This is a genomic window from Streptomyces sp. NPDC055749 (assembly GCF_053617235.1).
The window spans coordinates 115343-229264 of record NZ_JBSHFH010000003.1 but is presented as its reverse complement, the minus strand read 5'-3'; the positions used below and the strand labels follow the sequence as shown (position 1 = coordinate 229264).

General features: G+C 70.2%; 101 protein-coding genes, 5 tRNA genes and 1 pseudogene (2 of these 107 only partly in view). 25 read left to right on the top strand and 82 right to left on the bottom strand.

Annotated features, from left to right (window positions below; genetic code table 11):
- From pyrH to rpsB, 3 genes are all read right to left on the bottom strand, one after another.
- Window positions 1-743: the 5' portion of a UMP kinase gene (gene pyrH, locus ACWGO0_RS03960; protein WP_328906111.1), read on the bottom strand. 34 nt of this gene lie to the left of the window's left edge; the window shows 743 of its 777 coding nt (coding positions 1-743); the start codon lies at window positions 741-743; its stop codon lies off the left edge, out of view.
- Between the two features lie 159 nt (window positions 744-902).
- Window positions 903-1739 carry a translation elongation factor Ts gene (gene tsf, locus ACWGO0_RS03955; protein ID WP_453527494.1) on the bottom strand — a complete coding sequence of 279 codons (837 nt, stop codon included), beginning with the start codon at window positions 1737-1739 and terminating at the stop codon, window positions 903-905.
- Between the two features lie 96 nt (window positions 1740-1835).
- A complete protein-coding gene (gene rpsB / locus ACWGO0_RS03950) occupies window positions 1836-2774 on the bottom strand; it encodes a 30S ribosomal protein S2 (RefSeq protein ID WP_453527492.1) in 939 nt (312 codons plus the stop codon).
- 278 nt (window positions 2775-3052) lie between these two features.
- Between rpsB and ACWGO0_RS03945 the strand changes: the two are divergent.
- A pseudogene (locus tag ACWGO0_RS03945) lies at window positions 3053-3502 on the top strand (peptidoglycan DD-metalloendopeptidase family protein); the annotation flags it as partial.
- 220 nt (window positions 3503-3722) lie between these two features.
- Here the strand turns inward: ACWGO0_RS03945 and ACWGO0_RS03940 are convergent.
- The 17 genes from ACWGO0_RS03940 to ACWGO0_RS03860 all read right to left on the bottom strand — a co-directional run bounded on the left by ACWGO0_RS03940 (window position 3723) and on the right by ACWGO0_RS03860 (window position 16602).
- Window positions 3723-4280, bottom strand: coding sequence for a TetR/AcrR family transcriptional regulator (locus ACWGO0_RS03940; protein ID WP_453527576.1), 558 nt, complete (start codon window positions 4278-4280; stop codon window positions 3723-3725).
- 129 nt (window positions 4281-4409) lie between these two features.
- A complete protein-coding gene (whiG, locus tag ACWGO0_RS03935) occupies window positions 4410-5246 on the bottom strand; it encodes an RNA polymerase sigma factor WhiG (protein WP_453527489.1) in 837 nt (278 codons plus the stop codon).
- A gap of 254 nt (window positions 5247-5500) precedes the next feature.
- Window positions 5501-6613, bottom strand: a complete 1113-nt coding sequence (dprA, locus tag ACWGO0_RS03930) for a DNA-processing protein DprA (RefSeq protein ID WP_453527573.1) — start codon at window positions 6611-6613, stop codon at window positions 5501-5503.
- A gap of 140 nt (window positions 6614-6753) precedes the next feature.
- Window positions 6754-8379: a YifB family Mg chelatase-like AAA ATPase gene (locus tag ACWGO0_RS03925; protein WP_453527486.1), complete on the bottom strand. Its 1626-nt coding sequence runs from the start codon at window positions 8377-8379 to the stop codon at window positions 6754-6756.
- A complete protein-coding gene (locus ACWGO0_RS03920; protein ID WP_453527483.1) occupies window positions 8379-8738 on the bottom strand; it encodes a YraN family protein in 360 nt (119 codons plus the stop codon). Before ACWGO0_RS03920 ends, ACWGO0_RS03925 begins: the two co-directional genes overlap by 1 nt.
- Window positions 8739-8821: 83 nt before the next feature.
- Complete coding sequence (locus tag ACWGO0_RS03915; protein WP_003965949.1) at window positions 8822-9130, bottom strand: DUF2469 domain-containing protein; 309 nt, start codon at window positions 9128-9130, stop codon at window positions 8822-8824.
- A gap of 63 nt (window positions 9131-9193) precedes the next feature.
- Window positions 9194-9682, bottom strand: a complete 489-nt coding sequence (locus ACWGO0_RS03910; protein WP_453527480.1) for an NUDIX hydrolase — start codon at window positions 9680-9682, stop codon at window positions 9194-9196.
- On the bottom strand, window positions 9672-10436 hold the full coding sequence (gene lepB, locus ACWGO0_RS03905) for a signal peptidase I (protein WP_453527477.1): 765 nt from the start codon (window positions 10434-10436) through the stop codon (window positions 9672-9674). Before lepB (ACWGO0_RS03905) ends, ACWGO0_RS03910 begins: the two co-directional genes overlap by 11 nt.
- A gap of 50 nt (window positions 10437-10486) precedes the next feature.
- Window positions 10487-11380 (bottom strand): signal peptidase I, encoded by an 894-nt coding sequence (gene lepB, locus ACWGO0_RS03900; RefSeq protein ID WP_453527570.1) that lies wholly within the window; start codon window positions 11378-11380, stop codon window positions 10487-10489.
- The gene (gene lepB, locus ACWGO0_RS03895; protein ID WP_453527475.1) at window positions 11283-12356 is read right to left on the bottom strand and encodes a signal peptidase I; all 1074 of its coding nucleotides are present in this window, start codon (window positions 12354-12356) and stop codon (window positions 11283-11285) included. The genes lepB (ACWGO0_RS03900) and lepB (ACWGO0_RS03895) overlap by 98 nt, the downstream gene beginning before the upstream one ends.
- Window positions 12349-13119: a signal peptidase I gene (gene lepB, locus ACWGO0_RS03890; protein WP_453527473.1), complete on the bottom strand. Its 771-nt coding sequence runs from the start codon at window positions 13117-13119 to the stop codon at window positions 12349-12351. The genes lepB (ACWGO0_RS03895) and lepB (ACWGO0_RS03890) overlap by 8 nt, the downstream gene beginning before the upstream one ends.
- Before the next feature lie 45 nt (window positions 13120-13164).
- A complete protein-coding gene (gene rplS, locus ACWGO0_RS03885) occupies window positions 13165-13515 on the bottom strand; it encodes a 50S ribosomal protein L19 (RefSeq protein WP_453527470.1) in 351 nt (116 codons plus the stop codon).
- A 128-nt stretch (window positions 13516-13643) separates the two neighbouring features.
- A complete protein-coding gene (gene trmD, locus ACWGO0_RS03880) occupies window positions 13644-14465 on the bottom strand; it encodes a tRNA (guanosine(37)-N1)-methyltransferase TrmD (RefSeq protein ID WP_453527467.1) in 822 nt (273 codons plus the stop codon).
- The gene (rimM, locus tag ACWGO0_RS03875; RefSeq protein WP_453527464.1) at window positions 14462-15061 is read right to left on the bottom strand and encodes a ribosome maturation factor RimM; all 600 of its coding nucleotides are present in this window, start codon (window positions 15059-15061) and stop codon (window positions 14462-14464) included. The genes trmD and rimM overlap by 4 nt, the downstream gene beginning before the upstream one ends.
- A gap of 108 nt (window positions 15062-15169) precedes the next feature.
- Window positions 15170-15409 carry an RNA-binding protein gene (locus ACWGO0_RS03870; protein ID WP_014153811.1) on the bottom strand — a complete coding sequence of 80 codons (240 nt, stop codon included), beginning with the start codon at window positions 15407-15409 and terminating at the stop codon, window positions 15170-15172.
- 2 nt (window positions 15410-15411) lie between these two features.
- Window positions 15412-15852, bottom strand: coding sequence for a 30S ribosomal protein S16 (gene rpsP, locus ACWGO0_RS03865; RefSeq protein ID WP_453527460.1), 441 nt, complete (start codon window positions 15850-15852; stop codon window positions 15412-15414).
- A 156-nt stretch (window positions 15853-16008) separates the two neighbouring features.
- Complete coding sequence (locus ACWGO0_RS03860) at window positions 16009-16602, bottom strand: hypothetical protein (protein ID WP_453527458.1); 594 nt, start codon at window positions 16600-16602, stop codon at window positions 16009-16011.
- Window positions 16603-17124: 522 nt separating this feature from the next.
- Between ACWGO0_RS03860 and ACWGO0_RS03855 the strand changes: the two genes are divergently transcribed.
- Window positions 17125-17994 (top strand): class I SAM-dependent methyltransferase, encoded by an 870-nt coding sequence (locus ACWGO0_RS03855; RefSeq protein ID WP_453527455.1) that lies wholly within the window; start codon window positions 17125-17127, stop codon window positions 17992-17994.
- A gap of 60 nt (window positions 17995-18054) precedes the next feature.
- Here the strand turns inward: ACWGO0_RS03855 and ffh are convergent, their stop codons facing one another.
- The 5 genes from ffh to nsdA form a co-directional block, all read right to left on the bottom strand.
- Entirely contained in the window at window positions 18055-19602 is a 1548-nt protein-coding gene (gene ffh, locus ACWGO0_RS03850) for a signal recognition particle protein (RefSeq protein WP_453527452.1), read from the bottom strand.
- A 142-nt stretch (window positions 19603-19744) separates the two neighbouring features.
- Window positions 19745-22195, bottom strand: coding sequence for a [protein-PII] uridylyltransferase (locus ACWGO0_RS03845; protein ID WP_453527449.1), 2451 nt, complete (start codon window positions 22193-22195; stop codon window positions 19745-19747).
- 27 nt (window positions 22196-22222) lie between these two features.
- Complete coding sequence (locus ACWGO0_RS03840; protein ID WP_014048583.1) at window positions 22223-22561, bottom strand: P-II family nitrogen regulator; 339 nt, start codon at window positions 22559-22561, stop codon at window positions 22223-22225.
- Window positions 22558-23901 carry an ammonium transporter gene (locus ACWGO0_RS03835; RefSeq protein ID WP_453527446.1) on the bottom strand — a complete coding sequence of 448 codons (1344 nt, stop codon included), beginning with the start codon at window positions 23899-23901 and terminating at the stop codon, window positions 22558-22560. Before ACWGO0_RS03835 ends, ACWGO0_RS03840 begins: the two co-directional genes overlap by 4 nt.
- A 344-nt stretch (window positions 23902-24245) precedes the next feature.
- Window positions 24246-25721: a transcriptional repressor NsdA gene (nsdA, locus tag ACWGO0_RS03830; RefSeq protein ID WP_453527444.1), complete on the bottom strand. Its 1476-nt coding sequence runs from the start codon at window positions 25719-25721 to the stop codon at window positions 24246-24248.
- Between the two features lie 423 nt (window positions 25722-26144).
- On the opposite strand from nsdA, the gene ACWGO0_RS03825 reads away from it, so the two are divergent.
- Complete coding sequence (locus ACWGO0_RS03825; protein WP_453527441.1) at window positions 26145-26792, top strand: bifunctional DNA primase/polymerase; 648 nt, start codon at window positions 26145-26147, stop codon at window positions 26790-26792.
- Window positions 26793-26888: 96 nt separating this feature from the next.
- Here ACWGO0_RS03825 and ftsY read toward each other — a convergent pair whose 3' ends face one another.
- The gene (ftsY, locus tag ACWGO0_RS03820; protein WP_453527438.1) at window positions 26889-28100 is read right to left on the bottom strand and encodes a signal recognition particle-docking protein FtsY; all 1212 of its coding nucleotides are present in this window, start codon (window positions 28098-28100) and stop codon (window positions 26889-26891) included.
- A 154-nt stretch (window positions 28101-28254) separates the two neighbouring features.
- On the opposite strand from ftsY, the gene ACWGO0_RS03815 reads away from it, so the two are divergent.
- The 3 genes from ACWGO0_RS03815 (at window position 28255) to ACWGO0_RS03805 (ending at window position 30894) form a co-directional block, all read left to right on the top strand.
- Entirely contained in the window at window positions 28255-28662 is a 408-nt protein-coding gene (locus ACWGO0_RS03815; protein WP_453527435.1) for a YciI family protein, read from the top strand.
- Window positions 28663-28670: 8 nt separating this feature from the next.
- On the top strand, window positions 28671-29816 hold the full coding sequence (locus tag ACWGO0_RS03810; RefSeq protein ID WP_453527567.1) for an RNA polymerase sigma factor: 1146 nt from the start codon (window positions 28671-28673) through the stop codon (window positions 29814-29816).
- A 94-nt stretch (window positions 29817-29910) separates the two neighbouring features.
- Window positions 29911-30894 carry an LLM class flavin-dependent oxidoreductase gene (locus ACWGO0_RS03805; protein ID WP_453527432.1) on the top strand — a complete coding sequence of 328 codons (984 nt, stop codon included), beginning with the start codon at window positions 29911-29913 and terminating at the stop codon, window positions 30892-30894.
- 40 nt (window positions 30895-30934) lie between these two features.
- Here ACWGO0_RS03805 and ACWGO0_RS03800 read toward each other — a convergent pair whose 3' ends face one another.
- From ACWGO0_RS03800 to ACWGO0_RS03785, 4 genes are all read right to left on the bottom strand, one after another.
- On the bottom strand, window positions 30935-32353 hold the full coding sequence (locus tag ACWGO0_RS03800) for a sugar porter family MFS transporter (RefSeq protein WP_453527430.1): 1419 nt from the start codon (window positions 32351-32353) through the stop codon (window positions 30935-30937).
- 241 nt (window positions 32354-32594) lie between these two features.
- Entirely contained in the window at window positions 32595-36176 is a 3582-nt protein-coding gene (gene smc, locus ACWGO0_RS03795) for a chromosome segregation protein SMC (RefSeq protein ID WP_453527427.1), read from the bottom strand.
- Between the two features lie 305 nt (window positions 36177-36481).
- Entirely contained in the window at window positions 36482-36694 is a 213-nt protein-coding gene (locus ACWGO0_RS03790; RefSeq protein ID WP_018551753.1) for a hypothetical protein, read from the bottom strand.
- Between the two features lie 457 nt (window positions 36695-37151).
- Window positions 37152-37433: an acylphosphatase gene (locus ACWGO0_RS03785; RefSeq protein ID WP_453527424.1), complete on the bottom strand. Its 282-nt coding sequence runs from the start codon at window positions 37431-37433 to the stop codon at window positions 37152-37154.
- 156 nt (window positions 37434-37589) lie between these two features.
- Between ACWGO0_RS03785 and ACWGO0_RS03780 the strand changes: the two genes are divergently transcribed.
- A complete protein-coding gene (locus ACWGO0_RS03780) occupies window positions 37590-38438 on the top strand; it encodes a CAP domain-containing protein (protein ID WP_453527421.1) in 849 nt (282 codons plus the stop codon).
- Window positions 38439-38443: 5 nt separating this feature from the next.
- On the opposite strand, the gene mutM is transcribed toward ACWGO0_RS03780, so the two are convergent.
- The 9 genes from mutM to ACWGO0_RS03735 form a co-directional block, all read right to left on the bottom strand.
- Window positions 38444-39301, bottom strand: coding sequence for a bifunctional DNA-formamidopyrimidine glycosylase/DNA-(apurinic or apyrimidinic site) lyase (gene mutM, locus ACWGO0_RS03775; RefSeq protein ID WP_453527418.1), 858 nt, complete (start codon window positions 39299-39301; stop codon window positions 38444-38446).
- Window positions 39302-39384: 83 nt separating this feature from the next.
- On the bottom strand, window positions 39385-40212 hold the full coding sequence (gene rnc, locus ACWGO0_RS03770; protein WP_453527415.1) for a ribonuclease III: 828 nt from the start codon (window positions 40210-40212) through the stop codon (window positions 39385-39387).
- A 19-nt stretch (window positions 40213-40231) separates the two neighbouring features.
- Complete coding sequence (gene rpmF, locus ACWGO0_RS03765) at window positions 40232-40405, bottom strand: 50S ribosomal protein L32 (RefSeq protein WP_003965982.1); 174 nt, start codon at window positions 40403-40405, stop codon at window positions 40232-40234.
- 2 nt (window positions 40406-40407) lie between these two features.
- Window positions 40408-41016, bottom strand: a complete 609-nt coding sequence (locus ACWGO0_RS03760) for a YceD family protein (RefSeq protein WP_453527413.1) — start codon at window positions 41014-41016, stop codon at window positions 40408-40410.
- 208 nt (window positions 41017-41224) lie between these two features.
- Window positions 41225-42304, bottom strand: a complete 1080-nt coding sequence (locus ACWGO0_RS03755; RefSeq protein WP_453527410.1) for a cell division initiation protein — start codon at window positions 42302-42304, stop codon at window positions 41225-41227.
- A 97-nt stretch (window positions 42305-42401) separates the two neighbouring features.
- Window positions 42402-42881 carry a pantetheine-phosphate adenylyltransferase gene (coaD, locus tag ACWGO0_RS03750; RefSeq protein ID WP_453527564.1) on the bottom strand — a complete coding sequence of 160 codons (480 nt, stop codon included), beginning with the start codon at window positions 42879-42881 and terminating at the stop codon, window positions 42402-42404.
- A 26-nt stretch (window positions 42882-42907) separates the two neighbouring features.
- Window positions 42908-43492 (bottom strand): 16S rRNA (guanine(966)-N(2))-methyltransferase RsmD, encoded by a 585-nt coding sequence (gene rsmD / locus ACWGO0_RS03745; protein ID WP_453527407.1) that lies wholly within the window; start codon window positions 43490-43492, stop codon window positions 42908-42910.
- 88 nt (window positions 43493-43580) lie between these two features.
- A complete protein-coding gene (locus ACWGO0_RS03740) occupies window positions 43581-46826 on the bottom strand; it encodes a helicase-related protein (protein ID WP_453527404.1) in 3246 nt (1081 codons plus the stop codon).
- A 51-nt stretch (window positions 46827-46877) separates the two neighbouring features.
- Complete coding sequence (locus tag ACWGO0_RS03735) at window positions 46878-48494, bottom strand: DAK2 domain-containing protein (RefSeq protein WP_453527562.1); 1617 nt, start codon at window positions 48492-48494, stop codon at window positions 46878-46880.
- Window positions 48495-48753: 259 nt separating this feature from the next.
- On the opposite strand from ACWGO0_RS03735, the gene rpmB reads away from it, so the two are divergent.
- Window positions 48754-48939 (top strand): 50S ribosomal protein L28, encoded by a 186-nt coding sequence (rpmB, locus tag ACWGO0_RS03730; protein ID WP_003965989.1) that lies wholly within the window; start codon window positions 48754-48756, stop codon window positions 48937-48939.
- Between the two features lie 88 nt (window positions 48940-49027).
- On the opposite strand, the gene thiD is transcribed toward rpmB, so the two are convergent.
- Entirely contained in the window at window positions 49028-49837 is an 810-nt protein-coding gene (thiD, locus tag ACWGO0_RS03725) for a bifunctional hydroxymethylpyrimidine kinase/phosphomethylpyrimidine kinase (protein WP_453527401.1), read from the bottom strand.
- Window positions 49838-49847: 10 nt separating this feature from the next.
- The gene (locus ACWGO0_RS03720; RefSeq protein WP_362834849.1) at window positions 49848-50819 is read right to left on the bottom strand and encodes a thiamine-phosphate kinase; all 972 of its coding nucleotides are present in this window, start codon (window positions 50817-50819) and stop codon (window positions 49848-49850) included.
- 320 nt (window positions 50820-51139) lie between these two features.
- Between ACWGO0_RS03720 and ACWGO0_RS03715 the strand changes: the two genes are divergently transcribed.
- The gene (locus ACWGO0_RS03715) at window positions 51140-51373 is read left to right on the top strand and encodes an Lrp/AsnC family transcriptional regulator (protein ID WP_326785316.1); all 234 of its coding nucleotides are present in this window, start codon (window positions 51140-51142) and stop codon (window positions 51371-51373) included.
- Window positions 51374-51393: 20 nt separating this feature from the next.
- Entirely contained in the window at window positions 51394-51882 is a 489-nt protein-coding gene (locus ACWGO0_RS03710; protein ID WP_453527397.1) for a DUF3515 domain-containing protein, read from the top strand.
- A 43-nt stretch (window positions 51883-51925) separates the two neighbouring features.
- On the opposite strand, the gene ACWGO0_RS03705 is transcribed toward ACWGO0_RS03710, so the two are convergent.
- From ACWGO0_RS03705 to ACWGO0_RS03695, 3 genes are all read right to left on the bottom strand, one after another.
- A complete protein-coding gene (locus ACWGO0_RS03705) occupies window positions 51926-53098 on the bottom strand; it encodes a D-alanine--D-alanine ligase family protein (protein ID WP_453527395.1) in 1173 nt (390 codons plus the stop codon).
- Window positions 53099-53174: 76 nt separating this feature from the next.
- Window positions 53175-54185, bottom strand: coding sequence for an NAD(P)H-dependent glycerol-3-phosphate dehydrogenase (locus tag ACWGO0_RS03700; RefSeq protein ID WP_453527393.1), 1011 nt, complete (start codon window positions 54183-54185; stop codon window positions 53175-53177).
- The gene (locus ACWGO0_RS03695; protein WP_453527390.1) at window positions 54182-54934 is read right to left on the bottom strand and encodes a lysophospholipid acyltransferase family protein; all 753 of its coding nucleotides are present in this window, start codon (window positions 54932-54934) and stop codon (window positions 54182-54184) included. Before ACWGO0_RS03695 ends, ACWGO0_RS03700 begins: the two co-directional genes overlap by 4 nt.
- Before the next feature lie 149 nt (window positions 54935-55083).
- Here ACWGO0_RS03695 and cofC point away from each other — a divergent pair, with 149 nt between their 5' ends.
- Together cofC and ACWGO0_RS03685 are read left to right on the top strand one after the other, a co-directional pair.
- On the top strand, window positions 55084-55767 hold the full coding sequence (gene cofC / locus ACWGO0_RS03690; protein WP_453527559.1) for a 2-phospho-L-lactate guanylyltransferase: 684 nt from the start codon (window positions 55084-55086) through the stop codon (window positions 55765-55767).
- 10 nt (window positions 55768-55777) lie between these two features.
- Window positions 55778-55981, top strand: a complete 204-nt coding sequence (locus ACWGO0_RS03685) for a hypothetical protein (RefSeq protein WP_453527387.1) — start codon at window positions 55778-55780, stop codon at window positions 55979-55981.
- Between the two features lie 100 nt (window positions 55982-56081).
- Here ACWGO0_RS03685 and ACWGO0_RS03680 read toward each other — a convergent pair whose 3' ends face one another.
- From ACWGO0_RS03680 to leuC, 4 genes are all read right to left on the bottom strand, one after another.
- Complete coding sequence (locus ACWGO0_RS03680; protein ID WP_453527384.1) at window positions 56082-56750, bottom strand: HU family DNA-binding protein; 669 nt, start codon at window positions 56748-56750, stop codon at window positions 56082-56084.
- A gap of 143 nt (window positions 56751-56893) precedes the next feature.
- Window positions 56894-57121 carry an SCO5555 family protein gene (locus ACWGO0_RS03675; RefSeq protein WP_453527382.1) on the bottom strand — a complete coding sequence of 76 codons (228 nt, stop codon included), beginning with the start codon at window positions 57119-57121 and terminating at the stop codon, window positions 56894-56896.
- A gap of 104 nt (window positions 57122-57225) precedes the next feature.
- Window positions 57226-57819, bottom strand: a complete 594-nt coding sequence (leuD, locus tag ACWGO0_RS03670) for a 3-isopropylmalate dehydratase small subunit (protein WP_453527379.1) — start codon at window positions 57817-57819, stop codon at window positions 57226-57228.
- Window positions 57820-57824: 5 nt separating this feature from the next.
- Window positions 57825-59249, bottom strand: a complete 1425-nt coding sequence (leuC, locus tag ACWGO0_RS03665) for a 3-isopropylmalate dehydratase large subunit (protein WP_453527376.1) — start codon at window positions 59247-59249, stop codon at window positions 57825-57827.
- Between the two features lie 174 nt (window positions 59250-59423).
- Here leuC and ndgR point away from each other — a divergent pair, with 174 nt between their 5' ends.
- Entirely contained in the window at window positions 59424-60140 is a 717-nt protein-coding gene (gene ndgR / locus ACWGO0_RS03660) for an IclR family transcriptional regulator NdgR (protein ID WP_003966003.1), read from the top strand.
- Between the two features lie 75 nt (window positions 60141-60215).
- Here the strand turns inward: ndgR and ACWGO0_RS03655 are convergent, their stop codons facing one another.
- Window positions 60216-60716: a DUF4188 domain-containing protein gene (locus tag ACWGO0_RS03655; protein WP_453527373.1), complete on the bottom strand. Its 501-nt coding sequence runs from the start codon at window positions 60714-60716 to the stop codon at window positions 60216-60218.
- Window positions 60717-60805: 89 nt separating this feature from the next.
- Here ACWGO0_RS03655 and ACWGO0_RS03650 point away from each other — a divergent pair, with 89 nt between their 5' ends.
- Window positions 60806-61447 (top strand): MerR family transcriptional regulator, encoded by a 642-nt coding sequence (locus ACWGO0_RS03650; protein WP_453527370.1) that lies wholly within the window; start codon window positions 60806-60808, stop codon window positions 61445-61447.
- Window positions 61448-61513: 66 nt separating this feature from the next.
- On the opposite strand, the gene ACWGO0_RS03645 is transcribed toward ACWGO0_RS03650, so the two are convergent.
- The 9 genes from ACWGO0_RS03645 to ACWGO0_RS03605 form a co-directional block, all read right to left on the bottom strand.
- A tRNA-Glu gene (locus ACWGO0_RS03645) sits at window positions 61514-61586 on the bottom strand.
- A gap of 19 nt (window positions 61587-61605) precedes the next feature.
- Window positions 61606-61677 (bottom strand) — tRNA-Gln (locus ACWGO0_RS03640).
- 12 nt (window positions 61678-61689) lie between these two features.
- Window positions 61690-61762, bottom strand: a tRNA-Glu gene (locus ACWGO0_RS03635).
- Window positions 61763-61822: 60 nt separating this feature from the next.
- A tRNA-Glu gene (locus ACWGO0_RS03630) sits at window positions 61823-61895 on the bottom strand.
- A gap of 19 nt (window positions 61896-61914) precedes the next feature.
- Window positions 61915-61986: transfer RNA gene (locus ACWGO0_RS03625), tRNA-Gln, on the bottom strand.
- An 86-nt stretch (window positions 61987-62072) separates the two neighbouring features.
- The gene (locus ACWGO0_RS03620; protein ID WP_453527367.1) at window positions 62073-62792 is read right to left on the bottom strand and encodes an HAD family hydrolase; all 720 of its coding nucleotides are present in this window, start codon (window positions 62790-62792) and stop codon (window positions 62073-62075) included.
- Window positions 62793-62881: 89 nt separating this feature from the next.
- A complete protein-coding gene (gltX, locus tag ACWGO0_RS03615; protein WP_453527364.1) occupies window positions 62882-64354 on the bottom strand; it encodes a glutamate--tRNA ligase in 1473 nt (490 codons plus the stop codon).
- Window positions 64347-65132, bottom strand: coding sequence for a fumarylacetoacetate hydrolase family protein (locus tag ACWGO0_RS03610; protein WP_453527361.1), 786 nt, complete (start codon window positions 65130-65132; stop codon window positions 64347-64349). The genes gltX and ACWGO0_RS03610 overlap by 8 nt, the downstream gene beginning before the upstream one ends.
- A gap of 97 nt (window positions 65133-65229) precedes the next feature.
- Window positions 65230-65412 (bottom strand): hypothetical protein, encoded by a 183-nt coding sequence (locus tag ACWGO0_RS03605; protein WP_453527358.1) that lies wholly within the window; start codon window positions 65410-65412, stop codon window positions 65230-65232.
- 608 nt (window positions 65413-66020) lie between these two features.
- Here ACWGO0_RS03605 and ACWGO0_RS03600 point away from each other — a divergent pair.
- The 8 genes from ACWGO0_RS03600 to ACWGO0_RS03565 all read left to right on the top strand — a co-directional run bounded on the left by ACWGO0_RS03600 (window position 66021) and on the right by ACWGO0_RS03565 (window position 76485).
- On the top strand, window positions 66021-69713 hold the full coding sequence (locus tag ACWGO0_RS03600) for a nitrate- and nitrite sensing domain-containing protein (RefSeq protein WP_453527355.1): 3693 nt from the start codon (window positions 66021-66023) through the stop codon (window positions 69711-69713).
- Window positions 69714-69722: 9 nt separating this feature from the next.
- Window positions 69723-70136, top strand: coding sequence for a roadblock/LC7 domain-containing protein (locus ACWGO0_RS03595; RefSeq protein WP_024495006.1), 414 nt, complete (start codon window positions 69723-69725; stop codon window positions 70134-70136).
- 134 nt (window positions 70137-70270) lie between these two features.
- On the top strand, window positions 70271-70678 hold the full coding sequence (locus tag ACWGO0_RS03590) for a DUF742 domain-containing protein (protein WP_003966010.1): 408 nt from the start codon (window positions 70271-70273) through the stop codon (window positions 70676-70678).
- On the top strand, window positions 70659-71240 hold the full coding sequence (locus tag ACWGO0_RS03585; protein WP_328906053.1) for a GTP-binding protein: 582 nt from the start codon (window positions 70659-70661) through the stop codon (window positions 71238-71240). The genes ACWGO0_RS03590 and ACWGO0_RS03585 overlap by 20 nt, the downstream gene beginning before the upstream one ends.
- A 350-nt stretch (window positions 71241-71590) precedes the next feature.
- Complete coding sequence (locus tag ACWGO0_RS03580) at window positions 71591-74743, top strand: nitrate- and nitrite sensing domain-containing protein (RefSeq protein WP_453527351.1); 3153 nt, start codon at window positions 71591-71593, stop codon at window positions 74741-74743.
- Window positions 74744-74753: 10 nt separating this feature from the next.
- Window positions 74754-75167, top strand: a complete 414-nt coding sequence (locus ACWGO0_RS03575) for a roadblock/LC7 domain-containing protein (RefSeq protein WP_124272100.1) — start codon at window positions 74754-74756, stop codon at window positions 75165-75167.
- A gap of 90 nt (window positions 75168-75257) precedes the next feature.
- Window positions 75258-75923, top strand: a complete 666-nt coding sequence (locus ACWGO0_RS03570) for a DUF742 domain-containing protein (protein ID WP_453527348.1) — start codon at window positions 75258-75260, stop codon at window positions 75921-75923.
- Entirely contained in the window at window positions 75904-76485 is a 582-nt protein-coding gene (locus ACWGO0_RS03565) for a GTP-binding protein (RefSeq protein WP_014048542.1), read from the top strand. The genes ACWGO0_RS03570 and ACWGO0_RS03565 overlap by 20 nt, the downstream gene beginning before the upstream one ends.
- A gap of 85 nt (window positions 76486-76570) precedes the next feature.
- Here ACWGO0_RS03565 and ACWGO0_RS03560 read toward each other — a convergent pair whose 3' ends face one another.
- The 5 genes from ACWGO0_RS03560 to ACWGO0_RS03540 form a co-directional block, all read right to left on the bottom strand.
- Entirely contained in the window at window positions 76571-76774 is a 204-nt protein-coding gene (locus tag ACWGO0_RS03560; protein WP_382735370.1) for an acyl-CoA carboxylase subunit epsilon, read from the bottom strand.
- 66 nt (window positions 76775-76840) lie between these two features.
- The gene (locus tag ACWGO0_RS03555) at window positions 76841-78424 is read right to left on the bottom strand and encodes an acyl-CoA carboxylase subunit beta (protein WP_453527345.1); all 1584 of its coding nucleotides are present in this window, start codon (window positions 78422-78424) and stop codon (window positions 76841-76843) included.
- A 175-nt stretch (window positions 78425-78599) separates the two neighbouring features.
- Entirely contained in the window at window positions 78600-80948 is a 2349-nt protein-coding gene (locus ACWGO0_RS03550) for a polysaccharide lyase 8 family protein (RefSeq protein ID WP_453527342.1), read from the bottom strand.
- 182 nt (window positions 80949-81130) lie between these two features.
- Window positions 81131-85009, bottom strand: a complete 3879-nt coding sequence (locus tag ACWGO0_RS03545; RefSeq protein ID WP_453527339.1) for an endo-alpha-N-acetylgalactosaminidase family protein — start codon at window positions 85007-85009, stop codon at window positions 81131-81133.
- 162 nt (window positions 85010-85171) lie between these two features.
- Window positions 85172-85693 (bottom strand): hypothetical protein, encoded by a 522-nt coding sequence (locus ACWGO0_RS03540; RefSeq protein ID WP_453527336.1) that lies wholly within the window; start codon window positions 85691-85693, stop codon window positions 85172-85174.
- A gap of 248 nt (window positions 85694-85941) precedes the next feature.
- Between ACWGO0_RS03540 and ACWGO0_RS03535 the strand changes: the two genes are divergently transcribed.
- Window positions 85942-86562 (top strand): YceI family protein, encoded by a 621-nt coding sequence (locus tag ACWGO0_RS03535; protein WP_453527333.1) that lies wholly within the window; start codon window positions 85942-85944, stop codon window positions 86560-86562.
- A gap of 78 nt (window positions 86563-86640) precedes the next feature.
- On the opposite strand, the gene ACWGO0_RS03530 is transcribed toward ACWGO0_RS03535, so the two are convergent.
- The 9 genes from ACWGO0_RS03530 to ureA all read right to left on the bottom strand — a co-directional run bounded on the left by ACWGO0_RS03530 (window position 86641) and on the right by ureA (window position 100853).
- The gene (locus ACWGO0_RS03530; protein WP_453527330.1) at window positions 86641-87633 is read right to left on the bottom strand and encodes an NAD(P)/FAD-dependent oxidoreductase; all 993 of its coding nucleotides are present in this window, start codon (window positions 87631-87633) and stop codon (window positions 86641-86643) included.
- A gap of 74 nt (window positions 87634-87707) precedes the next feature.
- Window positions 87708-90410 (bottom strand): SpoIIE family protein phosphatase, encoded by a 2703-nt coding sequence (locus ACWGO0_RS03525; RefSeq protein ID WP_453527329.1) that lies wholly within the window; start codon window positions 90408-90410, stop codon window positions 87708-87710.
- Window positions 90411-90558: 148 nt separating this feature from the next.
- Window positions 90559-91908 carry a hypothetical protein gene (locus ACWGO0_RS03520; RefSeq protein WP_453527326.1) on the bottom strand — a complete coding sequence of 450 codons (1350 nt, stop codon included), beginning with the start codon at window positions 91906-91908 and terminating at the stop codon, window positions 90559-90561.
- 69 nt (window positions 91909-91977) lie between these two features.
- Window positions 91978-94440, bottom strand: coding sequence for a glycoside hydrolase family 3 N-terminal domain-containing protein (locus ACWGO0_RS03515; protein ID WP_453527323.1), 2463 nt, complete (start codon window positions 94438-94440; stop codon window positions 91978-91980).
- 125 nt (window positions 94441-94565) lie between these two features.
- The gene (cimA, locus tag ACWGO0_RS03510) at window positions 94566-96173 is read right to left on the bottom strand and encodes a citramalate synthase (protein WP_453527320.1); all 1608 of its coding nucleotides are present in this window, start codon (window positions 96171-96173) and stop codon (window positions 94566-94568) included.
- Window positions 96174-96553: 380 nt separating this feature from the next.
- Window positions 96554-97171 (bottom strand): TetR/AcrR family transcriptional regulator, encoded by a 618-nt coding sequence (locus tag ACWGO0_RS03505; protein ID WP_453527317.1) that lies wholly within the window; start codon window positions 97169-97171, stop codon window positions 96554-96556.
- Between the two features lie 261 nt (window positions 97172-97432).
- Entirely contained in the window at window positions 97433-98458 is a 1026-nt protein-coding gene (locus ACWGO0_RS03500; RefSeq protein WP_453527314.1) for an agmatine deiminase family protein, read from the bottom strand.
- 26 nt (window positions 98459-98484) lie between these two features.
- The gene (locus ACWGO0_RS03495; protein WP_453527311.1) at window positions 98485-100167 is read right to left on the bottom strand and encodes an urease subunit alpha; all 1683 of its coding nucleotides are present in this window, start codon (window positions 100165-100167) and stop codon (window positions 98485-98487) included.
- Window positions 100167-100853: an urease subunit gamma gene (gene ureA, locus ACWGO0_RS03490; protein WP_453527308.1), complete on the bottom strand. Its 687-nt coding sequence runs from the start codon at window positions 100851-100853 to the stop codon at window positions 100167-100169. The genes ACWGO0_RS03495 and ureA overlap by 1 nt, the downstream gene beginning before the upstream one ends.
- A 139-nt stretch (window positions 100854-100992) precedes the next feature.
- Here ureA and ACWGO0_RS03485 point away from each other — a divergent pair, with 139 nt between their 5' ends.
- The gene (locus ACWGO0_RS03485) at window positions 100993-102408 is read left to right on the top strand and encodes a cytosine permease (protein ID WP_453527305.1); all 1416 of its coding nucleotides are present in this window, start codon (window positions 100993-100995) and stop codon (window positions 102406-102408) included.
- A gap of 5 nt (window positions 102409-102413) precedes the next feature.
- On the opposite strand, the gene ACWGO0_RS03480 is transcribed toward ACWGO0_RS03485, so the two are convergent.
- From ACWGO0_RS03480 to ACWGO0_RS03450, 7 genes are all read right to left on the bottom strand, one after another.
- Window positions 102414-103520 carry a branched-chain amino acid aminotransferase gene (locus ACWGO0_RS03480; RefSeq protein ID WP_453527302.1) on the bottom strand — a complete coding sequence of 369 codons (1107 nt, stop codon included), beginning with the start codon at window positions 103518-103520 and terminating at the stop codon, window positions 102414-102416.
- Between the two features lie 255 nt (window positions 103521-103775).
- Window positions 103776-104819, bottom strand: a complete 1044-nt coding sequence (locus ACWGO0_RS03475; RefSeq protein ID WP_453527299.1) for a 3-isopropylmalate dehydrogenase — start codon at window positions 104817-104819, stop codon at window positions 103776-103778.
- A 90-nt stretch (window positions 104820-104909) separates the two neighbouring features.
- On the bottom strand, window positions 104910-105038 hold the full coding sequence (locus tag ACWGO0_RS03470) for a hypothetical protein (protein WP_453527296.1): 129 nt from the start codon (window positions 105036-105038) through the stop codon (window positions 104910-104912).
- A gap of 279 nt (window positions 105039-105317) precedes the next feature.
- The gene (locus ACWGO0_RS03465; RefSeq protein ID WP_453527293.1) at window positions 105318-105854 is read right to left on the bottom strand and encodes a GNAT family N-acetyltransferase; all 537 of its coding nucleotides are present in this window, start codon (window positions 105852-105854) and stop codon (window positions 105318-105320) included.
- 75 nt (window positions 105855-105929) lie between these two features.
- Window positions 105930-106991 carry a S1 family peptidase gene (locus ACWGO0_RS03460; RefSeq protein WP_453527290.1) on the bottom strand — a complete coding sequence of 354 codons (1062 nt, stop codon included), beginning with the start codon at window positions 106989-106991 and terminating at the stop codon, window positions 105930-105932.
- Window positions 106992-107199: 208 nt separating this feature from the next.
- Window positions 107200-108831: an L-glutamate gamma-semialdehyde dehydrogenase gene (pruA, locus tag ACWGO0_RS03455; protein ID WP_453527288.1), complete on the bottom strand. Its 1632-nt coding sequence runs from the start codon at window positions 108829-108831 to the stop codon at window positions 107200-107202.
- A gap of 49 nt (window positions 108832-108880) precedes the next feature.
- Complete coding sequence (locus ACWGO0_RS03450; protein WP_453527285.1) at window positions 108881-109807, bottom strand: proline dehydrogenase family protein; 927 nt, start codon at window positions 109805-109807, stop codon at window positions 108881-108883.
- A gap of 179 nt (window positions 109808-109986) precedes the next feature.
- Between ACWGO0_RS03450 and ACWGO0_RS03445 the strand changes: the two genes are divergently transcribed.
- The gene (locus tag ACWGO0_RS03445; RefSeq protein WP_453527283.1) at window positions 109987-111174 is read left to right on the top strand and encodes a PucR family transcriptional regulator; all 1188 of its coding nucleotides are present in this window, start codon (window positions 109987-109989) and stop codon (window positions 111172-111174) included.
- Window positions 111175-111180: 6 nt separating this feature from the next.
- On the opposite strand, the gene ACWGO0_RS03440 is transcribed toward ACWGO0_RS03445, so the two are convergent.
- The 3 genes from ACWGO0_RS03440 to ACWGO0_RS03430 form a co-directional block, all read right to left on the bottom strand.
- Window positions 111181-111705 (bottom strand): hypothetical protein, encoded by a 525-nt coding sequence (locus ACWGO0_RS03440; protein WP_453527280.1) that lies wholly within the window; start codon window positions 111703-111705, stop codon window positions 111181-111183.
- Window positions 111702-112403 (bottom strand): Imm52 family immunity protein, encoded by a 702-nt coding sequence (locus ACWGO0_RS03435; protein ID WP_453527278.1) that lies wholly within the window; start codon window positions 112401-112403, stop codon window positions 111702-111704. Before ACWGO0_RS03435 ends, ACWGO0_RS03440 begins: the two co-directional genes overlap by 4 nt.
- Window positions 112404-112497: 94 nt before the next feature.
- Window positions 112498-113922 carry the 3' portion of a Tox-REase-5 domain-containing protein gene (locus ACWGO0_RS03430; protein ID WP_453527275.1) on the bottom strand. The gene runs 1083 nt beyond the window's last position, so 1425 of the gene's 2508 nt are visible here — the last part of the coding sequence; its start codon lies off the right edge, out of view; it ends in the stop codon at window positions 112498-112500.

The following is a 113922-nucleotide window of genomic DNA, read 5'->3' as shown; positions in this document are numbered from 1 at the left end:
CCGATCTTCTCACCCTTGACGGCGCGCGCGATGTTGCCCTCGGCGGTCAGTTCGAAGACGAGGATCGGCAGCTGATTGTCACGGCAGAGCGTGATGGCGGTGGCGTCGGCGACCTTGAGATCGCGGGCGAGCACCTCGCTGTACTCCAGGGCGTCGAACTTCACCGCGCCGGGGTTGGTCTTCGGGTCGGAGTCGTAGACCCCGTCCACCCCGTTCTTGCCCATCAGCAGGGCCTTGGCGTCGATCTCCAGAGCGCGCTGGGCGGCGGTGGTGTCGGTGGAGAAGTACGGCATACCCATGCCGGCGCCGAAGATGACGACGCGTCCCTTCTCCAGGTGCCGCACGGCACGCAGCGGGATGTACGGCTCCGCGACCTGGCCCATGGTGATGGCGGTCTGGACGCGCGAGTCGATGCCTTCCTTCTCCAGGAAGTCCTGGAGTGCGAGGCAGTTCATTACGGTGCCGAGCATGCCCATGTAGTCGGACCGGGCCCGGTCCATGCCGCGCTGCTGGAGCTCGGCTCCGCGGAAGAAGTTCCCTCCGCCGATCACTACCGCGATCTCCGCGCCGTCCCGTACGACCGCGGCGATCTCGCGGGCGATGGTGTGCACGACATCGGGGTCGACACCGAGGCCCCCGCCGCCGGCGAACGCCTCTCCGGAGAGCTTCAGCATGAAGCGTCCGGAAATCGTGCCCTCGTCGCGCTTGTGGTCAGCCTGTGTGGCGTCCGCGCCCTTGTCCATGGAAATTCTCCTCGTGCACATACGAAGAAGGCCATTGCCGGTGGGTCTGGTGTCCCTCAGCGGCAATGGCCTCCTCGTCAGATCTGCGGTCGTACGGCATGAGTGCGGCCGACGACTGCACTAGACCCTATCGGGGTCCACCGTTGTTCGCGGACGGACTCAGATGCCGACCTTGATGCGCGCGAAGCGCTTCAGGCTGACACCGGCCTCGTCCAGGACCTTCTGGACGGACTTCTTCGGGTCCTTGGCGAACGCCTGCTCCAGGACGACGATGTCCTTGAAGAAGCCGTTGACCCGACCCTCGACGATCTTCGGAAGGGCGGCCTCGGGCTTGCCCTCCTCGCGAGAGGTGGCCTCGGCGACACGACGCTCGTTCTCGACCGTCTCGGCCGGGACCTCGTCGCGGTTGAGGTACTTCGGGGAGAAGGCAGTGATGTGCTGCGCGACGTCCTTGGCGACCTCGGCGTTCTCCTTGTCCAGCTCGACGAGCACCCCGACCTGCGGCGGGAGGTCGGGCATGGTGCGGTGCATGTACGCAGCCACGTAACCGCCGGTGAACTGCGCGAAGCGGTCCAGGACGATCTTCTCGCCGAGGTTGGCGTTGGCCTCGTCCACGTACGCCTGGACGGTCTTGCCGGCCTCGATCTCGGACGCGAGAAGCGTCTCGATGTCGGCCGGGGAGGTCGCGGCGACGTGCGCGGCGAGCGCGTTGGCGACGGCCTGGAACTTCTCGCCCTTGGCGACGAAGTCCGTCTCGCACTTGAGCTCGAGCAGGACGCCGGAGGTCTTGTCCTCGGAGATGAGGGAGACGACGGCGCCGTTCTCGGCAGAACGGCCTTCGCGCTTGGCGACGCCCTTCTGGCCCTTGATACGGAGGGCCTCGACGGCCCCTTCGACGCTGCCGTCGGCCTCGTCGAGGGCCTTCTTGCAGTCCATCATGCCGGCGCCGGTGAGCTCACGGAGCTTCTTGACGTCAGCGGCGGTGTAGTTCGCCATGAGTCTGTTCTCTCTCGAAGTCTGAAAGATCTACGGGTGAACGGCGGGGGCGGTGCTTGTGGCACCGGCCCCCGCCGTCTTCAGCCGTTACGGGTGTCAGGCCTGCTCGGCGTCCGCGGCCGGAGCCTCGGCCTCGGCAGCGGGGGTCTCGACCTCGGGGGTCTCGACAGCGGCCTCGGCGGCGGGGATCTCGGCAGCCTCGGCGTCCGCGACCTTCTCGGTCTCGGCGGAGGTCTGGACCTCGGCGTCGGCCTTCTTGTCGCCCTCGAGCAGGTCGCGCTCCCACTCGGCGAGGGGCTCGCCGGCGGCCTTCTCGCCCGGCTTCGAGTCACCGGTGGCGGCACCGGAACGGGCGATGAGGCCCTCGGCGACGGCGTCGGCGATCACGCGGGTGAGCAGGGTGACGGAGCGGATCGCGTCGTCGTTGCCCGGAATCTTGTAGTCGACCTCGTCGGGGTCGCAGTTGGTGTCGAGGATCGCGACGACCGGGATGTGGAGCTTGCGCGCCTCACCGACGGCGATGTGCTCCTTCTTGGTGTCGACGATCCAGACGGCGCTGGGCACCTTCTGCATCTCGCGGATACCACCAAGGGTCTTCTCCAGCTTGGCCTTCTCGCGCGAGAGAACCAGGAGCTCCTTCTTGGTGAGGCCCGACGCGGCCACGTCCTCGAAGTCGATGAGCTCCAGCTCCTTCAGGCGCTGGAGGCGCTTGTAGACGGTGGAGAAGTTGGTCAGCATGCCGCCGAGCCAGCGCTGGTTGACGTAGGGCATGCCCACGCGCGTCGCCTGCTCGGCGATCGCTTCCTGCGCCTGCTTCTTGGTGCCGACGAACATGATGGAACCGCCGTGGGCGACGGTCTCCTTGACGAACTCGTAGGCGCGGTCGATGTACGACAGCGACTGGAGCAGGTCGATGATGTAGATGCCGTTGCGCTCCGTGAAGATGAAGCGCTTCATCTTCGGGTTCCAACGACGGGTCTGGTGACCGAAGTGGACGCCGCTTTCCAGCAGCTCCCGCATCGTGACGACGGCCATGGCCGTACTCCTTGAGGTACTCGGTTATCGCGACCGCAGGTTTGCTGTCGCGCCTGACGCCCCGACGCGCCGTGCCACAAGGGACCGAGGAGCGCGGCCACCGTCCGCAGAGAGGGTGGTGGCGGGGCGTGCGAAGTCGACCCGGTCACCCGGATCGCCAAAGGAAGTGTACGGGACCCGTCGGGTCCCGGGTGACGGCGCTGTCCACAACCGGTCCGTTGTCCACAGACCGGGTTCATGATCCCCGCGGATCCGGGGGCCGGGGCACCGTTGCGGTCATGCGCCGAACACCTGGAACGACCGTGTCCCGCTCCCCCGCCGCCGTCCTGTTCACCGTGGCTGCGGCCCTGCTCGCAGTGCTGGCGGCCTGCGCAGGTGCGCACGCCACCGGGCGTCCGGCGCCCGCGTTGCCGGCGGGAGACCGCTCGTGGCCACTGGCCGGACGCCCCGAGGTGTTACGGGGATGGGAGCCGCCCGCCGGGCCGTACGAGCCGGGCCATCGCGGCGTCGATCTCGGCGCGGAGCCTGGCGCCCAGGTGCTGGCCGCCGTCTCCGGCCGTGTCTCGTTCGCCGGTCCGGTGGCCGGGCGAGGGGTCCTCGCCATCGAGGTGGCCGACAGCGGGGAGCCGCCGCTGCGCGTCACGTACGAGCCGGTGCGGTCCCTGGTCCCCAAGGGCGAGGAGGTCGTCGCCGGACAGGCGGTGGCGGTCCTGGAGCCGGGGCCCTTCCACTGCCCCGGGACCTGTCTGCACTGGGGACTGCGGCGCGGCGAGACCTATCTGGACCCGCTGTCCCTGTTGCCGCCGGGACTGCTGCGGCGCGGCCCTTCCCGGTTGCTGCCGGTGTTCGGCGTACCGGAACCGCCTCCGGAGCGCTCGCCCCGGGAGCAGTCCGGATCTGTGGCCGAGGCCGCGGGCATGCTCGCGGTGGCCGCTGCCGTGACGGCCGTCAGCCCCGTACCCCGCGCAGGATCATGGCGACGGCGGTGTCGGCGACCACGCCCGGCTCCTCGGCAGCGCCCAGCTCGATACGGCGCACCGCCGCGTCCACCGAGCCCTGCAGCAGCATCGCCGCGAGCCTGGGCTGCGCGTGGCCGAGATCGGCCAGGGCCTCGACGATCATGGCGATCAGCCCGCCGTGCGCGGCCCGGATCTTCTCGCGGGCGCCCGCGTCCAGCTCGCTCGCGGAGATGGCCACGACTGCCCGGTGGCGCCTGTCCCCGACGAGGTCGAGCTGCCTGCGGACGTACGCCTCGATCTTGTCCTGGGGAGCCTGCTCCCGCTCCATCGCGTTCTCGACCTCGGCCGCCCAGACGGGGAAGTCGACGGCGCAGAGCTCTTCGACGACGGCCGCGCGGGAGCGGAAGTACTCGTAGACGGAGGACCTGGCGAGCCCTGTGCGCTCGGCGAGAGCGGGGAAGGTCAGCGCCTCCGTACCGCCCTCGGACAGCAAGGAGCGTGCGGCGTCCAGGAGGGCGCCGCGCTGCATGGTCCGGTGCTCGGCCACGGAGGCCGCTCGAATCCTGGGCACGTATCCACTCTACGGCGGCAGGTGTTCGTGAGGGGGTGTGCGCCTCATTCCGGGTGGCCGAAGCCACCCCGGCCGGGGCGTCGGACGGCCCGTGTCCGAGGCTGTTCAGCGCCCGGCGTCGGCCAGCTTCGCCCGGAGTTGCAGCACGGACTTGGTGTGGATCTGGCTGACCCGGCTCTCGGTGACCCCGAGGACGTTGCCGATCTCGGCGAGGGTGAGACCTTCGTAGTAGTAGAGCGTGACGACCGTCTTCTCCCGCTCCGGGAGGGTGTTGATGGCCCGGGCGAGCAACCGTCTGAGCTCCCGGTCCTCGGCGACCTCCACCGGATTGTCGGCGGCCGTGTCCTCCAGCGTGTCCATCAGGCTCAGCCGGTCGCCGCCCTCGCCGCCGACATGCAGCAGCTCCTCCAGGGCCACCACGTTCGCCAGTGACAACTGGCTGAAAACGGCGTGCAGTTCCTCCAGGGCGATACCCATCTCGGCGGCCACTTCCGCCTCTGACGGTGTGCGCCGCAACTGGGCCTCCAGCGTGGCGTAGGCGCGCTCCACGTTCCGCGCCTTCTGCCGCACGGAGCGGGGGATCCAGTCCAGCGCCCTGAGTTCGTCGATCATCGCGCCACGGATCCGCGTGATCGCGTACGTCTCGAACTTGATCGCCCGCTCGATGTCGAACTTCTCGATGGCGTCGATCAGTCCGAAGACTCCGGAGGAGACGAAGTCGGCCTGTTCCACGTTGGACGGCAGCCCCACGCTCACCCGGCCCGCGACGTATTTCACCAGCGGCGAGTAGTGCAGGATCAGCTGCTCCCGCAGCCGGCCGTCACCCGTGGACTTGTAGGAACGCCACAACTCGTCGAGGGAGGAGGGGGCAGCGGGACGCACAGTGCCACGCGCAGCCGGTGGTACTGCCGCGCGGTCAGACCCGGAGGTGTGCTGGGGCATGTGGTGCCTTGAGCCGTTCTGCTGTGAAGTGCTGGGGAACTTCTGTCTGGGGCGGAATCCTTGTGAGCGTAGCGTGACCGACGTGTCGCGGTGCGCGCAGGACCGGGGACCGACACCGGGCGATTCTGCCCCATCGCCCGCGTCGCCGGCCATGACTGGTATCCGGGGCCGTCGCGGCGTGCGCCGGCCCCGGAGGCATCACCGAGAGAGCCGCCGAGGTCATCGGCTTCACCTTTTCACCCGAATGCTCCAGGTCAAGTACCGCCTCGCCGCGCGTCCTCGTTGCAAGTCGGCCTCGGCGTCAACCGCCATCCGTCGCCTTGGCGTTCGACGAACCCCAGTGAGTGCAGTTCGTACAGTCGGCCGAGGGCCTCGTCGACGGTGATACCGGCGGTACGCGCAACCTCCCGGCCGCCGACGGCGCCCCGGTACGGGAGCGCCTCCAGAACCCGTGCGGTCACGGCGTCGAGCAGGTCCCTGGGGAGCACCGCACCGCGTCTGGCGGGGGCCAGGTCGCCGATGTCCCCGACCAGCTCGGCCACTTCGGCCGCATCGGTCACCAGGACGCCCTCACCGCGCAGCAGTTCGTGGACTCCTGCCGACAAACCGCTGGTCGCCGGTCCCGGTACCCCTATCGTGAAGCGGCCGAGCCGCTGCGCGCTGCGGGCGGTGACCAGTGAGCCGCTGCGGTATTCGGCCTCGACCACGACCGTCCCTCTGGTCAGCGCGGCGATCACCCGGTTACGGAGCACGAACCGGCTGCGCGTCGGATGCTCACCCGGCGGCAACTCACCCATGATCAGGCCCTGTTCGGCCATGCGTCCGATCAATTCGGCGTGACCCCGCGGGTAGGCGACGTCCACCCCGCAGGCGAGCACCGCCATCGTCGCGCCGCCCACGGCCAGGGCCCCACGGTGCGCCGCCCCGTCGACACCGAACGCGGCGCCGGAGACCACCACCCAGCCGCGCTCAGCGAGCCCGGAGCCGAGACTCCCGGCCATATGCGCCCCATACGGTGTGCAGGCCCGGGCGCCGACGACCGCCACCGAGCGCAGGGCCCACAGGCGCAGGTCAGGCCGCCCCCGCACCCACAGACCGACCGGCCGGGCATCGCCCAGGTCGTCGAGCTGGGTCGGCCACTCCTGGTCACCGGGGCAGACGAAGCGCCCGCCGACCCCGGCCACCGCCGCCAGATCCCGCTCGGGTTCGGCCGCCGCCGCCCGTAAGCGGTAGCCGCCGAGCCGCACCGCCGTCATCCCGGGCAGCTCCGCCGCCGAGCCGTCCGCGACGGTGAGGCACCGGACCAGCTCGACGGGACCGGCCTCCCGCAGCCACCGCCCGGCCCGCTCGTCGCCCGGTTCGAGAATCCGCGTCAGGGCCGCCCGCGCCAGCCGCTCCCGGTCACCGCAACCGGTCCGCTCACCGCACTCGACGTACCGCCGGGCACCTCCCACCGGCACCCCGGCCCGCCCCCGCCCCGCTTCTCCGCCGCCCTCCATCAGCCGGTTCACGATGCTCCGGCCCCCATCGGCACGCCTCGCTGAATGCCCGTCCGCAGCTCCAGGGCGACCGCGATGTCCGAGGCATCCGGGCGGTCGGCGGCCCGGAGGTCCGCGACCGTCCATGCCACCCTCAGCACCCGGTCCAGCCCCCGGGCCGTGAGAATTCCCCGCTCCATGTCGCGCTCGGCCGCGGCCAGAGCGCCCGGGGCGGCGAGCAGCCGGGTCCGCAGCTCATGGCCCGGCACCTCGCTGTTGGTGGTCCAGGGAGTGCCCGCGAGCCGCTCGGCAGCCCGCTGCCTCGCCTCACGCACCCGGGCGGCGACCTCGGCGGTCGTCTCACCCCGCCCGCCGCGCCCCATGAGGTCCGCCCGGTTGACGGGCTCCACCTCGACCCTCAGATCGACCCGGTCGAGCAGGGGCCCGGAAAGCCTCGACTGGTAGCGCCGGATCATGGAGGGCGGGCATTCGCAGCCCGCACCACTGAGGGTGTGCCGGCCACAGGGACACGGATTGGCCGCCAGCACCATCAGGAACCGGGCGGGCAGCCGCACCACTCCGGCCGCGCGGGCGACCACCACATGTCCGGACTCCAGCGGCTGGCGCAGCGCGTCGAGTGCGCGACCGGAGAATTCTGGTGCCTCGTCAAGAAAAAGCACACCTCTGTGAGCCAGCGAGACCGCTCCGGGCCTCGGCAGCCCATTGCCGCCGCCCACCAGCGACTGCATCGTCGCCGAGTGGTGCGGTGCGCAGTAGGGCGCCCTGGTGACCAGGGGTTCGCCCGGTGGGAGGATGCCCGCCACCGAGTGCACGGCGGTCACTTCGAGGGATTCCTGACGGGTCAGCGGCGGCAGGATCGCCGAGAGCCGTTCCGCCAGCATGGTCTTTCCGGCGCCCGGTGGTCCCGAGAGCAGCAGATGATGGCCTCCGGCCGCGGCCACCTCAAGAGCCTTGCGCGGCCTCTGCTGGCCTGCCACGTCCGCGAGGTCGGGCCGGTGTCCGTCGCTGCCCTGCACCGCGAACGGGGCAAGTCCCGTGCCCACACCCGCTCCGGGCACCATCAGCCCTGCCAGCATGCTGTCGGGGCGCCCCTGGGCCGCGACCGGTTCCTCGGGTACCGGCTCGTCCGCGAGCACGGCGATCAGCTGCCGCAGGCTCCGTACACCGAGGACCGAGATCCCCGGTACGAGCGCCGCTTCCCCGGCGGTCTGTTCGGGGACGACCACCTGGCGATAGCCCGCTTCCGCCGCGGCGAGCACGGCGGGGAGCACCCCGCGCACCGGACGGACCCGGCCGTCCAGGCCCAGCTCACCGATCATCACCACATCGGCGATGGCCGCCGGGTCGATGCGTTCCGCCGCACCGAGCACCGCACAGGCGACAGCGAGATCGAAACCGCTGCCACTTTTGGGCACCGAGGCCGGGGAGAGACCCACCGTGAGCTTCTTCTGCGGCCACTCGGCTCCCGAGTTGACCACCGCGGCCCTGACCCGGTCCTTGCTCTCCACCAGGCTCTTGTCCGGCAGACCCACCAGAGTGAACGCCGCCACCCCCGGCTCCAGGTCCGCCTGGACCTCCACCACCACGCCCTCGACGCCGACCAGCGCCACCGAACACGCACGCGCGAACCCCATCAGGCCACCCCCCGCACATGCTCGGCGACGGGAGCTCCACGCCGGGGCAGGATCACTCCGACCAGATCGATCCGGACCCCGCCGGACGGCGGTCCGCCGTGCCGGTCGAGCCAGATCCCGGCGAGCCTCCGCAGCCGCTCGGCCTTGGCCGGTGTGACGGCCGCCATCGGGTGCTCGAAGGCTCCCGCCCTGCGGGTCTTGACCTCACAGATGACCAACGCATCGCCGTCACCTGCGACGATGTCGATCTCTCCGGCACGGCACCGCCAATTGCGTGCCAGTACCGCCATGCCCTCGTCGGTCAGCAGCCGAGCTGCCAGATCCTCGCCGTACCGCCCGAGTGCCCCCCGTGCGTTCATTCGGCACCACCTCCGGCACCGACTCTGCCGCGTCGGGCCGGAACTGGTGGATCTTGGTGGATAACTCAGCGATTGTGGATAACTCAGCCACCCGGAAGTTCGAGATCGCTCTTGTTGAGCTCCTCGATGTTGACGTCCTTGAAGGTCAGAACACGGACCTGCTTGACGAACCGGGCGGGCCGGTACATGTCCCAGACCCAGGCGTCCGCCATGGACACCTCGAAAAAGACCTCACCCTGAACCGAGTGCACCTGCATCTCGTAGTCGTTGGTGAGGTAGAAGCGCCGTTCGGTCTCGATCACATATTTGAACAGACCGACGACATCGCGGTACTCCCGGTAGAGCTTCAGCTCCATCTCGGTCTCGTACTTCTCGAGGTCCTCGGCGCTCATGGCATGTTCCCCTTCAGCCGTGCGTCCCCCTATTGTGCGTCAGCCTCTCCCGGCCCCGGTCGATTAGACGATTTCGGGGTCCAGAGCCAGCGGATCACGTGGGGGACCCTCGGTGAGCAGCGTGCGCAGCAGCTCGCCGAGTCTGGTCGGGTACACCGTCTCACGCGCCGCGAGCAGTTCGGCGGAAGTCCACCACCTCGAACCAGCGATGCTCCGGCGCTCCAGGTCGGTGAGGCCCGCAGGGGCAGTGACGGTCTGCGTCGTTCGGGCCAGGAAGTACCACTCGTCCTGGTCCCAGCGCCGCCCGTCGAAGGGAAACGAGCAGATCCGCTTCCAGAGCACAGGGCCGAGTTCCACGTCGGCGATGCCGGTTTCCTCGAAGAGCTCGCGCAGCGCGGCCTCTTCCCGGGTCTCCTCGCCCTCCACGCCGCCGCCCGGGGTGAACCACCAGGTCACCGCCGGATCGTCGGGTTCGAATCCGTGCAGGAGCAGGATGCGGTCGTCGGGGTCGAGGAGCACCACCCGGGCGACCTTCCGCGGCTCAGCGGGCATCCGCGGGCCCCGCCGTACGGCTGCCGCGTGAGACGCGTGCCGCGATCGTGCTGTACGCGGAGCCGCCCAGGATGAGGAGCATGCCCACCACCACGGCGCCGAGCTGGAGAGGCAGCGGTCCGCCGGTGGAGATCCCGCCGGGCAGCGCCGCGAAGCTCTCCGGCCGTTCGATCATGCTCTGCGAGGGCCAGGCGACAGCGTCCAGGCGGGCCTGCACGGCACTGAGCGGCACCGATCCCTGCCCGGGGTCCTCCAGGTGGACCCTGGAGTCCAGTGAGGTGTTGCGCTCGTCGCCCAGGAGGAAGAGCTTGCCCTCGGGGACCTCTGCCGTGAAGTCCTGCGGGGTGGCCGGCGCACCCGACTGGCCTCCGGCCTGCGACTGCGACTGCAGATACGGTTCCTCGACGGGCTCGCCGTTGATGGTGAGCCGTCCTTCGGCGTCGCAGCAGGCGACCTTGTCGCCGCCGACACCGACCACCCTCTTCACCATCGGCTGGTTGCCCCACACCGAATCGGTGAAGACCACGACGTCCCCGCGCCGCACATCGGCGCCGTCCACCCGCTCCGCGAGCACCCGGTCCCCGACGGCGACCGTCGGGGTCATGGACCCCGTCGGCACCGTGTACGGCTTGTACACCACCGCTCCCCAGGCGAACCCGCCGAGGAAGAGCACACAGCCGACGGCCACGGCCAGGCTCGACAACGCGTTGCCGAGCCGGCCGTGGCCGTCACCCGTTCGTCCTGTTCCGCTCATCCCAGCGCTCCCCCATCGGAGATCGACAATCGCTGATCCGAGTCGGCACCCTACCCGGCGGTACGCCCGCTGGTCAGCCTCCGGCGGCGCCACAACACGAGGGGCAGCGCTCCGGCTACACCCAGTGCGCCCGGCGCCATCGCCGCAGCCGCGTTCAGCCCGGACTGGTCGAAGGTGCCGGGGACCGGCAGCGTCGCCCAGCGGTTGAGCGGCCAGGCCACGACAACGGCCCTGCCGACGACCTCGTCCGTGGAGACCGTGCCCTGACCGGGCAGCTCCTGGTGGTAGCGGGAGTCCAGCGAGTTGCTGCGGTGGTCGCCCATCACCCAGATACGGCCCTCGGGCACATTGATCGGCCCGAACGGCTCGTCATTGCAGGGGGTGTCCCCGGGGAAGATGAACGACTTCTCGTCCAGGGCCTTCCCGTTGACGGTCACGGGCCCGTTCTTCTTGCACTCCACCGTGTCGCCGCCGATCGCGATGACCCGCTTGATCAGGTCCTTCTCCTCGGCGGACGGCATCAGTCCGATGAAGCTGAGGAACTTCTGCACCACATTGGGCTCGGGCGTCACGGTGTCCTCGAGCCAGCCGCCCGGGTCGTGGAAGACCACGACCTCGCCGCGCTCCGGCTCCGAGCCGAACCACGGGGTCAGCTTGTCGACCAGCACCCGGTCGCCCCGCTGAAGTGTGTTCTGCATGGAGTCGGAGGGGATCGAGAACGCCTGTACCAGGAACGTCTTGATCAGCAGCGCGAGAATCAGCGCGATACCGATGAGGAGCGGCAGCTCCTTCCAGAAGGAACGCTGCTTCTTCGGAGCACTGCCACCGCTGTCCGGGGAGTCGCCGTCACTCTCCGTCCGGTCCACCGACGCCTCTTCCTGAGACCCGGCACTCGAAGGCCGGTCCTCGGGTTCGTCGTGTCCGGATCGTGCGCCGACCGCCAAATCCCCCACATCCACTCCTCAATCCGTGCCACCGCCCGCGCCCTAGTCGGTGCAGGCCCACCACTCCCATAACGAGCGGGAGTTCCGCAGGGGTCGGGAGCCGGACCATTCCATATCGATCCTGGGAGGACACACTATTCGACGGGCCGGGCCCGGCCGCCGTCCCCGCGCCCGCGGCCGGGACCGAGGCGTACGTATCCCGTTCCTCCAGCGTGCGCCAGTGGCCGAAGGGCCAGGCGATCACGACGGCCCGTCCCACGACCTGGTCCTCGGAAACCGTGCCTTTCTCCGGCTCGTCGAGATGGAAACGTGAGTCGGCGGAGTTGGACCGGTGGTCACCCATCACGAAGATGCGGCCCGCCGGAACCTTTACCTCGAATTTGAGAGTCGACGGCTTGTCGGCGGGATGGATGTACTGCTCATTGAGCGGTACGCCGTTGACCGTGACCCGGCCGTCCTCGCCGCAGCACTTGACGGTGTCACCCCCGACGGCCACCACCCGCTTGATGAGATCCTGCTCGTCGTCGGACGGCAGCAGCCCGATGAAGGTGAGCAGTTCCTCGGCCTGCTTGATGCCGACGGGCGGGTCCTTCTCCTGCGCCTGCTCCGGCGGGAGCCAGCCGCCCGGGTCCTTGAAGACGACGACGTCGCCGCGTTCCGGCTTCGAGCCGAACCACGGCGTGAGCTTGTCCACCAGCACCCGGTCGCCGATCCGGATGGTCTGTTCCATCGATCCGGACGGAATCACGAATGCCTGGACCAGAAAAGTCTTGAGAACCAGTGCGATCAGCAGCGCCACCAGGATGAGGAGGGGTATCTCCTTCACCGCGGACCTGCGCCGGCGCCGCTTGACCTTGCGGGCCAGTCTGCGGCGCTCCGCACGGGTCGGCAGCGAGCGGCGAGCGGTGGGCCTGGTCCCGGTCGGCAGCGGGACCTCCTGGTCCGACGCTCCGCGTGGGCGCCCGCGGTTACCCATGGGCTCCGCCCGGTGCCCGTACGCCGTCGAAGGCGCCGGTGCCGGGCACGGAGCCCAGCCTGGCGGGCGGCCAGCCGAGCCAGTCGACCCGCCCGATCACCATGTCGACGGGGACCATGCCGCCCCCGGGCTGCCCCAGGTGCTCCCGGGAGTCGCGCGAGTTGCTGCGGTGGTCGCCCATCATCCACAGGGTGCCCTCGGGTACGACGATGTCGAACGCCACGGCGGAGGGTTCGTCGCCCCGGTAGAGGTACTCCTCGTCCACGGACCGGCCGTTCACCGCGAGCCTCCCCTGTCGGTCGCAGCAGACCACGCGATCGCCGCCCACGCCCACCACCCGCTTCACGAAGTCGGTCTCGGCGGGTTCGGCAAGACCGAGGGACGCCGCGGCACCGTGCAGCAGCGAGGTGAGGGGGTGGCCCCCGGTCGTCTCCTGCACGAAGGAGCCCGTGCCGTCGAAGACCACCACGTCGCCGCGCTGAGGCTCGGAGCCGAAACGGTACGCCAGTTTGTTGACGAGAACCCGGTCCCCGACCTGGAGCGTGGACTCCATCGAACCGCTGGGGATCAGGAAGGGCTGCACCACGAAGTTGCTGAACAGCAGCAGCACCACCGTGAGGGCGACACTCAGGGAGGCGGACCGCCTCCAGGACATCGCGGTGGAGACCCGGCCCGGGATGCGCGAGAAGCGCGACCCCTCCTCCGGCCCTTCTGTGGGTCCGGAGGAGCGATCGCGCTCCGTGTGCTGTGTTTCCGTGTCCATCGGGGCCGAAGCTTATCCGGCCGCGCTGTGGACGTCGGAGTCGGTTCAGCGGTCGCGCTTCTCCTTGATCTTCGCGGCCTTGCCGCGGAGCTCACGGAGGAAGTACAGCTTGGCGCGACGGACGTCACCGCGGGTGACGAGCTCGATCTTCTCGAAGATCGGGCTGTGCACCGGGAAGGTGCGCTCGACGCCGACGCTGAAGGAGACCTTGCGGACCGTGAAGGTCTCGCTGATGCCCGCGCCCTGGCGACGGATGACAACACCCTTGAACTGCTGGATACGGGAGCGGTTGCCCTCGATCACGCGTACGTGGACGTTGACGGTGTCACCGGCGCGGAACGCCGGAAGGTCGGTGCGCAGCGAGGCGGCGTTGACGCCATCGAGCAGAGAAGACATTTTGTCTGCTTTCTTCGCCGATGCCACAGGTCATCGACGGGAGATAGTGAGAAGGTTCGGGGTGCTGATCGCGTCGGGCGGGCGTCGTTCCCCCTGTGGCAGGGGCGCACACCGGACGTACAGCAGCGTCATTCTTCCACGGTCTCGGGCCTGCGCCAAAATCGGCCGCCGGGCTCGGGGGACCAGCCGAGGATGGAAAGCATCTCCCGGTCCTTCTTGTCGAAGCCCGATGCCTCGCAACGCTCAATCAGATCCGGCCTGTTGAGGGCGGTGCGACGGAAGGCCTCGTCCCGGCGCCAGCGCGCGATCCTGCCGTGGTGACCGCTGAGGAGGACCTCCGGAATGCCACGGCCGCGCCACTCGGGCGGCTTGGTGTAGACCGGGCCCTCCAGCAGATTGGCCATGGCACCCGGCGCGAAGGAGTCGTCGCGGTGCGATTCGGCGTTGCCGAGCACACCCGGCAGCAGCCGCGCCACGGCCTCCGTGATGACCAGTACGGCGGCTTCCCCGCCGGCCAGGACGTAGTCCCCGATGGACACCTCGATGACCGGCATCCGGGTGGCGTACTCGTCCATCACCCGGCGGTCGATGCCCTCGTACCTGGCGGGCGTGAAGATGAGCCACGGCCGCTCGGAGAGCTCGACGGCCAGTTCCTGGGTGAAGGGCCGGCCACTGGGCGTGGGCACCACGATCACCGGCGAGTGCGCCCCGGCCTCGTAGCCGCCGGCCAGCGTCTCGTCCAGGCAGTCGCCCCAGGGGCCGGTCTTCATGACCATGCCCGGGCCGCCGCCGTACGGGGTGTCGTCGACCGTGTTGTGCCGGTCGTAGGTCCATTCCCGCAGGTCGTGGACGTGCACATCGAGCCGGCCGCGGGCACGGGCCTTGCCGACGAGGGAGACGTTCAGCGGCTCCAGGTACTCGGGGAAGATCGTGACGACGTCGAGTCTCATCGGGCCGCGTCCCCGGACGGGGCGGACTCGTCGCCCTCCTCGCCGTCCTCGCCTTCCTCGTCACGCGACGTGGCGATCACAGCCTCGTTCTCGTCGATCAGACCCGGCGGCGGGGTGATGACCGCGCGCTGCTCCTCCAGGTCGATCTCGCTGACGATCTCCTCGACGAAGGGGATCATCACCTCGCTGCCGTCAGGGCGCTCCACGATGAACAGGTCCTGGGACGGCAGGTGGGTGATCTCGGTGATCCGGCCGATCTCCGTGCCGTCCGCGAGGACCACGTCGAGGTCCATGAGCTGGTGGTCGTAGAACTCCTCGGGGTCCTCAGGAAGCTCGTCCGGGTCCACCTCGGCGATCAGCAGGGTGTTACGGAGGGCCTCGGCGCCCGTACGGTCCCGTACGCCCTCGAAACGGAGCAGCAGCCTTCCGCTGTGGACCCTGCCGGTCTCGATCGTCAGCGGTCCCGTCTCGGCGGGCTCGGTGGCCAGGACGGCACCGGGGCCGAGCCGCACCTCGGGCTCGTCCGTGCGTACCTCGACGGTGACCTCGCCCTTGATGCCGTGGGCACGGCCGATCCGTGCGACTACCAACTGCACGCTACTTCTCCTGGTGATCGTTTACGGACGACTGATGATCGTCTACGGACGACAAAGGCCGGGGACGGCTCGAAAGCCCTCCCCGGCCCTGGCCGGTGTTCAACTCTTTCAGCGAACCTGATCCACGTCGACGAGGTCGACGCGGATACCACGGCCGCCGATGGCACCCACGACGGTACGCAGAGCGCGAGCGGTGCGGCCGTTACGGCCGATCACCTTGCCGAGATCGTCCGGGTGAACCCGGACCTCCAGCACGCGTCCACGGCGCAGGTCGCGCGAGGCGACCTGCACATCGTCGGGATTGTCGACGATGCCCTTCACGAGGTGCTCGAGAGCCTCCTCGAGCATGCTCAGGCCTCGGTCGACTCGGTGGACGCGGCAGCGTCAGCCGACTCGTCCGCCTTCTTGTCGGCCTTCTTGGCCTTCTGGGTGATGGCCTCACCCTTGGCCTCGTCGCCGTCCGTGGTGAGAGCCTCGAACAGGGCGCGCTTGTCAGCCTTGGGCTCCGGCTGCAGAAGCGGCGCCGGGGCCGGGAGACCCTTGTGGGCCTGCCAGTCACCGGTGAGCTTCAGGATCGCGAGGACCGGCTCGGTCGGCTGGGCGCCGACAGAAAGCCAGTACTGCGCGCGCTCTGCGTTGACCTCGATGCGCGAGGGGTTCTGCACCGGGTGGTACAGGCCGATCTCCTCGATGGCCCGGCCATCACGGCGGGTACGGGAGTCGGCGACGACGATGCGGTAGTGAGGCGAACGGATCTTGCCCAGACGCTTCAGCTTGATCTTGACTGCCACGGAAGTGGTGTCTCCTGCTCTTGACGTGGTTGGGCACAGCGAAGATGCCACGTGGGGTTGCGGTACTCGCGTGCCCGACGGACGCGTCAGTCGGAGGAGAGAGGGGTCCTATGCGACTGTCGAGTACAGCTGTCCATTGTGCCACACCGCATCGGGTCACCCCACCGCGACCGCCGCTTCCGGAATCCGGAACGGCTTTCCGCAGCCGCCGCAGACGATGGGGGCCTGCGCGAGGACCGAGGGGACCACGCGCACATTGCGGCCGCAGTCGCAGACGGCCTTGACCCGCACACCGCCCCCGGAGGACCCGTGCCGCGCGGCCGGACCGCGGAAGGAACGCTTGGTGTCGGCGGCCGTGGCGACGGTGTGCGCCTTGAGCGCACGCTGCAGCCGTTCGATGGTCGGCCGGTACCTCCGCTTGGCCTCCGCGTTCAGGGTGACCAGCGAGAATCCGCTGCTGGGATGGGGTTCCTCGGCATGATCGAGGCCCATCTCCTCGGCGATCGCGAGGAATCGTCGGTTGTGGTAGCGGCCGGCGCGCGAGGTGTCCCGGACACCTCGCGCGGCGGCGATGCCGTGGACTGCCTCATGCAGCAGTCGCTCGAAGGAGAGCTCGGCGCCACAGGCGGACGACGACTCTCCGATCAGGGACTCGGGCGCGGCAAGATCGGGCAGCTCGGGGTGGTACCGCTGAATATCGGCCCACGCCTGTGCCAGCTCTGCGGCAAGTACAGGTGGTGTCGTGCTCACGTCGTGACAACGAGCCTGAGTGCCCCGGTGTTCCTATTCCGGGGCATCCCAAATAATTTGCACGTACCAGTCAGTTGCCGTTGATGCGTCCGGACGAGGGCGGGTGCGCAGATCTGCGGAGAAGTCTCGCAGCTCGCACCAAGCCGGTACGTAGCGCCTCGTACGCCCGGCACGTAGTCGCGACAGTACCCGGCGTTCCGTACGCCCCGGGCACCGGCCCGGCCAGGCCGGTTCCCCGGTGCTCATGGGGCGTGAGGTGCTCGACGTGCTCGGAGTCGCGTGTCGGGTAAGACTGGGGTCAGAAGAGCAGGAGCCCGCAGGGCCCGAAGTCGTGTGGATCCGTCCGCCGAAGCCGCTGGTCGGCGGGGGCGCGCGACCGGGGCTCACAAGCATTGCCATTCAACCCCTGGACGAGACCGCGGAAGCGGAGTTCTCTGACATACGGGGGGACTGCGGGCGTACGCACATGGGGGGCCGTCCACTCGGGCACGACCGACCTCTTGGCGGATTGGGGCGCTTTTCATGACACCAACGCTCGTCCGGCACCACAGGTATGCGGACTCGTCCGCCCCGGTGGACGCCGGCACCCGTGCCCGCGACTGGGCAGAGATCCAGGAGCGGATGCTGGCACCGCTGTACGAAGCCGTGTACCAGCGGCTCGAAGTCGGGGCCGCCACGCGGATGCTCTCCATCGGCTGCGGTTCCGGACTCGCGCTGCTGATCGCCGCCGCCCGCGGCGCGCACGTCACCGGCGTCGACACCGACCGTGAACGGCTCGCACTGGCCCGCGAGCGCCTCCTGCCAGACGCGGGGTGGGAAAGCGGTCCCGAGCGGTCCGCGACGGAGCAGCCGAGGCTCTTCGCCGGCGGTCCTTCGGCCGTGGACGCGGCGGGCGCAGCCCCGTACAACCTCGTGACCGCGTTCAACCCGATCGGCTGTGTCACCGGTGATTCCGAAGGGCTCTCGCCCGCGCTGGAATCGGCCGTGCCGCTGGCCGTCCGGGGCGCCACCGTGGTCCTGGCCGGCTGGGGGCCGCCCGAGCGGTGTTCCACCGCGCCGGTGCTGGGGGTGGCTGCCCGGCTCGCGGAGTCGGCCCGCGCCCCGCGGCCGGCCGGTCTGCGGGCGGCCCGTCGCGACGACCTGGAGGACGTGGCGGCGCGGGCCGGGCTGAAGCCGGACGGTTCGGGCCGGGTGTCCTGCCCGTTCGGATACGCCGATATGGACAGTGCGGTGCGCGGCCTGCTGTCGACCGGGCTCTTCGACTCCGCCGTACGGGCGACGGACCGGTCCCAGGTCGAGAAGGAGGTCGCGGAGGCTCTGCATCCGCACCGGCGTCCGGACGGCACGGTGTGGATGCCCAACGTGTTCCGCTACCTGGTGTGCGTGTCCTGATCCCACGCGTAAGGGGCGCCCTCCGATGGAGGGCGCCCCTTACGCATGTTCGTGAGGCGATCAGCCCATGAACTTCTTGAACTCGTCCGGCAGCTCGAAGTTCTTGTCCTCCTGGGCCGGCAGACCCAGCGCGCCGCCCTGCGCAGCCTGCTCACGGCGGGCCGCCTCGGCCTGCTCCTCGGCCTTGCGCTTCATCGGGTTACCGCTCTTGCGCTTGCCCTTGGCCTGCTTGACCTGCTTCTTCTGACGGCCGGGGCCGCCACCCATGCCCGGCATCCCCGGCATCCCGGGCATGCCGCCGCCCTGGGCCATCTTCGACATCATCTTGCGGGCCTCGAAGAACCGCTCCACCAGGTTCTTCACGGCGGAGACCTCGACACCGGAGCCCTTGGCGATACGGGCACGGCGCGAGCCGTTGATGAGGGTCGGCTCCTGACGTTCCTTCGGGGTCATCGACTTGATGATCGCGGCCGTGCGGTCCACGTCGCGCTCGTCGATGTTGTTGATCTGGTCCTTGATCTGCCCCATGCCGGGCAGCATCCCGAGCAGCTTGGAGATGGAGCCCATCTTCCTGACCTGCTCCATCTGCGCCAGGAAGTCGTCGAGCGTGAAGTCCTTGCCCTTGCTCGACGCCAGCTTGGAGGCCATTTGAGCGGCCTCTTCCTGGCTGAAGGTCTTCTCCGCCTGCTCGATCAGGGTGAGCAGGTCACCCATGTCGAGAATGCGGGAGGCCATCCGGTCCGGGTGGAAGGCGTCGAAGTCCTCGAGCTTCTCGCCGTTCGACGCGAACATGACCTGCTTGCCCGTGACATGGGCGATCGACAGGGCGGCGCCACCACGGGCGTCACCGTCGAGCTTGGAGAGGACCACGCCGTCGAAGCCGACGCCGTCGCGGAAGGCCTCGGCGGTGTTGACCGCGTCCTGGCCGATCATCGCGTCGACGACGAAGAGGATCTCGTCGGGGCTGACGGCGTCGCGGATGTCCGCGGCCTGCTGCATCAGCTCCTGGTCGATACCGAGGCGGCCCGCGGTGTCGACGATGACGATGTCGTGGACCTTGGTCTTCGCGAACTCGATCGAGTCCTTGGCGACCTGGACCGGGTCACCGACGCCGTTGCCCGGCTCCGGCGCGTACACCGCGACACCGGCACGGTCGGCGACGACGCTGAGCTGGGTGACGGCGTTGGGGCGCTGGAGGTCACAGGCGACGAGCAGCGGGGAGTGGCCCTGGCCCTTGAGCCAGAGGCCGAGCTTTCCGGCGAGGGTCGTCTTACCGGCACCCTGGAGACCCGCGAGCATGATCACGGTGGGCGCGGTCTTGGCGAACCGCAGACGCCGGGTCTCGCCACCGAGGATGCCGACAAGCTCCTCGTTGACGATCTTGACGACCTGCTGGGCCGGGTTCAGGGCCTGGGAGACCTCGGAGCCGCGGGCCCGTTCCTTGACCTTGGCGATGAAGGCACGGACGACGGGGAGCGCGACATCGGCTTCCAGCAGGGCGATACGGATCTCGCGAGCCGTGGCGTCGATGTCCGCCTCGGACAAGCGGCCCTTGCCCCTGAGGTTCTTGAAAGTCGCGGCAAGGCGGTCGGAGAGAGTATCGAACACGGCGCTCGTCGGTCCTCAGGGTCGGGGGCGGGGCAGGTCAGTCGCCCTCCAGGGTATCCGGCCACCGGAGAACGCAAAGCCCTCGCCCGTTTATCGTGACGGACCGGACAGGCCGGGGGCCGGGTCGGCGTGGCCGGACGGCTCAGCCCAGGGCCTTCTCCAGCTCCTGGGCGACCTCTGCCGCCCGTTCGTCGGAGAGCGGGTCTCCGTCCGGTCCCGTGACATAGAACGCGTCCACCGCGTTCGCGCCGAGCGTCGAGACATGGGCGCTGCGCACTCGTACGGCGCTCTGCTCCAGGGCCCGGCCGATCCGGTGCAGCAGCCCCGGGGCGTCCTGGGCGCGTACCTCGATCACCGTGGCGACCTGGGAGCCCGCCGCGGCGACGGTCACCCGGGGCGGCGGGGCCTTGACCCCGCGCCTGCGGGGGTAGGCGGCTTCGCGTTCGGCGAGACGGGCCCTGATGTCCAGCGAGCCGTCCAGGGCGCGTACGAGGTCGGCGCGGAGCCGGGCGGCCTGCGGGAGCGAGCCGTACTCGGCGGCGACGCGCCAGCTGAGCAGCAGCAGATCGGCGCTCTCGCCCAGCTCGGTCGGGAGCTCGACGGCGCGCAGATCGGCGGCGCGGACCGTGAGGCGGTGCAGGGCGAGGACTCCGGCCGCCGCCGGCAGGACGCCGGGGCGGTCGGGCAGGGCGATGAGGAGTTCGACGCCCACGGGTTCCGGTTCGCCGTCGTCGGCCGGGGTCTCGTGCTGGGCGTGCAGGGCGAGGACGGGTTCGCCGGTGCGCAGGGCCTCGATGGCGAGGCGTTCGTGTTCCGCGCCTGGCGCGGCCGGTTCCGGTTCCGGCGGGGTCTCGCCGGCGAGCACGGCGGCGACGCGCCCGACGAGGTCGGTGACGAGCGAGGCGCGCCAGGTGCTCCAGGCGGCGGGGCCGGTCGCGAGGGCGTCGGCCTCGGTCAGGGCGTGCAGGAGCTCCAGGGTGGAGGTGGTGCCCACCGCGGTGGCGACGGAACGGACGGTCGCCGGGTCGTCGAGGTCGCGCCGGGTGGCGGTCTCGATGAGCAGCAGATGGTGGCGTACGAGGGTGGCGATGACGCCGACGTCCTGCTTGTCGAAGCCGATGCGGCCCGCCATGTCGCGGGCGATGACCTCGCCGGCGACGGAGTGGTCGCCGGGCCAGCCCTTGCCGATGTCGTGCAGCAGCGCGGCGACCAGGAGCAGGTCGGGGCGCCCGACGCGGCGGGTGAGCGTGGCGGCGCGTACGGCCGCCTCGACGAGGTGGCGGTCGACGGTCCAGGTGTGGACGGGGTTGCGCTGCGGGCGGCAGTGGACCCGTTCCCAGTCCGGCAGCAGCCGGGTGATGATCCCTTCCGCTTCGAGCGCTTCCCAGACTCCTACGGTGGCCTCGCCGGCCCCGAGGAGGGTGACCAGTTCCTCGCGTGCCTCGGCGGGCCACGGCACGGGCAGCGGGCGGGCGGCGCTCGCCAGGTGACGTACGAGATGGCGGGAGAGCGGCAGCCCCGACTCGGCAGCGGCGGCGGCGGCCCGGAGGGTGAGGACGGGGTCCCGCTCGGGGCGTGCGGTGCGGGCGAGCACGACCTCGCCGTCCGCCTCCACCACGCCGTCGGCGAGCGGGGTGCGGTCGGGGACCTGCTTGCCGCCGCCCAGCATGGCGCGCAGCCGGGGCCGGACGGAGCGGGCGCGCAGGACCCGGTTGACCTCGCGCCAGGTGACGTCGGTGGCGTACGAGACGGTGCGGGCGGCCTCGTAGACCTGGCGGAGCAGTGCGTCGGCGTCCAGGAGGCCCAGTTCCGCGGCGACCTGGTCCTGCTCCTGGAGGGCGAGGCGGTCGGTGGCGCGGCCGGTGGTGAGGTGGAGGGCGTCGCGGGTGTCGAGGAGGATCCGGCGGGCTTCGGCGAGCCCTTCGCGCGGGGCGTCGGCGACCCAGGACGCGGCGACGGCGCGCAGGGCGGTGGCGTCGCGCAGACCGCCGCGGGCCTCCTTGAGGTCGGGTTCCAGGAGGAACTGGAGCTCGCCCATGCGTTCGGCCCGTTCGCGGCACAGCTCGTCGAGGGCCGGGAGGCGCTTGGGTGCCTGGTTGCGCCAGTCGGCGAGGATCGCGGTGCGCAGCCCGGCGGCGATGGCGAGGTCTCCGGCGACGGGCCGGGCGTCGAGCAGTCCGAGCTGGACCTTGAGGTCCTCGCCGGCCGTCTTACGGGCTTCGGCGGGGGTGCGTACGGAGTGGTCGAGGGCGAGACCGAGGTCCCAGACCGGATACCAGACACGGTCGGCGAGGGAGGCGATGGCTCCGGCGTCGGCGCTGCCGTCGTGCAGGAGCAGGAGGTCGAGGTCGCTGCGCGGGGAGAGCTCGCCCCGGCCGTAGCCGCCGACGGCGACGAGGGCGGCGCCCCGGACGCCCGTCTCCCGGGCCGCGGTGGTGAAGAGCGCGCTCAGCCAGTCGTCGGTCAGTGCCGCGAGGGCGGCACGGCGCGGCGGCCCGGACTGCGCCTTCTCCTGGAGGAGGCGCAGCCGGGCCGCCGCGTAGCCGCTGGGTCCCGAGTCTTCGGATTCGGTGGTCACTTCGGTGCTCGTCACCCAGCTGCCTTTCGTTGTGCGGATCGCTCAGAGCGCGTCGGGGCCGCGTTCCCCGGTCCGTACGCGGATCGCCGTCTCGACCGGCACGCTCCAGACCTTGCCGTCACCGATCTTGCCGGTGCGGGCGGCCTTGACGACGACGTCGATGAGCTGTTCGGCGTCCTCGTCCTCGACGAGCACCTCGATACGGATCTTCGGTACGAGGTCGACGGTGTACTCGGCACCGCGGTAGACCTCGGTGTGGCCGCGCTGGCGCCCGTAGCCGCTGGCCTCCGTGACCGTCAGGCCCTGGACGCCGAAGGCCTGGAGGGCCTCCTTGATCTCGTCGAGCCGGTGCGGCTTCACGACTGCGGTGATGAGCTTCATGCGTCCACCTTCTTCTTCGGAGCTGCCTTCGTGTCGGGTCCCGAGGTGCGCGGGGAGGTGCCGCCCCCGGCGCCACTGAAGTCGTACGCCGTCTCGGCGTGCTCGACCTGGTCGATCCCGGAGATCTCGTTGTCCTCGGGAACGCGCATCCCGATCGTCTTGTCCAGGGCGAAGGCGAGGACCGCGGAGACGACCAGAGAGTACGCCAGGACCGCGAAGACTCCGATGGCCTGCTTGCCGAGCTGGTCGAGGCCGCCGCCGTAGAAGAGGCCCTTGACGTCGGACTGGACACCACCGGTGGCGAAGAGGCCGACGAGCAGGGAGCCCGCGACACCGCCGACGAGGTGGACGCCGACGACGTCCAGGGAGTCGTCGTAGCCGAAGCGGTACTTGAGGCCGACCGCCATGGCGCACAGCACACCGGCGATGGCACCGACCGCGATGGCACCGAGCGGGCTGACCGCACCACCCGAGGGGGTGATGGCGACGAGGCCCGCGACGGCGCCGGATGCCGCGCCCAGCGTGGTGAAGGAGCCGTGGCGGACCTTCTCGTAACCGAGCCAGGCGAGCATCGCGGCGGCGGTGGCGACCTGCGTGTTGACGAACATGACCGCGCCGACGCCGTCGTCGTTGCCCAGCCACGAGCCGGCGTTGAAGCCGAACCAGCCGAACCAGAGCAGACCGGCACCGAGCATCACGAGCGGCAGGCTGTGCGGACGCATCGGGTCCTTCTTGAAGCCGACGCGCTTGCCGATGACGAGGATCACGCCGAGCGCCGCGGCACCGGCGTTGATGTGGACCGCCGTACCGCCGGCGAAGTCGATGACGCCCATCTCGAAGAGCCAGCCGCCCGCGCCCCAGACCCAGTGCGCGACCGGGAAGTAGACGACGGTGACCCAGAGCGTGATGAACAGGGCCCAGGAGGTGAACTTGACCCGGTCGGCGAGAGCGCCGCTGATCAGGGCCGGGGTGAGGATGGCGAACATCAGCTGGAAGACGGCGAAGACGTAGACCGGGATGGTGTAGCCGTCCCAGAGTTCGGTGACGCCGATCCCGCTGAGGCCGACGTAGTCCGAGGTCCAGCCGACGACCGAGCCGATGTCGGCGCCGAAGGCCATGCTGAATCCGTAGAGCACCCACAGGATCGTGACGATCCCGAGGCTGATGAAGCTCATCATCAGCATGTTGAGGGTGCTCTTGACGCGGACCATGCCTCCGTAGAAGAAGGCCAGGGCCGGGGTCATGAGCATCACCAGAGCCGAGCAGATGAGCATGAACCCGGTGTTGGCGGCAGACAGCTCAGGGGCGTCTGCGGCAAGCGTCGTGATGCCTGGGGGCATCGGCGTCTCCTCGTCGTCGGTGCGGCCTCGTGCGGGCGAGATTGCGGGGCCACTGGGGCAAAGGTGCGGGCCGGTTATGCGCCATGAGATTGGCCCAGCACCGTTTCCGCAGATGCTGCACGGTGTTTCGCGGCAGTGACGAAGAGGCGCGGTGTGTTACGTCCGAATGAACCGGGAGTGGCGTAAGCGCTGCGCTGCCTACCATGCCTCCTGCGCCGCATACGGTGCGGTTGAAACGGCCGGAGACGTGAACCGGCCACGAAAACCACCCGTTGACCTGGCAATGGGGGAGCCGAGTCGGGCTGTACGGGATGGTCGGCGTGGCCGGTGGCGGGTGAGCCGGGTCAGACCGCTTCGGCGGTCTCCGGCAGCTGCTCGTGGAGCAGCTCGGTGAGCCTGGCGACATCGGAGACGTCTCCGAAGTCCCTGGCCGCGGTGTCGACGGTCTTGCGGAGCCGGGTGTTGACCCGCTCGGAGCGGACCTTCCTGGCGACTCTCAGTGCCTGGGTGGCGAGCACGGTGGACTGCTCGGGCTCCCGCTTGAGCAGGTGGACGGTGGCCATGCCGATGAGATTCAGCGCGTACGACCGCTGGTGCTCGTCGTCCTCGCCGAAGAGCTCGACCGCCTTGTCCATGACGGGCTCGGCCAGTGAGGCGTACGTGGGGCTGCGGCCCGCGACATAGGCCAGGTCGCGGTAGGAGTGGGCGTTCTCCCCGTTGAGCTCGGCCTCGGAGAAGAACCGGATCCAGTCGGGCTCGGGTTCACCGTCGAGCCCGGCGTCGAGGAAGGTGTCCTCGGCCATCCGGACCGCCCGCTTGCACTTGCTGGGCTGGCCCATGTTGGCGTAGGCGCGGGCCTCCATCGCATACAGCATGGCCTGGGTGCGCGGGGTGGCGCAGTCCCGGCTGCCGTACTGCGCGAGGTGGATGAGTTCCAGGGCGTCGTCGGGCCGCCCGAGGTGGATCATCTGGCGGCTCATGCTGGAGAGCACGTACGAGCCGAGGGGCTTGTCGCCGGCCTCCTTGGAGGCGTGCAGGGCGAGGACGAAGTACTTCTGGGCGGTGGGCTGGAGACCGACGTCGTAGCTCATCCAGCCCGCGAGCTCGGCCAGTTCGGCCGCGCACCGGAAGAGCCGGGTCGCGGTGGCCTGGGGCTGCGGCTCCTGCAACAGGTCGGTGACCTCGTGTAGTTGACCGACGACCGCCTTGCGCCGCAGTCCGCCGCCGCACTGGGCGTCCCACTGGCGGAACATCGCCGTGGTGGATTCCAGCAGGTCCAGCTCGGGGCCCGAGAGCCGGGACGGGCGGCGGGCCGCGGCCGGTGATTCGGGTTCGGCGGGCGCCCCGGCGGGGACGGGCACCAGCCAGCGCTGCATGGGTTCGATCAGGGCCGGGCCCGCGGCGAGGGCGAGCGCGGAGCCGAGGAAGCCGCGCCGGGCGAGCATCAGGTCGCTGCGGGAGAACTCGGACAGCAGGGCGACGGTCTGCGGGCCCGCCCACGGCAGGTCGACTCCGGACACGGAGGGCGACTGGTGTGCCGCGCGCAGCCCGAGGTCCTCGATGGCGACGACGGTGCCGAAGCGCTCCGAGAAGAGCTCGGAGAGGATGCGCGGGATCGGCTCGCGGGGCTGTTCGCCGTCGAGCCAGCGCCGCACCCGGGAGGTGTCGGTGCTGATGTGATGGGCGCCCATCTGCCGCGCCCGCCGGTTCACCTGTCGCGCGAGCTCGCCCTTCGACCAGCCGCTGCGCACGAACCATGATCCCAATTGCCCGTTGGGGCGCTTCCCGGCATTCGTCTCGCCTGCGCCGCTGCCACTCACTGGAACGCCCCCATCCCGCCGAAACCTGTCGCGCGAACCTCTATCAGAATGCCGTGCATCGGTGCCGTCCGTACGGAGGTTGCACACCCTCGCACAGGAAATCGGGTTGCCTCCGGCATACCCATGGGTGCACATACTTCCAGGGTTCGTGTACCGACGGTAATCCTACGATCACCCCTCTCGCGAGGGTCATTGCAGAAACGCCACCATTCGCCACCCCTTCGAATGAACCCGCCCGGCGTCGCCCGCGATTCACTTGACACGCGGCGATCAGCGGCGGGCGGAGTGAAGCACGCAGGGGCGCGCGGAACATGGCGCACCACCCCGGCAGCACCCGTACGACGACGGATCGACGACGACGCGGAGTACGGATCAGTGCCTCCGGGTCGTAACCACCGGTGAGTCGGACCCGTTGGAGGGGGCATGGGCTTCACGATCGGCGGCATCCGTGAGATGCGATCCGGCTCGCGGCGCCGCGGCCGTACGGCCGAGGGCACAGCGGTGGCCGAGTACACAGGACTCTGGGGCTGGGCGGTGACGCCGGGTGCGCGGGCCTCCGCGGGCTCCTGCTCGTGCGGGGACGCGGCCTGCGCCGCCCCCGGCGCCCATCCGCTGGACTTCGCAGGCGAGGTCCCGGCGGGCGCCCCGCTCGATATCGCGGCCGGCGCCTGGGCCGAGGTCCCCGGCGCCGCGATGCTGCTCCCCGTGGGCCGCACCTTCGACATCCTCGACGTCGCCGAAGCGGCCGGGCGCCGCGCGCTGGTGCGGCTTGAGCGGATGGGCCTGCCGCTCGGTCCGGTGGCAGCCACCCCGACCGGCCGGGCACAGTTCTTCGTGGCCCCCGGCGCCGCGGCCGAACTGCCCGAACTGCTCTACCGGATGGGCTGGGACGACGCGGACCTCGATCTGCGGGCCCTGGGTCCCGGCTGCCACATCACGGCTCCGCCGTCCGACCTGGGGGGCCTGGGGCCGGTCCGCTGGCTGCGCCCGCCGGCGCCGGACACCGCGGGCACTCCCCCGCAGGCGCGGCTGCTGCTGGGCACGCTGGCGTACAGCTGCCACCGCTCGTAGAGCGGACACACTGCCCGGACATGCGCGAGGGCCGGACGAGCCTGCACACGGCTTGTACGGCCCTCGCACGCGTACGCCGACGGCTCAGCGGAGACGTCAGTCGCCGATCAGCGCGTCCACGAAAGCCTCGGGCTCGAACGGGGCGAGATCGTCCGGACCCTCGCCGAGGCCGATCAGCTTCACCGGTACGCCGAGCTCACGCTGGACGGCGATGACGATGCCGCCCTTGGCGGTGCCGTCCAGCTTGGTCAGGACGATGCCGGTGATGTCGACGACCTCGGCGAAGACGCGGGCCTGCACCAGGCCGTTCTGTCCGGTGGTCGCGTCCAGGACGAGCAGGATCTCGTCGAGCGGTCCGTGCTTCTCGACGACCCGCTTGACCTTTCCGAGCTCGTCCATCAGACCGGTCTTGGTGTGCAGACGGCCCGCGGTGTCGATGAGCACGACATCGGCGCCCTCGGCGATACCTTCCTTCACGGCGTCGTAGGCGATCGACGCGGGGTCGCCGCCCTCGGGTCCGCGGACGGTGCGGGCACCGACGCGCTCGCCCCAGGTCTGGAGCTGGTCGGCGGCGGCGGCACGGAAGGTGTCGGCCGCGCCGAGCACGACGCTGCGGCCGTCGGCGACGAGCACGCGGGCCAGCTTGCCGGTGGTGGTGGTCTTGCCGGTGCCGTTGACACCGACGACCATCACGACGCCGGGGGTCTCGGCCCCGCCCTCTGTCCTGACCGCTCGGTCGAAGTCGGTGCCGAGGAGAGCGATGAGCTCCTCGCGCAGCAGCTTGCGCAGCTCGTCGGGGGTACGGGTGCCGAGGACGCGGACACGTTCGCGGAGCCGCTCCACGAGTTCCTGGGTGGGGGCGACGCCGACGTCGGCGGTGAGGAGGGTGTCCTCGATCTCCTCCCAGGTGTCCTCGTCGAGGTTGTCCCGGGACAGCAGCGTGAGCAGGCCCTTGCCCAGGGTGTTCTGTGAGCGGGCGAGCCGGGCGCGCAGCCGTACGAGACGGCCCGCGGTGGGCTCGGGGATTTCGATCGCGGGGGCGGCGGGCGCCTCCGGTTCGGCGGTGGCCGGGGCTTCCCCGGTATCCGGGAGTCCGGCCTCCTCGATGGTGCGCCGCGCTTCGTCGCGCGGCGCCTCGGCTTCCTCGCCGACATGGGGTTCGACGGGAGAAGTGATGGTCGGCGTGCTCGACGGGGGCGAGGGCGGCAGCTGCTTCTTCTTGCGGCTGCTGACCACGAGCCCGCTGATCAGGCCGACCGCGACCAGGGCGATGACTACGGCAAGGATGACGATTTCGGCGAGTTCCATAACCCGACCAGTATCGGCCACGAAGGGTGGCGAATCGCAGAAGGTGCGAACCGTAAAAGAAAATTCGGAGGGCGATGTCGAGAACCCGCGTCCGGCTCCGTCCCCGTAGTGAACGCGGCCACAATGGGCCGCACGAGCACCGAGGAGAACCACGATGTCCAAGTACCTGCTGCTGAAGCACTACCGCGGCGCCCCGGCTCCGGTGAACAACGTCCCCATGGACCGGTGGAGCCCGGAGGAGATCTCGGCTCATGTGCAGTACATGAACGACTTCGCGGCCCGGCTGGAGAAGACGGGCGAGTTCGTCGACGGTCAGGCGCTCGCCCCCGAGGGAGCGTGGGTCCGGTACGACGGTGAGGGGCGCCCGCCGGTCACCGACGGACCGTTCGCGGAGACGAAGGACCTCATCGCCGGCTGGATGATCATCGACGTCGACAGCTACGAGCGCGCCGTCGAGCTGGCCGGGGAACTCTCGGCCGCCCCCGGGGCGGGCGGCAGGCCGATCCACGAGTGGCTGGAACTGCGTCCGTTCTACGGCGAGCAGCCCACCATCACGGAGTGACGTCACCGATGGACGAGGCGCTGCTCAGGAGCCTCACGCCGAACGTGCTCACCGTCCTCGTCCGCCGCGGAGCCGACTTCGCGGCGGCCGAGGACGCCGTACAGGACGCGCTCGTGGAGGCGTTCCGCGTCTGGCCGGCCGGCCCTCCGCGGGATCCGAAGGGCTGGCTGGTCACCGTGGCCTGGCGCAAGTTCCTCGACGCGACGCGCGCCGACTCCGCCCGCCGCCGGCGTGAGGACCGCGTCGAGGAGGAGCCTGCGCCCGGTCCGGCGCCCGCGGTGGACGACACGCTGCAGCTCTACTTCCTGTGCGCCCACCCGTCGCTGACCCCGGCATCGGCGGTCGCGCTCACGCTGCGTGCCGTCGGCGGGCTGACCACCCGCCAGATCGCCGAGGCGTATCTGGTGCCCGAGGCGACCATGGCGCAGCGCATCAGCCGGGCCAAGCGCACCGTCTCCGGCGTGGGCTTCGACCGGCCGGGCGATGTCGCCACCGTGCTGCGCGTCCTCTACCTCGTCTTCAACGAGGGCTACTCCGGCGACGTCGACCTCGCCGCCGAGGCCATCCGGCTCACCCGGCAGCTCGCGGCCCGCATCGGCCACCCCGAGGTGGCCGGGCTGCTCGCCCTCATGCTGCTCCACCACGCCCGGCGTGCCGCCCGGACCGCGTCCGACGGCAGCCTGGTGCCGCTCGCCGAGCAGGACCGCGGCAGGTGGGACACCGCGTTGATCGCCGAGGGCGTCGTGATCCTCCAGGCGGCCCTCGCCCGCGACCGGCTGGGCGAGTTCCAGGCCCAGGCCGCCATCGCGGCACTCCACGCCGACGCGCCCACCGCCGATGAGACCGACTGGGTGCAGATCGTCGAGTGGTACGACGAGCTCGGGCGCCTGACCGGGAGCCCGGTCGTCCGGCTCAACCGCGCGGTCGCCGTCGGGGAGGCCGACGGACCGCGCGCCGGTCTTGCGGCGCTCGCGGCGCTGGACGCCGCACTGCCCCGCCACACCGCGGTGGCGGCGTACCTCCACGAGCGCGACGGCGACCTGGCGACGGCGGCACGGCTGTACGCCGAGGCGGCCGACAAGGCGCCCAACCTCGCCGAGCGCGACCATCTGACGCGCCAGGCCGCCCGGCTCAACGCCCGCCGGTGCCGCTGACGGGTGAGCGATCCGGTCGTCCTGCCCCTGTTTTTCTGACGCTACGTCAGCTACCGTCCCGCCTCGCCAGGCCGATCCGAGAAGGGGACATGTCATGGCGTTCACAGTGCTCCGGTTCAATCTCGTCGATCCCGCCGCCACCCCGGACACCCTCTCGGCCCGCTACCGCGCGGCGCTGGAGATGTCCCGGTACGCCGATGAGCACGGCATCGACACCGTGCAGACCGAGGAGCACCACGGGGCCGGCAACTCCTGGCTCCCCTCCCCCTTCGTCTTCGCCGGCGCCGTCTTCGGCGCGACCCGGCGGATCGCGGTCACGGTCTCGGCGATCATCGGCCCCCTGCACGACCCGCTGCGGCTGGCCGAGGACATCGCGGTGCTCGACCTGCTGAGCGCAGGCCGGCTCGTGACGGTGGCGGGCATCGGCTACCGGCCCGAGGAGTACGAGCGGGCGGGGGTCGAGTGGGGCCGGCGCGGCAGGCTCCAGGACGAGCTGCTGGAAACCCTGCTGCTGGCGTGGACCGGAGAGCCTTTCCCCTACCGGGGGCGTACGGTCCGGGTCACCCCACGCCCGTACACCCGGCCCCGTCCGATGCTCCTGGTGGGCGGCAGCTCGCGGGCCGCGGCGCGGCGGGCGGCGCGGCTGGGGCTGCCGTTCTTCCCCAGCGCGCATCTGCCGGAGCTGGAGGCGTATTACCACGAGCAGCGCGCCGAGCACGGGACCGAGGGCTTCTGCATGATGCCGGCGGCGAGGACGCCGCTGCTGCATCTCTCCGAGGACCCGGACCGGACCTGGGCGCTCCACGGCGAGCACTTCCTGCACGAGGCGCGTACGTACGCCTCCTGGCAGTCCAAGGACATCCGCTCGGCCGTGCGCTCGACGGCGACGACGGTGGAGGAACTGCGCGCCGAGGGCGTCTACCGGGTGCTCACACCGCAGCAGTGCGCGGAGCTCGACGCCGACAGCCTGGTGCTGCATCCGCTGTGCGGCGGGATGCCCGTCGAGGAGGGGTGGAACAGTCTGCGGCTGTTCTGCGAGGTGGCCGGAAGCGGAACTGCCCCGGCTCAGCAGGGCTGAGCCGGGGCAGTTCCAGGTTCGAGAAGAGGGGCAGCGGGGATTAGCCCATCTCCTCCAACGCCTTGCCCTTGGTCTCCTTCACGAACTTGAGCACGAAGGGGATCGAGAGCACGGCAAAGACCGTGTAGATGATGTAGGTGCCGGAGAGGTTCCAGTCGGCGAGGCTCGGGAAGCTCGCGGTGATCGCCCAGTTGGCGATCCACTGCGCGGAGGCGGCGACGCCGAGTGCGGCGGCGCGGATCCGGTTCGGGAACATCTCGCCGAGGAAGACCCAGACCACGACGCCCCACGACAGGGCGAAGAAGAGTACGAAGACATGGGCCGCGACCAGCGCGACGACGCCCTCGGTGTTGGGCAGCTTGCCGTCGACCAGGTCGGCGGAGAACGCCCAGGCCTCGAAGGCCAGCGCGATCGCCATACCGCAGGAGCCGACCAGGGCGAGCGGCCTGCGGCCCACCCGGTCCACCAGGACCATCGCGATCACCGTGCCGATGATGTTGATGATCGATGTGGTGAACGAGAAGAAGAACGAGTCGGTCGGGTCGATACCGACGGACTGCCACAGCGTCGCCGAGTAGTAGAACGCCACGTTGATGCCGACGAGCTGCTGGAAGACCGACAGGCCGATACCCACCCAGACGATCGGCAGGAACCCGAAGCGGCTGCCGAGCAGGTCCTTGAAGGTGGACTTGTGCTCACGGTGCATGGCGGTCTCGATCTCGGCCACCCGCGCGTCGAGGTCGATGTGCTCGCCCTCGACCTCGGCAAGGATCTCGCGGGCCCGGCCCTTCTTGCCGACCGAGATCAGGAAGCGCGGCGACTCGGGGATAGCGAACGAGAGGAGCCCGTACAGGACCGCGGGCACGACCATCACGCCGAGCATCCACTGCCAGGCTTCGATGCCCGCGATCTCACCGCGCTGATCGCCGTCGGCGATCTGGAGGATGCCGTAGTTGACCAGCTGCGAGACGGCGATGCCGATGACGATGGCCGCCTGCTGGAAGGAGCCGAGCCGGCCGCGGTAGGCGGGCGGCGAGACCTCGGCGATGTACGCGGGGCCGATGACGGAGGCCATACCGATGGCGAAGCCACCGATGATGCGCCACATCGCCAGGTCCCAGAGCGCGAAGGGGAGCGCGGAGCCGACGGCACTGACGGTGAAGAGCACCGAGGAGATCTGCATGCACCGGATGCGGCCGATCCGGTCGGCGATACGTCCCGCCGTCGCCGCGCCGATCGCACAGCCGATCAGGGCGATGGCGATGACCTGGGCGAGCGTCCCGGAGCCGATGTCGTACCGGTCGCGGATCGCCTCCACCGCGCCGTTGATCACCGAGCTGTCGTATCCGAAGAGGAAACCGCCCATCGCGGCGGCTGCCGTAATGAAGATGACATGGCCGAGGTGGTCCGGGTGGGCCGCTCGGGCCCCGGACGCCGGTCCGTTCGCTGTGCTGGTCACATGAACTCCTGATGCCTGGCCGCTACGTCAGGCGTGGGGGGCGAGCTCTCCCAAGTGGCACACAAGTTCCACAGCGCCACCACTTGAAGGTAAAAACGACGTTGCAGAGACTATGCGTTCAAGTCTCGAAGTCAAACGTCGGGTGAAGGAGAGTGAAGACCCACATCTACCCAGGAACACCCAAAAGGCGCGTTGAAGTCGTGACGATTGAGTAAAAGGACAGGAAAGGAAGCAAGAGAGGTCAGCGGAGGCGCTGACTGATCACCTTGGAGACCCCGTCGCCCTGCATGGAGACGCCGTACAGCGCGTCGGCGACCTCCATCGTCCGCTTCTGGTGCGTGATCACGATGAGCTGCGAGCTCTCCTGGAGCTCCTCCATGAGCCGGATCAGCCGCTGCAGGTTCGTGTCGTCGAGAGCCGCCTCGACCTCGTCCATCACATAGAACGGACTGGGCCGGGCCTTGAAGATCGAGACCAGCAGCGCCACGGCCGTCAGCGACCGCTCACCGCCCGATAGCAGGGAAAGCCGCTTGACCTTCTTGCCCGGCGGACGGGCTTCGACGTCGAGACCCGTCGTCAGCATGTTGTCGGGATCAGTCAGGATCAGCCGTCCCTCGCCACCGGGGAAGAGCCGCGAGAAGACACCCTCGAACTCGCGGGCCGTGTCCCGGAACGCCTCGGTGAACACCTGCTCGACCCGCTCGTCGACCTCCTTGATCACCTGCATCAGATCGGCCCGGGTCTTCTTCAGGTCTTCAAGCTGCTCGGAGAGGAAGTTGTGCCGCTCCTCCAGTGCGGAGAACTCCTCCAGGGCGAGCGGATTCACCTTCCCGAGTTGCTGATACGCCCGTTCGGCGGCCTTGAGCCGCTTCTCCTGCTCGGCCCTCACGAAGGGCTGCGGCCGGTTGCGCGGATGCTCCGGATCGTCGGGCAGCTCCTCGCCCTCGGCCGCGGGGGACGGCGGCACCAGCTGGCCGGGGCCGTACTCGGCGGCCAGCCCCGCCGGCTCCACGCCCAGTTCCTCCAGGGCCTTCGCCTCCAGCTGCTCGATCCGCAGCCGCTTCTCGGCGCCCAGCACCTCACCGCGGTGGACGGAGTCGGTCAGCTTGTCCAGCTCGTCCTTGAGCGCGCGGCCCCGGACGCGCTCGGCCGCCAGTCCCCGTTCCCCCTCCGCCTTCGCGGCCTCGGCCGACGCCCGCTCCTGCTCCGCCCGTACGACGGACACCTCCACGTGCGCGAGCAGTTGACGGGCGCCGGAGGCCACCGCGGAGGCGACCTCCGCCTCGTGCCTCAGCCGGGCACGGCGCTGTTCGGCGCGGGCGCGGGCCTCTCGTTCGGCGCGGGCCCCGCGGTCCAGGGAGTCGGCGCGCCCGGCGAGTGCCTTGACCCGTTCCTCGTGGGTACGGGCCTGGAGGCGGGCCTCCATCTCGGTCTGGCGGGCGTTGGCCCCGTCGGCGGCGAGCCGGTCGCGCACGGAGGTGTCGGGCTCCTCCTCGACCGGGGTCTCCTCGGCGACCAGCAGCCGTTCGGCAAGCTCCTCTGCTTCCTCGGCCGCCCGGTCCAGCGCCTCCTGGGCGCGCGCCGCGGAAGCCGTCGTACGCTCCGCCTCACCGGCTGCGCCACGGGCCTGCCCGGCGAGCCGGCCGAGCTGCTGCGCCACCCCGGACTTCTCGCGCTCGGCGGCACGGCGGCGCTCCCCCAGTTCCTCGACGAGGGCCGCACTGTCGCGGCGCCGCTCCCCCGCGAGCTGCTGGGCGGCGGCGAGCTCGTCGCACCGTACGGCCAGCTCCGCCAGCTCGGCGGCGGCCTCGTCGACCGATGCCTGTACTTCGAGGAGGCTGGGCGCCCCGGCCGAACCGCCGTGCGCGAAGTGCGCCCCCAGCACATCGCCCTCACCGGTCACGGCGATCACTCCGGGCCGGGCCGCGACCAGATCCTCGGCGTCCTCCAGCGTGCCGACGACCACCATGTCGCGCACCAGCCTCCGCACGGCGCCCATCAGCCCGGCGGGCCCGCTCACCAGATCCACGACAGCGGGCTCCCGGCCCCGACCGGCACCGGAACCGTCCTCCGCGGCGAGGTCACCCGCCTCGGGCGCCGCACCGAGCAGCAGCGCCGCGCGCCCCGCGTCCTGCTTGCGCAGCAGCCTGATGGCGTCGGCCGCCGTGGCGGCGTCCGTCACCGCGATCGCGTCCGCCGCGGCGCCCAGGGCCGCCGCCACCGCGACCTCGTACCCCGGTACCACCGTCAGCAGTTCGGCGGCCGGGCCGAGCAGCCCGGCCAGCCGGTCCCGAGCGTCGAGCAGCGCGCCCGTGCCGTCCTTGCGGCGCAGGCCGAGCGCCAGCGCCTCGTGGCGGGCCGCCACCGCAGCGCGCTTGCGTTCCGCCGCGGTGGCGTCCTCCCGCGCCGCGCTGTGCACGGCCTGTGCCCCGGCGAGCTCCCGCTTGGCGGCGTCGTGCCGCTCACCCAGCTCCGCGTCGTCGGCGTCCAGGCCCTCGACCTCGGCCTTGAGCTGTTCGTACTCCTCCTGGGCGGCGACGGCGCGGTCCCTGGCCTCGTCGCGGGAGGCCGCCAGCCGGTCGATCTCCGCCTGCGCCGAACCGGCCCGGCCGCGGGCGGCGTTGACCTGGCCGCGCAGCCGGGCCAGGCCCTCGCGCCGGTCGGCGATGGCGCGGGCCGCGTCCTTGAGCCTGCGCTCCTCCGCGGCCAACTCCCGCTCCAGGTCGGAGCGGTGCGCGGTGGTGTCCTCCAGTGCGTGTTCGGCCGCCTCCAGCGCGGCCGTCAGCTCGGCCTCCTGCTCGCGGATCCGGGCGGCCTCGCGCTCCATGCTCTCCGGGTCCCTGAAACCCTGCCCGCGCCGCTCGTCCTCGGGCGCTTCGGTGGCGCTCTTCACCCGGGCGTCGGCGAGCGAGACCGTGCCCCTGACCCGCTCGGCCAGCTGCGACAGCTCGTACCAGGTCTGCTGGGCCCGCTGGAGCCGCGGCGCCAGCCGCCGTACCTCGTCCTCAAGATCCGCCTCGCGCCCCAGGGCCGCCTTGAGTTCCGCCTCGGCGGCCTCCCTGCGCTGCTTGAGCGCGGCCTCGTCGGCGATCTCGGTGCGCAGCGCCTCGTTCAGCCGCACCAGGTCGTCGGCGAGCAGCCGCAGCCGGGAGTCGCGCAGATCGGCCTGGATGACCGCGGCGCGGCGGGCCACGGCGGCCTGCCGGCCCAGGGGCTTCAGCTGCCGCCGCAGTTCGCCGGTGAGGTCCTGGACGCGGGCCAGGTTGGCTCCCATCGCCTCCAGTTTCCGCAGCGCCTTCTCCTTGCGCTTGCGGTGCTTGAGCACTCCCGCCGCTTCTTCGATGAATGCGCGCCGCCCCATCGGATCGGCGTGGAGTACCGAGTCCAGCCGGCCCTGCCCGACGATGACATGCATCTCCCGGCCGATACCGGAGTCCGAGAGGAGTTCCTGAATGTCGAGGAGCCGGCAGGTGTCGCCATTGATCTGGTATTCGCTGCCGCCGTTGCGGAACATGATCCGCGTGATGGTGACTTCCGCGTACTCGATCGGCAGCGCGCCATCGGAATTGTCAATGGTCAGCGAGACCTCCGCACGCCCCAGCGGTGGCCGGCCGGTGGTACCGGCGAAGATCACGTCTTCCATCTTGCCGCCGCGCAGGGATTTGGCTCCCTGCTCACCCATGACCCACGAGAGCGCGTCCACCACATTGGATTTGCCGGATCCATTGGGTCCGACGACACAGGTGATCCCGGGCTCGAACCGCAGGGTCGTGGCGGAGGCGAATGATTTGAAACCACGCAGGGTCAGGGCCTTGAGGTGCACGCCGCCGGACTCTACCTTTCACTCTCGGTTTCGCTGATGAAGGTGCAGGGCACATCAGACGGTAAGCCAAGGGCTGTGTGTCCGGGGCGGGACCGGGGGGAATCACCGAGACATCGCTGCGGGGGAAAGAAAAAGGGACGCCGAGGCGTCCCCTGTACTTGTTGCAGCCCACGCTACGGACCGAGGCCGACCGGCTTCACGAGCAAACCGTGTGGACCAGGGACGACGATCCGTGACGAAGGCATTCCGGTGATGAACTCAAGCGGCTGCCGCATGCGGCCCGGCCGGCCCCGACTGGGCACCGGTCAGGTCAGCGCGGGCTCCGCCTGAGGTACGTCGATGTCGATGCTGTCGAGCAGCGACTCTTGGTGCTGAGCGGCGGCGTTCAGCGCGTCGTTCTCGTCCTGGATCCGTACGAGCTCGGATTCCAGGTCCTGGACGCGCTGCTGGAGCCGTCGCATCTCGGCGAGGAGTCGCGGGTCGGAACCGCCGACGTAACCGAGAAGCGCCTTTGCCATGATGGATGGTCCTCCACACTGAGTGACCGACCGAAGCGGTGTGGGTCGTGGGAATCGCACCCGCGGTGCTCGGCAGTGCTCTGTCATCACTGCGGTTCTGCTGGGTTCTGCTGCCAACCAGCTCTGCCAAACAGCTAAGGTGCGCGGGGTTTTCAGCGTCTCACCAAAAAGTTTGACGGTCAACACGATCACACCCCGTATAGGCGGGCGTCCCGGGGGTGCGCGGCGTTTCGATCATGCGGCGCGACTCTCCTGCGGGGCCCTGGGGGGCGTGGAGATCTTCGTTACCGCCGCAGCCTGGCATGCCTGTCCACTCTTGGCAACCATGACCGGCCGACGCGTCAATTCGCAGGTCATTTCGGGTGCGCCGCCCCGAGAGGGATCACGGTCACAGCTCGCGGCACCTCGAATACGGAGCGGATACGGGGAGGATCCGGACCGGGTCCCCGACTCCCGTTCAACGGATTGCGAATCCCTCATATCCACCGCGCGGGGTGTCCCAGATCTCAGTGACTCCGTCCACGTGGCCGGGTGTGTCGTCGGAGCGGAGCCAGTCCAGCAGACGGTGGCAATTCTCACGTGACCCTTCCGCTACCACCTGCACCCTTCCGTCGTCGAGATTGAGTGCGAAGCCGCGGAGGCCACCGATCTCCAAAGCGTTTGCCCTGGTGAACCAACGGAACCCTACTTGCTGTACTCGGCCGCGTACCCAAACGACGAGTCGTGCATCTTCGTTCATACCCGAACGCTAACCGGCCAATAGCTCGCGCAGCACTTCACCCCTTTACGTCATGGCGTACAGTCCGGTCGCAATAGCCTCACCCGATCGGGTGAGGCTTGCGAGAGTCAAGGTGACGCCGCAAGGGCGTTCCGGAGCACACGGAAGGCACAGCGCATGGGACGCCACGGCAAGAAGCGGGCTTTCACACCCGTACGCACGGGTCTCCTCGGCGTCTCCGCGGCCGTGGCCGTCGGCGCCGTCGCCGTCACCTCCGGTCTGCTGCCCGGTGGCGACACGCTGGACATACGCGGCAGCTCCGCCGCGGACCAGGTCCGCACCGGCGGCGCACCCGACCTGCTGACCCAGGGCGGCACGACGGCCTCGCCGTCCGACCGCGCCTCGGCCTCCACCGGGACGAGCCGCTCCAGCGAGCGCCCCGCGGCCCCCTCCACCTCGGCTTCTCCCAAGAAGACCAGCAAGCCGGCCGCGACCCCGTCCAAGGACGCGAAGCCGTCCGAGCAGCCGACGAAGGCGCCCACCGAGAAGCCGTCCAAGAAGACGAGCGCCGCCCCGGCCCCTAAGGCCCCGGCCGCACCGAAAACCTCGGCCCCGGCCCCCAAGCCCTCGGCCCCGGCATCCGACGCGACGGCCTCCACCCGCGCCGCGGTGCTCACCCTCGTCAACCAGGAACGCGCGAAGGTCGGCTGCAGCCCGGTCTCGGCGTCCCGCGGACTGACCTCACTCGCCCAGAACTTCAGCGAGGACATGGCCGAGCGTGGCTTCTTCTCCCACACCGACCCCGACGGGGCGAGCCCGTGGGACCGGGCGACGAAGGCGGGCGTGCTGGGGCTCGGCGCCGAGAACATTGCCCGCGGCCAGGCCGACGCACAGGCCGTGATGGACGGCTGGATGAACAGCGACGGCCACCGTGCAAACATTCTCAACTGCGACTACAAGACGCTCGGCGTCGGCGTGCACTTCGGCTCAGGCGGCCCCTGGTGGACGCAGGACTTCGGCCTCTGAGGCTCCTACGAGCTGCGCGGCGGCCTCTGGCAGCGCGGGCAGAAGTAGCTGGAGCGGTTCATCCAGGCGCGGCGGCGGATCGGCGTACCGCAGCGGTTGCACGGCTCCCCCTCGCGTCCGTACGCGTCCAGTGACCGGTCGAAGTAGCCGGACTCGCCGTTCACATTGACGTAGAGGCTGTCGAAGCTGGTGCCGCCCTGGGCGAGCGCTGCGTTCATGACGTCCCGGACGTGCCCGAGCAGCACGGCCGTCGTGGGACGGGTGAGCGTCGCCGTGGGCCGCTCGTAGTGCAGCCGGGACCGCCACAGGGCCTCGTCGGCGTAGATGTTGCCGACACCGCTGATCAGCGTCTGGTCGAGCAGCGCGCGCTTGACCGTCGTACGGCGCAGCCTGAGCGCGGTGTGGAACGCCGCGTCGTCGAAGGCCGGGTCGAGCGGGTCGCGGGCGATGTGCGCGATGGTGTCGGGCAGCCCGTCTGGAGTGTTCTCGTGGAGCGAGAGCCCGCCGAAGGTCCGCTGGTCGACGAAGCGCAGCTCGGTGCCCAGGTCGTCGTCGAAGGCGATCCTGATCCGCAGATGCTTCTCGTCGGGCGCGTCCTGCGGCTGTACGAGCAGCTGCCCGCTCATCCCCAGGTGACCGAGGAGCGAGAAGGTCATCTCGTCGAGCGGCACCCACAGGTATTTACCCCGCCGCATGGCCGTGCCGAAGCGGATGCCACGCAGCCGGGCCGCGAAGTCCGGCCCGCCCGCGAGGTGCCGGCGCACGGCACGCGGATGCAGGACCTCCACCTCACCGACGGTGCGCCCGGCGACCCAGCGCTCCAGACCCCGCCGTACGACTTCGACCTCGGGCAGCTCGGGCACGGTGACGCTCCTGGGGAGAACTGGGCGGTGCGGGACAGGGAAAACCCCCCGGCGCACCAGGCACCGAGGGGCTTTCTCATGGTTCAGGCCGGAGCGACGTCCGTGTTCGGCGGCGACGGTTCGGCAGGGGTGTCGGCGACCCCTGCTTCGGCTGCGGCCTTGGCCGCCACCTGTCGCGCTTCCGCGTCGGCGCTGATCTCGCGCCAGGCGGACTCCGCCGCCTGTTGCTCCGCTTCCTTCTTGCTACGGCCGGTGCCGGTGCCGTACGAGACACCACCGACGCGAGCAGCAGCAGTAAAGGTCTTCTCGTGATCCGGGCCGGTCTCCGTGACGAGATACTCGGGAACCCCGAGGCTCTCGCTCGCGGTGAGCTCCTGGAGGCTGGTTTTCCAGTCCAGGCCGGCACCGAGGCTGGAGGACCTGTCGATCAGCGGGTCGAAGAGCCGGTGAACCAGCTCCGAGGCCGCGCCGAGGCCCTGGTCGAGATAGACGGCGCCGATCACTGCTTCCAGTGTGTCGGCGAGGATGGAAGCCTTGTCCCGGCCACCCGTGCCCTCTTCACCGCGGCCGAGCCGGATGAAGGAGCCGAGTTCGAGGCCGCGGCCCACTTCCGCAAGTGCACGTGAGTTGACCACCGCGGCCCGCAACTTGGCCAGCTGGCCTTCGGGCAGGTCGGGGTGGGTTCGGTACAACGTGTCCGTGACCACCAGGCCGAGCACCGAATCCCCGAGGAATTCGAGCCGCTCGTTGGTGGGCAGACCGCCGTTCTCGTATGCGTACGAACGATGGGTCAGCGCACGCACCAGAAGGGCGGACTCGAGGTGATACCCGAGCCGCCCTTCCAGAAGCGTGTGGGACGAGGCTGTGTTGACGTTGTCTGCCTGCTTCTTGGCGCTGGACAACTCAGACATCGGGCCTCTCACCAGCCGCTCAGACCTCGAGGACCTGGCGCTTGTTGTAGGTGCCGCAGCTCGGGCACGCAATGTGCTGGAGCTTCGGCTCCTGGCAACGCTCGCACGAAACCAGGGTGGGGACCGCAGCCTTCCACTGCGACCGGCGGTGGCGCGTGTTGCTGCGCGACATCTTCCGCTTCGGAACAGCCACGGCTACTTCTCCTGCTTCTCGTCGACGCCTGCTTCGGCGCCGCCCATGTTGTCCTTCTCGCCGTCCTGAACGGTCTCGGCGAGTCCTTGCAGTGCCGCCCAACGAATGTCGACGGCATCGTGGTGGTGGCCAGGATTCTCGTCCAGCCTGATTCCGCATTCGGAACACAGACCGGCACAGGTCTCCTTGCACACCGGCTGCAGCGGCAGTGCGAGCACCACCGCGTCACGCAGCACAGACTCGAGGTCGAACAAGCCGTCCTCGAGGAAGAACCTGTCCTCGTCGTCCTCGGCGTCGTCGACCGGCTCCGCAGTCCTGCTGCGGCCCCGGTCATCGGCGTCAGGGTACGAGAACATCTCCTGGAAATCCGCCGAGACCTCTCGGCTCAGCGGCTCCAGACACCTTACGCACTCCGCTTCGGCCGTCGCACGGGCGGTGCCTGTGACAAGCACCCCTTCCATGACCGACTCGAGGCGGAGGTCGAGCGCCACGGGCGCGCTTTCCGGCACACCGATGACTCCGTCGATACCCAGGTCCTTGGGTGCCTCCACCGAGCGGGTCAGCCGCTTGAGGGCACCAGGACGCCGACCCAGCTCGCGCGTATCGAACACGAGAGGGTTGCGGTGGTCGAGGTGGCCGTTCAGGGCTTTTCCTGCTTTCGAGTCATGTGTGCATCGCGCTGCGCCGGGGAAGGCTGTCCCGGATTCATATGGAGAAGCGGGCAGCCGGAATCGCGGACATAGGCGCGACCGAATGGCCAGGATACTGGACGCACCGCCCAGCACCCAATCGGGTCCCGCGTGCTCCGGACCGATCCGGTCAGCGGCCCTGTTCGTAGCGGCGCAGCTGCTCCAGATCGATCATGCTGGTGTCGAAGAGACTGGTCTCGTCGAGCGCGCTCTCGCCCTGCTGCGCCGGGGGCTGGACCGGCTGCTGCGGCCAGCCGTACTCCTGCTGGGGCTGCCCCTGGTTCGGGTCGTAGCCCTGCTGCGCGTACGCGGCGTACGGGTCGGGCTGCTGCTGGTACCCGTAGGCGTCCTGCTGGACGGGCTGCTCCTGATACCCGTACGTCTGCGCGTACTGCGGCTCGGGCTGCGCCTGGACCTGGTAGTCGGGCTGGGCCTGGGCCGGGAAGTGGGGCTGCTGGGGTACGGGCTCCGGGGTGGCGAGGTCGGCCAGGCCGGCCCAGTGGTCCTCGTCGCTGGTGTGCCCCTGGCTGCCCGCCGCGTCCTGGGCGGCCATGTGCGCCCCGAGGTCGTCGGTGGCGACCCGGCCGAGCAGCTTCTGCCGCCCGCGGCCGACCGCTTCCAGGGTCTTGGCGAGTACGGCCTCGAAGGCACCGAGCTTGGTGTCGACGTACTCGTCCGCCCGGCGCTGGAGCGTCTCCGGGTCGGCGCTGCGTTCCGGCGCCTCGGCGAAGTCCGGGTCCTCGTACCCCTGGCCCTCGTAGCCCTGGCCGCGGCCGAGGAGCTTCTCGCGGCCCCGGTCGACGGAGCCGATGGTCTTGGTGAGGACGACCTCGAAGTTGGCGAGCTTGCTGTCGACGTACTCGTCGGCCTCGGCCTTGACCTCTTCGGCGTCCTTGCGGGCCTCGTTAAGGATGCGGTCGGCCTCGTCCTGGGACCGCCGGGCGATCTCCGTGTCCGAGATCAGCGAGCCGCGCTGGGCGTGGGCGGACTCGATGATCCGCTCGGCCTCCTGGCGGGCCTGCTCGACCAGCTGCTCGCGTCCGCCGATCAGCTCCTGGGCGTGGGCGAGGGAGTTGGGCAGGGCCTCGCGTACCTCTTCGAGCATGGCGAGCAGCTCGGCGCGGTTGACCACGCACGACGCCGACATGGGCATGGACCGGGCGTTCCCCACCGATTCGACGATCTCGTCGAGCTTCTTCTGCACGTCCACCGTGTGCTCGCCACTCTCTGCTGCTGTTGGAGACGGACGGGACGACTGTAAGGCCAGTCGGCTCCCGTCCGACACCTGGTGACGGACGGTCAGCGCTTCACTTCTGGCCCAGCCGCTCCGTGAGGGCCTCGTGGACCCTGGGCGGCAGCAGATGGGAGACGTCGCCGCCCCAGGTCGCCACTTCCTTGACCAGGGAGGACGACAGGAAGCTGTACGTGGGATTGGTCGGCACGAAGAGCGTCTCGACGCCGGAGAGGCCGTTGTTCATCTGGGCCATCTGCAGCTCGTAGTCGAAGTCGCTGACGGCCCGCAGGCCCTTCACGATCGCCGGGATGTCGCGCTGCTTGCAGAAGTCGACCAGGAGGCCGTGGAAGGACTCGACCTCGACGTTGCCGAAGTCGGCGGTGACCTCGCGGATCAGATCGATCCGCTCCTCCACCGTGAACAGTCCCTGCTTGGACTGGTTGATCATCACCGCGACGTGTACGACGTCGTACAGCTTCGAGGCGCGGCCAATGATGTCGAGATGTCCATTGGTGATGGGGTCGAATGACCCCGGACAGACGGCGCGGCGCAACTTGATTCCCTCGCTCTCCGGTCCGGTCATCGTGCGTCTTCGCACGTAGAGGCGGCGCGACCGTACCAAAGCGTTCCCTCGCCGTAGCGACGGGCCCGCAGTGGCTCGAATCCCTTGGGCCAGTTGAACTCTCCGCCTCTGGTGCTGCGCTCCACGGTGACGAGCGCATCGTCGGTGAGCCAGCCCTGGGCACGGAGTGTGAGCAGTATCTCGCCAAGATCGACGTCCGTGACGGCGTACGGCGGGTCCAGGAACACCACGTCGTACGGTTCGGCGGGCGCCGGTCCTGTCACGATCTGTTCGGCTTTGCCGGCCCGGACCTCGGCTCCGGGAAGACCGAGCGTGCGGACGTTGTCGCGCACGACGCGGACGGCCTTGGCGTCGGCCTCGACGAGCAGGGCGTGGACGCCGCCGCGGGAGAGCGCTTCGAGGCCGACGGCGCCGGAGCCCGCGTACAGATCCGCGATACGGATGCCCTCCAGGGTGCCGAGGAGCGCTTCCCAGGTGGAGAACAGGCCCTCGCGCGCCCGGTCGGACGTGGGGCGGGTGCCGGTGCCGGGCGGGACGGCGAGGCGGCGTCCGCCGGCCGAGCCGGCGATCACGCGGGTCATGGGTCTGTTCCTAGGGTCGCGGGTGGCACACAGGTCGGTACGCGTGCCGTGCACCCACGATATGGCGTCCCGGCGGATCGGGCCCCGGTCACCCCTTGTCGAGATACTCCTCCCGCTCCTTGTCCAGGAGCGCGTCCAGAGCCGTGCGCAGCTCCGGGAGGTGCTCCAGGGCCGGGTCGGCGGCGACGACCACGACGGCCTCCTCACGGGCGGCGGCGATGACCTCCTCGTCGTCGATGACGCTGAGCACCCGCAGGGAGGAGCGGACGCCGGACTGGGCCTGGCCGAGCACATCGCCCTCGCGGCGCTGCTCCAGGTCGATCCGGGAAAGCTCGAAGCCGTCGAGGGTGGCGGCGACCGCGGAGAGCCGGGCCCGCGCGGGGCTCGCCTCATGGGCCTCGCTGACCAGCAGGCAGAGGCCGGGCGCTGAGCCACGGCCGACACGGCCGCGGAGCTGGTGCAGCTGGGACACCCCGAAGCGGTCCGCGTCCATGATCACCATCGCGGTGGCGTTGGGGACGTTCACCCCGACCTCGATGACGGTCGTGGCGACCAGGACGTCGACCTGTCCCGCGGCGAAGCGGCGCATCACGTCGTCCTTGTCGTCGGGGTGCATCCTGCCGTGCAGCACCTCGATCCGCAGCCCGGCGAGCGCGCCCTTGCCCAGCTGCTCGGCGATCTCCAGCACGGCGAGCGGGGGCCGCTTCTCCCCGTCGTCCTCGGGAGCCGTGTCCTTGGCGGCCTTCCCCTTCTTCCCCTTCTTCTTCTCCGCGGCCTCGTCGGCGTCGTCGCCGATGCGGGGGCAGACGACGTACGCCTGGTGGCCGTTCTCCACTTCCTCGCGGACCCGTTCCCAGGCGCGGCTGAGGAAGTGCGGCTTGTCCTTGGCGGGGACGACATGGCTGGCGATCGGCGAACGGCCCGCAGGGAGCTGGTCCAGTACGGAGGTCTCCAGATCGCCGAAGACGGTCATCGCGACCGTACGGGGAATGGGTGTGGCGGTCATGACCAGCAGATGGGGCGGCTGCTTGCCCTTGGAGCGCAGGGCGTCGCGCTGCTCCACACCGAAGCGGTGCTGCTCGTCGACGACGACGAGGCCCAGGTCGTGGAACTGCACCTTGTCCTCGATCAGCGCGTGCGTGCCGATCACGATCCCGGCCTCGCCCGTGACCAGGTCGAGCAGCGCCTGACGGCGGGCCGGGACGCCCATGGACCCGGTGAGCAGCACGACCTTGGTCCCCATATCCGAGCCACCGAGCATTCCGCCCTCGGCGAGCTCGCCCATCATCTCGGTGATGGACCGGTGGTGCTGCTGGGCGAGCACCTCGGTGGGCGCGAGCATGGCGGCCTGCCCTCCCGCGTCGACGACGCCGAGCATGGCGCGCAGGGCGACCATCGTGTTGTGGGTGACCGTGAAGTGATCGGTGACGTACGCGTGACTCGGGTGGGCGACACTGATGCACTGGACCGGCTTTCGCCCGACGTACTCGACCGAGCGAATTCCACGCCGGAACGTGTTGTATTTCGGCCGGGTCCGCATGCGCGAGGCCTTACGAGTGAGTCGGAACGGCACGTACTCGGCGGGCATGGCGATCGATACGTTGAAAGCCGCCTGCTTCGGATGCACCCTGGCACGCCCACCGAGTGAACGAACGAGCCAGGCCACGTCGTCGGCCAAGCGCCGCGAGGCCGAGCAGAACGAAACACACATCCCTTGAGCGTCCACGGTCCCGTCCGTGTCCATGAGCCCTTGCAGGACAGCGAGCCGATGCTTGATCGTCGTGTTCTTGAATACCGGCGGGATGAATTTGTCGTGCGACGTAACCCCCCACAGGTTCAGCGCACGCAGCACGCTGATGACCGGGTTCCTTTGCGAACCACTCCTCGGCCCCGTCATCCGGATGGTGTAGTCATACGTCGAACCTGGCACGGGAACCAGCTCGCAGTCCGGTCCGAGTGTGGATCGCGCTGCCGTCAGGATCTCGTCGTCGGCCGTGGACAGACGCAGGTTGTGACGGAACGAGCCGTCCCCGAGCAGCAATCCGAACACGTAGGGGTCGAGAGGCGGTTCCGACCCCGATGTGAGATCCACCGGTGCGGCGGATGGGAGATACCACTTGGACGACCCGTTGGCCTTGCACGTGTCCATCCTGATCTCGCGGGTCGTCATCACCTTGGGCGTTTCCCCCCGGGCCCAGGCACAGCTGGTCCCGACGATCCACAGATGCTCGTCATCGGCTTCGACCACCGTGTCATCAGACAGAACAAGCCGCCAGACATCCCGCTCGCCCTGGGGAAAGACCCCGTCGACCACGGCTACTTCCCCCGTGGGAACCACTACCTCGTCGCCCTGCACTACAGCCCCCATGGGCTTGTAGCCCTCGGGGGTCAGAACCAGCGCGTCGAGCGGCTGCGCTTTGCCCGAGCCCACCTCTCCCTGGAGGAGGCGGTGCATCGGGTGTTCGGTCGCCAGGTCGTCGAAGATCTCCTTGGAGACCTTCTCCTGGCCCTCGGTGAGGGTGAACGGCAGCTTCGCGTCGAACGCGTCGAGCAGGCCGTCCGGTACCGATCTGCGGGCCACGGCGGGGAGTTGGGTGTCGGCGTAGCGCCGGCGGGCCAGCGCCACCTGGAGGACGAACGCCTCGTCCCACTTCAGCCGGTCCCTGGCGTCCGCGATGTCGGCCCTGGTCTGCGGGCGGTGGATCTTGAGCAGTGCCTCGGGCAGGGTCGTGAAGCCGCGGCCCTCCCGCAGGGCGGGCGGCAGCGGGTCGACGGCGTCCTGGGCGCTGGGCAGCACCACGTCGACGGCCTTGGCGATCCGCCAGGAGTCGAGGCCCTTGCAGGCCGGATACATCGGCAGCAGTTTCCCGGCGAAGGCGTCGACCGCCTCGGTCGCTTCATCGGTGTCCGCGGCGTCGAGCAGTTGGTACGTGGGGTGCGCGAGCTGCATCTTCCGGTTGAACACGGAGACCTTGCCCGCGAACATCGCCCGCCGGCCGGGCAGCAGTTCCTTGTGCGGCTTGTGGACGCCGTGGCCGAAGAAGACCAGCTGGAGCCGGCCGCTGCCGTCGGTGAGGGTCACTTCCAGGCGCTTGCCGCGGCCGTTGTTGAACACCATGATCCGGGCGTCGGCGACCTGCGCGACGACGGTCACGTGCTCGTCCAGCGGGAGGTCGGACAGCGCCGTGAGCTGGCCTCGCTCCTCGTACCGCCGCGGGTAGTGGTGGAGCAGATCACCGACCGTGTGCAGGTCGAGGTGTTCGGCCATCACCTTCGCGGTGGCTCCGCCGAGCAGCTTCTTCAGGGGTTCATCGAACGAAGACACGCGATCCATTGCACACCACGCCACTGACAAATGTCCGGCGGGCGCCCCAGGGCGGGGCTGTCACTCGACGCCGATCAGCAGCGGCGCCGCCTGGTGACCGCCGCGGTAGACCACCGTGTCGACGGCCAGGTACCCCTCGCGTACGTGCTCCGCCAGCGCGTCGGCCAGCGCGTCCGGCACGTCCTCGCCCAGGACCAGCGTGACGAGTTCGCCGCCCGCCGCCAGCATCCGGTCCAGGACGGTGCGGGCCGTCGCGGGCACATCGGCTCCGATGACGGCGACGTCACCATCGATCAGACCGAGGATGTCACCGGCCTGGCAGATGCCCGCCATGGTCCACGACTGCCGCTCGGCGACGGCGAGTTCGGCGTACCGGGTGGCTCCGGCCGCCGCGGTCATGGCCACCACGTCCTCGTCGAAGCCGCGGTCCGGTTCGTGGACGGCGAGGGCGGCGAGGCCCTGGACGGCGGCGCGGGTGGGGATCAGTGCGACCCGGACACCTTCGGCGCGGGCCTGTTCGGCGGCGGCCCCTGCGGTGTGGCGCAGCGTCGCGTCGTTGGGCAGGAGGACCACTTCGCGGGCGTGGGCCCGGCGGATCGCGTCGACCAGTTCGCCGCTGGCGGGTGGTTCCCCGGGGCGTGCGAGCACGGTGGTCGCCCCCGCCTCCGTGCACAGCCCGGCGAGCCCGTCGCCGGGGACCACGACGACGACACCGCGCTGGGCGGGCTCGGCGTGGGCGTGGATCCGGTCGGCGCCGAAGTGGGTGATGCGGATGCGGTACGGCCTTCCGGCCTCGACCCCGGCCTCCACGGCGGCGCCCGCGTCGTCGACATGGACGTGGACGTTCCACAGCCCGTCGCCGCCCACCACCACGAGTGAGTCGCCGAGCCCGTCGAGCCGGGTCCGCAGCCGGTCGACGGCCTCGTCGCGGGCCTCCAGCAGATAGATCACCTCGAAGGCGGGTCCGTCCGCGCCGTCCACAGGGCAGTCGTCCACCGTCACGGGCAGCACGGCGGGCACCGCCCACGACGTCCGCGCCGGCGCCTGCCCCGAGACCGCTTCCAGCAGTGCGCCGAGTACGGCGACCAGGCCCCGCCCGCCCGCGTCCACGACGCCCGCCCGTCCGAGGACGGCGAGCTGGCCGGGGGTGGCCGCGAGCGCGGTGCGCGCGCTCTCGTACGCCGCTCCGACCACGGCCGTGAGGCCCCCGACCGTGCGTTCCGCGGCCTCGGCCGCCGCGGTGGCGACGGTCAGCACCGTGCCCTCGACGGGGTGGGCGACGGCCTGCCTGGCTGCCGCGGCCGCCTTGGTCAGGGCGGTTCGCAGGTGGTCCGCGTCACCGCCGTCGGCCAGTACGCCGGCCATGCCGCGCAGCAGCTGCGACAGGATGGTGCCGGAGTTTCCCCGGGCGCCGATCAGGGCGCCGTGCGCCATGGCCCGTACGGCATCGGCACGGTCGGCCACGGAGGAACCGGTCTCATGGGCGGCGAAGACCGCTTCCACGGCGGCTGTGGCGGACTCCACGGTCAGATACAGATTGGTGCCGGTGTCCCCGTCGGCGACGGGATAGACGTTGATCGCGTCGATCTCCTCGCGCTCCCGGCCCAGGGCCTCCAGCGCCAGTGAGCACCAGGTGCGCACCGCGACGGCGTCCAGATCGTCGGGGAGCTGCGGCACCTGATGGTCCTCCTTGAAGCGGCCGTCGGCGGCGGGTTGCACCGCAGAGTAGCCCGCGCGCGCAGGCTCCGGCGGGGACAGGGGCGGGACGGGTGACCGGGCAACCCATGGTAGTTTCGTATCTCCGACGCAGCCGTTGTATGCTGCTTCGGTTGCCCGGCGAGAGTCGGGCCCATTCCTCCGGTACCGCCACTTCAGTCAAATGAATCCGGCGCGCCGGAATTCACTGTAAGTGCATCTGAAGTCTTTGGAGTGACCCGTGGCTGCCAACTGCGACGTTTGCGGCAAGGGGCCGAGCTTCGGCAACAGCATTTCGCACTCGCACCGCCGTACGTCTCGTCGCTGGAATCCCAACATCCAGCGCGTGCGTGCCGTGGTCGGGCGGACGCCGAAGCGGCTCAACGTCTGCACCTCGTGCATCAAGGCCGGCAAGGTCGCGCGCTGACGTTTCGTCGTAGCGCAGCCTTACCGGTTGCCCAAAAGGCCGGTCCACCTCGGTGGACCGGCCTTTTGCTATGCCCCCGGGGGCGCGGTCAGTGCGGCGTACGCGTCAGCCAGCCGTGATCGACGGGGCCTATCCCGCCGCCCAGCGGGAAGCCCGCCACGATCGCCCCGGTGACGTACTCCTTCGCGGCCCGGACGGCCGCCGGTACGTCCTTGCCCTGCGCCAGCCCGGACGCGATGGCGGAGGCGAGGGTGCAGCCCGTCCCGTGCGTGTGCCGGTTGTCGTGCCTGGGTGCGCGCAGCCAGTGCTCCTCGTCGCCGTCCGTGAGCAGGTCCACGGCCTCGCCCGGCAGATGCCCGCCCTTGATGACCACCCAGCGCGGTCCGTACGCCAGCACCTCGGCGGCGGCCCGCCGCATCCCGGACTCGTCGGTGACGACGACGCCGGTGAGCTGCGCCACCTCGTCGAGATTCGGGGTGGCCACGGTGGCGACGGGCAGCAGTTTCGTCCGTACGGAATCCAGTGCCTCGGCGGCGAGCAGCGGATCGCCGTGCTTGGAGACGCCGACCGGGTCGACGACGACGGGGGCGTCGGTGCCGGCGAGGAGTGCGGCGACCGTCTCGACGAGGGCGGCCGAGGAGAGCATGCCGGTCTTGACGGCCTGGACCCCGATGTCGTCGACGACGCTGCGGTACTGGGCGCGTACGGCTTCCACCGGAAGCTCCCAGGCGCCCTGGACACCGAGGGAGTTCTGCGCGGTCACGGCCGTGAGCACGCTCATGCCGTGCACTCCGAGTGCCAGCATGGTCTTCAGGTCGGCCTGGATGCCCGCACCGCCGCCGGAGTCGGACCCGGCGACGGTGAGGACACGAGGCGGTACAGCGGTGCGTATGGGCATACGCGGCAATCTACTGGGCGTCCTCGATGTCCCCGAAGTGGTCCCAGCCGCCCTTGCTGGTCCAGGGCGCGCCGTCGACCGTCACCTGGGGCAGCGCCGAGGGGTTGAGTACCTCGCCGATCACCTTCCAGCGGGCCGGGAGCTTCACGTCCGGCGGGAAGGTCGCCACGATCGCGTGGTCCTCTCCCCCGGTCAGCACCCACTGCAGCGGGTCGACGCCGACGGCCTGGCCGATGTCGGACATCTGCGAGGGGATGTCGATGAGCCCGGAGCGCAGGTCGATCCGGACCTTGCTGGACTCGGCGATGTGCCCGAGGTCCGCCACGAGTCCGTCGCTGACGTCCGTCATGGCGGTGGCGCCGAGTCCGGCGGCCGCCGGGCCCGCGTGGTACGGCGGTTCGGGGCGCCGGTGGGCCTCGACGAAGGCGCGCGGTGAGCGGAAGCCCCTGGAGAGCACGGCGAATCCCGCGGCGGACCAGCCGAGCCAGCCGGTGACGGCGACGACGTCGCCGGGCCGGGCGCCGGACCGGGTGACGGGTTCGTGGTTGCGCAGATCGCCGAGCGCGGTGATCGCGATGGTGATGGTGTCGCCGCGTACGACGTCGCCGCCGACCACGGCAGCGCCCGCGACCTGGCACTCGTCACGGATGCCGTCCATCAGCTCGCCCGCCCAGGTGACCGGGAGTTCGGCGGGCACGACCAGGCCGAGCAGCAGCGCGGTGGGCACGGCGCCCATGGCTGCGATGTCGGCGAGGTTCTGCGCGGCGGCCTTGCGGCCGACGTCGTACGCCGTCGACCAGTCGCGGCGGAAGTGCCGCCCCTCCAACATGATGTCGCTGCTGGCCACGACCCTGCGGTCGGGAGCGGCCACGACCGCGGCGTCGTCGCCGGGTCCCAGCCGTACCGCCGGAGTGGTGGTGAGCCGGGAAGTGAGCTCTCTGATGAGCCCGAACTCCCCCAACTCGCCCACGGTTCCCTTCACCGAGTCTCACCTCTCATTTATCGCACCGGACACCTGTCCGGGCTGCTTCAGCGGACCGAGGCCCGGGCCGTGGTCCGTGGCCCGTCGGAGGCAGTCTGCCCCGGGACGTACGGGCATGTCTGTCCCCCTTCTGCACCGGTGGGCTTGCGGTCGCGTGCCTTCACTGCTGTCGGTACCGTCAAGAGATACGTCAACTTCTGTCGTCTGTACGCCACGCTGTGGGCGTCATCCGGCCCGCAGGTCTCCCCGCGGCCCGCGGCGACGCGATAACGTGGCGTCCCTTTCCCCCACATGATCCTCGTGGCCGCCCTGGAGGTTCCGTGGTACAGGCGTACATCCTTATTCAGACAGAGGTGGGCAAGGCGTCGACAGTCGCCGAGACCATCGCGAAGATCCCGGGAGTCATTCAGGCAGAGGACGTCACAGGCCCCTACGACGTGATCGTGCGCGCACAGGCCGACACCGTCGACGCACTCGGCCGCATGGTGGTGGCCAAGGTCCAGCAGGTGGACGGCATCACACGAACACTGACCTGCCCGGTCGTCCACCTCTGACCCCCATCTAGGCTGGGCCGGTGACATACTCCGGCCGCCGGCTCCCCCGTTCGCTGTTCCTCGCCCCCTCCGCCGCCCTGCTCGTCCTGGCCGCGGCGGGCTGCTCCTCCAGCGACGCTCAGGCGACGATCACGGTTCCCGCGCCGTCCTCGGAGGCCGCCGCGTACTGCGAAGCGCTGCACGGGGAGCTGCCGGAGACCGTCGCCGGTATGGACCGGAGCGATCCCGAGCCGGATTCCGACCTGACGGCCGGATGGGGGGACGGGGCGATCGTACTGCGCTGCGGCGTCCCCCGGCCCGCGAAGATGGAGGACGCCCAGTCGGAGGGGATCGACGCGAACGGCGTCAACTGGCTGCTGGAGCAGCGGGAGGACGCCGGTCCGCGGTTCACGACCACGTACCGCAAGGCATACGTCGAGGTGACGCTCCCGAAGGAGTTCGCCCACGACATCACGCCGCTCGCCGAGTTCGCCGCGTCCGTCGGGAAGACGGTCCCGGAAAGCCTCTAGGTCTTACAGGGTCCCGGGTCTTCCCGACTGGCGCGGAGGTACGTCAGCGAAGGCCCGTGGGCCGGGTGAGCGCCGCCTGGATCAGCCGGTCCACCAGTTCCTGGTAGTCCACGCCGCTCTCCTGCCACATCCGCGGGTACATGGAGATCGGTGTGAAGCCCGGCATCGTGTTGATCTCGTTGATGACGAAGTCGCCCTCGTCGGTGAGGAAGAAGTCGGCGCGCACGAGGCCCTCGCAGGAGGTGGCCTCGAAGGCGGCGACGGCGAGCCGCTGGACCTCCGCGGTCTGCTCCTCGGTGAGCGGGGCCGGCACGAGTCCGGCCGCCGAATCGATGTACTTGGCCTCGAAGTCGTAGAAGTCGTGCGAGGTGACCGGCGGGATCTCGGCGGGCACACTGGCGCGCGGGCCGTCCTCGAACTCCAGCACACCGCACTCGATCTCGCGGCCCCGCAGCAGCGACTCGACGAGGAACTTGGGGTCGTGGCGGCGGGCCTCCTCGATCGCCTCGTCGAGGCCGGAGAGGTCGTCGACCTTGGTGATGCCCATCGAGGAACCGCCGCGGGCGGGCTTGATGAAGAGCGGGAAGCCGTGCTCGCCGGCGAAGTCCACGATGCGCTTGCGTGCGGTGGGACGGTCGTTGTCCCATTCGCGGGGGCGCACCACCTCGTACGGGCCGACGGGCAGGCCGAAGGAGGTGAACACCCGCTTCATGTACTCCTTGTCCTGGCCGACGGCGGAGGCCAGGACACCGGCGCCCACGTACGGGACGCCGGAGAGCTCCAGGAGCCCCTGGAGGGTGCCGTCCTCGCCGTAGGGGCCGTGCAGCACCGGGAAGACGACGTCGACCTCGCCGAGGGCCTTGGGGACCGCGCCCGGCTCGGTGTAGACGACTTCGCGGCTGCCGGGGTCGACGGAGAGCACCACACCGCCTTCTTCGGACTCCGCGAGCTGGGCCACGTTAGGGACCTTGCGGTCCGCGATGGCCATGCGTGCGGGGTCGTCGGCGGTGAGCGCCCAGCGGCCGTCCGTGGTGATGCCGATCGGCAGGACGTCGTACTTGGTCCGGTCGATGGCGCTCATCACGGCGCCGGCCGTGACGACCGAGATGCCGTGCTCGGAGCTACGGCCGCCGAACACGACGGCCACCCGCGGCTTACGGCCCTGCACAGGGCTCTCGGGGCTCTCAGGGCTCTGGGGGAGGTTCTCGCTGCTCATATCGCGTTGAGCGTACCTTGCAGGCCCGGGGCGCAGGAGTTCAGGCGCAGCGGTGCGGGAGACGCGTCGGGCCGGATCAGTTCCGCTCGGGCTTGGCGCTGCGGGACATGAGCTCCTTGAGCGCGACGACCGGCGGCTTCCCTTCGTGGACGATGCCGACGACGGTCTCGGTGATGGGCATGTCGACTCCGTGTCTGCGCGCCAGATCGAGCACCGACTCGCAGGACTTGACGCCTTCGGCGGTCTGCCGGGTGGCGGCGATCGCCTCCTGGAGCGTCATTCCCCGGCCGAGGTTGGTGCCGAAGGTGTGGTTGCGAGAGAGCGGGGACGAGCAGGTCGCCACCAGGTCGCCGAGGCCCGCGAGTCCGGAGAAGGTGAGCGGGTCGGCTCCCATGGCGAGGCCCAGGCGGGTGGTCTCGGCGAGGCCGCGGGTGATGAGGGAGCCCTTGGCGTTGTCACCGAGGCCCATGCCGTCGGCGATGCCGACCGCGAGGCCGATGACGTTCTTCACGGCGCCGCCGAGTTCGCAGCCGACCACGTCGGTGTTGGTGTACGGGCGGAAGTACGGGGTGTGGCAGGCGGCCTGGAGGCGCTGGGCGACGGCTTCGTCCTGGCAGGCGACGACGGCGGCGGCGGGGCGGCGCTCGGCGATCTCCTTGGCGAGGTTGGGGCCCGTGATGACGGCGATGCGGTCCGCGGTGACCTTCGTGACGTCCGCGATGACCTCGCTCATCCGCTTGGCGGTGCCGAGTTCGACGCCCTTCATCAGCGAGACGAGGACGGTGCCGGGTTCGATGTGCGGGGCCCAGTCGGCGAGGTTGGCGCGCAGCGTCTGCGAGGGCACGGCGAGGACCGCGAAGTCGGCGCCGCGCAGGGCCTGGGCGGCGTCCGTGGTGGCGCGGACCGAGGCGGGGAGTTCGATGCCCGGCAGGTAGTCCGGGTTGGTACGGGTCGTGTTGATGGCCTCGGCGACCTCCGCGCGACGGCCCCAGAGGGTCACTTCGCAGCCTGCGTCGGCGAGGATCATGCCGAAGGCCGTACCCCATGAGCCGGTTCCGAAGACGGCTGCTTTTGCGGGGTGCGTCACTTGGGTCCCTTTCCCTCTGCCTTGCGCCGTTGCTCAGCGCGGGCCTTGCGGTGATCGTAGAGCTCGGTGGGTGCCTTCTCGCCCCGTACGACCTCAAGCTGTGCGGTGATCGCGGCCATGATGACCTCGGTCGCCTCGCGCAGCACTTCGGGCGTTGCCTCCAGACCGTGGAAACGGTCGAGGTCCACCGGCGGACCGGCCTGCACCTGAAGGGTCTTGCGGGGGAAGAAGCTGAACTTGTTCTCCTTGGCGTACGGCGGCATCGCGAGGTTGGCGCCCCACTGGGCGACGGGGATGACCGGCGCCCTGGTCAGCAGCGCGACCCGGGCCGCGCCCGTCTTGCCGGCCATCGGCCACATCTCGGGATCGCGGGTGAGGGTGCCCTCGGGGTAGAACGCCACGCATTCGCCCCGCTCGATCGCGTCGACGGCGGCGCGGAAAGCGTCCAGCGCATTGGTCGTCTCGCGGTACACGGGGATCTGGCCGGTGCCTCGCAGCATCATTCCGACGAAGGGGGTCCTGAACAGTCCCGCCTTCGCGAGGAGCCGCGGCACCCGGCCGGTGTTGTACTGGAAGTGCGCATAGGAAAGCGGGTCCAGGTACGAGTTGTGGTTGACCGCGGTGATGAATCCGCCCTCGGCCGGAATGTGTTCCATTCCCCGCCAGTCGCGCTTGAACAGAACCACCAATGGCGGCTTTGCGATGACCGCCGCCAGGCGGTACCAGAAGCCGATTCTGCGGCGGGACACTCGGACACCTTCCTCTAAGACCTGACCTGCTGCCTGGCTACTGACGGTCAAGTCTCGCCCCAGGCCCCTGCTCTGTCGAGAACACCGTACGCCCCGCCTTCCGGGCCGGACCTCCGGGTTGTCACACCGGCAGGCGAGAATAAGTCGCCATACGTACGGAGGGGGAGATGGCCACGAACACCGACCTGACCGGGTCCTGGTCCCTGGTCGTCCCGCTGAAGCCGCTCGCGCGGGCCAAGAGCAGACTGGGGCGGACTGCGGGCGGGCTGCCGAGACCCCGCCTGGCCCTCGCTTTCGCCCAGGACACGGTCGCCGCGGCTCTGGCCTGCCCGGCGGTGCGCGATGTGTTGGTCGTCACGGACGATCCGGTGGCCGGGGCGGCGCTTTCGGCACTGGGGGCGCGCATCGTGGCGGACACTCCGGCGGCCGGACTCAACGCGGCTCTGTCGCACGGTGCGCGTACGGTGCGGGCGCTGCGGGCGGACGCCGCGGTGGCCGCGATCAACGCGGATCTCCCCGCACTTCGCCCCGAGGAATTGGCGCGGGTGCTCGATTTTTCAGCCGAATTTCCCCGCACATTTCTGACGGACGCGGCAGGAATCGGTACGACATTTCTGTCGGCCGCACCGGGAGTGGAATTGTGCCCGGCTTTCGAGGGCCCTTCGAGGGCGAGGCATCTGGCTTCGGGAGCTGCGGAAATTACGCTGTCCGGGCTCGATTCGGTCCGCCGGGACGTGGACACCGGCGACGATCTGCGGGTGGCGCTGGCCCTGGGCGTCGGCCCGCACACAGCGGGGCTGCACGCTTCGGCCGGGCCCGCGCGGGACCGATAGGCTGGCGTCCATGCAGGCGACCTCGTACACGTACGACTCCGAGACCCGCACCGGCAGTGTGCTCCTCGACGACGGCACCCCGATGGACTTCGACGCCCCGGCCTTCGACGCGGGCGGCCTGCGGCTGCTGCGTCCGGGGCAGCGGGTACGGATCGAGGTGAGCGGCGAAGGCGACTCGCGGCGGATCACCCTGGTGACGCTGCAGACCCTCTGACCGCCGCCTTCCAGCCGCTCCGGATGCCGGAAAGCCCGCGGGCCGGGCTCCCCGAGGGGAGTCCGGCCCGGCGCGTGTGAGGAGCGAGCGCTGCTCGGTCTCACTTCTTGCGTGCAGTGGCCTTCTTGGCCGTGGTCTTACGCGCCGTGGTCTTCTTCGCGGGCGCCTTCTTCGCCGTGGTCTTCTTGGCGGGCGCGGTCTTGCTGGCGACGGCCTTCTTCGCCGTGGTCGCCTTCTTCGCCGGGGCCGCCTGCTTGGCGGTGGCCTTCTTGGCGGTCGCCGTGGCCTTCTTCGCCGTCGGCGTGGCCTTCTTGGCGGTGGCGGTGGTCTTCTTCGCCGCCGCGACGGTCTTCTTGGCGGTGGCCTTCTTCGCCACGGCCTTCTTGGCGGTGGCCTTCTTGGCCGCGGCCTTGGTGGTCGTACGGGTGGAAGCACCGCCCGAGAGGCTGCCCTTGGGCGCCTTCTTCACGGCCACATCGTTCTTGGGGAGCTTCTTCGAGCCGCTCACCAGGTCCTTGAAGCCCTGTCCCGCACGGAAACGGGGCACGGACGTCTTCTTGACCCGTACGCGCTCACCCGTCTGCGGGTTGCGGGCGTAACGGGCGGGGCGGTCGACCTTCTCGAACGAGCCGAAGCCGGTGACCGAGACACGGTCCCCTGCGACAACTGCGCGGACGATCGCGTCGAGTACCGCATCGACAGCGTCTGCGGCCTGCTGACGGCCGCCGACCTTGTCGGCAATCGCTTCTACGAGCTGCGCCTTGTTCACGTCTTCCCCTTCGGAGACATTGCCAGAACGAAAGTGTTCAAGCTTTTTCGCACGTTAGGCAGATATATACCGCAAATCAAACACGAAACGGGCTAATCACCCTAGTGCCGCAACGAAGTCGACCGCTGCGCAGTTCCGCAGAGTCAGTCACCTTCGGGGAATCGGCCCTCATGGAGGTCCTTCATCAACCGGTCCAGACGCCTTGCTGCATCTGGGAGATCGTGCTTCGCCGCAGCCGTGATGACCAGCAGCTTCCGGGACAGCGCCATCCGTACGCCCTCCGGGACTTGCAGTTCACGCACCGTGGTGTGCGCTTCCTTCAATCGGTCGGCGACTTGGCCATAGAGCTTGAGTTGGCTGTCGCGTTCCATGCACCGATTGTGCCATCTGGGGCGAGTTGTCGCCCGAGGGGGGCTCAACAAGCGACTGCGCCCCCTGCCGGAAGGCAGGGGGCGCAGTCATGGAAAAGCGCTGCTCAGACGTCAATTGTACGCGGCTTGTGGGTCGGCCTTGCCGCCTCATAAGTCGCAATGTCCGCTTCGTTCTGAAGGGTGAGGCTGATGTCGTCGAGGCCGTTCAGGAGACGCCAGCGAGCGTTCTCGTCGAGCTCGAAGTCGGCCGTGATGCCCTCCGCGAGAACCTGGCGCTTCTCCAAGTCCACGGTGATTTCGGCCGTTGGGTCGGCCTCCGTCAGCTCCCACAGCCGGTCCACGACCTTCTGGTCGAGAACGACGGTCAGCAGACCGTTCTTCAGCGAGTTGCCGCGGAAGATGTCGGCGAACCGGGAGGAGATGACGGTCCTGAAGCCGAAGTTCTGGAGGGCCCAGACGGCGTGTTCGCGCGAGGAACCCGTACCGAAGTCGGGGCCCGCCACCAGGACCGAGGCCCCTGCCCGCTCGGGGCGGTTGAGAACGAAGTTCTCGTCCTTGCGCCATGCCTCGAAGAGTCCGTCCTCGAAGCCGTCGCGGGTGACCTTCTTCAGCCAGTGGGCGGGGATGATCTGGTCGGTGTCGACGTTGCTGCGGCGCAGCGGGACGGCCCGGCCGGTGTGTGCGGTGAATGCTTCCATGATTCTCAGACTCCGGCGGGCGTACGGGCGTCGGACAGGTCTGCGGGCGAGGCCAGATGGCCCAGCACCGCGGTGGCGGCGGCGACCTGCGGGGAGACCAGGTGCGTACGGCCGCCCTTGCCCTGCCGGCCCTCGAAGTTACGGTTCGAGGTGGAGGCCGAGCGCTCGCCGGGGGCCAGCTGGTCGGGGTTCATGCCGAGACACATCGAGCAGCCCGCGTGCCGCCATTCGGCGCCCGCGGTGGTGAAGACCTTGTCCAGGCCCTCCTCGACGGCCTGGAGGGCGACGCGGACGGAGCCCGGGACGACCAGCATCCGTACGCCGTCGGCGACTTTGCGGCCGTCCAGGATCGCTGCGGCGTTGCGCAGGTCCTCGATCCGGCCGTTGGTGCAGGAACCTACGAAGACGGTGTCGACGTTGATGTCCCGCAGCCGCTGTCCGGCGGTCAACCCCATGTATTCCAGGGCCCTTTCGGCAGCGTGCCGCTCCGAGGCGTCCTCGTACGAAGCAGGGTCGGGGACGTTCGCCGACAGGGGCGCGCCCTGGCCGGGGTTGGTGCCCCAGGTGACGAACGGGGCCAGTTCGGCGGCGTCGATGACGACCTCGGCGTCGAAGACGGCGTCGTCGTCGGTGCGCAGCGTCTCCCAGTACGCGACAGCCGCGTCCCAGTCCGCGCCCTCGGGGGCGTGGTCGCGGCCCTGGAGGTAGTCGAAAGTCGTACGGTCCGGGGCGATCATGCCCGCGCGGGCACCGGCCTCGATCGACATGTTGCAGATGGTCATCCGGGCCTCCATCGAGAGCTTCTCGATGGAGGAGCCGCGGTATTCGAGGATGTAGCCCTGGCCGCCGCCGGTGCCGATCCGGGCGATGATCGCCAGGATCAGGTCCTTGGCCGTGACACTGTCGGGCAGCTCGCCATCGACGGTGATCGCCATGGTCTTCGGACGGGCCAGCGGCAGCGTCTGCGTGGCCAGGACGTGCTCGACCTGACTGGTGCCGATGCCGAACGCCAGCGCGCCGAACGCGCCGTGCGTGGAGGTGTGGGAGTCGCCGCAGACCACGGTGGTGCCGGGCTGCGTCAGACCGAGCTGGGGGCCGACCACGTGCACGACACCCTGCTCGACGTCGCCCAGCGGGTGCAGCCGGACGCCGAAGTCCGCGCAGTTCTTGCGCAGGGTCTCCAGCTGTGCGCGGGAGACCGGGTCGGCGATCGGCTTGTCGATGTCGAGGGTCGGGGTGTTGTGGTCCTCGGTGGCGATGGTGAGGTCGAGGCGCCGCACCGGGCGTCCGGCCTGACGGAGGCCGTCGAAGGCCTGCGGGCTGGTCACCTCGTGCAGCAGGTGCAGATCGATGAAGAGGAGGTCGGGCTCGCCCTCTGCGCGCCGGACGACGTGGTCGTCCCAGACCTTCTCCGCGAGTGTCCTACCCATCGCTTTCCCTCCGGCCGGCGTCTTCGCCGGCCCAACTAGAGATTCGGTGCGCCGCCGTCCGGACCCCCGTGCGGGGCGGTGGCTACGGGCCGTTGTGCGGCCCCACGTACAGGTTCGCAACTTCCGCCGGAAATTGAACTTGCGTTTCACAGAGTGAGACGCGAGTATCGTCGTATGGACAACTCTAGCGGCGTCGGCGTTCTCGACAAGGCAGCTCTGGTATTGAGCGCCCTGGAGTCCGGTCCGGCCACCCTCGCCGGGCTGGTCGCGGCGACCGGGCTCGCACGACCCACGGCTCATCGACTGGCCGTGGCACTGGAACACCACCGCATGGTGGCGAGGGACATGCAGGGCCGTTTCATTCTCGGCCCCCGGCTGTCGGAACTCGCGGCGGCGGCCGGCGAGGACCGCCTCCTGGCGACGGCGGGACCGGTGCTCACGCATCTGCGCGACATCACCGGCGAGAGCGCGCAGCTCTACCGCCGGCAGGGCGACATGCGCATCTGCGTGGCCGCGGCGGAACGGCTGTCCGGACTCCGGGACACCGTGCCGGTCGGCTCCACACTGACCATGAAGGCCGGCTCGTCCGCGCAGATCCTGATGGCCTGGGAGGAGCCGGAGCGCCTGCACCGCGGCCTCCAGGGCGCCCGCTTCACGGCGACGGCGCTCTCCGGCGTGCGCCGCAGGGGCTGGGCCCAGTCGATCGGCGAGCGGGAACCGGGCGTCGCCTCGGTCTCGGCGCCGGTGCGCGGACCCTCGAACCGGGTGGTCGCCGCCGTGTCGGTCTCCGGGCCGATCGAGCGGCTGACCCGCCACCCGGGCCGGATGCACGCCCAGGCGGTCATCGACTCGGCCGCACGGCTGAGCGAGGCCCTGCGCCGTACGGGCTGACGCACCCCGCCCCACCTCTTGCGCCGGAAGGCCGCCCCAGCGCCGTGGCGGCCCCCTCAGCCCTACCGTCCGGCCCTACCGCTCCGTGGACGAGCGGTGCGCGAGACGGTCCGCCGCACGGCGGCCCCGCCCCTCGACCGGCAGCACGCCGGTCGCCGCCGACAGCCCGTACGCAGGCATGTCGGCGTAGATCGACTCGTACGACCCCTCGGGCACGATGTACGTCTCGTGCCACAGCCCCACATGCTGCCGGGACTTCTTCTCCTTGCGGTTGATCATCGCCCACGCCTTGCGGTGGAACATGTCGGGAGCTGCGGCGTACGCGTACAGCTTCTCCTTCGACTCCCAGTACTGGACGACGTAGTACGTCCGCGGCGAGCCGGACAGCAGCGTGTAACCGAGCAGACCCCGGCTCTTGTCCCTGCTCAACTCCCGGAGCATGCGCGGCATCGCCGCGAGGACCGGCAGCCAGTGGTGCACGCCCCGGAAGTGGTTGATCCGCATCCCGATCAGCAGAACGACGACATCACCCTGCGCCGCCGCGGTCATGCGGCCGGGAATCGGTTTCGCGAACATGTTGCGCCCCCTAGATCTTGGAGAGTGCCACTATCCAATGATTGGATAGTGGCACCACCCAACGGGCTGGCGCAAGGGAAGGCACAGAAGTGCGGCTGTCGGAACTCAGCGAACAGAGCGGCGTCTCGACCGCCACGATCAAGTACTACCTGCGGGAGCGGCTCCTGCCGCCGGGCGCACGCGTCAGCGCGACCCAGGCCGAGTACGACGAGAGCCATCTGCGCCGGCTGCGTCTGGTGCGGGCGCTGCTCCAGGTCGGCCGCCTTCCGGTGGCAACCGCCCGCGAGGTACTGGGACATGTCGACGACGAGTCCCTCGGCCGGACGATCCGGCTGGGCGCCGCCCTGTGGGCGCTGCCGCACGGACCCGCGCCGGACGAGGACGCCCCGGAGACGGCGACCGCGCGCGCCGAGGTCGCCGGACTGCTCGGCGAGCTGGGCTGGACGACGGCCCAGGAACTGGGCGAACTCTCCCCCGTCCACAGGTCCCTGGTGGCCTCAGTGGCCACCCTGATCCGTCTCGGCTACCCGTGCGACATCGAGTACCTGACCCAGCAGGCCCGCATCATGGAGCAAGTCGCCGTCCACGACCTGGATGTGATGGAGACCTATCCATCGGAGGCGGAGCAGGTGGAGGCGGCGGTCTCGTCAGCGGTGCTGTACGAGCCGCTGCTGATGTCACTGAGGCGACTGGCGCAGAGCGAGGAAACGGCCCGGCGTTACGGGCTCTGAGGCCCTGCGCCCGGCACGGGAAAGGCCCCTCACCGGAGTGAGGGGCCTTTCCCGTTCGAGCTGTTGTACCCCCGACCGGATTCGAACCGGCGCTACTGCCGTGAGAGGGCAGCGTGCTAGGCCGCTACACAACGGGGGCTTGTTACTTCGGACTTGCGCTGGGCTACCAGGACTCGAACCTAGAATGACGGTACCAGAAACCGTAGTGTTGCCAATTACACCATAGCCCATGGTGTTACAAGTACCCCCGACCGGATTCGAACCGGCGCTACTGCCGTGAGAGGGCAGCGTGCTAGGCCGCTACACAACGGGGGCCCTAGCGATCCTGCATCGAGAACGTGAGTGCGACTCAAATGTTCTCGCGGGAAGGATCTGTACCCCCGACCGGATTCGAACCGGCGCTACTGCCGTGAGAGGGCAGCGTGCTAGGCCGCTACACAACGGGGGCTTGTTACTTCAGTCTTGCGCTGGGCTACCAGGACTCGAACCTAGAATGACGGTACCAGAAACCGTAGTGTTGCCAATTACACCATAGCCCACTGAAACGCAACCCCCTGGGGGGTTTTATTTCTGTCTGCGCTTCCCTGCGGATCTTTCGTTCCGCTCGGGCGGCGCAGGAAGAACACTACCCGAAGGTGTCCGGCGCTCCAAAACGGGTATTGCCCGCCAGCAGGCCGGGCAGCTGACCGAGCCCGGTGATCCGCACAAGATCCGGACGGCCGCCCCGGTCGCCCCGGTCCAGCCAGATCCCCATCAGACCGGCGGCCACGGCCCCACCTGCGTCGATGTCGGGTTCATTGCCCACGTACGCCACCTCGTGCGGAGCCAGCGCGAGGGCCTCGCAGGCGGCGTGGAAGGCCGCGGCCTCGGGCTTGGCGATGCCCAGCTCCGCAGCGCAGAGCACCGACTCGAACCGGTCCCGCACACCGAGCACGGACAGCTTGCGGTGCTGGTGCTCCAGCGAGGAGTTCGACAGGACGGCGTGCCGGTAGGTCTGCGCCAGGGCGTCCAGCGCGGGCACGGTGTCGGGGAAGAGCGACCAGGCCGCTTCGTAGTGGCGGATGTGCCGGCCGAACCACTCGTCGGCCTCGGCGTCGCTCAGCGGGCGCCCGAGGAAGTCCCTCGCCCGGTCGCGGCGCTGGCCCTCCCAGTCGGTCAGCCCCTCCGAGAAGCGCTCCCAGTGGCGCTGGGTGAGCTCTTCCCAGGCGTCCAGGGCGTCCTGGAGCGAGCGGTAGCCCTCGGGCAGCCCCTCGGCCTCGATATGACTGCTCAGGCCGGTGGAAGCCGCTGATCCGTAGTCGAAGAGGGTGTCGTCAACGTCCCAGAGGACGGCTCTGATCGCCATGGGCCGACTCTAACGGTCCCCTACACGCGCAGGGGCCCGGACAAGCCGCTCCGTGCGGCTCGTCCGGGCCCGTGCCCGTTGCTCGGGTACTACGCGGCGAGCTTCGCCAGCGCCGCGTCCACGCGGGCGATGGTCTTCTCGCGGCCCAGGATCTCCAGGGACTCGAAGAGCGGGAGACCGACCGTGCGGCCGGTGACGGCGACGCGGACCGGGGCCTGCGCCTTGCCGAGCTTCAGGCCGTGCTCCTCGCCGGCCGCGAGGACGGCGGCCTTGAGCGCCTCGGCGTTCCAGTCGGCGTCGATCAGCTTGGCGCGGGCCGTGACGAGCAGATCGCTCGAACCCTCCTTCATGGCCTTGGCCCAGGACGCCTCGTCCTCGGCCGGCTCGTCGAGGAAGAGGAAGTCGACGTTGGCCGTGATCTCGGAGAGGACGGTGACGCGGGTCTGGGCGTACGGGGCGATGACCGCGAACTGCTCCGCGTCGAACGCCTCGGGGGCCCAGGGCGCGAACGGGGCCTTCAGCCAGGGGCCGCACGCCTGCGTGAACGCGTCCACGTCGAGCCTGCGGATGTGCTCCGCGTTGATGTGCTCGCACTTCTTCAGGTCGAAGCGGGCCGGGTTGGCGTTGACGTCCTTGATGTCGAACGCGGCGACCATCTCGTCGATGTCGAAGATGTCGCGGTCCTCGGCGATCGACCAGCCCAGGAGCGAGAGGTAGTTGAGGAGACCCTCGGGGAGGAAGCCACGCTCGCGGTAGAGGTTGAGCGAGGCCTGCGGGTCGCGCTTGGAGAGCTTCTTGTTGCCCTCGCCCATGACGTAGGGGAGGTGGCCGAAGAGCGGGATCTCCTTGGCGACGCCCAGCTCGATGAGCGCCCGGTAGAGAGCGATCTGCCGCGGGGTGGAGGAGAGCAGGTCCTCGCCGCGCAGGACGTGGGTGATCTCCATCAGCGCGTCGTCGACCGGGTTGACCAGTGTGTAGAGCGGGGCGCCGTTGGCCCGGACGATGCCGTAGTCCGGCACGTTCTCCGGCTGGACGGTGATCTCGCCGCGGACCAGGTCCGTGAAGGTGATCGCCTCGTCGGGCATCCGGAAGCGGACGATCGAGGCGCGGCCCTCGGCCTCGTACGCCGCGGTCCGCTCCGCGCTCAGGTCGCGGCAGTGGCCGTCGTAGCCCGAGGGCTTGCCGGCGGCGCGGGCGGCGTCGCGGCGGGCGTCGAGCTCTTCGGTCGTGCAGTAGCAGTGGTACGCGTGACCGGCGGCGAGGAGCTTCCCGGCGACGTCCTTGTAGATGTCCATGCGCTGCGACTGGCGGTACGGGGCGTGGGGGCCGCCGACCTCGGGGCCCTCGTCCCAGTCGAAGCCGAGCCAGCGCATCGATTCGAGGAGCTGCTCGTACGACTCCTCGGAGTCGCGGGCCGCGTCGGTGTCCTCGATGCGGAAGACCATGGTGCCCTTGTTGTGCCGGGCGAACGCCCAGTTGAAGAGGGCGGTACGGACCAGGCCCACGTGGGGGTTGCCGGTCGGGGAGGGACAGAAACGTACGCGGACAGGTCCGTTAACCACGCTTGATCACCTTGTTGGTGAGAGTGCCGATGCCTTCGATGGTGACGGCGACCTCGTCGCCGACGTGCAGGGGTCCGACCCCTGCGGGAGTTCCGGTGAGGATCACGTCGCCCGGGAGCAGCGTCATGGCTTCCGTGATGTGGACGACCAGGTCCTCGATGGAGCGGATCATGTCGCTCGTACGGCCGAGCTGGCGCTGCTCGCCGTTGACCGTCGCCTGAATGGTGAGGTCGGTGGGGTCGAGGTCGGTCTCCACCCAGGGGCCGAGCGGGCACGAGGTGTCGAAGCCCTTGGCCCGGGCCCACTGCTTCTCGCGCTCCTGGGCGTCGCGGGCGGTCACGTCGTTGGCGCAGGTGTAGCCGAAGATGACGTCCTTGACGCGCTCACGCGGGACTTCGCGGCACATGCGGCCGATGACCACGGCCAGCTCGGCCTCGTGGTGCAGTTCGTTCGAGAAGGAGGGGTACTCGATGGCGTCTCCCGAGCCGATCACCGAAGTGGTGGGCTTGAAGAAGGCGACCGGGACCTCCGGGACCTCGTTGCCCAGCTCGGCGGCGTGTTCCGCGTAGTTGCGGCCGATGGCCACGACCTTGTTGGGGAGCACGGGAGGCAGCAGCCGGACCTTGCTCAACGGGACCTTGGTGCCGGAGAGCTCGAAGTCGGTGTACGGAATGCCCCTGATGATGTCGAGGACGAGGTCACCGGATTCAACGGTTCCCTCACCTTCCACGGCGCCGAAGGCGACATTGCCGTCGATGGAGAACCTGGCGATGCGCACGGGAAGCTGTCGCCCCTCACTTGCTGGCTGGCTGAAGACTGACGCTCCAGGCTAACGCGGGTGAGGGGGACAGCAGCGCCGATCGGGCTGGGCGCGATCAGGCGTTGGCGGCGACCGGGGCTTCCATCAGGATGGTGCGGCGGGGGTTGGCCGTCTGGGTGGGCAGGTCGACCGAGTGCTCCGGCTGTTCCGGCGTCTGCAGCGCTTCGGCGTCCTCGAGGTGCGCCAGCGTCGTGCGCTGAGGGTTGGCAATGTTGCGGAACATCATCGTGGTCTTCATCTGCCGTCTGGGCCCTGTCGGTCTGGGCGCCACCCGAAGGGGCGCCGGCTTGTCGGATTCGCCATCCCTGTAAAGGGTCAGGCTAAACATCCAATTCCCGCACGACGCCCCGGGGAGGCGACGATCATCATGTGAGTTTGCTCACGAAGTTGCCGACAAATGCCACATCCAAGACAGGTGATCACGGGGCATGAAACGGACATTGCATAGCTGAATGCGCCATTCCGCTCCTGATCATGGCGTCTGGGACACCCCCTGGCCGTAAGCGACTCATCACTAATCGTCCGGTTTGACCGTGAACACTCTCCACACTTTGTTACCCAATCATCACAACGTGTCACCCAGGTCACAGGCCGGTACATGGGCCTTGTTGGAGATCCGCCACTGTGCTGGAATTCCACGCACCGCCGCGGGTTTCAGGCCGGCGCGCAGGGCGCGACGCAGCGCCGAGTGGCGGCGGGAGGGGGAAGTACGCCGGTCACTCACGACCACCATGGGGCGCGTCCAGCGCCCCACGACGCCGACACCGTCCCGGCCCGCGCCAGCGGAAGGGGACGCCTGGTCCAGAGGTTGCGACGCTAGTGCAGGGACGTTTCAAGAGGGATGGCATGGGGTCTCCCCAGCCCCGCCAGGGCCGAGGGGAAGCTCCGGCGGATCAGGAGCCGCGCGGTGGGAACGACCGCGGTTCCTCGCCCCAGCACGCCCAGACCCCCGGGCAGACCACGGCCGGCGACAGTGGTGACCGCGCACAGCGATCGGGCACGACGACGAGCACCGGCGTGGAGCCGGTCAGCGCGTTCCAGTCGCGCGGTCCGATCAACACCGGCTCACGAATAGCCCTGCGTAACTGGCGCATCAGCACGCGTCTGGTCTCGCTTCTCGCCCTTCCCGTGGTGGCGGCGACCACCCTGGGCGGACTCCGTATCAACGAGTCCATGAACGACATGCAGCAGCTTGAGCACATGCAGCTGCTGACCAAGATGACCAAGCAGGCCACCGCGCTCGCCCAGCAGCTCCAGGAGGAGCGCGACAGGTCGGCCGGCCCGCTGTCCAACGGCACGGCCCCCACCGACTTCAAGGTCACCGAGCCGCGGAAGAAGACCGACCGCGCCAAGGACGCCTTCCTCGACGCGACCACCGCGATCGGCAACACCGACAGCGACGAAGCCCTCGACGGCATCCACGCGAGCGTCAGCCAGATCTCGACGCAGCTCGGCCAGATCCGGGACATCCGCGAGGACGCGTACGCCAAGGGCACTCCGAGTCTCAACACGGTCGACCGGTACAGCCAGCTGATCACCTCGCTGCTGAGCCTCTCGCAGGACATGGCGCAGGCGACCAACAACCCGGAGATGATCAAGCGGACCCGGGCCCTGGCGGCCTTCTCCGCCTCCAAGGAGTACGCCTCCGTCCAGCGGGCGATCATCGCCGCGGCGCTGCCCGGCGGCGGCGGCAGCCAGAAGACGGACCTCGACACGAACGACCAGCAGTTCGGCAACAACGCCCTCCGCAAGGAGGCGCAGACGCTCGCCTCGTTCAAGTCGACGTACGAGAACACCGGCAACAGCGCCGACGAGCTGACGGCGGCGCTGACCAGCGGCCACCCCGAGATCAACGCCGCGGACATGTACGCGAAGCAGGTTCTCGCGAGCCCCACCGGGATGAAGGGCCGCAAGGCCCGCTCCTATCTGGACTGGTACGAGCAGAGCTCCACCAAGATCCAGGCCATGAAGACCATCGAGGACACCCTCCTCAGCGACATGGAGAGCAAGGCGCGCGAGCTCCGTCAGGAGTCCCAGCGCGAGGCCATCCTCAACGGTGTGGTCATCCTCCTCGTCCTCGGTGTCTCGCTCGTCGGCGCCTTCGTCGTCGCACGGTCGATGATCCGCTCGCTGCGGCGGCTCCAGGACACCGCGACGCGCGTCGCCCAGGACCGGCTGCCCGAGCTCGTCAAGCAGCTCTCGGAGACGGACCCGCAGGACGTCGACACCTCCGTCGAGTCCGTCGGTGTGCACTCCCGGGACGAGATCGGCCAGGTGGCCGCGGCCTTCGACGACGTGCACCGCGAGGCCGTCCGTCTCGCCGCCGAGCAGGCGCTGCTGCGAGGCAACGTCAACGCGATGTTCACCAACCTCTCTCGGCGTTCGCAGGGCCTCATCCAGCGCCAGCTCTCGCTCATCTCCGAGCTGGAGTCGCGCGAGGCCGACCCGGACCAGCTGTCCTCGCTCTTCAAGCTCGACCACCTCGCGACCCGTATGCGCCGTAACGGCGAAAACCTCCTCGTCCTCGCGGGCGAGGAGCCGGGCCGCCGGTGGACCCGCCCCGTGCCGCTGGTCGACGTGCTCCGTGCCGCCGCCTCCGAGGTGGAGCAGTACGAGCGCATCGAACTGTCCGCGGTGCCCGCGACCGAGGTCGCGGGCCGCGTGGTCAACGACCTCGTGCACCTGCTCGCCGAGCTGCTGGAGAACGCCACGTCGTTCTCCTCCCCGCAGACGAAGGTCAAGGTCACCGGTCACGCGCTGCCGGACGGCCGCGTGCTCGTCGAGATCCACGACACGGGTATCGGCCTCTCCCCCGAGGACCTCGCGGCGATCAACGAGCGGCTCGCCTCGCCGCCGACCGTGGACGTCTCCGTCTCCCGCCGCATGGGTCTGTTCGTGGTCGGCCGGCTGTCCCTGCGACACGGCATCCGTATCCAGCTGCGTCCCTCGGACTCCGGTGGCACGACCGCGCTGGTCATGCTGCCCGTCGATGTCGCCCACGGCGGCAAGCAGCCCCCGTCCAAGCAGGGCCCCGGCCAGCAGCCCGGCGCTCCCGGTGGTCTTCTCGCCGGCGGCGCCCCGGGCAGCGCCCCGCGTCCCGGTCTCGGGGGCGCCCCCGCGGGTCCCTCCGCGGCTCTCGGAGCCGGTGCGCAGCGCGGACAGGTCGGTGCGGGCTCAGGTCCGCGTGCCGCGCTGCCCGCGCGCGACGGCGGCCCGCGTCAGCCCCAGCCCGCAGCCGGCTCCCAGAACAATGCCGCGCAGAGCAACGGCATGCACGACAACGGTCCGCTGAGCCCGGGCCGGCCGGGCCAGGCGCCCCCCGCGGGCGGTCTCTCCGGTGCCTTCGGCGGCGGTGCCCGGATGGGTGCCCGCGGTGCCCAGGGCGAGGCTCCCGGCCGTACGGACTCGGGTCAGCCCAATCTGTTCGGTCACACGGGACAGAGCAGGCCCGGTCAGCAGCAGGGCGGCCAGTTCGGTCAGCAGGGCCAGCAGAGCGGCCCGCCCGTCCGTCAGCCGCAGCAGGGCAGGCACGCCCAGAACGACCAGGGCGGTTTCCAGCAGCCCGGCGGCCCCGGCCGTCAGCTGCCGCCGCCCGGCGGTCCGCGCGCCGAGCTGCCCGGGGGCAACCCCCAGGCGCAGCGTCCGCAGGGCACGAGCTGGGGTGTCGAGGAGCAGGGTGCGCAGAGCCGCTCTCCGCTGGACGCCCCGCGCGGTCACGAAGAGCCCGACACCACCGGTCAGTTCGCCAGGCCGGCCGGACCGGTTCCGAACCAGCCGTACAACCCGCAGTCGGGGCAGCAGCAGGGCCCCGGCGCCACCGCCGAGTTCGCCCGCCCGGACTTCTCGGCGCCGCCGGTGTCCCAGGACCCGGCCGGCACCGCTCAGTTCGCGCGCCCCGACTTCGGTGTCCCGCTCCAGCAGGACCAGGGGATGCCCGCTCCGCGTCAGCGCGGCCGGGAGGACGCCGACTTCGGTGCTCCGCGTCCCGGCGCCTCACCCACGGGTGAGATGCCGCGCCGTCCCGCGCTGCCTCAGCAGTCGCAGCCCGAGGCGCTTCCGCCGGCCGGGCCCGGCGACGGTCGTACCCCGCTGTACGACACGCTGGAGACGAACTGGTTCCACGGCCCGCAGCAGGGCGGCCAGCAGCCGCCCGCTCCCGAGCCGCAGGCACCGTCGGCTCCGGCCGCAGCTCCCGCCGCCCCCATGCCCAGGCGTGGTGGCACCGACACCGGCGCCACCAGCACCTGGCGTGCTTCGCCCAACGACGAACTCGTACGGCAGGCGGAGCGGGTCAAGAAGCCGGCCGCGGGCGGCATCACCACCTCCGGACTTCCGCGCCGGGTTCCCCGTGCCAATTTGGTACCGGGCACCGCCCAGCAGCAGAATCACCAGTCCGGACCTCAGGTTTCGCGTGCGCCCGATGACGTACGCGGACGTCTGACCAATCTCCGCCGGGGCATCCAGCAGGGTCGGCAGGCCAACAACGGCCAGTCGACCGGCGGTTTCCATCTCGGCCCCACTCACCAGCAGGAGCGCTAGTTGAGCCCCATGAGTCAGGCCGCACAGAATCTGAACTGGCTGATCACCAACTTCGTGGACAACACCCCTGGTGTGTCCCACACCGTCGTGGTCTCCGCCGACGGCCTGCTGCTGGCGATGTCCGAAGGTTTCCCGCGCGACCGCGCCGACCAGCTGGCGGCTGTCGCCTCCGGTCTGACGTCGCTGACCGCGGGCGCCTCCCGGATCTTCGAGGGCGGCGCAGTGAGCCAGACGGTCGTGGAGATGGAGCGAGGATTCCTTTTCCTGATGTCCGTCTCGGACGGTTCCTCGCTGGCCGTTCTCGCCCACCCGGACGCCGACATCGGTCTGGTCGGCTACGAGATGGCACTCCTCGTAGACCGTGCGGGCACCGTCCTCACGCCCGACCTCCGCGCCGAGCTCCAGGGCAGTCTGCTCCACTAGGCGGCCATGCAGCGGACACCAGTCACAATCCCCCCAGGTACTACCCACAACCCTCACCCGTCCGGCCGCCTCAGACCCCCCACCGGCCCCTTCAGACGGCAAGCCGACACACTGCTGTCACGCCCGGAGGATTCATGACCCCGCCACCCGCCTCACCTGATCCGTACGGCGCACTGCACCACGCGTCGTACGACGGTGAAGGCGACCAGCCGCTGGTCCGCCCCTATGCCATGACCGGCGGCCGGACCCGGCCGCGCTACCAGCTCGCGATAGAGGCCCTGGTCAGCACCACGGCCGACCCGGCACACCTGGGGACCCTGCTCCCCGAGCACCAGCGGATCTGCCACCTGTGCCGTGAGGTCAAGTCGGTGGCAGAGGTCTCGGCACTGCTGTCCATGCCCCTCGGCGTGGCCCGCATCCTCGTGGCGGACCTGGCGGAAGCCGGCATGGTGGCCATCCACCAGCCGGGCAACGGAGAGGCCGGCGGCGCGCCGGATGTAACACTGCTCGAAAGGGTGCTCAGTGGACTTCGCAAGCTCTAACGGCGGGACGGGCCGTGCCACCACCTCGGCGAAGATCGTGGTGGCGGGCGGGTTCGGCGTGGGTAAGACCACGTTCGTCGGTGCCGTTTCGGAGATCAATCCGCTGCGTACCGAAGCCGTGATGACGTCCGCGTCCGCGGGCATCGACGATCTGACACACACCGGGGACAAGACCACCACCACGGTGGCCATGGACTTCGGACGCATCACCCTGGACCAGGACCTGATCCTGTACCTCTTCGGTACACCCGGACAGGACCGCTTCTGGTTCATGTGGGACGACCTCGTCCGCGGCGCCATCGGCGCCGTCGTACTCGTCGACACCCGCCGCCTCGCCGACTGCTTCCCCGCAGTCGACTACTTCGAAAACAGCGGCCTCCCCTTCGTCATCGCCCTCAACGGCTTCGACGGACACCAGCCCTACACACCCGAGGAAGTGCGCGAGGCCCTCCAGATCGGCCCCGACGCCCCGATCATCACCACGGACGCCCGCCACCGCGCGGACGCCAAGAGCGGTCTGATCACCCTCGTGGAGCACGCTCTGATGGCACGCCTCAAGTAGGCACAAGTCGGTATTGCCATACGGAAGTTGCAGTAGTCACTCGGGGGCGGACTGTGTCCTTTGACACGATCCGCCCCCGTGTTCATAACGTTTCGACAGAGAATTGCCTCCGCGTCGACACCCGATGCGTTCGACCGGTACCACTCTGCTCATGCGAGCCTCGCCTTTTGACGGGGCTCGCTCTTTATGCCCGTTTTATCTGCGGCGTGGACCACTCGGAATGGCTCATTCCGACTGTTTGGAACGCGACCGGTCCCCGTGCTGGAATTCGACGAACTACCGAGTAGTACGGCCCTGAACGAATACTTTCGGCACAACGTTGGTGCCGACGCCGAGAGGTTGTTGGTCGAGTGAGGCGAAGCAACGAGGGCTCCGCGGCGCAGCCGGAACGGGGCAACTTCACCCCGCCGCCGCGCGCTGGGGCATCGTCCGCGGACATGTCCGCGCAGGAACCGGCCGGTGGCTCCACCAACCGGCTGTCCCCGCGCAACTGGCGGGTGCCCACCCGGCTGAACGCGATCCTCCTGATCCCTGTGCTGGTCGGCCTGATCATGGGCGGCTTCCAGGTGAAGGGGTCGATCGACACCTGGAACGAGGCCCAGGACGCCGAGAAGACCGCGCTGATCGTGCGCGCGGCCGCCGAGTACGGACAGGCGCTGCTCAACGAGCGCGACCTCACCGCTCAGCCGCTCCTGTCGAACAAGCGCACCGCCGACGTCGTCACGCAGGCCCGTGCCACCACGGACGAGGCGGCGACGAAGTTCGACGAAGCCGTGAAGAGCATGCCGGACAAGCCCGGTCTCGACCGTCGCCTCAAGCTCTTCAAGGGCGAGGAGCCCCTGCTCCCCGATCTGCGCAAGGCGGCCTACGCCGAGGCGATGGACCCGGTGAAGACCGAAGAGGGCTACACCAAGGTCCAGCACTCGCTGATGGAGTTCTCCAACGAGCTCGGCCTCGGCACCGGCAACATCACCACCTACGGCCGTACGGTCTACGCGATCGAGCTTGCCAAGGCTGCAGAATCGCTTCAGCGCTCGATCGGTATGCACCTGCTGGTCCGCCCGAGCCAGGAGCGCGCCAAGTTCGACGCCCAGGTCAAGGCCTTCGGCTCGTACAACTACCTGGAGCAGATCGCCCTCGGCGAGTTCGTCTCCGCCGGTACGGACGCGGACACGGCCCGGCTGAAGGAAGTCATGGCCGGCAAGGCCGCCGAGGGTGCGCAGCAGCTCAAGGCGGCCGCGGAGCAGGCCCAGGCCGCCGGCAAGCCCTTCGTGCCGCCGCCGAGCATCGACGGTTCGGTCTTCGACGGCATGGCCCAGCAGATCGGCCAGGGCAAGTCGCCCCTGGAGCTGAAGGCCAAGGGGATCACCCCCGAGACCTGGATGGCCGCCTCCACCGCCAAGTTCGACGGCTACACCACGGTCGAGGACGAGCTCGTCGACAAGGCCGTGACCGAGGCCGCGGCCATCTCGTCCGACGCCAAGACCGACGCCATCGTCACCGCGGCCATCGTGATCATCGCGCTGTCGGCCGCCTTCATCATCGCCGGCCTCATGGCCCGCCAGATGAGCCGCTCGATGCGCCAGCTGCGTACCGCCGCCTTCGGCATCGCCGAGCAGCGGCTGCCGATGCTGGTCGACCAGCTGTCGCGGACCGACCCGGGCCGGGTCGACACCCGGGTCCAGCCCATCCCGATCAACACCCAGGACGAGATCGGCGAGGTCGCCCGCGCCTTCGACCAGGTGCACCGCGAGGCCGTACGGCTCGCCGCCGAGCAGGCCATGCTGCGGGGCAACGTCAACGCGATCTTCACCAACCTCTCGCGCCGCAACCAGTCGCTCATCGAGGGCCAGCTGACCCTCATCACCGACCTGGAGAACAACGAGGCCGACCCGGACCAGCTGGAGAGTCTCTTCAAGCTGGACCACCTGGCCACGCGTATGCGCCGTAACGGCGAGAACCTCCTCGTTCTCGCGGGCGAGGAGCCGGGCCGGCGCTGGAACCAGCCCGTCCCGCTGGTCGACGTCCTGCGCGCCGCCTCCTCCGAGGTGGAGTCCTACGAGCGCATCGAGCTCACCGGCGTACCGGAGAGCGAGATCCACGGGCAGGCCGTGACCGACCTCGTCCACCTGCTGGCCGAGCTGCTGGAGAACGCCACCACGTTCTCCTCCCCGCAGACCAAGGTCCGGGTGACCGCGACCCGGCTGCCCGACGGCCGCGTGATGGTCGAGATCCACGACAAGGGCATCGGCCTCACCGCCGAGGACTTCGCGGACATCAACCACAAGCTGGCCAACCCGCCGACCGTGGACGCCGCGGTGTCCCAGCGCATGGGCCTCTTCGTGGTCGGCCGCCTCGCCGACCGGCACGGCATCCGGGTCCAGCTGCGCCCCTCGGGCGAGCAGGCCGGCACCACCTCGCTGGTCATGCTGCCCGACGCGATCACCCACGGTGGTGGTGGCGAAGCGGTCACCGCGCAGGACGACTTCACGGTCTCCTCGATCATCCCGGCGCAGCAGCAGGCGTTCGACCCGATGCCGCAGCAGACCACGATGCGCACGGCGGCGGAGCTCGGCTTCGACGACTCGCGCTACGACATACCGAACGGGGACCCGGCGGAGCTGGACCCGGTCGGCCGTTCGCTCCTGCGTGAGGAGCGGCGGGCCGCGCTGGAGGCCCAGGCCGGTGGCGACCGTCCGCTGTTCCAGGACGAGGCGCAGCAGTACGCGCAGGCTCCGTACGGCCAGGAGCAGTACGCCCAGGAGCCGCAGGCCGCGCAGCAGGGGTACGAGCAGCCTTCGTACGAGGCTCCCTACGAGCAGTACGGCAGTGAGGCCGGCTACCCGCAGCAGGGCGGTTATCCGGAAGCGACGTATGGCGCTCCGGAGGCCCAGCAGGGTCAGTACGCCGAGCCGTTCGACTCCGGTCCCACCCCGTCCCACCAGGGTGACTGGCCTGCTCAGGGTGGCTATCAGGGGGCCTATGAGCCCGCGCCGCAGGCTGAACCGGAATCTGTGCCGAGTCCTCCCGCGGTGGCCGAGGAGCGCGTAGGCTTCGACCGTTCGGGCCCCGTCCCGAACGCCGCGCACGAGCTGACCGAGGCCGGTCTGCCGCGCCGGGCCGGTGCGCAGCACTGGCAGCCCACCGGCCGTGGGAACGAGTCGCCGGCCGCGGCACAGCAGAAGGACACACAGGCGCCGCCGTCCGCTCCGGCGAACGGCGAAGGCCCCGACGACTGGCGCTCCACGAACGACGAGCGCTGGGAGCGGGCGGAGAAGCTCCGCGAGCCGAAGGCGGGCGGGATCACCCCGTCCGGTCTCCCCCGCCGCGTACCCAAGGCCAATCTGGTCGAGGGCACGGCGGAGCAGACGCAGCAGGGTGGCCCCCAGGTCTCCCGCGCCCCCGAGGACGTCCGTGGCAGGTTGAGCAACCTGCGGCGCGGCATCCAGCGGGGACGCGACGCGGGGTCGGACGCAAGTAACACCTACAACCAGGAGCGTTAGTGTGAGCCCGATGAGCCAGGCGGCGCAGAATCTGAACTGGTTGATCACCAACTTCGTGGACAACACCCCCGGGGTGTCGCACACGGTGGTGGTCTCCGCTGACGGCCTGCTGCTGGCCATGTCCGAAGGTTTCCCGCGCGACCGCGCCGACCAGCTGGCGGCTGTCGCCTCCGGTCTGACGTCGCTGACCGCGGGCGCCTCCCGGATCTTCGAGGGCGGCGCGGTGAACCAGACCGTTGTGGAGATGGAGCGAGGATTCCTCTTCATCATGTCCATCTCTGACGGCTCCTCACTTGCCGTCCTTTCGCATCCGGACGCCGATATCGGTCTGGTTGGGTACGAAATGGCACTTCTGGTGGATCGCGCGGGCAGCGTTCTCACTCCGGATCTCCGTGCGGAGCTCCAGGGAAGTCTTCTTAACTAGTAGACAGACAGTGCGTTTCTCGCCACCGCGCCATAGGGTTCGGTGGCGCGGCCCCACTGGGACAGGCGACCGGCAGTCGGAGGAGGAAACGTGGCAGCACCCACAGGCGGACACCCATATGAGGGTGGCCAGCGGGTTCCGGGTGAGCAGGACGACAACCGTTTCAACTTCCCCTCCGCCCCCAGCAGACAGGGCTCGCAGCAGCCGTATCAGCCCTATCAGCAGCCGCAGAGCGCGCAGGGGTCCGACTGGCCCCAGCAGGGCTCGGATTGGCCGCAGCAGGGCTCGGACTGGCAGCAGCAGGGCTCCGGATGGCCTCAGCAGCCGCAGCAGCCCCAGCCGTACGAAACGCCCCAGGCGCCCCGTATTCAGCCGGTGCAGCCGCGGCGGGCCCCGGCGCCCGCGCCCGCGGCGCACAACCCGCTGGTCCGTCCGTACGCCATGACCGGTGGCCGGACCCGACCGCGTTACCAGCTCGCCATCGAGGCGCTGGTGAGCACCACGGCCGATCCGTCGAGGCTGCAAGGGCAGTTGCCCGAGCACCAGCGGATCTGCCGGCTCTGCGTGGAGATCAAGTCGGTGGCCGAGATCTCGGCCCTCCTCTCGATCCCCCTCGGCGTTGCCCGGATCCTCGTCGCCGACCTGGCCGAAGCCGGGCTCGTCGCTATCCATCAGCCCGGCGGCGACGAGTCCGCCGGCGGCCAACCAGATGTGACACTGCTCGAAAGGGTGCTCAGTGGACTTCGCAAGCTCTAGCGGCGGAGCAGCCCGCTCCACCACCTCGGCGAAGATCGTGGTGGCAGGGGGCTTCGGCGTGGGTAAGACCACGTTTGTCGGTGCCGTTTCGGAGATCAATCCGCTGCGTACCGAAGCCGTGATGACGTCCGCGTCCGCGGGCATCGACGATCTGACACACACCGGGGACAAGACCACCACCACGGTGGCCATGGACTTCGGACGCATCACCCTGGACCAGGACCTGATCCTGTACCTCTTCGGTACACCCGGACAGGACCGCTTCTGGTTCATGTGGGACGACCTCGTCCGCGGCGCCATCGGCGCCGTCGTACTCGTCGACACCCGCCGCCTCGCCGACTGCTTCCCCGCAGTCGACTACTTCGAAAACAGCGGCCTCCCCTTCGTCATCGCCCTCAACGGCTTCGACGGACACCAGCCCTACACACCGGACGAGGTGCGCGAGGCCCTCCAGATCGGCCCGGACACCCCGATCCTGACGACGGACGCCCGCCACCGCGCGGACGCCAAGAGCGCGCTCATCACGCTGGTCGAGCACGCCCTCATGGCCCGCCTGCGCTGACGGTCCCGGTACGACGAGAGGCCCCGCACTCCGGAAGGAGTGCGGGGCCTCTCGCGTGGGCCGCGGGCGGCCCGACGGGCCGGTGTCAGCCCTGCCAGCTGTGCGGGGCGCGGAAGCCGGGAGTGCGCTCCAGGCGGCGCCATCCGGCGGTGTTGCGGCCCCGGTGGGCGGGTGCCGCCGGCTGGGCCGCTGCGCGGGCGAGCAGGACGGCGGTGATGGCCGCCAGCTCCTCGGGGTCGGCGAGACCCTTCTCGACGCGCAGCACTGACTCGGCAGGAGTGGTGCTCATGGGCTTGTCTCCGTCTTCTCGGCAGGATGTCGTGGGCTTCGGCGCGGGGCGCCGTGGCGTCCGCGGCTACTGCGGGGGGTTGCCGTGCTTACGGGACGGCAGGTCGGCGTGCTTGTTGCGGAGCATCGCGAGAGAGGCGATCAGTACCTCACGCGTCTCGGCGGGGTCGATGACGTCGTCGACCAGGCCACGCTCCGCGGCGTAGTACGGGTGCATGAGTTCGGCCTTGTACTCCTTGACCATGCGGGCCCGCATGGCTTCGGGGTCCTCGGCCTCCGCGATCTGGCGGCGGAAGATGACGTTGGCGGCACCTTCTGCACCCATCACCGCGATCTCGTTGGTGGGCCAGGCGTAGGTGAGGTCGGCTCCGATGGACTGGCTGTCCATGACGATGTACGCGCCTCCGTATGCCTTGCGCAGGATCAGCGAGATCCTCGGCACGGTGGCGTTGCAGTACGCGTAGAGCAGCTTGGCGCCGTGCCGGATGATCCCACCGTGCTCCTGGTCGACGCCGGGCAGGAAGCCGGGGACGTCCAACAGAGTGACGATCGGAATGTTGAAGGCGTCACACATCTGGACGAATCGCGCGGCCTTCTCGGACGCCTCGATGTCCAGGACACCGGCCAGCGACTGCGGCTGGTTGGCGACGATGCCGACGACCTGGCCGTCGAGCCGGGCCAGGGCGCAGATGATGTTGCGGGCCCAGCGCTCGTGGATCTCCAGGTAGTCGCCGTCGTCGACGAGCTCCTCGATGACCTTGTGCATGTCGTACGGGCGGTTGCCGTCGGCCGGGACCAGGTCGAGCAGGTTCTCGCCGCGCCGGTCGGCCGGGTCGTCGCTCGCCACGGTGGGCGGGTTCTCGCGGTTGTTGGAGGGCAGCATCCCGATCAGGTAGCGGACCTCGGCGATGCAGGTCTCCTCGTCGTCGTACGCGAAGTGCGCGACGCCCGAGGTCTCGGCGTGCACGTCCGCGCCGCCGAGTCCGTTCTGCGTGATCTCCTCGCCGGTGACCGCCTTGACGACGTCCGGCCCTGTGATGAACATCTGCGAGGTCTCGCGGACCATGAAGACGAAGTCGGTCAGCGCCGGGCTGTAGGCCGCGCCGCCCGCGCACGGGCCGAGCATCACGCTGATCTGCGGGATGACACCGGACGCCCGGGTGTTGCGCTGGAAGATCCCGCCGTAGCCGGCGAGCGCGGAGACGCCCTCCTGGATACGGGCGCCCGCGCCGTCGTTCAGGGACACCAGCGGGGCACCCGCCGAGATGGCCATGTCCATGATCTTGTGGATCTTCGTGGCGTGGGCCTCGCCCAGCGCTCCGCCGAAGATCCGGAAGTCGTGCGCGTAGACGAAGACCGTGCGGCCTTCGACCGTGCCCCAGCCGGTGATGACACCGTCCGTGTAGGGCTTCTTCGCCTCCAGGCCGAACCCGGTCGCCCGGTGCCTGCGCAGCTGCTCGACCTCCTTGAACGAACCCTCGTCCAGCAGCAGCGCGATGCGCTCGCGGGCCGTCAGCTTGCCCTTGGCGTGCTGCGCCTCGGTCGCCCGGTCACTCGGTCCCCGCCGGGCCTGCTCACGCAGGGCCAGCAGTTCGGCCACCCGGCCACGCGTGTCGCTCGGCTCGCTCGGGGTCTCGTCCACAACGGTCATGTACCGACCCTACGAAGCCGACCGCACAAATCGTGCCGTCGACTCCGTACAGTCTCCTGACCCGTTTCCTGGTGGGCCTCGACAGAACCCGAACGCGGAGAGGGCGATCCACCAGCTCACAGCCCTCCCGCTTTGTCGGGGGCCGACAAAGCGGGGAGTGTGTCGCCGGGCACGTTCAGCGCACCCGGCACCTCAGGGTGGCGCCCGCGACGCCGGGTGCGACCCGCAGGACCAGGCTTCTGCCGGTGGCCCTGACCTCGATGCCGGGGTCGGCCGAGAGGACTTCCCGCACGGGCCGGTCCCAGGTCACGTCCACGGGGGCGCCGGTCCGGTCGGGGCCGCTCACGCAGAGCGTAGTGGAGCGCCGCTCCCTCCTGACCAGCACGCTCGCGGGGGCCGAGACGCCGAGCGGGCCCGCCGTGCCGGCCTGCCAGAAGTTGGCGGCCGTGACTCCCAGCGAGCCGATCGCCACCGCCTGGACGGCGGAGGTGTTGGAGAGCACCGTCAGCCAGTCGCCGTCGGCCGCGCGGGCGGCGACGGTGCGCCGGGAGGCACCGGGCATCAGCAGGTAGCTGTAGCGGGCGTCCACGGGGTCGGTGCCGTGGTCCAGCCAGAGCGTCTGGTACCGGCGGGTGCGGCGCTCGGTGGTGCTGGTGGTGTTGATGTCACTCCACGAACCGGTGCGGTCCTCACGCAGGGTGCGCAGGTCCGCCCCGCCGGGGAAGACCCAGCCTCCATGGCCCTCCAGATGCGCCCAGCGGGGGGCCTCGCGGTCGTCGGCGGTGAACGTGTCCGTGCCGGCCCCGGCCTCGCCGAGCATGCGGTTGTCGACGACCGTCTCGGCGGGGACCCCGTCGGTGCTCGTGATGCCGGCGCCCAGACACACCACCGTATCGGCGACGCAGAACCACGACTTGCGGGCCTGGAGGGTCGAGCCGAGGCCCTTGAGGTGCTGGCCGACGGCGGCGAACTCGCCGTCCGTGGTGCCGCCGACCCACTTCACCGCGGGCTTCGGCGCTCCCCATTCGCCGCCCGCCCGGTCGGCGAGCCGCTTGGTGGACACGGTCGTTCCCGGCAGGCGGTAGAAGTCGACGGTCGGCCAGAACCAGTCCGTGTACTGGTCCCCGCGTGCCCCGGCCGGCCACCAGTAGAGCATTCCGGCGCCGGTGTGCCAGCCGCGCGGGTTCTCGCCGTTGCCGCATTCGTAGTACGAGATCCGCTCGGAGGCCATGGAGATGCCGGCGGCCCAGCCGGGACGCCGGTGCACGGCGCGGTCCATGGACGCGAAGAGCTTGTGCGCCACGGGCTCGGGGGCCGCGGGGACCGGCGAGGCGGCGACGGTGTGCAGCCGGGAGAGGTCGGCGACGTTGAACTGGGGTGCGGTGAGCAGCGGTGTCGTACGGTCCCGCTCGATCCACCCCTTGATCATCGCGGTCCAGCGCTGCTGTTCGGCGGCGGAGGCCCCGCCCGCGAGCAGCGGGATGGCGGCGATCAGCCCCTGGCCGTGGAAGTGGTCGCTGCGCATGACCTTGCGGTCGTCGCTCTTGAGGTAACCGCGGCTGATGGCGCGGCCGTTGACGCTGTCCATCATCAGGCCGTCGTAGATCAGCGGCGCGTAGGCGTTCTCGACGGAGTCGAGGATGATCTGACGGTTGGGGTCGGTGACGTCCCAGGCAGATCCCGCGAGGAGGGTGAAGAGGCGGCCCAGTCCGTCGAGCATGACCTGTCCGTACGTACCGGAGTAGGCGACCCAGGTGTGCTGGACGAACGAGCCGTCCGCGTAGAGCCCGTCGCCCTTCGTCACGTACGGGAAGACGGGCGAGAGGGCGTCGCGGGCCAGGGCGATCTTCGCCGGGCTGCGGCCGATGACGCCGCGCAGGGCGACGGAGCGGCAGAGGTCGACCCGGTTGGCGCCGGTGCTCGTACCGGAGTAGTCGGTGAGCATGGTGTCGGGGATGAAGTGGTCGACGGCGGCGCAGGCGGCCTGTCGCTGGGTGTCGGTGAGCTTGTCGTGGAGCCCGGCGTGGATGTCCATGAGCAGGCGGGGGCTGCCGATCTGCCACTCCCACCAGTTGCCGTAGCGGGTGGTGGACGGGTTGTAGACCGTCGTGGAGAGGTGGTCGAGTCCCCTGATGATGTCGGCGAGGAGCGTCTCGTCGGCGGTGAGTCCGGTGCCCGGCTGGAGGTACGCCTGGGTCATGGTCCACAGGCGGCTGTAGCTCTGGGTGATGCCGGACGGCGGGTCGAAGGTGTAGCCGGGCCAGAGGGAGTTGGCGGCCGGAGCCATGGACGCCCTGAAGCCGGCGGCGAGTTGGCCGGTCTCCCGGAGCCGGGAGGCGAAGGGTTCGGCGGCCGGGTCGAAGCCGGCGCCGAGCGCGAGCCCGACCCAGCGGGCCCTGAGCGTGTCGTACTCGTCCGCGCTCGTCGCGGCGCGTGCGGGGCCGGCGAGTGCGGCGCCGAGCGCGCTGGCCGAGGTGGTGGCGAGGAAGGCGCGGCGGGACCAGGCGGCAGGCAGGAGCGGCACGGGGAGTCCTCCCGGAGCAAGTGGTTCAGACCAGTTGCCCGCTGGTTTAGCACGCACCCCGAGGCCCTTTCAATGGGTGTGCGGGCTTTGGTCGAAAGCGCTTTCTCCTGTGCGGGCTCCGGAGCCGGGCATGCCACGGCACGGGCGCGGGATTGTGTCCCACGCCCGTGCCTCTGTACGGGTCAGCTACCGCAGTGGAAGCGGGCGCTGCCCCAGTCGGCGTGGTCGTTGCCGTTGCCGTCGCCGCCCTCGCCGACGAGCAGGTCGACGTACTTCGCGCCGGTGACGTCGGCCGTGAGCTGCCAGGCCGCGTCGGCCGCCTTCAGGACGGGCGACTTCACCTTCTCCGTACCGTCGGCCGTGACGGAGAACTGCACGCTGCCACGGGTGGCCTGCACGTCGTCCACGCCCACCTCGGCGGTGAAGGAGGTGCATTTCCCGCCCAGGTAGTAGCGGATCTTCGCCGGGGCGTGGGTGCCGATGCCCTTGGCGTAGGCGACGCCGCCGATCCTGAGCGGGGAGCCGTCGCCGGTGCCGGTCTCGCCGTTGGAGAGGTCGCGCTCGACCGGGCCCCAGCCGTTCTCGGAGGCCGTCCAGTCCAGGTCGCTGGCCCAGCTGTCCGTGGTGGGCGGCGGCGGCAGGGTCCGTACGGACGTCTGCGCGCCGAGTTGCCGCGCCTCCCCGCCGACCGTGTAGGACGCCTGCGAACTCAGCGCGTACGTCTGGTACTTGGCGTCCACCGGCGGGGTGACCTGCCAGCTGCCCGTGACCTTCGCACCCGGGGCGACCGAGTCGAAGGTGACGGCGCCCGCGGGCTCCGCCTGCCAGCCGTCGGGCAGGGTCAGGCCCATCTCGACACCGGTCGCCGCCGTCGCCTCGTAGTTGGTGAACGTGGCCTCGACCTTGTTGGCGGTGCCGGGCTCCAGGGTCTCGGCGTCCGCGGCGACGGTGAGCGTGCCGCAGGCGGCCTTCTCCCCGGCGGGGGCGGGACCGAGGTCGGTCACGGTGAAGCCGTCGAGGACGAAGTCGGCGCCGTCGGGGGCGTCACCGCGCTTGCGCAGTCCGGTCCAGGTGTCCCCGCAGCCCGCCGTGACGGTCTGGCTGAAGTGGCCGGTGGTGCGCTGCTGTCCGATGGCCGTGGTCCGGGTCTCGACGGAGTCGGGGTCGCCGCTCGCGTCGATCCGGTCGTAGCCGTCGACCCACTCGTAGGCCCCGGCGTGGCTGGACTGGTAGTCGTACTCGACCTTGTAGCGGTGGCCGTCGGTCATCGGCACGGTCCAGGGAGCGGTCCGGTAGACGAGACCGGTGTTCTCCTCGTGGGCCTTGAGGGACTCCTTGCCGCCCAGCACGTCGTCGATCAGCTTCCCGTTCCAGCCGGCCTGGGTGTACGGGGCGTGGAGCTGGGAGATGCTGGTGCGGGGGTCGGTGGAGCCGCCCGCGTCGCCCTTGAGGAACGGGCCCCAGCCCTGGTCGACGTCCTCGAAGTCCTCGTACACGACCGTGTCGGCCTTGGTCGTCGGCGCGTTGGCGACGATCCGTACGTCATCGGCCCGTACGGTCGCCGCGCTGCCCTTCGCCGCCTCGATCCGGAGCGTGGTGCGGCCGTTCGCGGGGGCGGTGAAGTTCACCTTGGCCCGCTGGAAATAGCTGCCGTGCCAGTCGGACGCCGCCACCTGGTCCCGGGCCGTGGAGCGGTCCACGGCGACGGACTTCCCGCCGGCCGAGAGGGTGGTGCGCCGGGTCTGGCCCGGCTCGACCTCGATCAGGGCGGAGGCGGTGTAGCGCTTGCCGGGCTCCAGACCGTCGACACTCTGCGAGAGCGCCGCCGTTCCGGTGCCGGAGAGCTTCGCGCTGTTGCGGCCCCGGTCGTCGGTGTGCCGGGCGGCGGCGCCGGTCTTCGACCAGCCGTCGAGCCCCTGGTCGTTGAAACCGGGGTCGTCGACCGGACTGCCCGCGCCCCATTGCGGGTCGGCTGCCTGCGGCGCCTGGTCCGGGTAGAGGACGTACGGCTGCCCGGCGGTGGCCTTCAGCGTGATCTTCCCGTTCACCGGGCGTACGGTGGCGGTCTTCTCGCGGCCGTTGTCGGTGAGCTTGTAGACGGTGTACGCGCCCGTCGAGGGCACCGCCCAACTGCTCGTACCACCGGACTTGCTGTAGTGGTAGAGCTTCTTGCCGCCGTCCCACGGCAGCAGGTAGTCCGTACCGCTGAGGACCTTGCGGCCGTCCGCGTAGAAAGTCCGCTGCCCGTTCTCGACCGTGCCGCGGACGCCGCCGGTGAAGGTGATGTCGGAGGCGGCCTTGTCCCAGTCGGTGATCTTCTGCTGCTGGAGGTACTTGGCGGGCAGGTTCTTCTGCCAGATGTTGTTGTAGAAGGTGTTCCAGTTCGTCTCGCCGGTCCAGCCCTCGAACTCCTCGATCGCCGTCTGGCCGAGGACCGGGTCGTTGTTCCAGACGTCCCTCTCGCCGTTGTGGATGAACCGGATGATCTGCGAGTTGAGGCCCTTGTTGGTGGCCCCGCCGTAGCTCAGGTCGTTGGCCCAGTGGGACCAGAGCGAGGCACGCTCGAACTTGTCGGCCCACTCCGTGCCGACGTTCCAGCCCTGCTTCTGCACGGCCTGGAGGGTCTTGTCGGCGATCCAGCCGTGCGAGTAGTACACGTCGATGTAGAGGAAGCTCAGGTTGCGGTCGGTCTCGTCGCGCAACTGCTGGAAGCGCCTGGCCAGATCACCGCTGTTGATGTCGCGGCGCTGGTCGATGTAGTAGCTCTGGTTGAGCCAGTTCCAGCCGGGCTTCGTCCTGTCGACGAGCTGCTCGTCGAACGCGTTCGCCTCGGGGTAGGACTCGGTGGCGTTGACGTGGACGCCGAAGGTCGCCCCCCAGTCCTTGCCCTTCTTGAGCAGCTTGTTGAGGTCCTTGAGCCCACCCGCGCGCTTGTTGTAGTTGCCGCCGTAGTCGGGATGGGCGGAGTCGTGACCCTCGGACCCGTAGCCCTTGAGGACGGCCAGCTGGCCGAGGCCGTCGGTCGCCAGCGAGACCCGCTTGACGTCGTCGAGCGTGCGCAGGAAGGGGTGGGTGGCCTGGCTGGCGAAGTTGAACGGGATGTGGGTGATGACCCGGTCCGCGGTCTCGTCGCCACCGGGCGCCTTGATGCCGATGGAGCGGAAGGCGACGGCGCCGTCCTGCCAGTCCACGGCCTTGTCGCCGTTGGCGTCGGGGGTGACGACGACCTTCGCCCAGGGCAGGTCCGCGCCGCTCTCGGGCTGCGGCGCACCGGCTCCCCGGTAGGTCCACTGCCCGGACCAGACGCCGACCCGGACACTGCCGTCGGCCGCCTTGCGCGCCTGGTGCCAGAAGCGGGCGTCGTCGCCGCCGGTGGCCCCGGACGGCTTGTCGTACGAGGAGTTGGACTCGACGGCGGCGGCGAGGGTGCCGGTGTTGACGATGGCGTACGCGGCGCCCACGGGTGCGGCGTCGGCGGCGGTCTGCGGGGTGACCTTCGCGAAGACGTCGGCGGTCTTCGTGGAGTCGGGGTCGAGCCGGGTGAAGGCGGTCGCGGCGCCGGTGTCCGCGGAACCGACGGAGACCAGGTCGTGGCCGGGTATGTCGATGGTGCCGACGCGGAACGTCTCGGTGTCGCGTACGGCGGTCACCTTGAAGGTGGTCGCGCGGCCGGAGACCTCGATGGCGGCGTCGATCTCGACGCCGGGCAGGTCGGGGAAGGTGAGCGTGTAGCGGGCGGCCGTGGCGGTGACCTCGGGCGCCCCCTTGAGCCGCACGGGGCGGGCGGTTCCGTTGAGGGTGATCTCGGTGACCGGCCGCGTGCTGCCGGCCAGTTGCCCGCCGCCGGCCCGGTCGGTGTACGACAGGACGCGCGGGAAGTCGTCGGCGACGGCGACGGCGAGCTGGTCCGATCCGATGACGGTGGAGCCGGTGGCGTCGGCCGCCTCGGCGGCGGCGGGGAGGGGGTCGGCGGCTGCGGCGGGGAGGCTGGTCCCCACGAGCGCCAGGACGGCTGCTGAGGCGGCGGCTACAGCGCCCGCCGAAGTGAATCTTCGCGACATGAGGCCTGAGTATTCGCGGTGTCGGGACACCGTCAACGGCGTACGGCCCGGAAGGACTTACCAGTCCAACAACCGCTCTCCTTTAGTCCAAGTGGGCCCGCTCCACGTGCGGTGCCCCCCGTCCCGCCGGACGGGGGGCACCGCACGCGCCGCGGATACGGCTCAGCAGCCGCCGCAGTTGTAGTACGTCACGTCCCAGTGGTTGCCCTCGTCCGCGTAGACGTTGCCGGAGCCGGACCTGTACTGGGGTGCGCCGTCTCCCCGCAGACCTATGTAGGTGAAGGTGTTCTTGACGTAGTTCGTCACGCAGGTGGTCTTGGCGAAGTCGAGCTTGTAGCCGTTCCAGTGCGAGTACGTGCCACTGGCGTGCCCGGTCTCGGTGCCGCCGGTGATGTTGAGGGCGCAGCCGGTGGCGCTCTTCAGCGTCTGGGCGCCCTGGGCGCTCATCAGGTTGAGCTGGTCGAAGGACGTACAGGTGGAGATGTTCCGGTTGGAACATCCGCCGGAGGACGACCAGGTGATCCCGGAGGAGCTGAACCTCGCGGTCGCCTGGGAGTGGGTCAGCTTGGTCACGGCGTGCGCCTCGGTGGCGCCGCTGAGGACGCCGATGCCGGGGGCGAAGAGCGCGCCGAGAACGAGGGCGAGTGCGGTGAGGGCGGAGCGGAGCCTTGGGCGGGTCGGCATGGGGGGAATTCCTCCTGCTCATGACAATTCCGGGGGTACACAGCCGCGCGGCCGAGCAGGGAGATGGTGCCCGAGTTCTACGCGTGTCCGCCAGAGGGCGACGGCCGCCGCAGGGGGCGGAAGGGTGACTTCCGGACCGGCCTGGACCCTTGATGTTGAACTTTGAACTAGATTGCTTTACAGTGAATCTCGTTGAAGGTTAAACAAACCTTCGGCAGCCGCTCGATCACGTCCCCCGAGGAGGAGCCATGGCTCTGTTCAACCGCAAGAACAACGACGCCCCGTCCACGACCGCCACGCTCGCGGTGGACCCCGCGCTGGCCGCCCTGACCGGCGACTACGCGATCGACCCGGCCCACAGCAGCATCGGTTTCACGGTGCGCCACGCCATGGTCACCAACGTCCGCGGCTCCTTCGGCGAGCACGAGGGCAGCCTGAAGCTGGACGGCTCCGACCCCTCGAACTCCGCCGCCTCGATCGACGTCAGGATCGCCAGCGTCGACACCGGCATCGCCGACCGCGACGGCCACCTCGTCAGCGGCGACTTCTTCGACGCCGAGACGTTCCCGCTGATGTCCTTCCGGTCCACCGCGGCCGAGCAGCTCGGTGGCGAGAAGTACCGTGTCACCGGTGACCTCACGATCAAGGACGTGACCCGCCCGCTCGCCATCGACCTGGAGTTCAACGGCTCCGCCACCGACGTCTACGGCAACGAGCGCGTCGGCTTCGAGGGCAGCGCGGACATCCTGCGCTCCGACTGGGGCCTGACCTGGAACGCGGCGCTGGAGACCGGCGGCGTGATGGTCAGCGACAAGGTCAAGCTGAACTTCGACATCTCCGCGATCAAGGCCGCCGCCCCGCAGGCCTGACCCCTCCGCGACACCCGTACGGACCGAGCGCGCCCGCCTTCACTCCCCCACCGGGGAGGAGGGCGGGCGCTCGGCGTCCTAGCCCTTCGCGACGGCCGCCGACAGCTGCGCGCGGCGGGCGTCGACCGCGCGCCCGGTGTCCTCGGCGATCAGGTCGGCGTTGATCGCCACGGCCGCCCGCAGCCCGGCATTGGCGGCGCCGACCACCTGTTCGGTCAGGTTGGCGACGTTGCCCGCCACCCAGACGCCGGGGACCTCCGTGGCTCCGGTCGCGTCGCCCGCGACGTACGTGCCGACCACATGCCCGCCCATCTCCTGCGCGGTCGCCACAAGGCCCAGGCTCGTGAGGACACCCGAGCGGGCGGTGAAGCGCGGCTGCGTCACCGCGGCCTCGCACGGGATCACCCGGCCCCCGGCCAGCCGCACCCCGGTGAGCCGGTCGTCGGCCACTTCCAGCCCGGCGACCTCCCCGTCCACCACGGCGATACCGCGGGCGGCCAGCTGCTCGTACTCCTCATCGCTCGGTTCGGGTCCCAGGTGGCGGAAAAACGTCAGGTGTTCCGTCCACTGGCGCCACATCAGCGCCTGGTGCACGGCGAGCGGACCGACGGACAGGATGCCGATCGCACGGTCCCGCACCTCCCAGCCGTGGCAGTACGGGCAGTGCAGCACGTCGCGGCCCCACCGCTCGGCCAGGCCGGGCACGGGCGGCAGCTCGTCGACGAGCCCCGTGGTCACGAGCAGCCGGCGCGCCAGCACGGCGCTTCCGTCCTCGCACAGGACCCGGAAGCCCTCGCCGTCCGGCAGCTTCTCGGCGGCCGCGACGCCGCCCTCGACGACTCTTCCCCCGTAACCCGCCAGTTCCTCGCGACCGACGGCCAGGAGCTCCAAGGGCGGTGTGCCCTCGCGCCCCAGGTAGTTGTGCACGTGCGACGCGGGCGCGTTGCGGGGCCGGCCCGCGTCGATGACCACCACGGAACGCCGCGCCCTGGCCAGCGCCACCGCCCCGCTCAGCCCGGCGGCTCCGCCGCCCACGACCACCACGTCGTACCTCTGCTGCATGTCCTCCATGCGGAACACCTCCCTTTACGAAGAGAGTGCGCCCGACTCACGGAATCAACAAGTTTGCTTGCCGAAACGGCAACTCAGTCCGGTTCGTCGACCGGCTGCTCCGACCAGATGACCTTGCCCGTCGCGGTGTAGCGGGTGCCCCAGCGTTCCGCGAACTGGGCGACGAGGAACAGGCCCCGGCCGCCCTCGTCGGTGGTCGTCGCGTAGCGCAGGTGCGGGGAGGTGCTGCTGGTGTCGGAGACCTCGCAGACCAGGCTGCGGTCGTACAGGAGCCGGACCACGATCGGTCCCGAGCCGTAGCGGATGGCGTTGGTGACCAGTTCGCTCAGGATGAGCTCGGTGACGAACGCCTCCTCTTCCAGGCCCCGTTCACCGAGCCAGCGGGCCACTCCCTTGCGGACTCCGGCGACAGCCGACGGCTCGGGTTCGACCTCCCACTCGGCGATCCGGCCGGGGTCCAGCCGGTGGGTGCGGGCGACCAGGAGAGCCACGTCGTCGGTGGGGTGGGTGGGGAGCAGGGCGGCGAGCACGTCGTCACAGGTCTCCTCCGGGGTCCGGTCCGGATGTCCGAGAGCGGTACGCAATACGTCGAGGCCCTCGTCGATGTCCCGGTCGCGGCGTTCGATCAGACCGTCGGTGTACAGGACCAGGCGGCTGCCCTCGGGGACCGTGAACTCGGCCGACTCGAACGGCATGCCGCCGATGCCCAGCGGCGGCCCCGCGGGCGTCTCGGGGAACTCCACGGTCCCGTCGGGCAGGACCAGCGCCGGTCCGGGGTGTCCTGCGCGGGCCATGGAGCAGTTCCCGGAGACCCCGTCGTAGATCGCGTACAGACACGTGGCCCCGGCGATGCCCACGTCGGAGCCGTCGTCCGTCCCGTCCTGGTCCATCCGGGCGACGAGTTCGTCGAGGTGGCCGAGGAGTTCGTCCGGCGGAAGATCCAGCGTGGAGAAGTTGTGGACCGTGGTGCGCAGCCGCCCCATCGTGGCCGCCGCGTGCAGCCCGTGACCGACGACGTCGCCGACGACCAGGGCGACCCGGGCGCCGGACAGCGGGATCACGTCGAACCAGTCGCCGCCCACTCCGGCCTGGGCCGGCAGATAGCGGTGGGCGACGTCGAGGGCGTTCTGTTCGGGCACACCCCTGGGCAGCAGGCTGCGCTGGAGCGTGACGGCCATCTCGTGCTCGCGGGTGTAGCGGCGGGCGTTGTCGATGCTGATCGCCGCCCGTGCCACCAGCTCCTCGGCGAAGGAGAGGTCCTCCTCGTCGAAGGGGTCCGGGTTCGTGGCGCGCCAGAAGTTGGCCATCCCGAGGACGACACCGCGGGCGTGCAGCGGTACGGAGATGAGCGAGTGGATCCCGTACTCCAGGACGCTCGCCCCCCGGTCGGGGTCACGCACCCGCCAGTGCTGCGCCGTCGCCAGATCGGATTCCATCCAGATGTGGCCGCCGCTCGTGCCCACGGCACCGGCGCTGGTGGGGAAGAAGCCGACCACCCGGCCGAGCGGGTAGAGCGGGTGGTCCGGGTCGGTGCCCGTGATGGCCGTACGGCGCATCTCCATCACGTCACCCGTCGGCGGCGGCGGTTCCGCACCGCGCAGGACCTCGTCGGCGAGGTCGACCGAGGCGAAGTCGGCGAATCCCGGGGTCGCCACCTCCGTCAGCTCCTCGGCCGTCCTGGTGACGTCGAGGGTGGTACCGATCCGCTCCCCCGCCTCGTACAGGAGCAGCAGACGTTCCCGTACCGCCTCCGCCGTGCCGGTGACCGCGCGCAGCTCGGTGGTGTCCCGCAGGGTGGCGACGGTGCTGGGAGGGCCGCCGTGCGGGTCGGTGGGGCGGAGGTTGACGGCCAGCAGCCGGTTCCCGGCCCGCCGGACCTCGTCCGTGGCGCTCCGGCCCGAGGCCAGGAGTTCGGCGGTGCCCTCGTCCAGGCCGAGGTCCGTCACGGCCCGGCCCTCGGCGTCCGCGGGCAGGTCCAGCAGCCGGCGGGCCTCGTCGTTGACCAGCAGCAGCCGGCCGTCGGGGCCGATGATGAGCACTCCTTCGCGGACTGCGTGCAGCACCGCGTCGTGGTGCTCGTACATCCGTGTCATACCGTCCGGTCCGAGGCCGTGGGTCTGGCGGCCCAGGCGCCTGCTGACGAGCGCGGCGCCGCCCGCCGCGAGGACGAGTGCCACACCCGCGGCGCCGACACTGAACGGCAGGCTCCGGTCCGCCACGCTCTCCACCGACTCCACCGTGATGCCCACCGACACCAGACCGGCGATCGAACCGTCCGCGCGCGGGACGGGCACCACCGAGTTGACCGCACGTCCCCGGACTCCTTCGAAGGTCCGGGTGAACGCCTCACCCTCCAGAGCCTTGTGGTACGGGCCGACGACGCGCTTCCCGATCAGCTCGGGGTCGGGGTGCGTGAGCCGGATCCCCCGGTCGTCGGAGACGACCACGTAGTCGACCTCGGTCTTCACGCGGACCTGCTCGGCGATCGGCTGGAGCGCGGCCGTGGGATTCGGGCCGTCCATCGCCGCCACGATCCCCGGTGCGTGGGCGAAGGTCTCGGCGACGCCCAGGGTGTGGAGTTCGGCCTCCTGCATGGTGTCGCGCCGGCCCTGGACCACGAGCGCGACGGCAGCGGCGGAGACGAGCAGCACCACGAGTCCCAGCATGAGACAGAAGACCTGTCCGGCCACCGTGCGCAGACTGAACAGCGAACGCGCGCTCCCGGCCCTGGGCGGGTCCGCCCCGCCGTTGCCCTGCGCCCGTCCGGTGTCGCCCATGCCTCCGTCTCCGTGCCGATGTGGCCGCCGAGCGGGGCGACGGAACCACGCCCGGAATCGACCGGATCCCCACATAAGATCAGGTTTAGCATGGATCGCGGCTTCCCGAGCCGCGCGGGGAGTACGGCGGCGCGGGGCGCGTCAGCCCCTAGAAACCGCCGCCGTCGAAGCCTCCGCCGCCCCCGAAGCCGCCGAAGTCCGAGGAGCTGAAGTCGGAGCCGGAGACGTCGCCGCCGCTCCATTCGCCGCCGGAGCCGAAGTCACCGCCGCCGTACTCCCCTGCGTACGCGGGGGACGCCAGCATCGAGCCGAGCATCGTGCCGACCAGCAGGCCAGGCAGCAGGCCGCCGCCGAAGTAGCCGCCCGCCCAGGGGCCGTACGCGGGTCCCGCCTCCCAGTACGGGCGGCGGCGGCCGTCGCCGACGTCGACGGTGCGGCTCATCGGGTCATCGCCCTCGCGCAGCCGGACCTCGTCGGCGCCGCAGACCGGGACCTCGCGGGCGGCGCCGCCGGACGGCGTCCACAGGGCGTCGGCGACCGAGGGGCCGTGGCGGGGGTCGAAGAAGCAGGGCGGGCGGCGGGCGGGGAGTTCCGCGCCCGTCCTGCGGGCTTCCAGGACGGCGAGGGAGAAGCGGCCGTCCTCCAGGGACTGGGTGACTCCGCGCACCTCGGAGGGGTGCCGGGCCCGTTCCATCTTCGTCTTGGCGCTCTCGTACGAGTCGAGCGCGCGCTCGTAGTCGGCGCGCATCGTGTCGTCGGCGCCCTTCTCCGCGGGGTGGAAGTCGAGCCGTTCCAGGGTTTCGCCGTACGCGGTGATGTCCTCGTCGACGACGACCCGGAGCTTGTCGAGCGAGGCCCTTTCCTCTTCGTCCTTGCGGCGGCGGTTGCGGCGCACGATCGCGAACGCGCCGGCGCCGCCTGCCACGGCCACCGCGGCGAGCGCGATCAGACCGGTGGCTGAGGGACCCGCGCTGCCCTCTCCCGCGCCGTCGGAGGCCCAGGAGGCGGGGGCGGTGCCCCGGGCCTGTTCGACGGCCTGGTCGACGAAGGCGTTGAGCTGCGTCGCCGCGTCCGCGCCGGCGTCCTGCGTCTCCACGGATGCGACCAGGTTGTCGACGGCCCGCACCGTCATCACGCTGCTGTCCGCGCCGGCGTCGAAGCCGTCACCGAGACGGACCGCGTAGAGGCCCGTGATCCCGGTGTCGTTGCGCAGATTGGCGAGGAGGCCCTCCTCCGGGTAGTCCGGCGACTCCGGCAGGACGGCCACGAACACCGGTTTGTCGGCGTCCTTGATCTTCTTCTCCAGGGCGTTCTCCTCGGCCGAGGAGAGCTGGCCGGCAGCTGCCGGGTCGACGTAGACCGGACCCTGGCGCAGGGCCTGGGCCGCGTCGTCGATCGTGGCGGCGGCGGACGGCGCAGCGGGGGACATCGCCAGCACGGCCGCCGAGAGTATCAGCAGCAGGCAGGCCCACAGGGGAGCGAACAGCCTCTTCCGCATACTCCGAAAGTACGCCAAGTGGGCGACAAAAGCGCCGCCCACTTGGCTCTATTTTGTACCGTTACGCGCTCAGGCGGCGCGATAGGCCGCCCGAAGCTTCGCCATGGCCCCCGCGAGATCACCGGAAAGCAGCAGGTGGTCGGCGTCCGCGAACGGCCCGGACACCGCCGCGGTCAGCTTGCCGTCGGTCTTCTGCTGGACCAGCAGCCTGGCCCGTTCCACGCTCGCCCTGCCGCCGCCCGCCGGGGGCGTCCTCAGCGTGGTCAGTCCCCAGCCGTACGGGAACTGCGGGTCGTAGACCGCGTCGCCGACGTTGATCGGCAGCTGCGCCTCGGACCTCGGCCAGGTGACCGGGAGCTGTCCGGTGAAGGGGCGCTCGCCGTACAGGACGTCGGCGACGCCGTCGCCCTCGGTGCCCGGCAGCCAGGAGGCCACGAGGGCGTCGATGGAGCCGAGCCGGTCGCCGATGAGCTGCGGGCGTCCTGAGACGACCAGGACGGCGCACTCCATGGCGGCGCAGACCGTGTCCACGGCTGCCTGGTCGGCGGCCGTGAGCTCCAGGTCGTGGCCGTTGCCGACGTCTCCGACGCCTTCGGTGTACGGGGTCTCGCCGACGACCACGACTCCGGCGTCGTAGCCGTCCGTGGCGGCCGAGGCGTCCTTGGAGTACGTGACGGACGCCGGGTCGGAGGCCGCCTTCCTCATGCCTTCGAGGATCGTCGTACCCGTGGTGGTCCTGCCCGACGCGCCCTGCCAGCCGACGGTCCAGCCGCCGGCCTGGTTGCCGAGGTCGTCCGCGTTGGATCCGGCGACGTACACCTTCGCCGACGGGTCGATGGGCAGGACCGCACCGTCGTTCTTCAGCAGCACCTGGGACTTGGCCACCGCCTCGCGGGCGACGGCGCGGTGTCCGGCCGAGCCGACGCCGTCCAGGGCGGACGGGTCCGCGTACGGCTTCTCGAACAGCCCCAGCCGGAACTTCTGGGTCAGGATCCGGGAGACCGCGTCGTCGATCCGGGCCTCGGCGATGCGCCCCGCGGCGACCTCGTCGCGGAGCGTCTTCGTGAAGTCCTGGTACGCGGTCGGGACCATGATCATGTCGAGTCCCGCGTTGACCGACGTACGGACGTCGGTGGCGTGGTCACCGGGAATCTGGTCGATGGCCTGCCAGTCGCTGATGACGAAGCCCTCGAAGCCCATCCGGTCCTTCAGCACGCCGTTGATCATCTCGGCGTGCGCGTGCATCTTCACCGGGCCCGCGCCGTCGCCGATGACGTCGAGCGAGGAGTAGGACGGCATGACCGTGCCGACGCCCCGCCCGACGGCCTCCGCGAACGGCGCGAGGTGCACCGCTTCGAGCTCCTCGCGGGTCACCTTCGTGACGCCCTGGTCGATCGTGTACGCACCCGAGGTGGACGAGCCGAACTCCGTACCGCCGTCGCCGACGAAGTGCTTGGCTCCGGCCAGCACCTTGTCGTTGCGGTCCAGGTCCGCGCCGGAGGGGCTGCCCTGCATGCCGTCGATGACCGTCTCCATGGCTTCCACCAGGGCCGGGTCCTCGCCGTACGCCTCGTACGAGCGGCCCCAGCGCTCGTCGCGGGTCACGCACACGCAGGGGGCGAAGTCCCAGGGGATGCCCGTCGCGCGGACCTCGCTCGCGGTGACCGCGCCGGTCCGCTCGGCGAGCTGCGGGTCACGGCCCGCGCCGATGCCGATGTTGTGCGGCATGACCGTCGCACCGATCACGTTGTTGTGGCCGTGCACGGCGTCCACGCCGTAGATCAACGGGATCTGGAACCGGGTCGCCCGCGCGCGCAACTGGTAGGCGTCGACCATCTTCGCCCAGGCGGCGGCCGTGTTCGGGGTGGGTGCGGAACCACCGCCGGAGAGCAGCGAGCCGAGACCGTACGCGGCGATGTCGCCCTGCGACTTCAGCGCGGTGCGCTCGGCCTGGGTCATCTGGCCGGCCTTCTCGGCGAGCGACATCCGCGCCACCAGGTCGGCCACACGCCGCTTCACCGGCAACCGCGGGTTCTGGTACGGGAGTCCGTGGGCGTCGATGACGGCCTGCGGGTCCTCCTGGGGCGACTCGGCCCCGGTGACGTCGAGTTCGACGGGGACCGTCTCGGCCGGTTCCGCGCCCTCGTCGTGCGCGGTGGCCACGGCGATGGTGTGCGAGGTGCCGGACGTGGTGCCCGCCGGGAAGGTGTGGGTGCCGGTGACCGGTGTGTAGTCGGCGCCGGAGCGGGCGCTGCCGCCCTTGGTCGTGTACGCGACGGTGACGGGCTCCTCGATGCGGCGGGAGCCGGTGGCGGTGGCGACGGAGATCTCGATGACCGCCGTGGCGCCCTCGTTCACCGGGTGCACGGCCGAGTCGACGACGACGCGCGCCGAGGGTGCGGAGCCGCTCGTGGCGCCGGGCGCGCCGGGGGCGGCTCCGGTGAGCAGTCCGGCGAGGCCCGTGACGGCTGCGAGCACGGCCGTCGCCGGTCTGCCCCGGTGACCGGTGCGGGGGTGGTGGGCGGGTGGCATCGGGACTCCTTCTCGTCGGCGGTCGGACGAAGGAGTCAACTGGGGCGGCCGTCGGAGGATGCGGTCACCCGTTCGCCTGCGAGCGCCGGACGGGCCTGAAAGCCAAGCCCGTCCGGCGGTCGGTCCTAGTCCGTCGGCTCGACGCCCGCCCGCAGCAGGCCGTACGTGTACGCGTCCTCCAGCGACTGCCAGGACGCCGCGATGATGTTCTCCGCGACTCCCACCGTCGACCAGTCACCGGCTCCGTCGCCCGTGGTGATCAGTACCCGGGTGGTGGAGTCGGTGCCTGTCGTGCCCTCCAGGATGCGGACCTTGTAGTCGACCAGTTCCAGCTTGGCCAGCTGCGGGTAGATCCGCTCGAGACCGATGCGCAGCGCCCGGTCCAGCGCGTTGACCGGGCCGTTGCCCTCCGCGGTGGTGACGATCCGCTCACCCTTGGCCCAGAGTTTCACGGTCGCCTCGTTGGCGTGCGTACCGTCGGGGCGGTCCTCGGTGATGACGCGCCAGGACTCCGTACGGAAGTAGCGGCGGGCCCGGCCCTCGACCTCGCTGCGCAGCAGGAGTTCGAAGGAGGCGTCGGCCGCCTCGTACGTGTAGCCCTTGAGTTCGCGCTCCTTGACCCGTGCCACCACCCGTCCGACGAGCTCGCGGTCGCCCCCGAGGTCGATGCCGAGCTCCTTGCCCTTGAGCTCGATCGAGGCGCGGCCCGCCATGTCGGAGACGAGCATCCGCATGGTGTTGCCGACGAGTTCGGGGTCGATGTGCTGGTACAGATCCGGATCGACCTTGATCGCGGAGGCGTGCAGCCCGGCCTTGTGGGCGAACGCGGAGACCCCGACGTAGGGCTGGTGGGTGGAGGGCGTGAGGTTGACGACCTCGGCGATGGCGTGCGAGATCCGGGTCATCTCGGCGAGCGCGCCCTCGGGCATGACGGTCTTGCCGTACTTGAGTTCCAGGGCGGCGACGACGGGGAACAGGTTGGCGTTGCCGACCCGTTCGCCGTAGCCGTTGGCCGTGCACTGGACGTGGGTGGCGCCCGCGTCGACCGCGGCGAGGGTGTTGGCGACGGCGCAGCCGGTGTCGTCCTGGGCGTGGATTCCGAGGCGGGCCCCGGTGTCCGCGAGGACGGTGGCGACGACGGCCTGGACCTGGGCGGGGAGCATGCCGCCGTTGGTGTCGCACAGGATGACGACGTCGGCTCCGGCCTCGGACGCGGCACGGACGACGGCCTTGGCGTACTCGGCGTTGGCGCGGTAGCCGTCGAAGAAGTGCTCGCAGTCGACGAAGACACGCCGGCCCTGCTCGCGGAGGTGGGAGACGGTGTCGCGGACCATCTCCAGGTTCTCCTCCAGAGTGGTGCGCAGCGCCAGTTCGACATGGCGGTCGTGGGACTTGGCGACCAGCGTGATCACCGGCGCGCCGGAGTCGAGGAGCGCCTTGACCTGCGGGTCGTCGGCCGCGCTGCCGCCCGCTCTGCGGGTCGCTCCGAACGCGACCAGCTGGGCGTTCCTGAACTGGATCTCCTGTGCGGCACGGGCGAAGAACTCCGTGTCGCGCGGGTTGGCGCCGGGCCAGCCGCCCTCGATGAAGCCGACGCCGAAGTCGTCCAGATGCCGGGCGATGGTCAGCTTGTCCGCGACCGTCAGGTTGATGCCTTCACGCTGTGCACCGTCGCGCAGTGTGGTGTCGAAGACATGGAAGCTGTCGTCGGTGGCCGTGGCCTTGGTGGTCATGCTGATCTGACTCCTGTCGGATGAGTGGATCCGGACGATCGGGCTCCACTTGCCCCCATCATCTCGCGCGCGACGCCCCGGCCGAGGTGAGGGCCGGAAAACGAAAAAACCCCTCGCGGGTGCGAGAGGTCTGCGCGCGGGTCTGGGGCACGATGGCCGCGCCGTACGTGGTGGTACGGGGCGGTCACTGCGGACCGGCGCGCCTGCTGCCAATAATCATGACGAACGAGGACACGGACGCAGTCTTGCACAGCGCCGCCCCCGCTCCCCGGCCCGTCTCAGGATGCGGTCGTGACGTCCGTCGCAGGCCGCTCCCGCGGATTCACCGGCGCGGAAGCGGCTTCACGGAGCCGAGGCGGCTTCACGGAGCGGACGCGGATTCACGGCGCCGAAGCGGGGAGCAGTGCCTCCCGCAGGAACTCCTCCACATGGGAGAGGACCTGCTCGCGCCCCGTACCCGGTATGCCGACGGCGACATGGACGCTGAATCCGTCGAGCAGGGCGCGCAGCCGCGAGGCGAAGCGGTCCGGGTCCACGGGACGGAACTCGCCGCGCGAGATCCCCTCGGCGACGAGTGCCACCAGGTCCCGGTGCCAGGCACCCTCGATGGCGGCCTGCCGTCCACGCGCGTCGGCGTCGGCGTTCTGCGAGCGGTTCCAGACCTCCAGCCAGAGCGTCCAGTGGGGGTCGCGCGGGCCTTCGGGGACGTACAGATCCACATAGGCGCCGAGCCGCTCGGCGGCGGGCGCCTGCCCGGAGAGCAGGGTGCGGCGCTCGGCGCCGAGACGGCCCTCGCTCCATTCCAGGGTCTGGAGGAGCAGTTCGTCCTTGCTCCGGAAGTAGTAGAGGAGGTGCCCGCTGCTCATCCCCACCTCGCGCCCGAGCCCGGCCATGGTCAGCCCGTCGAGCCCGCGCTCGGCGATGGTGGCCATGGCCGCGACGAGCACGGACTCCCGGGGCGGGGCGATATTGCGCCGGCGGGCGGGTGGCGGGGTCATGCTGCGGCCGTGGCGCAGAGCATCTCGTTCACCCGTACGTTCTACCGGATCCAGGGCCTGTCCGGCGGATCAGGGTCGGATAGGACGCGGTGTCTGGTGCGGTGCATCGCAAGGCGCCGAAGCGTCCTCAGGTGGGGTCTCCCCTGCTCGAACGAAGTTGAGAGCTTGGGGAAGGAGCTATGCGGGCGTTTCGGCAACGCCGCGAGGTGCCGTGCCAGACGCCGTGGCCCCGGCCATGATCCGCCGGACAGGCCCTAGCGCTCAGCCGTGTACGGCAGGCTGCTGCTGGGTGATGCAGTGGATGCCGCCGCCGCCCGCGAAGATCGTCCGGGCGTCGACCAGATCGACCACGCGGCCGGGGTAGAGGCGGCGGAAGATGCCCGCGGCGAGCTCGTCGCGGGGGTCGTCGAAGGAGCACAGCACGACGCCGCCGTTGCAGACGTAGTGGTTGATGTAGGAGTAGTCGACCCACTCGCCGTCCTCGTCGCGCACCGTGGTCGGGGCCGGGATCTCGACGATCTCCAGGCTCCGGCCCTGCGCGTCGGTCTGCGCCCTGAGCATCTCCACGTTCTCCTTGCAGAGTTCGTGGTCGGGGTGGGACGGGTCGGGCTGGGTGTGTACGACGATCACGCCGGGTCCCGCGAAGGCGGCGACGATGTCGACATGGCCGAGGGTGCCGAAGCCGTGCGGCGGGTAGTCGCCGGTGAGGCCGCGCTTCAGCCAGATCGCCTTCGTGGTGCCGAGCTTGGCGTGGATCTCGGCCTCGACCTCCTCCTTGGACCAGCCCGGGTTCCGCTCGGGGCCGAGCTGCACGGTCTCGGTGAGCAGGACCGTGCCCTCTCCGTCGACGTGGATGCCGCCGCCCTCGTTGACGAGGGGCGAGCTGTGCACGGGCACGCCGATGAGGTCCGCGACATGACGGGCGATCTTCGCGTCGTGCTCCCAGGTCGCCCAGTCCTGGGCTCCCCAGCCGTTGAACACCCAGTCGACGGCGGCGAGGCGCGTGCCGTCGGTGACGAAGGTCGGGCCGATGTCCCGCATCCAGGCGTCGTCCAGCTCGCGCTCGACCAGCTCGATGTCCGGGCCGAGGAGGCCGCGGGCCCCCTCCGCCTGGCCGGGGCCGACGACCATGGTCACCGGCTCGAAGCGGCGTACGGCCCGGGCGACCGTGGCCCAGGCCTCGCGGGACTCGGCGAGGTCGTCACCGGAGAAGGTGACGTTGGGACCCGGCCACGCCATCCAGGTGCGCTCGTGCGGGGCCCACTCGGGGGGCATACGGAAGCTCATGTCGTCGTACTCCAGAAGGCTTGTTTTTAAAGGAAGTAGAGCCGGTTGAGAGAGACCGAGTCGGCCGGCTCGGACCGCATCGGAGCGCCGTCCAGCGTGACCAGACCGCTGCCCCCGTCCACATTCACCGCACCGATCCGGGAGTTGAGGAGCAGGTCCGCCGGGCCGATGCCCCGGGTGCCCCGCACCGCGACCCTGCGGCGCCGGGTGGGCATCAGGTCGGATCCGAGGTCGGTCGCGGCCTTCGCCACGAACGCCACCGAGATATCGGCGGGCGTCGCTCCGTGCCCGCCGAACAGCGGTCCCAGGACCAGCGGTTCACAGGTGTCGGTCGCGGCGTTGGGGTCGCCCGTCACTCCCCACGCGGGGAAGCCCGACTTCAGGACCATCTGCGGCTTCGCGCCGAAGAACTGCGGCTTCCACAGCACGATGTCGGCGAGCTTGCCCACCTCGATCGAGCCGACCTCGTGGGCGAGACCGTGCGCGATGGCCGGGTTGATCGTCAGCTTCGCCATGTAGCGCAGGACCCGGGCGTTGTCGTCGTGCGGACCGTCGCCCTCCATCGGGCCCAGCTCGGCCTTCATCTTCCCGGCCATCGCGAAGGTGCGGCGCACGGTCTCGCCCGCGCGCCCCATCCCCTGCGCGTCGGAGGAGGTGATGCCGATCGCGCCGAGGTCGTGCAGCACGTCCTCCGCGCCCATCGTCCCGGCCCTGATCCGGTCCCTCGCCATGGCGGCGTCCCCGGGCAGGTCGGTCTTGAGGTCGTGTACGGAGACGATCATCCCGTAGTGCTCGGCGACCGCGTCCCGGCCGAAGGGCAGGGTCGGGTTGGTGGACGAGCCGATGACGTTCGGCACGCCCGCCATCTTCAGGACGTTGGGTACGTGTCCCCCGCCGCAGCCCTCGATATGGAAGGCATGGATCGTCCGGCCGTCCAGGACGCTCAGGGTGTCCTCGACCGACAGGCACTCGTTCAGGCCGTCGCTGTGCAGGGCGACCTGCACGTCGTGCTCCTCGGCGACCCGCAGAGCCGTATCGAGCGCACGCGTGTGCGCGCCCATGTCCTCATGCACCTTGAAACCGGACGCACCGCCCTCGGCCAGCGCCTCCACCAGCGGGGCCGGATCGGAGGACGAACCGCGTGCCAGGAAGCCGATGTTGACCGGCCAGGCATCGAAGGCATTGAACGCGTGCCGCAGGGCCCACGGCGAGTTGACGCCGACCCCCCACACCGGGCCGAACTCCTGGCCGATGACGGTGGTGACGCCGGAGGCGAGCGAGGCCTCCATGATGCGCGGCGACAGCAGGTGCACATGGGTGTCCACGGCGCCGGCCGTGGCGATCATGCCCTCGCCGGAGACGATGGTGGTCCCGGTGCCGACGACGACGTCCACGCCGTCGAGGGTGTCCGGGTTCCCGGCCCGCCCTATGGCGTGGATGCGGCCCTCACGGATACCGATCGACACCTTGCGGATGCCCTGCACCGCGTCGATGACCAGCACATTGCTGATGACGACGTCACACGTGTCGCGTACGGCGGCGGCCTTCAGGTGCAGACCGTCACGGGCCGTCTTCCCGAAGCCCGCGAGGAACTCGTCGCCGTGCAGCTGCGCGTCCGACTCGACGCGCACCACCAGGCCGGAGTCGCCGAGGACGACCCGGTCTCCGGCGCGCGGTCCGTGGACCGAGGCGTATTCGTAGGGGTCCATCAGGCGTCCTCCACTCCGAGATAGCCGCAGGCCGCCGCGCGCCGCAGGGCCTCTTCCTTCGCGCCGGGCGCGTCCAGCGGGCCGTCGACCAGGCCCGCGAATCCGATCGCGATCCGCGCGCCGCCGATCGGCACGAGGCCGACCTCGGCCTCGTCGCCCGGACCGAAGCGGACCGATGATCCGGCGGGGACGCACAGCCGCATGCCGTACGCCGCCGCGCGGTCGAAGTCGAGCCTCGGATTGGCCTCGAAGAAGTGGAAGTGCGAGGTGACGCTGACCGGGACGGTCGCGGTGTTGCGCACGGTCAGCCGCAGCGCCGGCTCGGGCTCGGCGTTCGGCGAAGCGGGCAGTACGGCGCCGGGCGCCCCGTCGCCGAGGCCCCCGCCTCCGATGGGCGCGGACACGACGGCCAGCCGGGAACCGTCGTCGAAGACGGCCTCGACATGCACCTCGGTGACCACGTCCGCCACACCGGGCAGTACGTCGTCGGGGCCCAGCACAGCACGCGCGGCCTCGATGGCCTCGGCGAGCCGCCGCCCGTCGCGGGCGGCCTCGCAGACGGTGTCCGCGATGAGCGCGGTCGCCTCGGGAACGTTGAGCCTCAGCCCACGTGCCCGGCGTGCCCGCGCCAGTTCGGCGGCTCCGAAGAGCAGCAGCCGGTCGCGCTCGGTCGGGGTCAGTCTCACGTCACCACACCTCCATGTTTGAACAACACTCTAACCATGACCTCTCGCTGCTGGAAAGCATGGACAGGGACATTGACGGATACCGCTTCATGCGTCACATTGAGCGGCACTCAAACAGTCGAGCGTCAAGGGCGGCCTCATGCCGATAGAACAGCGCGGAGTCGACACCATCCCCGACGAGGAGCGCACCAGCGGGCCGCGCGACCTCGTGTCCATCCTTCTCGGTTCAAATCTTTGCCTGGGCGTCATCGTGTTCGGCTGGCTGCCGCCGTCCTTCGGGCTCGGCCTGTGGCCCTCCGTGACCTCGATCGTCGTCGGGACGCTGGCGGGCGTCCTGGTCACCGCCCCGCTCGCCTTGATCTCCCTGCGGACGGCGACCAACCTCTCCACGTCCAGCGGCGCCCAGTTCGGCGTACGCGGCCGGCTCATCGGCTCGGTCGTCGGGCTGCTGCTCTCGCTCGGGTACACGGCGCTCACGCTGTGGATCGGCGGGGACGTGATGGTCGGGACCCTGTCCCGGCTGACCGGACTGCCGGACGGCGGGGCCTCCCGGGCCCTGATGTACACCGTCCTCGCGGGCGCGACCGTCGTCGCCGCGGTCTTCGGCTACCGGCTGCTGCTCAAGCTCAGCAAGGTGCTCTCCATCGGCATGGTCGCGCTCCTGCTGCTCGGCGTCCTCGCCTACTCCGGCGACTTCACCAGGGCCGCGCCCCCGGACACCCCGTACCTGCTCGGCTCCTTCTGGCCCACCTGGCTGCTCGCGGCCGTCGCGGCGGGGCTGAGCGGCCCGGTCGCCTTCATCACGCTGCTCGGTGACTACACGCGCTACATCTCGCCGCGCCGCCACAGCTCCCGCAAGGTCTTCCTGGCCACCTGTCTCGGCCTGCTCCTCGGCCTGCTGGTGCCGCAGCTGTTCGGTACGTACACGGCCCTCGCCGCTCGCGCGGGACTGGACTACGCGGGACCGCTCGTCGACGCCGCGCCCTTCTGGTACCTGGCGCCGCTGCTCCTGGCGGCCTCGGCCGGGTCCGTCGGCAACGCCGGTCTGATGCTGTACTCGATGGGCCTGGACCTGGACGCGATCCTGCCCAGGGCCACCCGTACCAGCGCCACCGTGGTCGCCGCCGCCGTCGCGACCGCGTTCGTGTTCGTCGGCTCGTTCGCCTGGTCCGTGCAGTCCGCGATGACGTCGTTCGTGCTCCTGCTGACGGCCATCGGCACCCCGTGGGCAGTGATCTCACTGATCGGGTACGTGCGCTGCGGCGGCCAGTACGACCCGGAAGCCCTTCAGGTCTTCAACCGGCGCGCCAAGGGCGGCGTCTACTGGTACCGGGCGGGCTGGAACATCGGCGCCACGGTCTCCTGGGCACTGGGCGCGGCGGTCGGACTCGCGGCGGTCTCCACCACGGTCTACGAGGGCCCGCTGCTCGCCCTCACGGGCGGCGTGGACTGCAGTTTCATCCTCTCGGGCCTGGTGGGCGGGGTTTCGTACACCGTCCTGACCAGGCGCGAGGAGCGCCGGACGAGCCTGGTGACCAGCCCGTCCGGCGCCTGAGAACGCTACTGGCCGAGCGGGTGCATCCAGCCGTGCGTGTCCTCGGCGATACCGCGCTGGATGTCCAGCAGGCGCCCGCGCAGCTTCATCGTGACCTCGCCGGGCGTGCCGTCGCCCTGGATCCACTCGCCGTCGGCGGACTTGACGTTGCCGACGGGCGTGATGACGGCGGCGGTGCCGCAGGCGAAGACCTCGGTCAGGGTGCCGTTCGCGGTGTCGGCCTTCCACTGGTCGATCGAGACCCTGCCCTCCTCGGCCTCGTAACCGAGGTCACCGGCGACCTTGAGCAGCGAGTCGCGGGTGATTCCGGCGAGCAGCGAGCCGGTGAGCTCGGGGGTGACGATGCGCTTCTTCCCGTCCTCCTGCCCGTACACGAAGTACAGGTTCATGCCGCCGAGCTCCTCGACCCACTTGTGCTCCACGGCGTCGAGGTAGGCGACCTGGTCGCAGCCGTGCCCTGCGGCCTCGGCCTGGGCCAGCAGGGATGCCGCGTAGTTGCCGCCGGTCTTGGCGTCGCCCATGCCGCCGGGGACGGCGCGGACACGGTTCTCGGAGAGCCAGATGGAGACGGGCTTCACACCGCCGGGGAAGTACGCGCCGGCCGGCGAGGCGATGACGATGAAGAGGTACTCGTTGGCCGGCCGCACGCCGAGTCCGACCTCGGCCGCGATCATGAACGGGCGCAGGTAGAGGGACTCCTCGCCGCCGTGCTCCGGAACCCATGCGTTGTCCTGCTGGACCAGGGCGTCGCAGGCCGCGATGAACGTCTCGACCGGGAGCTCCGGCATCGCAAGCCGGGCCGCGGACCGCTGGAGGCGCTCCGCGTTGGCCTGCGGCCGGAAGGAGGCCACGCTGCCATCGGGCTGGCGGTACGCCTTGAGGCCCTCGAAGATCTCCTGCGCGTAGTGCAGGGTCATGTTGGCCGGGTCCATCGACAGCGGGCCGTACGGGACGAGCTGGGCGTCGTGCCAGCCCCGGCCCTCGGTCCACCTGATCGTCACCATGTGGTCGGTGAAGTAGCGGCCGAATCCGGGGTTCACCAGGATCGCCTCGCGCTCCGCGTCGGACAGCGGGTTCGAGGAGGGCTTGAGCTCGATCGTGGGCATCGTCATGAGTGCGTGTCCTTCACCGGTCTTGTGTGTGATGGACCGCGCTCACGCCCGCTCCCGCCCGACAGGTATCAGACAGGTCTTAGGACGTCCGAGCAATGCCGCGAGCCACGGCCCCGCGTTCGATTATCTCCCGGGGGCGGCCGTGCGCGAAATGGCGTGATTACGGTCCAGGGTCGATGGTGGCACCCGGAGACCGCATAGGTGAAGCCGCCGGGTGCGGTTGCGACCCGGCGGCTTCGAAGTGGAGTCGTCGGGTCAGCTCGCTACTCGTACCGCGAGGGCGTCGCCGATCTCGTCGGTGGTACGAGTGGTGACCCCGTCGCGCTCCGCGAGATCGGCGGAGACGGCGTCCTCGATGCGCACGGCCTCGGTCTCGTAGCCGAGGTGACGCAGCAGAAGGGCGACGGAGAGAATCGTGGCCGTCGGGTCGGCCTTGCCCTGGCCCGCGATGTCGGGGGCGGAGCCGTGGACCGGCTCGAACATCGACGGGAAGGCGCCCGTCGGGTTGATGTTGCCGGAGGCGGCCAGGCCGATACCACCGGTGACGGCGGCGGCGAGGTCCGTGAGGATGTCACCGAAGAGGTTGTCGGTGACGATGACGTCGAAGCGCTCCGGCTGGGTGACGAAGAAGATCGTCGCGGCGTCGACGTGCAGATAGTCGGTGGTGACGTCGGGGTACTCGGCCGCGACCCGGTCGAAGATGTTCTTCCACATGTGGCCCGCGTACACGAGGACGTTGTTCTTGTGGACCAGCGTCAGCTTCTTGCGCGGACGGGCGTTCGCCCGCTCGAAGGCGTCACGGACGACGCGCTCGACACCGAAGGCGGTGTTGAGGCTGACCTCGGTGGCGACCTCGTGCTCCGTACCCGTACGCAGCGAACCGCCGTTGCCCGTGTAGGGGCCCTCGGTGCCCTCGCGCACGACGACGAAGTCGATGTCGGGGCGGCCGGCGAGCGGGGTCGCGGTGTTTGGGAAGAGCTTCGACGGGCGCAGGTTGATGAAGTGGTCGAAGGCGAAACGCAGCTTCAGCAGCAGCCCCCGCTCCAGGACGCCGGACGGCACGGACGGGTCGCCGATGGCGCCGAGCAGGATGGCGTCGTGGTTCTTGAGCGCCGCCAGCTCCGCGTCCGGGAGGGTTTCACCGGTGCGGTGCCAGCGCTGGGCGCCAAGGTCGTACTCCTTGGTCTCCAGCTTCACATCCTGCGGGAGAACAGCGTTGAGGACCTTGAGGCCCTGGGCCACGACCTCCTGGCCGATACCGTCACCGGGGATCACTGCGAGATTGATGCTGCGAGACATATCGGCACCCTACTGGTCGTCCCACCCCATGACATCCGCTGTCCGCATGGCGGACAGCGTGTCATGGACCGGGTGTGCTCCGGCCGGCCCTCAGTGGCCGGTGGAGCCGCCGTTGTCCCTGCGGTCGAGGGCGCGCTGAAGCGCGGCGGCGGCGTTCTTGCGCTCGGACTCGCTGGGGCGGTGGGCGTGGCGGACGCGTCGGACAGTGGTCTCGGCCATGGTGGATCGACTCCTTGAGATCGCGAGGATTTCGAGATCGAGATTCGAGATCGGGATTTCGAGGCGCCGGAAGGGGCGGGGAACGTGCCGCAGGGGTTGCCTGCTCGGGGGCACGCGCTCACAACCGCCAGTCGCTTGATCGAGCGAGTCGTTCGGCTTCTACAAAGCTAAGACAGCGGAGCCGGTCTGTCTCCACAATTACTCGGACTTCCTACTATCTGAGACGGACGCCTCGAAACCTGCCACCCAGGACCGGCCACCCAGGACCGCCCACCCCAGTCAGAGCACGTCGCCGTCGCGCCAGTCGAAGAACAGCGTCCCGGTACGGGGATCCGGCCCGCCGCGTACGTACGCGCTGCCCTCCTCGTCCGGCAGCGGCACCGTCCCCCGAGGCCCCAGCGCGGCGATGCTCCCCCGCCACAGCTCCCAGCCCCGGGCCTCGTACAGCCAGGCGCCCTCGGTGGACGCGGACAGCGCCCCGAAGGCGTACGCCCCGTCGATGACGCCCTCCAGCGCGGCCATCACCCGGCCCCCGAGCCCTTCACGCCGCCGGTCGGGACGGACGGCCACGCCCTCGACGTACCCGATGCGGTACGAACGGCCCTCGTGGACAACCCGGCGCTGGATGACGGAGCCGTGGGCGAGGATCCCACTGCCGTCGCGTACGTACGCGTGGACCCCGCCGAGGGTATGGTCCCAGTCGTCGTCACCGAAGTCCCCGGCGAAGGCCGCGTCCAGGAACGCCCGGATGTCGTCGAGGACGGGCGGGGGCAGCTCGTGGGTGTGGGCGGTGTGCAGCACCGTCGGCCGTGTCATGGACCCAGCCTGCCAGGACTGCCCCCTGCCCAGGGAGAGGGCAGGGGGCAGTCCTGGCACGAAGTACCGGGCGGGTCAGTACACGGTGACGCCGTACGCGGCCAGGGCCTCCTTGACCGGCTGGTGGATCGCCGAGCCGTTCGTGCCCGTGCAGCCGGAGCTGCCCGAGTGGATGCCGAGGGCCACGGAGCCGGCGTAGTGGGCGCCGCCGCTGTCGCCGCCGGCCGAACAGGCGGTCGTGCGGACCATGTTGTAGACGGGCCCGTCACCGTAGTTGACGGTGACGTTGACCGCGGTGACGGTGCCGCTGGTCACCTTGGTGGTGGAGCCGCTCTTCTTCAGCGCCTGGCCCACGACCGCGTCGGCGGCCGATGCGATGTCCTGGAAGCTGCCGTTGTGGAGCGTGACGTTCCCGGCGGGCGCGGAGCCGTCGGTGTACCGGACGATGCCGTAGTCGTTGGTCGGGAAGCTCGTGCCCTCCCGGACGCCGATCACCGCTCCGCCGGAACTCGCGGACCAGTTGGCCGAGATGTTGGTGCAGTGGCCGGCGGTCACGAAGTAGCGGGCGCCGCCCTTGGTGACGTTGAACGCGGCCGAACAGCGGCTGCCGCCGCCGTAGATGGCTGCGCCGCCCGCGACCTCGCGGTGGAACACTCCGGGCACCCTGGCGATGCGTACGGCTCCGTCGAGCCGGTTCGCGACGGCCTTGATACGTGCCATCTCCCGTGCGGAGACCGACTCGTCGGCCTCCACGGCGACCTGGTTGGTCCGCGGGTCGATGCCCCACGAGGTGCCGGTGATCTTCGCACCGGCCTCCAGGGCGTCCATCGCGGCGCCGAGCTCCGCCGCGCTGCGCGTGACCCGGCGCACGGTGGCCCCGGCGGCACGGGCCCGGTCCGCGGCGCGGTCGCTGGTGACGGTGACGACGAGGCCGCCGGTCTTCGCGTCGAGGTAGCTGCCGGCGCTCTCCGCGCCGAGCTGCCGTTCGAGCGTGGCGTCCAGGGCGTAGGCGGCCGGGGCGGGGGTGGCGCTCGCGGCGGGAACGGCTTCGGCCCCGGCGGAGGTCGCGCCGAGGCCGAGGGTCGCGCCGACGAGCAGCAGGGAAACGCCGATGCGCGCAGGAAGGGTGCGTCTCATGGGGGAGCTCCTTCTCGGGTGACGTGTGGGGACGTACGTACCGAGCAAGGAATTTGACATGCACATTACCTAGACCGCAAGGGCGCGTGGCCGGAAGCGGTCGGCGCGGAGGGCCGGGCGCACATGGAAACCGCCCCCCGGCCGGCTGGGGGGCCGGGCGGGGGGCGGGACTTGTGGGGGGCGCCGGTGTTGCGGCGCCCCGGGTGGATCAGCCCTGGTGGGGGTAGATGTAGTCGGTCGGCGGGACCAGCGTCTCCTTGATGGCGCGGGTCAGCGTCCAGCGCTGCAGGTTCTGCGGCGCACCGGCCTTGTCGTTCGTACCCGAGGCACGGCCGCCACCGAAGGGCTGCTGGCCGACGACGGCGCCGGTCGACTTGTCGTTGATGTAGAAGTTGCCCGCGGCGTACCGCAGCTTCTCCATCGTGCGGGCCGCGGCGGCGCGGTCGCCGGAGATGACCGCACCGGTCAGCGCGTAGTCGGAGGCCGACTCCATCTGCTCCAGCATGGCGTCGTAGTTCTCGTCCTCGTACACGTGGATCGCGAGGATCGGGCCGAAGTACTCGGTCGTGAAGACCTCGTTCTCCGGGTCGGTGCAGGCGATGACGGTCGGGCGGACGAAGTAGCCGACCGAGTCGTCGTACGTACCGCCCGCGACGATCGTGCAGGTCGGGTCGGCCTTGGCGCGGTCGATCGCGGCCTTGTTCTTCGCGAAGGAACGCTCGTCGATCACGGCGCCGATGAAGTTCGTCAGGTCGGTGACGTCACCCATGGTGATGCCGTCGACCTCGGCCGCGAAGGACTCCTTGAAACCTGAGTTCCAGATGGAGGCCGGCACGTACGCCCGCGAGGACGCCGAGCACTTCTGGCCCTGGTACTCGAAGGAGCCACGGGTCAGCGCGGTCTTCAGGATGGCCGGGTCGGCGCTCGGGTGGGCGACGACGAAGTCCTTGCCGCCGGTCTCGCCGACCAGACGCGGGTACGTCCGGTAGTTGGCGATGTTGTTGCCGACGGTCTTCCACAGGTGCTGGAAGGTCGGGGTCGAACCGGTGAAGTGGATACCGGCCAGGTCGCGGTGGTTCAGCGCCACCTCGGAGACGGCGATGCCGTCACCGGTCACCAGGTTGATGACGCCCTTCGGCAGACCGGCCTCCTCCAGAAGCTGCATGAGCAGCACGGCGGCGTGGGTCTGCGTGGGGGACGGCTTCCAGACCACCACGTTGCCCATGAGGGCGGGGGCGGTGGGCAGGTTGCCCGCGATGGCCGTGAAGTTGAACGGCGTGATCGCGTAGACGAAGCCCTCGAGCGGGCGGTGGTCCATGCGGTTCCACACGCCGGGCGAGTTCGCCGGGGGCTGCTCGGCGAGGATCTGGCGCGCGTAGTGCACGTTGAAGCGCCAGAAGTCGACGAGCTCACAGGGGGTGTCGATCTCGGCCTGCTGCGCGGTCTTGGACTGGCCGAGCATCGTGGAGGCGGCCAGCGTCTCGCGCCAGGGGCCGGAGAGCAGCTCGGCGGCGCGCAGGATGATCGCGGCGCGGTCGTCGAAGGCCATCGCGCGCCACGCCGGGGCCGCGGCGAGGGCGGCGTCGATCGCGTCCTGGGCGTCCTGCTGCGTGGCGCCGGCGAAGGTGCCGATGACGCGCTGGTGGTTGTGCGGCTGCACGACGTCGAAGCGCTCGCCGCCACCCATCCGCTTCTCCCCGCCGATGGTCATCGGCAGGTCGATCGGGTTCTCGGCGAGCTCCTTGAGCTTCACTTCGAGGCGGGCGCGCTCGGGGGAACCGGGGGCGTAGGAACGGACCGGCTCGTTGACCGGCGCGGGGACCTGGGTAACAGCGTCCATGAGTGCCTTGTCTCCTTGGGTAAGAGGGGGTGTGGGTCAGCCGGGCAGGTCAGCCCTTGGTGAGGATGGAACGGCCGAAGAACAGGAGGTTGGCCGGCTTCTCCGCGAGGCGGCGCATGAAGTAGCCGTACCAGTCGGTGCCGTACGCCGTGTAGACGCGCATGCGGTGGCCCTCGGCCGCGAGCCGGATCTGCTCGTCGCTGCGGATGCCGTACAGCATCTGGAACTCGTACTCGTCCAGTTTGCGCCCGGCCTTGCGGGCGAGCTCCTGGGTGATGGCGATGAGGCGGGGGTCGTGGGACCCGATCATCGGGTAGCCCTCGCCGTCCATCAGGATCTTGATGATGCGGACGAACGCCTTGTCGATCTCGGCCTTGTCCAGGTACGCGACGGAGGCGGGCTCCTTGTAGGCGCCCTTCACGATGCGGACGCGGCTGCCGGCGGCGGCCAGGCGGCGGGCGTCGTCCTCGGTGCGGAACAGGTACGCCTGGATCACACAGCCGGTCTGCGGGTAGTCCTTCCGCAGCTCCTCGTGGATGGCGAACATCGAGTCGAGGGTGGTGTGGTCCTCGGCGTCCAGCGTGACCGTGGTGCCGATCGCGGCGGCGGCCTCGACGACGGGGCGCACATTGGCGAGGGCCAGCTCGTGGCCGTCGTCCAGCGCCTGGCCGAACATCGAGAGCTTGACGGACATCTCGGCCTTCGTGCCGAGGCCCAGGTCCTTGAGGCGGCCGATCAGCTCCAGGTAGGCGTCGCGCGCGGCGGCGGCCTGCTCGGGCGTGGTGATGTCCTCGCCCACGACGTCGAGGGTGACCTCCAGGCCCTTGCCGGTGGCGTCCTTGACGATCGGGACGACCTGCTCGACGGTCTCACCGGCGATGAACCGGTCGACGACCTGCTTGGTGCCCGGCGCTGCCGAGATAAAACGACGCATCTTGTCGCTGCGGGACGCGGCGAGAATCACGGGACCCAGCACGGGGCACCTCCACGGGATGAACGAACGAGGCTGTAGGGGTACGAAGTGACACGGACCGGTACAGCACGGAGAACCACCGTGAAATCTAAGGATCTCTCCGATCCTGTGCCATCGACAGCTGTCACGCATCTGTTGCCGCCACCTCAGACATTTGTCTGAAGGGGTGCGAGAATGGGCGCGTGAAAGGCGATTACCAGGAGCTGGTCGACGAGATCTCCGCGCTGCTCGGCGCCCCGGCGACCCTGGAGAACCGGGATTTCGGCCTGGTCGCTTTCGGAGCCCACGACAGCGACGACGACACGGCGATGGACCCGGTCCGCACCCGGTCGATCCTGACCCGCCGCTCCACACCCGCGGTCCGGGCCTGGTTCGAGGGCTTCGGCATCACCCGGGCCACCGGCCCGGTCCGGATTCCGGCCGCCCCCGAGGCCGGTGTGTTCCGGGGCCGGATCTGCCTTCCGGTACGCCATCGGGGTGTCGCGCTCGGTTACGTGTGGCTGCTCGACGCGGACCCCGGCCCGACCGACGACCAGCTGACGGCGGCGATGGACGTGGCGTCGCGGATCGGGGCACTGCTCTCCGACGAGGCACGGGCGGGCACCGACCTGTCCCGGGAGTTCGGCGCGGTCCTCACGGCGGGGCGCGGCTGGCAGCGCGATATGGCCGTTGCCGCACTGCGCGAGGCGCTGGGCCCGGACGCGGACGGTCTGCACACCGTGGTGTGCGTGAGCCCCTGGGCCGACGACTCCCCCTCGGTACGCACGGTGGCGTCGGCGGCGGCCCTGTCCACGGTCGCGTACCCGGGCACGGCGGCGGCCGCCCCGTCGGGCGCCGAGCCCCCGCCCGGGGCGGGCACCGTGTCACTGGCCGCGCTGGTCAGACTGCGCTCGTCCGACGTCCTGGACCCCGCGACGACGGCCGCGGACCGGCTGCGCGCCGCGGCGGGTCCGGCCGCCACCGCTGGGATCGCCGTCCCGCGCCGGGGCCTGGCGGAGCTGGCCGTCTCCTGGCACGAGGCGGTGTCGGCGGCCCGCGCGGCCACGGCCGAGACCCGCTTCGGCAGGGTCGCGGACTGGCGGGCCATCGGCCCGTACCGCCTGCTGACCTCACTCCCCCGGTCCGCGGACACCGCCCCGGACCATGCGGTGCGTACGCTGCTGACCCCGCCGCACACCGAACTCGCCCGCACCGCCGAGGTGTTCCTCGACTGCGCGGGCCAGGCCGGCCGGACCGCCGCCGAGCTCGGCATCCACCGCCAGACGCTCTACTACCGGCTCACCCGCGTCCACCAGCTCACGGGGCTCGATCTGAACGACGGCGAGGACCGGCTGCTGCTGCACATGGCGCTGAAAGCGGCGCGGCTGTGACAGGCCCTAGCTTTCTTCCTCCGGCAGCTCTACGACCGGCCGGTCGCTGACGGCGGCCACCATGACCACGGGCGCGTCGCCGTCGCTGTGCCCGGCGCTCACCGCGACCCAGCGCTGTCCCGCGCCCACCGGCCCCCACACCGTCAGATCTCCGTAGCAGTCCTCCGCCAGCAGCGCCTCGAACAGCGGCGGCATGGGCTCTCCCCGCTGCTTCCGGAACAGCGGCACATGCATGGCCACCCGGCGGTGCGCACCCCAGCGGGCATCCAACTCCCGTACGAGAGTGGCGAGGTGACCGTCGGCGGCCTCCATCGCCTCGTTCCACTCGGGCTCGTACACCCCGGTGAGCGGGTCGCCCTCCCACAGCGGGACGATCCGGAATCCCTCGCCGCCGGTGGCGGTCCACTCCCCCGTGGCCGGCTCGCCCTCGGCGACGGTCGGGCCGGCGGCCGGGACTGGCGAGGCGAGCAGCGCGTCCACGTCGGCGACGGCCCGTGCGGTGTCGAACGTCTCCCCCGCCCTGGCGCTCACAGCGCGGCCCGGTCCATCGGGCGCGGCAGCGGCTGGAGCGCACCGGCCTCGCGCAGCCGCAGGTTCGCCCGGAGCACCGTCGCGGCGTCACCGGGAGCCGCGATGTCCAGGAGCACTCCCTGCGAGCCCACTTCCTTGCGGGCGGCCGTGATGTCGTCCGGCAGCAGGGCGGCGCGGGCCGACGAGAGGTAGCCGATCCAGCCGACGGACGGCTCGTCGGGGGCGAAGCCGCCGTCGTCCTCCAGGGCGTCGAGGACGTCGTCGTCGCTCACATCACCGAAGTCCGCCTCCCACACCTCGGCAACGGCGGTGAGGAGTGCGGCGTCGGGGACGTCCGCGCCGTCCGGCGCGTCGATGCCGATCACGACCGTCTGGAGCAGGAACTCCGAGGTACCGCCCGCGCGCCCGCTGACGTCGGCCTTCCACCCCGGCTCCCCCTCGGCGACGAACCGCAGACTGCTTCCCGTACGGTCCGACCAGCCGTCCGCCGTCTGCGCCGCGCGTACGGCGGCGAGCAGGGCGTCCTCGTCGGGCCGCAGGACGGTGGCGGGCCCGGAACCGTGAACGTTCCGCCAGGTCCCGGCGCAGGCCGCCGGGAGCAGCCCGGCGACCCGGTCGAGCGTCTGCTTCCAGCGCCGGGCGAGCGCCTCCGCGGACTCCTCCCTGGGACCCCAGGATCCCCGCACCACACGCTGCATTTCCCGCCTCCGTAGCTCGCGCCGCTCTCGTCGCACTCGTCATCAGGTCCAGCCGGTGCCAGCCTAGGGCCTCTCGTTCGGAGCAGGCCGGGCTCTACTCGTCGAACGCCTCGGGTTTGCGCTCGCCGCCCACCTTGTTGGGCGCGGTGGGGATGACCTTGATGTTCAAGCGCGCGTCCCGGAATGCCTTGCGCGCCGCCGCGGCCACGTCCGGGTTGGAGAAGTGCCATTCGATGGCACGGCCGCCCGACGCGTCGACCTGGCGCTGCGCCTCGTCGAGGAACTTCTGCTTGCCCGACTCCGTGAGCTTGCCCGGTTCGGACTTGGACAGGTAGCTCTCGTAGCCGTTCTTGGCCTCGAGGAACGTCTGCCTGCTCGAGTCCCAGCCGTCGTACTCCACGGCGTCCACACCCTCCTTGGGGTGCGGTACGACGTACTCGCTGCCGCGGTTCGTGCCGGTGATCTGCTCCTGGTAGCGGAGCCAGGACTCGTTCTTCCAGTTGGGCGGGGGGTTGCGGTAGCGGCTCGCCCAGTAGCCGTCACCCAGGTCGGCGTCGCCGAGTGTGGGGGTGTCGAGGTCGTCGGCCCAGGCCGGCGGGTTGTAGTTGCGCGGGTCGGAGGTGTCGTTGCGCTGCGGCTCGGGGTACTGCTTCCTGTCCAGTTCGGCCTGGCGCGCACGCTCGGGCTCCTCGGCCCGCTTCTGCTCCAGATGGGCGGCCCGTTCCTGCTCGCGGGCCTCCTTCGCCTTGGCCTTGGCCGCTTCGTCGCAGCCGTCGTCGGCGAGGATCACCCGGTCCCGCGGCCCCGATGCCAGTACGCCGGTGCCGGATCCGGCTACGCCTCCGGGGCCGGAGCCGTAACGCACCCGTGGCCCGAAGGCGATGGTGCAGCCGGTCTTACGGGCCGCGTCCTCGGCCTCATCCGCCGCCTCGTCGGCCTCCTTCGCCGCCTTCCGGACCCCGTCGACGTCCCCGGCCTCGGCGGCCTTGCGGGCCCGGCGCGCCGCGTCGCCCGCGTCACCGGCGGCGTCGGCCACGTCATCGGCGGTCCTGCCGATCTTGCCGAGTTTGCCGACCTTCCCGGTGACCTTCGCGACGTTGTAGCCGGGGATGAAGAGGGACCCGACGTTCCAGATGACGTCGGTGACGGCCCGGGTCTTCTCCCCGTTGTTCCAGCGCTCGCGCACCTCGTCACCGACGAACACGTCGTCGCCGACCTTGACCACGGTGTTGACCGAGGCCTTGCCCCAGTCACCGATCGCGCCGAAGTAGTCGCCGTCCTTCCACTTGTCGGCGGCGCCCTTGGAGTCCTTCACCCACTGGTCGCCGAGCTGGCTGCCGTAGTCGACGATTCCGGACCAGGTCTCGGGCTTGAAGAGGTCGATGATGCCGCTGACGTCGCCCCAGATACCGTCGACGAACACGCCCTTGACGACCTGGGTCGTACGGTCCCAGGCGCAGCCGACGAAGCCCCAGCCCCCGCAGTCCTCCTCCTCCTCGGCCTTGTCCTCCCCGTCGTC

Excerpts from the sequence above, each read along its gene's own strand:
- tsf (WP_453527494.1), bottom strand. The coding sequence starts at position 1,739 with ATGGCGAACTACACCGCCGCTGACGTCAAGAAGCTCCGTGAGCTCACC.
- rpsB (WP_453527492.1), bottom strand. The coding sequence starts at position 2,774 with ATGGCCGTCGTCACGATGCGGGAGCTGCTGGAAAGCGGCGTCCACTTC.
- whiG (WP_453527489.1), bottom strand. The coding sequence starts at position 5,246 with ATGCCCCAGCACACCTCCGGGTCTGACCGCGCGGCAGTACCACCGGCT.
- ACWGO0_RS03925 (WP_453527486.1), bottom strand. The coding sequence starts at position 8,379 with ATGGGGTTCGCGCGTGCGTGTTCGGTGGCGCTGGTCGGCGTCGAGGGC.
- ACWGO0_RS03920 (WP_453527483.1), bottom strand. The coding sequence starts at position 8,738 with ATGAACGCACGGGGGGCACTCGGGCGGTACGGCGAGGATCTGGCAGCT.
- ACWGO0_RS03915 (WP_003965949.1), bottom strand. The coding sequence starts at position 9,130 with ATGAGCGCCGAGGACCTCGAGAAGTACGAGACCGAGATGGAGCTGAAG.
- ACWGO0_RS03910 (WP_453527480.1), bottom strand. The coding sequence starts at position 9,682 with ATGCCCGCTGAGCCGCGGAAGGTCGCCCGGGTGGTGCTCCTCGACCCC.
- lepB (WP_453527477.1), bottom strand. The coding sequence starts at position 10,436 with ATGAGCGGAACAGGACGAACGGGTGACGGCCACGGCCGGCTCGGCAAC.
- lepB (WP_453527475.1), bottom strand. The coding sequence starts at position 12,356 with ATGGGTAACCGCGGGCGCCCACGCGGAGCGTCGGACCAGGAGGTCCCG.
- lepB (WP_453527473.1), bottom strand. The coding sequence starts at position 13,119 with ATGGACACGGAAACACAGCACACGGAGCGCGATCGCTCCTCCGGACCC.
- rplS (WP_453527470.1), bottom strand. The coding sequence starts at position 13,515 with ATGTCTTCTCTGCTCGATGGCGTCAACGCCGCCTCGCTGCGCACCGAC.
- trmD (WP_453527467.1), bottom strand. The coding sequence starts at position 14,465 with ATGAGACTCGACGTCGTCACGATCTTCCCCGAGTACCTGGAGCCGCTG.
- ACWGO0_RS03870 (WP_014153811.1), bottom strand. The coding sequence starts at position 15,409 with ATGCTCGAGGAGGCTCTCGAGCACCTCGTGAAGGGCATCGTCGACAAT.
- ACWGO0_RS03855 (WP_453527455.1), top strand. The coding sequence starts at position 17,125 with ATGACACCAACGCTCGTCCGGCACCACAGGTATGCGGACTCGTCCGCC.
- ACWGO0_RS03840 (WP_014048583.1), bottom strand. The coding sequence starts at position 22,561 with ATGAAGCTCATCACCGCAGTCGTGAAGCCGCACCGGCTCGACGAGATC.
- ACWGO0_RS03835 (WP_453527446.1), bottom strand. The coding sequence starts at position 23,901 with ATGCCCCCAGGCATCACGACGCTTGCCGCAGACGCCCCTGAGCTGTCT.
- ACWGO0_RS03825 (WP_453527441.1), top strand. The coding sequence starts at position 26,145 with ATGGGCTTCACGATCGGCGGCATCCGTGAGATGCGATCCGGCTCGCGG.
- ftsY (WP_453527438.1), bottom strand. The coding sequence starts at position 28,100 with ATGGAACTCGCCGAAATCGTCATCCTTGCCGTAGTCATCGCCCTGGTC.
- ACWGO0_RS03815 (WP_453527435.1), top strand. The coding sequence starts at position 28,255 with ATGTCCAAGTACCTGCTGCTGAAGCACTACCGCGGCGCCCCGGCTCCG.
- ACWGO0_RS03810 (WP_453527567.1), top strand. The coding sequence starts at position 28,671 with ATGGACGAGGCGCTGCTCAGGAGCCTCACGCCGAACGTGCTCACCGTC.
- ACWGO0_RS03805 (WP_453527432.1), top strand. The coding sequence starts at position 29,911 with ATGGCGTTCACAGTGCTCCGGTTCAATCTCGTCGATCCCGCCGCCACC.
- ACWGO0_RS03790 (WP_018551753.1), bottom strand. The coding sequence starts at position 36,694 with ATGGCAAAGGCGCTTCTCGGTTACGTCGGCGGTTCCGACCCGCGACTC.
- ACWGO0_RS03785 (WP_453527424.1), bottom strand. The coding sequence starts at position 37,433 with ATGAACGAAGATGCACGACTCGTCGTTTGGGTACGCGGCCGAGTACAG.
- ACWGO0_RS03780 (WP_453527421.1), top strand. The coding sequence starts at position 37,590 with ATGGGACGCCACGGCAAGAAGCGGGCTTTCACACCCGTACGCACGGGT.
- rnc (WP_453527415.1), bottom strand. The coding sequence starts at position 40,212 with ATGTCTGAGTTGTCCAGCGCCAAGAAGCAGGCAGACAACGTCAACACA.
- rsmD (WP_453527407.1), bottom strand. The coding sequence starts at position 43,492 with ATGACCCGCGTGATCGCCGGCTCGGCCGGCGGACGCCGCCTCGCCGTC.
- ACWGO0_RS03740 (WP_453527404.1), bottom strand. The coding sequence starts at position 46,826 with ATGGATCGCGTGTCTTCGTTCGATGAACCCCTGAAGAAGCTGCTCGGC.
- thiD (WP_453527401.1), bottom strand. The coding sequence starts at position 49,837 with ATGCCCATACGCACCGCTGTACCGCCTCGTGTCCTCACCGTCGCCGGG.
- ACWGO0_RS03705 (WP_453527395.1), bottom strand. The coding sequence starts at position 53,098 with ATGAGCAGCGAGAACCTCCCCCAGAGCCCTGAGAGCCCCGAGAGCCCT.
- ACWGO0_RS03685 (WP_453527387.1), top strand. The coding sequence starts at position 55,778 with ATGCAGGCGACCTCGTACACGTACGACTCCGAGACCCGCACCGGCAGT.
- ACWGO0_RS03675 (WP_453527382.1), bottom strand. The coding sequence starts at position 57,121 with ATGGAACGCGACAGCCAACTCAAGCTCTATGGCCAAGTCGCCGACCGA.
- leuD (WP_453527379.1), bottom strand. The coding sequence starts at position 57,819 with ATGGAAGCATTCACCGCACACACCGGCCGGGCCGTCCCGCTGCGCCGC.
- leuC (WP_453527376.1), bottom strand. The coding sequence starts at position 59,249 with ATGGGTAGGACACTCGCGGAGAAGGTCTGGGACGACCACGTCGTCCGG.
- ndgR (WP_003966003.1), top strand. The coding sequence starts at position 59,424 with ATGGACAACTCTAGCGGCGTCGGCGTTCTCGACAAGGCAGCTCTGGTA.
- ACWGO0_RS03655 (WP_453527373.1), bottom strand. The coding sequence starts at position 60,716 with ATGTTCGCGAAACCGATTCCCGGCCGCATGACCGCGGCGGCGCAGGGT.
- ACWGO0_RS03620 (WP_453527367.1), bottom strand. The coding sequence starts at position 62,792 with ATGGCGATCAGAGCCGTCCTCTGGGACGTTGACGACACCCTCTTCGAC.
- ACWGO0_RS03605 (WP_453527358.1), bottom strand. The coding sequence starts at position 65,412 with ATGAAGACCACGATGATGTTCCGCAACATTGCCAACCCTCAGCGCACG.
- ACWGO0_RS03600 (WP_453527355.1), top strand. The coding sequence starts at position 66,021 with ATGGGGTCTCCCCAGCCCCGCCAGGGCCGAGGGGAAGCTCCGGCGGAT.
- ACWGO0_RS03595 (WP_024495006.1), top strand. The coding sequence starts at position 69,723 with ATGAGTCAGGCCGCACAGAATCTGAACTGGCTGATCACCAACTTCGTG.
- ACWGO0_RS03590 (WP_003966010.1), top strand. The coding sequence starts at position 70,271 with ATGACCCCGCCACCCGCCTCACCTGATCCGTACGGCGCACTGCACCAC.
- ACWGO0_RS03575 (WP_124272100.1), top strand. The coding sequence starts at position 74,754 with ATGAGCCAGGCGGCGCAGAATCTGAACTGGTTGATCACCAACTTCGTG.
- ACWGO0_RS03560 (WP_382735370.1), bottom strand. The coding sequence starts at position 76,774 with ATGAGCACCACTCCTGCCGAGTCAGTGCTGCGCGTCGAGAAGGGTCTC.
- ACWGO0_RS03555 (WP_453527345.1), bottom strand. The coding sequence starts at position 78,424 with ATGACCGTTGTGGACGAGACCCCGAGCGAGCCGAGCGACACGCGTGGC.
- ACWGO0_RS03545 (WP_453527339.1), bottom strand. The coding sequence starts at position 85,009 with ATGTCGCGAAGATTCACTTCGGCGGGCGCTGTAGCCGCCGCCTCAGCA.
- ACWGO0_RS03540 (WP_453527336.1), bottom strand. The coding sequence starts at position 85,693 with ATGCCGACCCGCCCAAGGCTCCGCTCCGCCCTCACCGCACTCGCCCTC.
- ACWGO0_RS03535 (WP_453527333.1), top strand. The coding sequence starts at position 85,942 with ATGGCTCTGTTCAACCGCAAGAACAACGACGCCCCGTCCACGACCGCC.
- ACWGO0_RS03530 (WP_453527330.1), bottom strand. The coding sequence starts at position 87,633 with ATGGAGGACATGCAGCAGAGGTACGACGTGGTGGTCGTGGGCGGCGGA.
- ACWGO0_RS03525 (WP_453527329.1), bottom strand. The coding sequence starts at position 90,410 with ATGGGCGACACCGGACGGGCGCAGGGCAACGGCGGGGCGGACCCGCCC.
- ACWGO0_RS03520 (WP_453527326.1), bottom strand. The coding sequence starts at position 91,908 with ATGCGGAAGAGGCTGTTCGCTCCCCTGTGGGCCTGCCTGCTGCTGATA.
- ACWGO0_RS03515 (WP_453527323.1), bottom strand. The coding sequence starts at position 94,440 with ATGCCACCCGCCCACCACCCCCGCACCGGTCACCGGGGCAGACCGGCG.
- cimA (WP_453527320.1), bottom strand. The coding sequence starts at position 96,173 with ATGACCACCAAGGCCACGGCCACCGACGACAGCTTCCATGTCTTCGAC.
- ACWGO0_RS03505 (WP_453527317.1), bottom strand. The coding sequence starts at position 97,171 with ATGACCCCGCCACCCGCCCGCCGGCGCAATATCGCCCCGCCCCGGGAG.
- ACWGO0_RS03500 (WP_453527314.1), bottom strand. The coding sequence starts at position 98,458 with ATGAGCTTCCGTATGCCCCCCGAGTGGGCCCCGCACGAGCGCACCTGG.
- ACWGO0_RS03495 (WP_453527311.1), bottom strand. The coding sequence starts at position 100,167 with ATGGACCCCTACGAATACGCCTCGGTCCACGGACCGCGCGCCGGAGAC.
- ACWGO0_RS03485 (WP_453527305.1), top strand. The coding sequence starts at position 100,993 with ATGCCGATAGAACAGCGCGGAGTCGACACCATCCCCGACGAGGAGCGC.
- ACWGO0_RS03480 (WP_453527302.1), bottom strand. The coding sequence starts at position 103,520 with ATGACGATGCCCACGATCGAGCTCAAGCCCTCCTCGAACCCGCTGTCC.
- ACWGO0_RS03475 (WP_453527299.1), bottom strand. The coding sequence starts at position 104,819 with ATGTCTCGCAGCATCAATCTCGCAGTGATCCCCGGTGACGGTATCGGC.
- ACWGO0_RS03470 (WP_453527296.1), bottom strand. The coding sequence starts at position 105,038 with ATGGCCGAGACCACTGTCCGACGCGTCCGCCACGCCCACCGCCCCAGC.
- ACWGO0_RS03465 (WP_453527293.1), bottom strand. The coding sequence starts at position 105,854 with ATGACACGGCCGACGGTGCTGCACACCGCCCACACCCACGAGCTGCCC.
- ACWGO0_RS03460 (WP_453527290.1), bottom strand. The coding sequence starts at position 106,991 with ATGAGACGCACCCTTCCTGCGCGCATCGGCGTTTCCCTGCTGCTCGTC.
- pruA (WP_453527288.1), bottom strand. The coding sequence starts at position 108,831 with ATGGACGCTGTTACCCAGGTCCCCGCGCCGGTCAACGAGCCGGTCCGT.
- ACWGO0_RS03435 (WP_453527278.1), bottom strand. The coding sequence starts at position 112,403 with ATGCAGCGTGTGGTGCGGGGATCCTGGGGTCCCAGGGAGGAGTCCGCG.